The organism is Blastococcus brunescens (genome assembly GCF_035320885.1).
Taxonomy (GTDB): domain Bacteria; phylum Actinomycetota; class Actinomycetes; order Mycobacteriales; family Geodermatophilaceae; genus Blastococcus_B; species Blastococcus_B brunescens.
This window is the reverse complement of record NZ_CP141261.1, coordinates 1,320,165-1,426,229: the sequence shown is the minus strand read 5'-3', so window position 1 is coordinate 1,426,229 and position 106,065 is coordinate 1,320,165. Positions and strand designations below refer to the sequence as shown.

General features: G+C 72.3%; 137 protein-coding genes, 1 tRNA gene, 12 pseudogenes and 1 riboswitch (2 of these 151 running past the window's edge). Of the genes and pseudogenes, 54 read left to right on the top strand and 96 right to left on the bottom strand.

What is annotated here, in order from left to right:
- The 3 genes and pseudogenes from U6N30_RS33660 to U6N30_RS09495 all read left to right on the top strand — a co-directional run.
- Positions 1–243 (top strand): annotated as a pseudogene (locus U6N30_RS33660) (beta-ketoacyl-[acyl-carrier-protein] synthase family protein); its annotated part reaches 437 nt to the left of the window's first position; the annotation flags it as partial.
- A 32-nt stretch (positions 244–275) separates the two neighbouring features.
- Entirely contained in the window at positions 276–803 is a 528-nt protein-coding gene (locus tag U6N30_RS09500; protein ID WP_324278221.1) for a hypothetical protein, read from the top strand.
- A gap of 169 nt (positions 804–972) precedes the next feature.
- Positions 973–2,318, top strand: a pseudogene (locus U6N30_RS09495) (acyl-CoA carboxylase subunit beta).
- 186 nt (positions 2,319–2,504) lie between these two features.
- Here the strand turns inward: U6N30_RS09495 and U6N30_RS09490 are convergent.
- Positions 2,505–3,005: a DUF3145 domain-containing protein gene (locus tag U6N30_RS09490; protein WP_324277096.1), complete on the bottom strand. Its 501-nt coding sequence runs from the start codon at positions 3,003–3,005 to the stop codon at positions 2,505–2,507.
- A 374-nt stretch (positions 3,006–3,379) separates the two neighbouring features.
- A pseudogene (locus tag U6N30_RS09485) lies at positions 3,380–3,873 on the bottom strand (GGDEF domain-containing protein).
- Positions 3,874–4,687: 814 nt separating this feature from the next.
- On the opposite strand from U6N30_RS09485, the gene U6N30_RS09480 reads away from it, so the two are divergent.
- Together U6N30_RS09480 and U6N30_RS09475 are read left to right on the top strand one after the other, a co-directional pair.
- Entirely contained in the window at positions 4,688–4,930 is a 243-nt protein-coding gene (locus U6N30_RS09480) for a hypothetical protein (RefSeq protein WP_324277095.1), read from the top strand.
- On the top strand, positions 4,927–5,562 hold the full coding sequence (locus U6N30_RS09475) for a hypothetical protein (protein WP_324277094.1): 636 nt from the start codon (positions 4,927–4,929) through the stop codon (positions 5,560–5,562). The genes U6N30_RS09480 and U6N30_RS09475 overlap by 4 nt, the downstream gene beginning before the upstream one ends.
- Here the strand turns inward: U6N30_RS09475 and U6N30_RS09470 are convergent.
- The 3 genes from U6N30_RS09470 to U6N30_RS09460 are packed head-to-tail and all read right to left on the bottom strand — an operon-like array spanning position 5,559 to position 6,612.
- The gene (locus U6N30_RS09470) at positions 5,559–5,711 is read right to left on the bottom strand and encodes a hypothetical protein (RefSeq protein WP_324277093.1); all 153 of its coding nucleotides are present in this window, start codon (positions 5,709–5,711) and stop codon (positions 5,559–5,561) included. The genes U6N30_RS09475 and U6N30_RS09470 overlap by 4 nt on opposite strands.
- 14 nt (positions 5,712–5,725) lie before the next feature.
- The gene (locus U6N30_RS09465) at positions 5,726–6,229 is read right to left on the bottom strand and encodes a TVP38/TMEM64 family protein (protein ID WP_324277092.1); all 504 of its coding nucleotides are present in this window, start codon (positions 6,227–6,229) and stop codon (positions 5,726–5,728) included.
- 32 nt (positions 6,230–6,261) lie between these two features.
- A complete protein-coding gene (locus U6N30_RS09460; protein WP_324277091.1) occupies positions 6,262–6,612 on the bottom strand; it encodes a M23 family metallopeptidase in 351 nt (116 codons plus the stop codon).
- Positions 6,613–6,630: 18 nt separating this feature from the next.
- On the opposite strand from U6N30_RS09460, the gene U6N30_RS09455 reads away from it, so the two are divergent.
- The 6 genes from U6N30_RS09455 (at position 6,631) to U6N30_RS09430 (ending at position 11,104) form a co-directional block, all read left to right on the top strand.
- Positions 6,631–7,086 carry a hypothetical protein gene (locus tag U6N30_RS09455; RefSeq protein ID WP_324277090.1) on the top strand — a complete coding sequence of 152 codons (456 nt, stop codon included), beginning with the start codon at positions 6,631–6,633 and terminating at the stop codon, positions 7,084–7,086.
- Between the two features lie 12 nt (positions 7,087–7,098).
- Positions 7,099–7,488, top strand: a complete 390-nt coding sequence (locus U6N30_RS09450; protein ID WP_324277089.1) for a hypothetical protein — start codon at positions 7,099–7,101, stop codon at positions 7,486–7,488.
- A 35-nt stretch (positions 7,489–7,523) separates the two neighbouring features.
- A riboswitch (cyclic di-AMP (ydaO/yuaA leader) is annotated at positions 7,524–7,665 on the bottom strand.
- 193 nt (positions 7,666–7,858) lie between these two features.
- A tRNA-Ile gene (locus U6N30_RS09445) sits at positions 7,859–7,935 on the top strand.
- Positions 7,936–8,158: 223 nt separating this feature from the next.
- A complete protein-coding gene (locus tag U6N30_RS09440) occupies positions 8,159–8,935 on the top strand; it encodes a type IV toxin-antitoxin system AbiEi family antitoxin domain-containing protein (protein WP_324277088.1) in 777 nt (258 codons plus the stop codon).
- A complete protein-coding gene (locus U6N30_RS09435; protein WP_324277087.1) occupies positions 8,877–9,653 on the top strand; it encodes a nucleotidyl transferase AbiEii/AbiGii toxin family protein in 777 nt (258 codons plus the stop codon). The genes U6N30_RS09440 and U6N30_RS09435 overlap by 59 nt, the downstream gene beginning before the upstream one ends.
- A gap of 443 nt (positions 9,654–10,096) precedes the next feature.
- Positions 10,097–11,104: a hypothetical protein gene (locus U6N30_RS09430; protein ID WP_324277086.1), complete on the top strand. Its 1,008-nt coding sequence runs from the start codon at positions 10,097–10,099 to the stop codon at positions 11,102–11,104.
- 47 nt (positions 11,105–11,151) lie between these two features.
- Here the strand turns inward: U6N30_RS09430 and U6N30_RS09425 are convergent, their stop codons facing one another.
- On the bottom strand, positions 11,152–11,361 hold the full coding sequence (locus U6N30_RS09425) for a hypothetical protein (protein ID WP_324277085.1): 210 nt from the start codon (positions 11,359–11,361) through the stop codon (positions 11,152–11,154).
- A 247-nt stretch (positions 11,362–11,608) separates the two neighbouring features.
- On the opposite strand from U6N30_RS09425, the gene U6N30_RS09420 reads away from it, so the two are divergent.
- Positions 11,609–11,770, top strand: coding sequence for an acyl-CoA thioesterase domain-containing protein (locus U6N30_RS09420; RefSeq protein WP_324277084.1), 162 nt, complete (start codon positions 11,609–11,611; stop codon positions 11,768–11,770).
- A 14-nt stretch (positions 11,771–11,784) separates the two neighbouring features.
- On the opposite strand, the gene U6N30_RS35385 is transcribed toward U6N30_RS09420, so the two are convergent.
- Both U6N30_RS35385 and U6N30_RS35380 read right to left on the bottom strand, forming a co-directional pair.
- Positions 11,785–12,342 (bottom strand): dehydroquinate synthase/iron-containing alcohol dehydrogenase family protein, encoded by a 558-nt coding sequence (locus U6N30_RS35385; protein WP_479690615.1) that lies wholly within the window; start codon positions 12,340–12,342, stop codon positions 11,785–11,787.
- Between the two features lie 219 nt (positions 12,343–12,561).
- A pseudogene (locus tag U6N30_RS35380) lies at positions 12,562–13,073 on the bottom strand (iron-containing alcohol dehydrogenase); the annotation flags it as partial.
- Positions 13,074–13,336: 263 nt separating this feature from the next.
- Here U6N30_RS35380 and U6N30_RS09410 point away from each other — a divergent pair.
- From U6N30_RS09410 to U6N30_RS33655, 3 genes are read left to right on the top strand one after another with little or no spacing between them, the layout of a single operon-like run.
- Positions 13,337–13,951, top strand: coding sequence for an AMP-binding protein (locus U6N30_RS09410; RefSeq protein ID WP_324277083.1), 615 nt, complete (start codon positions 13,337–13,339; stop codon positions 13,949–13,951).
- On the top strand, positions 13,924–14,382 hold the full coding sequence (locus U6N30_RS09405; protein WP_324278220.1) for an AMP-binding protein: 459 nt from the start codon (positions 13,924–13,926) through the stop codon (positions 14,380–14,382). Before U6N30_RS09410 ends, U6N30_RS09405 begins: the two co-directional genes overlap by 28 nt.
- Positions 14,361–14,981 (top strand): class I adenylate-forming enzyme family protein, encoded by a 621-nt coding sequence (locus U6N30_RS33655; protein ID WP_422678055.1) that lies wholly within the window; start codon positions 14,361–14,363, stop codon positions 14,979–14,981. The genes U6N30_RS09405 and U6N30_RS33655 overlap by 22 nt, the downstream gene beginning before the upstream one ends.
- A gap of 46 nt (positions 14,982–15,027) precedes the next feature.
- Here the strand turns inward: U6N30_RS33655 and U6N30_RS09390 are convergent, their stop codons facing one another.
- The 6 genes from U6N30_RS09390 to U6N30_RS09365 all read right to left on the bottom strand — a co-directional run bounded on the left by U6N30_RS09390 (position 15,028) and on the right by U6N30_RS09365 (position 19,877).
- Positions 15,028–15,654: a hypothetical protein gene (locus U6N30_RS09390; RefSeq protein WP_324277082.1), complete on the bottom strand. Its 627-nt coding sequence runs from the start codon at positions 15,652–15,654 to the stop codon at positions 15,028–15,030.
- Positions 15,615–17,816, bottom strand: coding sequence for a hypothetical protein (locus tag U6N30_RS09385; RefSeq protein WP_324277081.1), 2,202 nt, complete (start codon positions 17,814–17,816; stop codon positions 15,615–15,617). Before U6N30_RS09385 ends, U6N30_RS09390 begins: the two co-directional genes overlap by 40 nt.
- On the bottom strand, positions 17,803–19,260 hold the full coding sequence (locus tag U6N30_RS09380; RefSeq protein WP_324278218.1) for an HSP90 family protein: 1,458 nt from the start codon (positions 19,258–19,260) through the stop codon (positions 17,803–17,805). Before U6N30_RS09380 ends, U6N30_RS09385 begins: the two co-directional genes overlap by 14 nt.
- On the bottom strand, positions 19,218–19,388 hold the full coding sequence (locus U6N30_RS09375) for a hypothetical protein (protein WP_324277080.1): 171 nt from the start codon (positions 19,386–19,388) through the stop codon (positions 19,218–19,220). Before U6N30_RS09375 ends, U6N30_RS09380 begins: the two co-directional genes overlap by 43 nt.
- On the bottom strand, positions 19,364–19,585 hold the full coding sequence (locus U6N30_RS09370; RefSeq protein WP_324277079.1) for a hypothetical protein: 222 nt from the start codon (positions 19,583–19,585) through the stop codon (positions 19,364–19,366). Before U6N30_RS09370 ends, U6N30_RS09375 begins: the two co-directional genes overlap by 25 nt.
- 130 nt (positions 19,586–19,715) lie before the next feature.
- Positions 19,716–19,877: a hypothetical protein gene (locus tag U6N30_RS09365; protein WP_324277078.1), complete on the bottom strand. Its 162-nt coding sequence runs from the start codon at positions 19,875–19,877 to the stop codon at positions 19,716–19,718.
- On the opposite strand from U6N30_RS09365, the gene U6N30_RS09360 reads away from it, so the two are divergent.
- A complete protein-coding gene (locus U6N30_RS09360) occupies positions 19,876–19,998 on the top strand; it encodes a hypothetical protein (RefSeq protein WP_324277077.1) in 123 nt (40 codons plus the stop codon). The genes U6N30_RS09365 and U6N30_RS09360 overlap by 2 nt on opposite strands.
- A gap of 25 nt (positions 19,999–20,023) precedes the next feature.
- Positions 20,024–21,163: a serine/threonine-protein kinase gene (locus tag U6N30_RS09355; RefSeq protein WP_324277076.1), complete on the top strand. Its 1,140-nt coding sequence runs from the start codon at positions 20,024–20,026 to the stop codon at positions 21,161–21,163.
- A 78-nt stretch (positions 21,164–21,241) separates the two neighbouring features.
- Here the strand turns inward: U6N30_RS09355 and U6N30_RS09350 are convergent, their stop codons facing one another.
- On the bottom strand, positions 21,242–21,484 hold the full coding sequence (locus tag U6N30_RS09350) for a TrkA C-terminal domain-containing protein (protein WP_324277075.1): 243 nt from the start codon (positions 21,482–21,484) through the stop codon (positions 21,242–21,244).
- Positions 21,484–22,272 (bottom strand): NAD-binding protein, encoded by a 789-nt coding sequence (locus tag U6N30_RS09345; RefSeq protein WP_324277074.1) that lies wholly within the window; start codon positions 22,270–22,272, stop codon positions 21,484–21,486. Before U6N30_RS09345 ends, U6N30_RS09350 begins: the two co-directional genes overlap by 1 nt.
- A gap of 127 nt (positions 22,273–22,399) precedes the next feature.
- Between U6N30_RS09345 and U6N30_RS33650 the strand changes: the two are divergent.
- Positions 22,400–22,800 (top strand): annotated as a pseudogene (locus U6N30_RS33650) (acyl-CoA dehydrogenase family protein); the annotation flags it as partial.
- Entirely contained in the window at positions 22,792–23,682 is an 891-nt protein-coding gene (locus U6N30_RS09335; RefSeq protein WP_422678101.1) for an acyl-CoA dehydrogenase family protein, read from the top strand. The pseudogene U6N30_RS33650 and the gene U6N30_RS09335, both read left to right, overlap by 9 nt.
- 30 nt (positions 23,683–23,712) lie before the next feature.
- Here U6N30_RS09335 and U6N30_RS09330 read toward each other — a convergent pair whose 3' ends face one another.
- Complete coding sequence (locus U6N30_RS09330) at positions 23,713–23,973, bottom strand: hypothetical protein (RefSeq protein ID WP_324277071.1); 261 nt, start codon at positions 23,971–23,973, stop codon at positions 23,713–23,715.
- 131 nt (positions 23,974–24,104) lie between these two features.
- Between U6N30_RS09330 and U6N30_RS09325 the strand changes: the two genes are divergently transcribed.
- From U6N30_RS09325 to U6N30_RS09315, 3 genes are all read left to right on the top strand, one after another.
- Complete coding sequence (locus U6N30_RS09325) at positions 24,105–24,683, top strand: hemerythrin domain-containing protein (protein ID WP_324277070.1); 579 nt, start codon at positions 24,105–24,107, stop codon at positions 24,681–24,683.
- A 59-nt stretch (positions 24,684–24,742) separates the two neighbouring features.
- Positions 24,743–25,849 (top strand): class E sortase, encoded by a 1,107-nt coding sequence (locus U6N30_RS09320; RefSeq protein ID WP_324277069.1) that lies wholly within the window; start codon positions 24,743–24,745, stop codon positions 25,847–25,849.
- Positions 25,850–26,287: 438 nt separating this feature from the next.
- The gene (locus U6N30_RS09315) at positions 26,288–26,638 is read left to right on the top strand and encodes a hypothetical protein (RefSeq protein ID WP_324277068.1); all 351 of its coding nucleotides are present in this window, start codon (positions 26,288–26,290) and stop codon (positions 26,636–26,638) included.
- On the opposite strand, the gene U6N30_RS09310 is transcribed toward U6N30_RS09315, so the two are convergent.
- The 3 genes from U6N30_RS09310 to U6N30_RS09300 form a co-directional block, all read right to left on the bottom strand.
- On the bottom strand, positions 26,635–26,949 hold the full coding sequence (locus tag U6N30_RS09310) for a dienelactone hydrolase family protein (protein WP_324277067.1): 315 nt from the start codon (positions 26,947–26,949) through the stop codon (positions 26,635–26,637). The two genes, U6N30_RS09315 and U6N30_RS09310, sit on opposite strands and share 4 nt — an antisense overlap.
- Positions 26,895–27,200 (bottom strand): dienelactone hydrolase family protein, encoded by a 306-nt coding sequence (locus tag U6N30_RS09305; protein WP_324277066.1) that lies wholly within the window; start codon positions 27,198–27,200, stop codon positions 26,895–26,897. The genes U6N30_RS09310 and U6N30_RS09305 overlap by 55 nt, the downstream gene beginning before the upstream one ends.
- 114 nt (positions 27,201–27,314) lie before the next feature.
- Positions 27,315–28,298, bottom strand: a complete 984-nt coding sequence (locus tag U6N30_RS09300) for an NAD(P)/FAD-dependent oxidoreductase (protein WP_324277065.1) — start codon at positions 28,296–28,298, stop codon at positions 27,315–27,317.
- A 92-nt stretch (positions 28,299–28,390) separates the two neighbouring features.
- On the opposite strand from U6N30_RS09300, the gene U6N30_RS09295 reads away from it, so the two are divergent.
- The 3 genes and pseudogenes from U6N30_RS09295 to U6N30_RS09280 all read left to right on the top strand — a co-directional run bounded on the left by U6N30_RS09295 (position 28,391) and on the right by U6N30_RS09280 (position 30,038).
- On the top strand, positions 28,391–28,975 hold the full coding sequence (locus tag U6N30_RS09295) for a helix-turn-helix domain-containing protein (RefSeq protein ID WP_324277064.1): 585 nt from the start codon (positions 28,391–28,393) through the stop codon (positions 28,973–28,975).
- A gap of 169 nt (positions 28,976–29,144) precedes the next feature.
- A pseudogene (locus U6N30_RS33645) lies at positions 29,145–29,736 on the top strand (siderophore-interacting protein).
- Positions 29,637–30,038: a siderophore-interacting protein gene (locus U6N30_RS09280; RefSeq protein ID WP_324278217.1), complete on the top strand. Its 402-nt coding sequence runs from the start codon at positions 29,637–29,639 to the stop codon at positions 30,036–30,038. Before U6N30_RS33645 ends, U6N30_RS09280 begins: the two are co-directional and overlap by 100 nt.
- Before the next feature lie 54 nt (positions 30,039–30,092).
- Here U6N30_RS09280 and U6N30_RS09275 read toward each other — a convergent pair whose 3' ends face one another.
- The 21 genes and pseudogenes from U6N30_RS09275 to U6N30_RS09175 form a co-directional block, all read right to left on the bottom strand.
- The gene (locus U6N30_RS09275; RefSeq protein ID WP_324277061.1) at positions 30,093–30,833 is read right to left on the bottom strand and encodes an aldehyde dehydrogenase family protein; all 741 of its coding nucleotides are present in this window, start codon (positions 30,831–30,833) and stop codon (positions 30,093–30,095) included.
- Positions 30,815–31,554: pseudogene (locus U6N30_RS09270) on the bottom strand (aldehyde dehydrogenase family protein). Before U6N30_RS09270 ends, U6N30_RS09275 begins: the two are co-directional and overlap by 19 nt.
- Positions 31,499–32,229 (bottom strand): annotated as a pseudogene (locus tag U6N30_RS09265) (5-formyltetrahydrofolate cyclo-ligase). Before U6N30_RS09265 ends, U6N30_RS09270 begins: the two co-directional pseudogenes overlap by 56 nt.
- Positions 32,230–32,296: 67 nt before the next feature.
- On the bottom strand, positions 32,297–33,325 hold the full coding sequence (locus tag U6N30_RS33640) for an amidohydrolase family protein (RefSeq protein WP_422678054.1): 1,029 nt from the start codon (positions 33,323–33,325) through the stop codon (positions 32,297–32,299).
- The gene (locus U6N30_RS09255; RefSeq protein WP_324277060.1) at positions 33,322–33,498 is read right to left on the bottom strand and encodes a DUF1932 domain-containing protein; all 177 of its coding nucleotides are present in this window, start codon (positions 33,496–33,498) and stop codon (positions 33,322–33,324) included. Before U6N30_RS09255 ends, U6N30_RS33640 begins: the two co-directional genes overlap by 4 nt.
- Before the next feature lie 32 nt (positions 33,499–33,530).
- Positions 33,531–34,124: an NAD(P)-binding domain-containing protein gene (locus tag U6N30_RS09250; protein ID WP_324277059.1), complete on the bottom strand. Its 594-nt coding sequence runs from the start codon at positions 34,122–34,124 to the stop codon at positions 33,531–33,533.
- Between the two features lie 30 nt (positions 34,125–34,154).
- Positions 34,155–34,631 carry a VOC family protein gene (locus tag U6N30_RS09245; RefSeq protein WP_324277058.1) on the bottom strand — a complete coding sequence of 159 codons (477 nt, stop codon included), beginning with the start codon at positions 34,629–34,631 and terminating at the stop codon, positions 34,155–34,157.
- Positions 34,628–35,107 (bottom strand): VOC family protein, encoded by a 480-nt coding sequence (locus U6N30_RS09240; RefSeq protein ID WP_324277057.1) that lies wholly within the window; start codon positions 35,105–35,107, stop codon positions 34,628–34,630. The genes U6N30_RS09245 and U6N30_RS09240 overlap by 4 nt, the downstream gene beginning before the upstream one ends.
- Before the next feature lie 28 nt (positions 35,108–35,135).
- Positions 35,136–36,227, bottom strand: coding sequence for a 4-oxalomesaconate tautomerase (locus tag U6N30_RS09235; protein ID WP_324277056.1), 1,092 nt, complete (start codon positions 36,225–36,227; stop codon positions 35,136–35,138).
- Positions 36,224–36,928 (bottom strand): 4-carboxy-4-hydroxy-2-oxoadipate aldolase/oxaloacetate decarboxylase, encoded by a 705-nt coding sequence (locus U6N30_RS09230; RefSeq protein WP_324277055.1) that lies wholly within the window; start codon positions 36,926–36,928, stop codon positions 36,224–36,226. The genes U6N30_RS09235 and U6N30_RS09230 overlap by 4 nt, the downstream gene beginning before the upstream one ends.
- Positions 36,925–37,578, bottom strand: coding sequence for a GntR family transcriptional regulator (locus U6N30_RS09225; protein ID WP_324277054.1), 654 nt, complete (start codon positions 37,576–37,578; stop codon positions 36,925–36,927). The genes U6N30_RS09230 and U6N30_RS09225 overlap by 4 nt, the downstream gene beginning before the upstream one ends.
- Positions 37,579–37,723: 145 nt before the next feature.
- On the bottom strand, positions 37,724–38,368 hold the full coding sequence (locus U6N30_RS09220) for a GntR family transcriptional regulator (RefSeq protein WP_324278216.1): 645 nt from the start codon (positions 38,366–38,368) through the stop codon (positions 37,724–37,726).
- Positions 38,369–38,603: 235 nt separating this feature from the next.
- A complete protein-coding gene (locus U6N30_RS09215; RefSeq protein ID WP_324278215.1) occupies positions 38,604–39,596 on the bottom strand; it encodes an ABC transporter substrate-binding protein in 993 nt (330 codons plus the stop codon).
- Positions 39,593–39,772 carry a hypothetical protein gene (locus U6N30_RS09210; protein ID WP_324277053.1) on the bottom strand — a complete coding sequence of 60 codons (180 nt, stop codon included), beginning with the start codon at positions 39,770–39,772 and terminating at the stop codon, positions 39,593–39,595. The genes U6N30_RS09215 and U6N30_RS09210 overlap by 4 nt, the downstream gene beginning before the upstream one ends.
- Positions 39,769–40,236 (bottom strand): branched-chain amino acid ABC transporter permease, encoded by a 468-nt coding sequence (locus U6N30_RS09205; protein ID WP_324277052.1) that lies wholly within the window; start codon positions 40,234–40,236, stop codon positions 39,769–39,771. The genes U6N30_RS09210 and U6N30_RS09205 overlap by 4 nt, the downstream gene beginning before the upstream one ends.
- Positions 40,237–40,297: 61 nt before the next feature.
- Complete coding sequence (locus U6N30_RS09200; RefSeq protein ID WP_324278214.1) at positions 40,298–40,897, bottom strand: ABC transporter permease subunit; 600 nt, start codon at positions 40,895–40,897, stop codon at positions 40,298–40,300.
- Positions 40,897–41,394 carry an ABC transporter permease subunit gene (locus U6N30_RS09195; protein WP_324277051.1) on the bottom strand — a complete coding sequence of 166 codons (498 nt, stop codon included), beginning with the start codon at positions 41,392–41,394 and terminating at the stop codon, positions 40,897–40,899. Before U6N30_RS09195 ends, U6N30_RS09200 begins: the two co-directional genes overlap by 1 nt.
- Positions 41,340–41,777 carry a branched-chain amino acid ABC transporter permease gene (locus U6N30_RS09190; protein ID WP_324277050.1) on the bottom strand — a complete coding sequence of 146 codons (438 nt, stop codon included), beginning with the start codon at positions 41,775–41,777 and terminating at the stop codon, positions 41,340–41,342. Before U6N30_RS09190 ends, U6N30_RS09195 begins: the two co-directional genes overlap by 55 nt.
- Before the next feature lies 1 nt (position 41,778).
- Positions 41,779–42,489, bottom strand: a complete 711-nt coding sequence (locus U6N30_RS09185; protein WP_324277049.1) for an ABC transporter ATP-binding protein — start codon at positions 42,487–42,489, stop codon at positions 41,779–41,781.
- Positions 42,476–43,258: an ABC transporter ATP-binding protein gene (locus U6N30_RS09180; RefSeq protein WP_324277048.1), complete on the bottom strand. Its 783-nt coding sequence runs from the start codon at positions 43,256–43,258 to the stop codon at positions 42,476–42,478. The genes U6N30_RS09185 and U6N30_RS09180 overlap by 14 nt, the downstream gene beginning before the upstream one ends.
- A gap of 46 nt (positions 43,259–43,304) precedes the next feature.
- Entirely contained in the window at positions 43,305–44,621 is a 1,317-nt protein-coding gene (locus U6N30_RS09175) for an MFS transporter (RefSeq protein ID WP_324277047.1), read from the bottom strand.
- A 521-nt stretch (positions 44,622–45,142) separates the two neighbouring features.
- Between U6N30_RS09175 and U6N30_RS09170 the strand changes: the two genes are divergently transcribed.
- The 3 genes from U6N30_RS09170 to U6N30_RS09160 all read left to right on the top strand — a co-directional run bounded on the left by U6N30_RS09170 (position 45,143) and on the right by U6N30_RS09160 (position 48,436).
- A complete protein-coding gene (locus tag U6N30_RS09170; protein WP_324277046.1) occupies positions 45,143–45,289 on the top strand; it encodes a hypothetical protein in 147 nt (48 codons plus the stop codon).
- A 114-nt stretch (positions 45,290–45,403) separates the two neighbouring features.
- Positions 45,404–46,804 carry a vanillate/3-O-methylgallate O-demethylase gene (gene ligM / locus U6N30_RS09165; RefSeq protein WP_324277045.1) on the top strand — a complete coding sequence of 467 codons (1,401 nt, stop codon included), beginning with the start codon at positions 45,404–45,406 and terminating at the stop codon, positions 46,802–46,804.
- Positions 46,805–47,167: 363 nt separating this feature from the next.
- Positions 47,168–48,436, top strand: a complete 1,269-nt coding sequence (locus U6N30_RS09160) for an aminomethyl transferase family protein (RefSeq protein ID WP_324277044.1) — start codon at positions 47,168–47,170, stop codon at positions 48,434–48,436.
- A 142-nt stretch (positions 48,437–48,578) separates the two neighbouring features.
- Here U6N30_RS09160 and purU read toward each other — a convergent pair.
- The 11 genes and pseudogenes from purU to U6N30_RS09105 form a co-directional block, all read right to left on the bottom strand.
- Positions 48,579–49,450, bottom strand: a pseudogene (gene purU, locus U6N30_RS09155) (formyltetrahydrofolate deformylase).
- 225 nt (positions 49,451–49,675) lie between these two features.
- Complete coding sequence (locus tag U6N30_RS09150; protein WP_324277043.1) at positions 49,676–50,431, bottom strand: class III extradiol dioxygenase subunit beta; 756 nt, start codon at positions 50,429–50,431, stop codon at positions 49,676–49,678.
- Positions 50,424–50,792, bottom strand: coding sequence for a protocatechuate 4,5-dioxygenase subunit alpha (gene ligA, locus U6N30_RS09145; RefSeq protein WP_324277042.1), 369 nt, complete (start codon positions 50,790–50,792; stop codon positions 50,424–50,426). The genes U6N30_RS09150 and ligA overlap by 8 nt, the downstream gene beginning before the upstream one ends.
- Positions 50,793–50,851: 59 nt before the next feature.
- On the bottom strand, positions 50,852–51,130 hold the full coding sequence (locus U6N30_RS09140) for a muconolactone Delta-isomerase family protein (RefSeq protein ID WP_324277041.1): 279 nt from the start codon (positions 51,128–51,130) through the stop codon (positions 50,852–50,854).
- Between the two features lies 1 nt (position 51,131).
- Complete coding sequence (locus U6N30_RS09135; RefSeq protein WP_324277040.1) at positions 51,132–51,869, bottom strand: alpha/beta fold hydrolase; 738 nt, start codon at positions 51,867–51,869, stop codon at positions 51,132–51,134.
- A gap of 226 nt (positions 51,870–52,095) precedes the next feature.
- On the bottom strand, positions 52,096–52,413 hold the full coding sequence (locus tag U6N30_RS09130) for a 2Fe-2S iron-sulfur cluster-binding protein (protein WP_324277039.1): 318 nt from the start codon (positions 52,411–52,413) through the stop codon (positions 52,096–52,098).
- A 154-nt stretch (positions 52,414–52,567) separates the two neighbouring features.
- A pseudogene (locus tag U6N30_RS09125) lies at positions 52,568–52,708 on the bottom strand (response regulator transcription factor); the annotation flags it as partial.
- A 91-nt stretch (positions 52,709–52,799) separates the two neighbouring features.
- Positions 52,800–53,042, bottom strand: coding sequence for a response regulator (locus U6N30_RS09120; RefSeq protein WP_324277038.1), 243 nt, complete (start codon positions 53,040–53,042; stop codon positions 52,800–52,802).
- 50 nt (positions 53,043–53,092) lie between these two features.
- Positions 53,093–53,230, bottom strand: a complete 138-nt coding sequence (locus tag U6N30_RS09115; RefSeq protein WP_324277037.1) for a helix-turn-helix domain-containing protein — start codon at positions 53,228–53,230, stop codon at positions 53,093–53,095.
- Positions 53,227–53,865, bottom strand: coding sequence for a sensor histidine kinase (locus U6N30_RS09110; RefSeq protein ID WP_324277036.1), 639 nt, complete (start codon positions 53,863–53,865; stop codon positions 53,227–53,229). Before U6N30_RS09110 ends, U6N30_RS09115 begins: the two co-directional genes overlap by 4 nt.
- Entirely contained in the window at positions 53,862–54,785 is a 924-nt protein-coding gene (locus U6N30_RS09105) for a PAS domain-containing protein (protein WP_324277035.1), read from the bottom strand. Before U6N30_RS09105 ends, U6N30_RS09110 begins: the two co-directional genes overlap by 4 nt.
- Before the next feature lie 568 nt (positions 54,786–55,353).
- Between U6N30_RS09105 and U6N30_RS09100 the strand changes: the two genes are divergently transcribed.
- From U6N30_RS09100 to U6N30_RS09070, 7 genes are read left to right on the top strand one after another with little or no spacing between them, the layout of a single operon-like run.
- A complete protein-coding gene (locus U6N30_RS09100) occupies positions 55,354–56,217 on the top strand; it encodes a methylenetetrahydrofolate reductase (RefSeq protein ID WP_324277034.1) in 864 nt (287 codons plus the stop codon).
- Positions 56,218–56,271: 54 nt separating this feature from the next.
- Positions 56,272–56,829: a bifunctional 5,10-methylenetetrahydrofolate dehydrogenase/5,10-methenyltetrahydrofolate cyclohydrolase gene (locus tag U6N30_RS09095; RefSeq protein WP_324277033.1), complete on the top strand. Its 558-nt coding sequence runs from the start codon at positions 56,272–56,274 to the stop codon at positions 56,827–56,829.
- Positions 56,793–57,131 (top strand): hypothetical protein, encoded by a 339-nt coding sequence (locus tag U6N30_RS09090; protein ID WP_324277032.1) that lies wholly within the window; start codon positions 56,793–56,795, stop codon positions 57,129–57,131. Before U6N30_RS09095 ends, U6N30_RS09090 begins: the two co-directional genes overlap by 37 nt.
- Entirely contained in the window at positions 57,131–57,544 is a 414-nt protein-coding gene (locus U6N30_RS09085) for a hypothetical protein (protein ID WP_324277031.1), read from the top strand. The genes U6N30_RS09090 and U6N30_RS09085 overlap by 1 nt, the downstream gene beginning before the upstream one ends.
- A complete protein-coding gene (gene pabB / locus U6N30_RS09080; protein WP_324277030.1) occupies positions 57,442–58,881 on the top strand; it encodes an aminodeoxychorismate synthase component I in 1,440 nt (479 codons plus the stop codon). Before U6N30_RS09085 ends, pabB begins: the two co-directional genes overlap by 103 nt.
- Positions 58,793–59,020, top strand: a complete 228-nt coding sequence (locus U6N30_RS09075) for a hypothetical protein (protein WP_422678053.1) — start codon at positions 58,793–58,795, stop codon at positions 59,018–59,020. The genes pabB and U6N30_RS09075 overlap by 89 nt, the downstream gene beginning before the upstream one ends.
- Positions 59,017–59,661, top strand: coding sequence for a cyclodeaminase/cyclohydrolase family protein (locus U6N30_RS09070; RefSeq protein WP_324277029.1), 645 nt, complete (start codon positions 59,017–59,019; stop codon positions 59,659–59,661). The genes U6N30_RS09075 and U6N30_RS09070 overlap by 4 nt, the downstream gene beginning before the upstream one ends.
- 50 nt (positions 59,662–59,711) lie before the next feature.
- Here the strand turns inward: U6N30_RS09070 and U6N30_RS09065 are convergent, their stop codons facing one another.
- Genes U6N30_RS09065 through U6N30_RS09060 form a run of 3 tightly spaced genes read right to left on the bottom strand, consistent with a single transcriptional unit; the run spans position 59,712 to position 61,295 of the window.
- On the bottom strand, positions 59,712–60,713 hold the full coding sequence (locus tag U6N30_RS09065) for an FAD-dependent monooxygenase (RefSeq protein ID WP_324277028.1): 1,002 nt from the start codon (positions 60,711–60,713) through the stop codon (positions 59,712–59,714).
- Positions 60,710–60,883 (bottom strand): FAD-dependent monooxygenase, encoded by a 174-nt coding sequence (locus tag U6N30_RS33635; protein ID WP_422678100.1) that lies wholly within the window; start codon positions 60,881–60,883, stop codon positions 60,710–60,712. Before U6N30_RS33635 ends, U6N30_RS09065 begins: the two co-directional genes overlap by 4 nt.
- Positions 60,864–61,295, bottom strand: a complete 432-nt coding sequence (locus U6N30_RS09060; RefSeq protein ID WP_324277027.1) for an FAD-dependent oxidoreductase — start codon at positions 61,293–61,295, stop codon at positions 60,864–60,866. Before U6N30_RS09060 ends, U6N30_RS33635 begins: the two co-directional genes overlap by 20 nt.
- A gap of 292 nt (positions 61,296–61,587) precedes the next feature.
- On the opposite strand from U6N30_RS09060, the gene U6N30_RS09055 reads away from it, so the two are divergent.
- Positions 61,588–62,568, top strand: a complete 981-nt coding sequence (locus tag U6N30_RS09055; RefSeq protein ID WP_324277026.1) for an ABC transporter substrate-binding protein — start codon at positions 61,588–61,590, stop codon at positions 62,566–62,568.
- A gap of 94 nt (positions 62,569–62,662) precedes the next feature.
- Here the strand turns inward: U6N30_RS09055 and U6N30_RS09050 are convergent, their stop codons facing one another.
- Positions 62,663–63,427 (bottom strand): IclR family transcriptional regulator, encoded by a 765-nt coding sequence (locus U6N30_RS09050; protein WP_324277025.1) that lies wholly within the window; start codon positions 63,425–63,427, stop codon positions 62,663–62,665.
- 808 nt (positions 63,428–64,235) lie between these two features.
- Here U6N30_RS09050 and U6N30_RS09045 point away from each other — a divergent pair.
- Together U6N30_RS09045 and U6N30_RS09040 are read left to right on the top strand one after the other, a co-directional pair.
- Positions 64,236–64,544 (top strand): hypothetical protein, encoded by a 309-nt coding sequence (locus U6N30_RS09045; protein ID WP_324277024.1) that lies wholly within the window; start codon positions 64,236–64,238, stop codon positions 64,542–64,544.
- 269 nt (positions 64,545–64,813) lie between these two features.
- The gene (locus tag U6N30_RS09040; RefSeq protein ID WP_324277023.1) at positions 64,814–65,605 is read left to right on the top strand and encodes a helix-turn-helix domain containing protein; all 792 of its coding nucleotides are present in this window, start codon (positions 64,814–64,816) and stop codon (positions 65,603–65,605) included.
- Between the two features lie 193 nt (positions 65,606–65,798).
- Here U6N30_RS09040 and U6N30_RS09035 read toward each other — a convergent pair whose 3' ends face one another.
- The 6 genes from U6N30_RS09035 to U6N30_RS09010 all read right to left on the bottom strand — a co-directional run bounded on the left by U6N30_RS09035 (position 65,799) and on the right by U6N30_RS09010 (position 70,330).
- Positions 65,799–66,428 carry a TPM domain-containing protein gene (locus U6N30_RS09035; protein WP_324277022.1) on the bottom strand — a complete coding sequence of 210 codons (630 nt, stop codon included), beginning with the start codon at positions 66,426–66,428 and terminating at the stop codon, positions 65,799–65,801.
- Positions 66,429–66,477: 49 nt separating this feature from the next.
- Positions 66,478–66,711, bottom strand: coding sequence for a hypothetical protein (locus U6N30_RS09030; protein ID WP_324277021.1), 234 nt, complete (start codon positions 66,709–66,711; stop codon positions 66,478–66,480).
- Entirely contained in the window at positions 66,708–67,535 is an 828-nt protein-coding gene (locus tag U6N30_RS09025) for a heparan-alpha-glucosaminide N-acetyltransferase domain-containing protein (RefSeq protein WP_324277020.1), read from the bottom strand. The genes U6N30_RS09030 and U6N30_RS09025 overlap by 4 nt, the downstream gene beginning before the upstream one ends.
- A 454-nt stretch (positions 67,536–67,989) precedes the next feature.
- Complete coding sequence (locus U6N30_RS09020; RefSeq protein ID WP_324277019.1) at positions 67,990–69,183, bottom strand: sensor histidine kinase; 1,194 nt, start codon at positions 69,181–69,183, stop codon at positions 67,990–67,992.
- Positions 69,180–69,827 (bottom strand): response regulator transcription factor, encoded by a 648-nt coding sequence (locus U6N30_RS09015; RefSeq protein ID WP_324277018.1) that lies wholly within the window; start codon positions 69,825–69,827, stop codon positions 69,180–69,182. The genes U6N30_RS09020 and U6N30_RS09015 overlap by 4 nt, the downstream gene beginning before the upstream one ends.
- A 233-nt stretch (positions 69,828–70,060) precedes the next feature.
- The gene (locus U6N30_RS09010; protein WP_324277017.1) at positions 70,061–70,330 is read right to left on the bottom strand and encodes a hypothetical protein; all 270 of its coding nucleotides are present in this window, start codon (positions 70,328–70,330) and stop codon (positions 70,061–70,063) included.
- Between the two features lie 128 nt (positions 70,331–70,458).
- On the opposite strand from U6N30_RS09010, the gene U6N30_RS09005 reads away from it, so the two are divergent.
- From U6N30_RS09005 to U6N30_RS08995, 3 genes are read left to right on the top strand one after another with little or no spacing between them, the layout of a single operon-like run.
- The gene (locus tag U6N30_RS09005; RefSeq protein ID WP_324277016.1) at positions 70,459–70,848 is read left to right on the top strand and encodes an ArsR/SmtB family transcription factor; all 390 of its coding nucleotides are present in this window, start codon (positions 70,459–70,461) and stop codon (positions 70,846–70,848) included.
- Between the two features lies 1 nt (position 70,849).
- Positions 70,850–71,551: a cation diffusion facilitator family transporter gene (locus U6N30_RS09000; protein ID WP_324277015.1), complete on the top strand. Its 702-nt coding sequence runs from the start codon at positions 70,850–70,852 to the stop codon at positions 71,549–71,551.
- Positions 71,548–71,895: a cation transporter dimerization domain-containing protein gene (locus tag U6N30_RS08995; RefSeq protein ID WP_324277014.1), complete on the top strand. Its 348-nt coding sequence runs from the start codon at positions 71,548–71,550 to the stop codon at positions 71,893–71,895. The genes U6N30_RS09000 and U6N30_RS08995 overlap by 4 nt, the downstream gene beginning before the upstream one ends.
- On the opposite strand, the gene U6N30_RS08990 is transcribed toward U6N30_RS08995, so the two are convergent.
- The 15 genes from U6N30_RS08990 to U6N30_RS08920 form a co-directional block, all read right to left on the bottom strand.
- Positions 71,871–73,382, bottom strand: a complete 1,512-nt coding sequence (locus tag U6N30_RS08990) for an APC family permease (RefSeq protein ID WP_324277013.1) — start codon at positions 73,380–73,382, stop codon at positions 71,871–71,873. The genes U6N30_RS08995 and U6N30_RS08990 overlap by 25 nt on opposite strands.
- Positions 73,379–74,155, bottom strand: coding sequence for a proton-conducting transporter transmembrane domain-containing protein (locus U6N30_RS08985; RefSeq protein WP_324277012.1), 777 nt, complete (start codon positions 74,153–74,155; stop codon positions 73,379–73,381). Before U6N30_RS08985 ends, U6N30_RS08990 begins: the two co-directional genes overlap by 4 nt.
- Positions 74,116–74,934, bottom strand: a complete 819-nt coding sequence (locus tag U6N30_RS08980) for a proton-conducting transporter transmembrane domain-containing protein (RefSeq protein ID WP_324277011.1) — start codon at positions 74,932–74,934, stop codon at positions 74,116–74,118. The genes U6N30_RS08985 and U6N30_RS08980 overlap by 40 nt, the downstream gene beginning before the upstream one ends.
- A 33-nt stretch (positions 74,935–74,967) precedes the next feature.
- Positions 74,968–76,557 (bottom strand): complex I subunit 4 family protein, encoded by a 1,590-nt coding sequence (locus tag U6N30_RS08975; protein ID WP_324277010.1) that lies wholly within the window; start codon positions 76,555–76,557, stop codon positions 74,968–74,970.
- Between the two features lie 2 nt (positions 76,558–76,559).
- On the bottom strand, positions 76,560–77,027 hold the full coding sequence (locus tag U6N30_RS08970; protein WP_324277009.1) for a hypothetical protein: 468 nt from the start codon (positions 77,025–77,027) through the stop codon (positions 76,560–76,562).
- The gene (locus tag U6N30_RS08965; RefSeq protein ID WP_324277008.1) at positions 77,012–77,164 is read right to left on the bottom strand and encodes a hypothetical protein; all 153 of its coding nucleotides are present in this window, start codon (positions 77,162–77,164) and stop codon (positions 77,012–77,014) included. The genes U6N30_RS08970 and U6N30_RS08965 overlap by 16 nt, the downstream gene beginning before the upstream one ends.
- 17 nt (positions 77,165–77,181) lie before the next feature.
- Positions 77,182–78,096, bottom strand: a complete 915-nt coding sequence (locus tag U6N30_RS08960; RefSeq protein ID WP_324277007.1) for a proton-conducting transporter transmembrane domain-containing protein — start codon at positions 78,094–78,096, stop codon at positions 77,182–77,184.
- Positions 78,006–78,494 carry a hypothetical protein gene (locus tag U6N30_RS08955; protein WP_324277006.1) on the bottom strand — a complete coding sequence of 163 codons (489 nt, stop codon included), beginning with the start codon at positions 78,492–78,494 and terminating at the stop codon, positions 78,006–78,008. The genes U6N30_RS08960 and U6N30_RS08955 overlap by 91 nt, the downstream gene beginning before the upstream one ends.
- Positions 78,495–78,519: 25 nt before the next feature.
- The gene (locus tag U6N30_RS08950) at positions 78,520–78,807 is read right to left on the bottom strand and encodes an NADH-quinone oxidoreductase subunit NuoK (RefSeq protein WP_324277005.1); all 288 of its coding nucleotides are present in this window, start codon (positions 78,805–78,807) and stop codon (positions 78,520–78,522) included.
- Positions 78,808–78,936: 129 nt separating this feature from the next.
- On the bottom strand, positions 78,937–79,383 hold the full coding sequence (locus tag U6N30_RS08945) for an NADH-quinone oxidoreductase subunit J (protein ID WP_324277004.1): 447 nt from the start codon (positions 79,381–79,383) through the stop codon (positions 78,937–78,939).
- A gap of 9 nt (positions 79,384–79,392) precedes the next feature.
- On the bottom strand, positions 79,393–79,890 hold the full coding sequence (locus U6N30_RS08940; protein WP_324277003.1) for an NADH-quinone oxidoreductase subunit H: 498 nt from the start codon (positions 79,888–79,890) through the stop codon (positions 79,393–79,395).
- Positions 79,890–80,069, bottom strand: a complete 180-nt coding sequence (locus U6N30_RS08935) for a hypothetical protein (RefSeq protein WP_324277002.1) — start codon at positions 80,067–80,069, stop codon at positions 79,890–79,892. The genes U6N30_RS08940 and U6N30_RS08935 overlap by 1 nt, the downstream gene beginning before the upstream one ends.
- Positions 80,057–80,329, bottom strand: coding sequence for a hypothetical protein (locus U6N30_RS08930; RefSeq protein WP_324277001.1), 273 nt, complete (start codon positions 80,327–80,329; stop codon positions 80,057–80,059). The genes U6N30_RS08935 and U6N30_RS08930 overlap by 13 nt, the downstream gene beginning before the upstream one ends.
- A 57-nt stretch (positions 80,330–80,386) precedes the next feature.
- Positions 80,387–81,388 carry a hypothetical protein gene (locus U6N30_RS08925; RefSeq protein WP_324277000.1) on the bottom strand — a complete coding sequence of 334 codons (1,002 nt, stop codon included), beginning with the start codon at positions 81,386–81,388 and terminating at the stop codon, positions 80,387–80,389.
- Complete coding sequence (locus tag U6N30_RS08920) at positions 81,379–81,720, bottom strand: NADH-quinone oxidoreductase subunit A (RefSeq protein WP_324276999.1); 342 nt, start codon at positions 81,718–81,720, stop codon at positions 81,379–81,381. Before U6N30_RS08920 ends, U6N30_RS08925 begins: the two co-directional genes overlap by 10 nt.
- A 671-nt stretch (positions 81,721–82,391) precedes the next feature.
- Between U6N30_RS08920 and U6N30_RS08915 the strand changes: the two genes are divergently transcribed.
- The gene (locus tag U6N30_RS08915; RefSeq protein ID WP_324276998.1) at positions 82,392–82,799 is read left to right on the top strand and encodes a four-helix bundle copper-binding protein; all 408 of its coding nucleotides are present in this window, start codon (positions 82,392–82,394) and stop codon (positions 82,797–82,799) included.
- Positions 82,800–83,024: 225 nt separating this feature from the next.
- On the opposite strand, the gene U6N30_RS08910 is transcribed toward U6N30_RS08915, so the two are convergent.
- Positions 83,025–84,116: a DUF305 domain-containing protein gene (locus tag U6N30_RS08910; protein ID WP_324276997.1), complete on the bottom strand. Its 1,092-nt coding sequence runs from the start codon at positions 84,114–84,116 to the stop codon at positions 83,025–83,027.
- Between the two features lie 345 nt (positions 84,117–84,461).
- Here U6N30_RS08910 and U6N30_RS08905 point away from each other — a divergent pair, with 345 nt between their 5' ends.
- On the top strand, positions 84,462–85,196 hold the full coding sequence (locus tag U6N30_RS08905) for a DUF305 domain-containing protein (protein ID WP_324276996.1): 735 nt from the start codon (positions 84,462–84,464) through the stop codon (positions 85,194–85,196).
- On the opposite strand, the gene U6N30_RS08900 is transcribed toward U6N30_RS08905, so the two are convergent.
- Complete coding sequence (locus U6N30_RS08900; protein ID WP_324276995.1) at positions 85,180–85,758, bottom strand: TetR/AcrR family transcriptional regulator; 579 nt, start codon at positions 85,756–85,758, stop codon at positions 85,180–85,182. The two genes, U6N30_RS08905 and U6N30_RS08900, sit on opposite strands and share 17 nt — an antisense overlap.
- Before the next feature lie 183 nt (positions 85,759–85,941).
- Here U6N30_RS08900 and U6N30_RS08895 point away from each other — a divergent pair, with 183 nt between their 5' ends.
- From U6N30_RS08895 to U6N30_RS08885, 3 genes are all read left to right on the top strand, one after another.
- Entirely contained in the window at positions 85,942–86,106 is a 165-nt protein-coding gene (locus tag U6N30_RS08895; RefSeq protein ID WP_324276994.1) for a hypothetical protein, read from the top strand.
- Positions 86,107–86,108: 2 nt separating this feature from the next.
- On the top strand, positions 86,109–86,636 hold the full coding sequence (locus U6N30_RS08890) for a hypothetical protein (protein WP_324276993.1): 528 nt from the start codon (positions 86,109–86,111) through the stop codon (positions 86,634–86,636).
- Between the two features lie 421 nt (positions 86,637–87,057).
- A complete protein-coding gene (locus tag U6N30_RS08885) occupies positions 87,058–87,633 on the top strand; it encodes an SCO family protein (protein ID WP_324276992.1) in 576 nt (191 codons plus the stop codon).
- An 87-nt stretch (positions 87,634–87,720) separates the two neighbouring features.
- On the opposite strand, the gene U6N30_RS08880 is transcribed toward U6N30_RS08885, so the two are convergent.
- Complete coding sequence (locus U6N30_RS08880; protein WP_324276991.1) at positions 87,721–88,002, bottom strand: SHOCT domain-containing protein; 282 nt, start codon at positions 88,000–88,002, stop codon at positions 87,721–87,723.
- A gap of 87 nt (positions 88,003–88,089) precedes the next feature.
- Positions 88,090–88,266 (bottom strand): hypothetical protein, encoded by a 177-nt coding sequence (locus tag U6N30_RS08875; protein WP_324276990.1) that lies wholly within the window; start codon positions 88,264–88,266, stop codon positions 88,090–88,092.
- Positions 88,267–88,436: 170 nt separating this feature from the next.
- On the opposite strand from U6N30_RS08875, the gene U6N30_RS08870 reads away from it, so the two are divergent.
- Positions 88,437–89,393, top strand: coding sequence for an alpha/beta fold hydrolase (locus tag U6N30_RS08870; protein ID WP_324276989.1), 957 nt, complete (start codon positions 88,437–88,439; stop codon positions 89,391–89,393).
- Between the two features lie 6 nt (positions 89,394–89,399).
- On the opposite strand, the gene U6N30_RS08865 is transcribed toward U6N30_RS08870, so the two are convergent.
- The 7 genes and pseudogenes from U6N30_RS08865 to U6N30_RS08830 form a co-directional block, all read right to left on the bottom strand.
- A complete protein-coding gene (locus U6N30_RS08865) occupies positions 89,400–89,987 on the bottom strand; it encodes a TlpA family protein disulfide reductase (protein ID WP_324276988.1) in 588 nt (195 codons plus the stop codon).
- Between the two features lie 139 nt (positions 89,988–90,126).
- Positions 90,127–90,936 (bottom strand): annotated as a pseudogene (locus U6N30_RS33630) (F510_1955 family glycosylhydrolase); the annotation flags it as partial.
- Positions 90,937–91,001: 65 nt separating this feature from the next.
- The gene (locus U6N30_RS08850) at positions 91,002–91,961 is read right to left on the bottom strand and encodes a M56 family metallopeptidase (protein ID WP_324276985.1); all 960 of its coding nucleotides are present in this window, start codon (positions 91,959–91,961) and stop codon (positions 91,002–91,004) included.
- A complete protein-coding gene (locus U6N30_RS08845) occupies positions 91,958–92,326 on the bottom strand; it encodes a BlaI/MecI/CopY family transcriptional regulator (RefSeq protein ID WP_324276984.1) in 369 nt (122 codons plus the stop codon). The genes U6N30_RS08850 and U6N30_RS08845 overlap by 4 nt, the downstream gene beginning before the upstream one ends.
- An 86-nt stretch (positions 92,327–92,412) precedes the next feature.
- A complete protein-coding gene (locus U6N30_RS08840; RefSeq protein WP_324276983.1) occupies positions 92,413–92,865 on the bottom strand; it encodes a prolipoprotein diacylglyceryl transferase in 453 nt (150 codons plus the stop codon).
- Between the two features lie 67 nt (positions 92,866–92,932).
- A complete protein-coding gene (locus tag U6N30_RS08835; protein ID WP_324276982.1) occupies positions 92,933–93,121 on the bottom strand; it encodes a hypothetical protein in 189 nt (62 codons plus the stop codon).
- Positions 93,118–93,330, bottom strand: coding sequence for a hypothetical protein (locus U6N30_RS08830; RefSeq protein WP_324276981.1), 213 nt, complete (start codon positions 93,328–93,330; stop codon positions 93,118–93,120). The genes U6N30_RS08835 and U6N30_RS08830 overlap by 4 nt, the downstream gene beginning before the upstream one ends.
- Before the next feature lie 153 nt (positions 93,331–93,483).
- Between U6N30_RS08830 and U6N30_RS08825 the strand changes: the two genes are divergently transcribed.
- From U6N30_RS08825 to U6N30_RS08815, 3 genes are read left to right on the top strand one after another with little or no spacing between them, the layout of a single operon-like run.
- A complete protein-coding gene (locus U6N30_RS08825) occupies positions 93,484–94,080 on the top strand; it encodes a TlpA family protein disulfide reductase (RefSeq protein ID WP_324276980.1) in 597 nt (198 codons plus the stop codon).
- On the top strand, positions 94,077–94,358 hold the full coding sequence (locus tag U6N30_RS08820; protein ID WP_324276979.1) for a cytochrome c biogenesis protein CcdA: 282 nt from the start codon (positions 94,077–94,079) through the stop codon (positions 94,356–94,358). The genes U6N30_RS08825 and U6N30_RS08820 overlap by 4 nt, the downstream gene beginning before the upstream one ends.
- A gap of 17 nt (positions 94,359–94,375) precedes the next feature.
- Positions 94,376–94,846 (top strand): cytochrome c biogenesis CcdA family protein, encoded by a 471-nt coding sequence (locus U6N30_RS08815; RefSeq protein ID WP_324276978.1) that lies wholly within the window; start codon positions 94,376–94,378, stop codon positions 94,844–94,846.
- 326 nt (positions 94,847–95,172) lie between these two features.
- Here U6N30_RS08815 and U6N30_RS08810 read toward each other — a convergent pair whose 3' ends face one another.
- The 6 genes from U6N30_RS08810 to merA form a co-directional block, all read right to left on the bottom strand.
- Complete coding sequence (locus tag U6N30_RS08810; protein WP_324276977.1) at positions 95,173–95,841, bottom strand: ZIP family metal transporter; 669 nt, start codon at positions 95,839–95,841, stop codon at positions 95,173–95,175.
- 61 nt (positions 95,842–95,902) lie between these two features.
- Complete coding sequence (locus U6N30_RS08805; RefSeq protein ID WP_324276976.1) at positions 95,903–96,496, bottom strand: cation diffusion facilitator family transporter; 594 nt, start codon at positions 96,494–96,496, stop codon at positions 95,903–95,905.
- A gap of 206 nt (positions 96,497–96,702) precedes the next feature.
- The gene (locus U6N30_RS08800; RefSeq protein ID WP_324276975.1) at positions 96,703–97,476 is read right to left on the bottom strand and encodes a cation diffusion facilitator family transporter; all 774 of its coding nucleotides are present in this window, start codon (positions 97,474–97,476) and stop codon (positions 96,703–96,705) included.
- The gene (locus U6N30_RS08795) at positions 97,473–97,838 is read right to left on the bottom strand and encodes an ArsR/SmtB family transcription factor (protein WP_324276974.1); all 366 of its coding nucleotides are present in this window, start codon (positions 97,836–97,838) and stop codon (positions 97,473–97,475) included. The genes U6N30_RS08800 and U6N30_RS08795 overlap by 4 nt, the downstream gene beginning before the upstream one ends.
- 287 nt (positions 97,839–98,125) lie before the next feature.
- Positions 98,126–99,364, bottom strand: a complete 1,239-nt coding sequence (locus tag U6N30_RS08790; RefSeq protein ID WP_324276973.1) for an MFS transporter — start codon at positions 99,362–99,364, stop codon at positions 98,126–98,128.
- Between the two features lie 184 nt (positions 99,365–99,548).
- Complete coding sequence (merA, locus tag U6N30_RS08785) at positions 99,549–100,916, bottom strand: mercury(II) reductase (RefSeq protein ID WP_324276972.1); 1,368 nt, start codon at positions 100,914–100,916, stop codon at positions 99,549–99,551.
- 86 nt (positions 100,917–101,002) lie between these two features.
- On the opposite strand from merA, the gene U6N30_RS08780 reads away from it, so the two are divergent.
- A complete protein-coding gene (locus tag U6N30_RS08780; protein ID WP_324276971.1) occupies positions 101,003–101,428 on the top strand; it encodes a heavy metal-responsive transcriptional regulator in 426 nt (141 codons plus the stop codon).
- A 116-nt stretch (positions 101,429–101,544) separates the two neighbouring features.
- Here U6N30_RS08780 and U6N30_RS08775 read toward each other — a convergent pair whose 3' ends face one another.
- Both U6N30_RS08775 and U6N30_RS08770 read right to left on the bottom strand, forming a co-directional pair.
- Positions 101,545–101,781, bottom strand: a complete 237-nt coding sequence (locus tag U6N30_RS08775) for a helix-turn-helix domain-containing protein (RefSeq protein ID WP_324276970.1) — start codon at positions 101,779–101,781, stop codon at positions 101,545–101,547.
- 94 nt (positions 101,782–101,875) lie between these two features.
- Positions 101,876–102,202: a hypothetical protein gene (locus U6N30_RS08770; protein WP_324276969.1), complete on the bottom strand. Its 327-nt coding sequence runs from the start codon at positions 102,200–102,202 to the stop codon at positions 101,876–101,878.
- 232 nt (positions 102,203–102,434) lie between these two features.
- On the opposite strand from U6N30_RS08770, the pseudogene mobF reads away from it, so the two are divergent.
- From mobF to U6N30_RS08755, 3 genes and pseudogenes are all read left to right on the top strand, one after another.
- Positions 102,435–103,400 (top strand): annotated as a pseudogene (gene mobF, locus U6N30_RS08765) (MobF family relaxase); the annotation flags it as partial.
- Positions 103,283–103,822, top strand: a complete 540-nt coding sequence (locus U6N30_RS08760; protein WP_324278212.1) for a relaxase domain-containing protein — start codon at positions 103,283–103,285, stop codon at positions 103,820–103,822. The pseudogene mobF and the gene U6N30_RS08760, both read left to right, overlap by 118 nt.
- Positions 103,780–106,065 carry the 5' portion of an ATP-dependent DNA helicase gene (locus U6N30_RS08755; RefSeq protein ID WP_324276968.1) on the top strand. Its footprint extends 219 nt past the window's final position, so only the first 2,286 of its 2,505 coding nucleotides appear in the window; the start codon lies at positions 103,780–103,782; its stop codon lies beyond the right edge, outside the window. The genes U6N30_RS08760 and U6N30_RS08755 overlap by 43 nt, the downstream gene beginning before the upstream one ends.

The window sequence follows — 106,065 nt, the reverse complement described above, 5'->3', positions numbered from 1 at the left end:
GCCGTCGGCCTCGCGATCGGCGCCAAGGGCGGCGTCCACGCGCCCGTCAGTGCCTGCGCCTCCGGCGCGGAGGCGATCCGCTGGGGCCTGGACCTGATCCGCTTCGACCGGGCCGACGTCGTCCTCGTCGGCGGCACCGAGGCGTGCGTGCACCCGCTGCCCATGGCCGGCTTCGCCGCGATGCGCGCCATGTCCACGCGCAACGACGAGCCGGAACGGGCATCCCGACCGTTCGACAAGGCCCGCGACGGCTTCGTGCTCGGGGAGGGCGCCGCGTGCATCGTGCTGGAGAAGGCCGACGCCGCCAAGGCCCGCGGGGCCCGCATCCACGCCCGTCTCGCCGGTGCCGGCGGGACGGCCGACGGCTACGACCTCGTCGCCCCCACCCGGAGGGCGAGGGCGCGTCCCGGGCCATCTCGGCCGCCCTCCGCGACGCCGGCCTCTCCCCCACCGACATCGGCCACGTCAACGCCCACGCCACCTCGACGCCGGTCGGTGACACCGCCGAGGCGGCGGCGATCCGCTCGTCGCTCGGCGAGCACGTGCTGGTCAGCGCGACGAAGAGCCAGACCGGTCACCTGCTCGGCGCGGCCGGCGCGCTGGAGTCGGTCTTCACCATCCTGGCCCTGCGCGAGCAGATCGTGCCCGCCACCGCCAACTTGGACGACCCGGACGACGACGCAGCCGTCCAGTCCCTCGACATCGTGCGGAACGAACCGCGCCGCGCCACCCTCACCGCCGCCGTCAACGACTCGTTCGGCTTCGGCGGTCACAACATGGCACTGGTCTTCACGACTGCCTAGCGAGAGGACCTCGCTGCCCCCGCCACTCGCACGCTCGCAGGCGGGCCCCTGCAGCGAGGCCACACAACCCGGAGGACAAGTGACCACCGTCCAAGCCGCCCCCGCCCCGCCCACCCCCGACCCGCGCGACCCCGAGGACCGCCTCCAGCGGTTCTTCGACGCCGGATCGATGGAGCTGCTCGCCGCCCGCGACACCTCCGGTGTCCTGGCCGCCCGCGGCACGGTGAGCGGCAGCCCCGTGGTCGCCTTCTGCACCGACGCCACCGTCATGGGCGGCGCGATGGGCGTCGACGGCTGCCGGCACATCGTCGACGCGATCGACACCGCCCTGCGCGAGCGCGTGCCGTCGGTGGGTATCTGGCACTCCGGGGGTGCCCGCCTCGCCGAGGGCGTCACCGCCCTGCACGCCGTCGGCGAGGTGTTCGCGGCGATGGTCCGCGCCTCGGGGCGGGTGCCGCAGATCTCCGTCGTCCTGGGCGCGGCTGCCGGCGGTGCCGCCTACGGCCCGGCGCTCACCGACCTGGTGATCATGGGACCGGCCGGCCGGGTGTTCGTCACCGGCCCGGACGTCGTCCGCTCGGTCACCGGTGAGGTCGTCGACCAGGAGCAGCTGGGCGGACCCGACACGCACGGTCGGCGCAGCGGTGTCGTGCACGTCGTCACCGATTCCGAGGCCGCGGCGCTGGAGACGGCCCGCCTGGCGGTCGACCTGCTGGCCGACCAGGGCACGTTCGCGCCTCCCGACAGCGCGCCGGACGTCGACCTCAGCGCACTGCTGCCCGAGCAGAAGCAGCGCGCCTACGACGTCAAGCCGGTGATCTCCAACCTGCTCGACGGCCCGGGCCTGGAGATGCACCCGCGCTTCGCCCCGAACGTCGTCACCACCCTCGGCCGGCTGGCGGGCCGGACGGTCGGCGTCGTGGCCAACAACCCGTTGCGGCTGGGGGGTGCCTGGATTCCGCCTCCGCAGAGAAGGCGGCCCGCTTCGTGCGCATGTGCGACGCCTTCGGGGTGCCGCTGGTCGTGCTGGTCGACGTGCCCGGCTACCTGCCCGGCGTCGGTCAGGAGTGGGACGGCGTGGTGCGCCGCGGGGCCAAGCTGCTGCACGCGTTCGCCGAGGCGGTCGTGCCGCGGGTGACGCTGGTGACGCGGAAATCCTTCGGCGGGGCCTACATCGCGATGAACGCCCGTTCTCTGGGGGCGACGGCGGTGTTCGCCTGGCCCGGGGCCGAGGTCGCCGTCATGGGCGCGAAGGCCGCCGTCGGCATCCTGCACCGCAAGAAGCTGGCCGCCGTGCCGCCCGGCGAGCGCGAGGCCCTGCACGCGCAGCTGGCCGAGGAGCACGAGCGGATCGCCGGGGGCGTGAACCGGGCGCTGCAGATCGGCGTCGTCGACGAGGTGGTGGAGCCCGCGCAGACCAAGCGCCGGCTCATCGCGGCGCTCGCCGCCGCCCCGCCCGGCCGGGGAGCGCACGGCAACATCCCCTCTGAGGGCGAGAACGATCAGGTTCCCTGATCGTTCGGTGTCCTGCCTCACCGTCGACCGTGGGGCAGGACCCCGAACGGCGAGGTAGGACGGGCCGGGGCGCACGAGAAGGTCGCCCGGACGCCGCTTCCCCGACGGCGCCCGGACGACCTGGTCCCAGGCTACGACCATCCGGCGAGTCGACCCGGACCGTCGTAGCTGATTCGTTACCCCGACCTAGACCACCTGGTGCAGCCAGGTGGCCGGACTCCCGTCGCCGGCGTGCCGGTAGACCTCGAGGTCGGAGTCCCAGGCGGCACCGAGCAGCTCGTCGACCCCGTGACGGAAGGCCTCGGCCGACGACGCGGTGGCCGCGAGGTGCCGCAGCTGCTGCTCGCTGATCATGATGTCGCCGTTGGCGCTCGTGGGAGCGCGGAAGACACCGTGCCCGGGCACGTAGGACATGCGCTCGCCGTCATTGCCGTGGCTGGCTTCCTCGGTGACCTCGAAGCGCAGCATCGGCCACGCGCGCAGCGCAGCGACGAGCCGGGCACCGGTACCGGGCGAACCGGTCCAGGCGACCTCGGCACGGTAGGAACCGTGTGCCGCGGGCTGCTCAGCCCACGACAGGGAGACCGGCGCGCCGACGACGCGTTCGAGCGCCCACTCGACATGCTGGCAGAGCGCCTTCGGGCACGCGTGCACGAAGACGACACCCTGGGTAGACCGTCGCTGCACGAGGCACCTCCATCGACTCGATTGGTCTCGTCTTCCCCTACGGACCATCGATTCGGTGACGCGCTGTATTCGGCAGTGGCGGAACAGGGCTTCCGGGAACAGTTTGCACGATGAGGTGCCCATCGCGCCAGCCCGGCTGGGACAGTTGGTGCGAATGTGACGGATGGTCACCGGTGGTACCTCTTATCGCTGGTCAAACGCCTTTACCACGAGGTCAGGGCGACGTCCAGTGGGCCGGGCGCGTTCTGGAGAGGCACGCCCGGGAGTCGGAACCGCTGTCCCACCACCCGTTTCAGGCCTGTGAGCGGCATCGCACGATCGATCACGGAGCGTGACCGCGGATCCTCGCCCGGGCGCACCGGCGCCAGTTCGACTCAGTACGCGAGGCTGGTGATGCGGTTGCCGCCGGCGGTCTTCGACCGGTACATGGCGGCATCGGCGCGGTGCAGAAGGTCCTCGACGTCGTCACCCGGCTCGACCTCGGCGACACCGACGCTGGCGGTCACCCCGAGCGGGCCGCCCACCTGCGCGACGGCGGCGCGGAGCCGCTCGGCGAGCATCTCACCGGAGGAGCTGACCGAGGCATCGGCCAGGACGGCGAACTCGTCGCCCCCAGCCGGGCGACCGTGTCGGTCTCGCGCACGGCGCCGCCCAGCGCGGTGCCGACCGCCTTCAGCATGGCGTCGCCCGCGGCGTGCCCACCGGCGTCGTTGACGGCCTTGAAGCCGTCCAGGTCCACCAGGCAGACGACGCTCTGGTGCCCCCAGGCGGCGTCGTGCACAGCGGCGGTGACGCGGTCGATGAAGGCCCGCCGGTTCGGGATCCCGGTCAGTGGATCGGTCGCCGCCAGGGTCTCCTGGGTACGCATGAGCAGGAGCTGGCGGTCGTAGGCGGCCCAGGAGTTCGCGGACGCCATGGCGCAGACCATGGTGAAGGCGCCCATGATCGCCAGGAAGAACAGCCCCGTGGTGCTCAGCCCACCGGGCAGCTCGACGAACAGCAGATAGCTGAGCGTCATGACGCTGCCCATGGCGACCACGCCGTAGGGCGAGTATGCGACGGCCATGAAGGTCAGCGTGAGGAACAGCAGTGCGTCCAGCGGACTGGACGAACCGCCGTCCAGACGGGTGCCGATGACCACGACGACCGTGGTGGCGAGGGTCCAGGCGTAGAACATCGTCGGCCCGCGTGAGTCGCGCATCATGGCCGGCAGCGGGAGGAGCAGCAGGCAGGGGACGCCCACGACGATCAGGCCGGTCAGCCCGAGGATCACCGGGGAGTGCCGGCCGGGGCTGTCGGTGAAGAGGGTGTAGCCGATGACGACGAGAGCGGCGACCTCGCTGAGCAGGATGCCGATCCGCACGTGGCGCACCCAGTACGCGGCACGGGTCTCGTCCTCGGCGAGCGGCCGGTAGAGCCCGGCGCGGACCGTCGCGAGCAGCCGGCGGAGACGGCTCGGCCGGGAGACGCCTGGCGTCCTCCTCGCCCGGCGATCTCCGGGCAGTCGTTCGGTCACGGTTGTGCGATCGGCCCCCGAGGTGCGCGGCTTGACACCTCGCTCACCCCTCGGAGGGAGATCCGTTGCCGGGACGACGTGGCGCGTGCCACGCCTGACCTGCGCCGTCCGATGCCTGTCCGACGGCTGGAGGGGTAGTGCGGCTGTCGTGGGACGGGACCAGGGAATGGCGGACGCCGGTCGCGACGAGGTCGCCGGCCGGGTGCTGAGCGCGTGGGACGCGTTCATCGAGCGGGCCGAGGCCGTCGAGCTCGACCGTCCCTCCCGGCTGGGCGGCTGGCGGGCGCAGGAGATCTGCGTGCACCTCGGGTGCTGGGACGACCACACCGCCATGGCGGACCTGATCGCCTCCGCACGCGCCGGCGGCTCGGGCACTCCCCGGACGTCGACGCCACCAACGCGCGGGTGACCGCGGCCCACCTGGACGCGTCCCGGAGCGAGGTGCTCGACGCGCTGCGCCGCAACCGGGAGGCGACCGCCCGCTACCTGGCCGAGGAGCCGGAGGAGCTCGACACGGCCCCCACGGTGTCCGTCGTCGGCCGCATCCCGCTGTTGAGCGTCGTCCTGGGGCAGGCCTACGAGCTCGCCGTCCACGGGCTGGACCTCGTGTCCTGCGGCGCCCCTCCCCCACCGCCGGAGGTCCTGCAGTCGGGCCTCGCCGCCCTCACCGACGTGACCGGCGCGCTGGCCGCGTCGATGAGCATCGACGGCGAGGTCACCCTCGCCACCCCGGAGGACGGCTGGACCTTCGTGTCCGAGGCCGGGGGCTGGACGGTCCGGCAGGTGGCCGCGGGGCGGATCGACGGGCCCGCTGTGGAGGGGGCGGCCGACCTGCTGCTGGAGGCCGCGTCGGGTCGGGTCAACCCGGTGCCGGCCGTGGCCCGGCGCAGGCTGAAGATCCACGACGTGGGCGGGCTGCTCCAGCTGGCGCCGATCGTGCAGGCCGTACCGGGCATCCCGGGCGGCCCCATCCTCCAGCTCGCGGCCCGCACCGTGGGCGGGGCCGGCGGCATGCTGGGCAGGCTGTTCCGGAAGGGTTAGACCGCCTCGCGGCCGGACGCCGGACGACGGCGCCAGGCGAGCGCACCGAGACCGCCGGCCACGAGGACCATGCCCACCGCGGGGACGACCGTGGACGCCGTCGCCCCGTCGGCGAGGGCGCCGGCCGAGGCGCCGACGCCGACCTGCACGACGGTGCCGGGGATCAGCCCGAGCGCCGTGGCGAGCGCGTAGGGGTCAGCCGGACCGCGGTGAGACCCGCCCCGTAGCTGAGGGCGACGAACGGCACGACGGGGAGCAGACGCCCGAGCAGCAGCGCCCAGAACCCGCGCTCGGCCATCAGCCGGTCCACCCTCGCCAGCCCCCGGCCCGCGAACCGGGCCACCGCCGGGCGGCCCAGGCCCCGGCTGAGCCCGAACGCCGCCAGCCCACCGAGCAGACCGCCCGCGAGCGCGACCGCGACACCCGCCGGGAACCCGGCGAGGACGCCCACGAGGACGGAGACGGCGGACCGCGGGACGGGCGCCAGCAGCACCAGTGCCACGCCCGTCACCATGCCGGTCCAGCCCCACGGTCCCGCCGCGTCGACCCAGCCGCGGGCCGTCGCGACGTCGGGCAGGTCGACGGCGGCCACGGCCACCAGTCCGACGACGACGAGCAGCACCAGGACGGCGGCGCGCGCCCGGGTGCTGTCCGCCGCCGTCCTCACCGGCTCATCGTCGCCCAGGGAATGGATCGGGGTCAGCAGCCCCCGCCGAGGGAGATCCCGCGGGCGCTGAGCCACGGGACCGGGTTGCCCCGGTTGGCATAGAGGCCGCCGGTGTGCACCTCGAAGTGCAGGTGCGGGCCGGTGGACTGACCGCGGTTGCCGACCTCGGCGATCTGGTGGCCGGCCTGGACCACCTGGCCGGCGGACACGAACATCTGGTTGACGTGCCCGTAGAGCGTGATGGCGCCGTCCCCGTGCTGCACCGCGACGGCCAGCCCGAAGCCGCTGGCCGGTCCCGCCTGGAGCACGATGCCGTCCTCGGGTGTGTACACCGGCGTGCCGATGGGCGCGGCGATGTCGATGCCGGCGTGCAGGGTCCCCATCGGGATCCGTAGCAGGACGTGACGCGGCCGCTCGTGGGGGCGACGGCCCCGCCGGCCGAGCTCAGCATGTTCACGGCTGCGGCGCTCGCCTGCTGCGCCGAGTGCGTGGCGACCGGGTCCGGGGTGCCCTGCAGGGTCAGCAGCCGGATCTCGGCCTCGCGCAGCTCCGCGTCGAGGGCTGCCTTCTCGGCCGCGACGGCGTCGAAGGTGCCCTGCGCGGCGGCGAGCTGCGCGTGCGCGGCCGCCTCGGCCTCGTCGGCCACCCGGGCGAGCTCGTCCCGCTCGCTGACGGCGGCGCGGGCGGCACGGTCGGCCCGGGCCTCACGGACCTCCACCGCCTCCATCTGCTCCAGCACCTGGGTCCGCTCCAGGCCGAGGTGCTCGAGGGTGGCCGCCTGCTGGAGCACCTCGGTGGGGCTGTCGGCGTCGAGCAGGAGCGCGACGTCGCCGAACCTGTCGTCGGCGCCCATGTAGGCCTCGCGGCCGATGGTCGAGACCTCGTCGCTGGTCTCGGCGACCGCGGCCCGGGCCTCGGCGAGCACGGTCGCGGTCTCGTTCGCCTCCTCCTGTGCGGCGGCGAGCGCGGCCTGCGCGGCGAGGGCCTCGCCGCTGGCGGCCTCGGCCTCGATGGTCATCCGCTGCAGCGTCTGCTCGGCCTCGGTGACGCGCGCGGCGATGGCGGCCACCCGGGCGGCGGCCTGGTCGTGGGCGGTCTGCGCCTCGGCGGTGCGGGCGCTGGGCGCTGCCTGGGCGACCGATGTGCTGAGGAGAGCGGCGGTGAGTGCGCCGGCGACGAGGGTGGCCCGTCGGACGCGCTGTCGGGGACGACGCCGGCTGAGCGGCTGGACGGATGTGGGCGTGACTGTGTGGTGCTGAGCCGCCAAGGCGACGCTTCTCCTGTTCCTCGCGTCCGCCTACCGAGTTAGCTGACGGGTTCGGGCCGCAAGTGCCCTACTCGCCCGCGTCCCTTCCCCGTGACGCGCGGGCGTGATTCACCCCAGTACTGCGGTGGTTCCCCGGTCCGCGCGGCCATCAGGCCGACGCGGTTCGGCGGGGCCCGTCCGATGCCCTCGGGTGCGAAGGCGGATGTCGTCCGGGCCGCGGACGAAGCTACAGCTAGATCGGCCTGATGTCACAGCCGGATAACAAGACGCACGTCAGGTCACAGGCCGGTGTTCCGGCTCCGCTCGGTCCGGTGCGGATGGCACTCCGGGAGCCCGGCGTCGTCTGGCAGGCTGTCCGGGTCGGGGCGGTAGCTCAGCCGGTCAGAGCATGGGACTCATAATCCCTGGGTCGTGGGTTCGAGCCCCACCCGCCCCACCATCAGGCCGTACGCCCAGAGGACGCGCAGATCGGGTGCGGCACAGCGCTCGTACAGGCTGGGACTGCGTGAGGCGGGGAAGCGTGCACGAGCTGGGAAGCGGGTTGTGTCGACGACCTGGTCGTGCGGCCGGCCGGGACACGCGCCCGTCGGCCACCATCCATCGCACGGAACTTTCCTTTACAGTTGCGCCCTATCTGTATGGGTTAGTTCCGAGGAGATGTGATGGCCTGGAGCGGTCTGCCATCGACGTTCACCTACTCGCAGGCGCGTGCAGCCGGTATGACCAAGCACGAGCTGTACCGGCTGCGAGACCGTGGCGACGTCGAAGCGATCGGCCGCGGCCTGTACCGCCAGACCAGCGCACCTCTGGCCGACCTAGACCTCGTCACAATCGCGGAAAGGGCCTCCAAAGCCACCCTCTGCCTGACGTCGGCACTGGTCGAGCACGAACTGACCGACACCATCCCGGTCGAACATGACGTCGCGCTGCCGCGCGGCACCTGGCACCCGCACGTCGACGTTCCGGTTCACTGGCACAGCTTCGCGACGGACACCTTTCATATCGGTCGTGACCGACTGGCCCTCGACGATGACACGGAGATCGGCCTCTACAGTGCTCCGCGCACCATCGTCGACGTCTTCCGTATGCGCGGCGCGGTCGGCCCGGACTTGGCCTATGAAGCGCTTCGCCGCTGGTTGCGACGGGGCGGACAACCGGTCGAGCTGCTCCGTATCGCGAAGTCCTTCCCCGAGCGACTTCGTCGCTTCGGCAGGCTCTGGAGGTCCTGCTCTGACCCCGCCGCGCCGCGCCAACGCCACGCGCGCCACGCCCGATGGCCGCGCGTACCTGGACCTACGGTCAGAAGCCAAGAAGGCCGGCCGCGCCACCGCCGAGTACCTGCGCCTGTACGCGCTCGAAGGATTCCTGACCCGCCTCGCCGTGTCGCCGCATGCCCGCAACCTCGTCCTCAAGGGTGGCGTGCTGCTGGCTGCCTATGACCTGCGCCGCCCGACCGCAGACATCGACTTCGCCGCGCGGGCTCAATCTCGGGAGATCGCCCATGTGCGTCAGCTGGTCATCGAGGTGGCCCGAACCGGCCTGCCGCCCGGCCAGGACGACGGGCTCCAGTTCGACACCTCCGACGTTCACGCCGAGGCCATCCGAGACGAGGACGAGTACAACGGCGTGCGAGTCACCTTGCGCGCCCGGCTCGCCACCGCCCAGGAGACCTTTCACGTCGACGTCAACGTCGGCGACCCGATCTGGCCGCAGCCCGAGACGGTGCACGTTCCGCGGCTGCTGGGCGGACAGATCGACCTGCTCGGCTACCCGATCCCCATGGTGCTTGCAGAGAAGGTGGTCACCGCCGCTCAGCGCGGCACGGCGAGCACCCGCTGGCGGGACTTCGGCGACATCTACCTGCTGACCGGCTCCCACTCCTTCGACGCACGGGCCGCACGAGGGGCACTGCTGACGGTGGCCACCCACCGCGGCGCAGACCTTCGGCCGCTGCGCGACATCCTCGACGGCTACGCCGAACTCGCTCAGACCCGCTACCGCCGGTGGCGCGATCGTCAACATCTGCAGGACCGGCTGCCCGACCAGTTCGGCGAACTCCTCGAAGCCACCGTGCGGTTCGCCGACCCGCTGCTCGACACAACAACCGTGCCGGACACGGCGACGTGGGCCCCGGCCAACCGCGACTGGAGCCCCTGAGCCCGGGACTATCGATCGCCAGACGCGGCGGGACACAGGGAGGCGGTGTGCGCAGTGGGCGTTACAGCCGGGTACTGGCTGCCGGACGCTCGTCAGCGAGCTGCGTCTTCGCATGTCAGCGCAGCGTTCAGCCGGAAAGTGCTCATAATCCCTGGTCGTGGGTTCGAGCCCCACCCGCCCCACCATCGGTCGCTGCTCACTGACTGCAGTGACGCACTCACGTTTCATCAGCGCGCACCGTCGTCACTCGTACGGTCCGACAACACCACTGGAACGGTCGTGGCGTCCGTAGACGTCCTTCGTCAGACCGGACACGCTGACCACCGACGGCGTTCCGTGACGCGGGAGTTCTTGTGGGCAGACATCGGGTTGGGCGACGCGGGTCCGGCCGATCGGTGCAGGTGCTGGGCACCGCCTGTTTCACGCTCGCTGTCGCCGCCGTCGTGACGGCCGTCCAACCGGTCCCGGACCCGGTCGTCGCCTCTGGTGGCACCCCGGCCGCGGCCCAGGGCCTGCACGCACTGGGCGGGGCGTGGGCCCCGGTGGACGAGTCGGAACCTGCCGGCGGCCCCTCGAGATCCCCGAGATCGGGGTCGTGCTCGAGGACTACGACGAGCGGTACGCCGCTCTCGACGCCGCCCGCGTCGCGCAGCAGACGCGGGCGGACGACGAGAGCACCGCACCGTCGACGACTCCCGTCGAGGCACGGCCTGCCCCTCCGGCGCAGAGCCCCGCCGAGGAGCCACCGGTGGCGCAGCCGCCAGCCACTCCCCGGCCTCTCCGACAGCGCCGCCCCTCCCACCCCGGCAACGCCCTCGACACCACCGACCCCGACCCCACCGACCTCGACCTCACCGCCCTCCACTGCGCCGACCTCGACAGAGCCGCCCTCCACTGCGCCGACCTCGACACCACCGACCTCGACCCCGCCGACGACCCCGCCGCCGACGACCCCGCCGCCGACGACGCCCCCGGCGGAGGAGTCACCGCCACCGCCACCGCCCACGGACACGGACACGGACACGACCCTGGCGCTCGGCCAGCGCCACGAGTACGTGGACGCCGACGGAAACGTGGAGCTGTCGATCACCCTGGTCAGCGTCTCGGTCGAGCAGGGCTGCGCGGCCGGCAGCATCCCGCCCGAGAACGGTCACCTGATCGGCCTGCACCTCGAGGTCGTGGATCCCGACCCGCCGGCCGCGGCCGGGCAGCCGTCGATCAGCGCCGCGGACTTCCGGTTCCACGACGCCGACGACGTGCTGACGACGGACGTGGACACCGCCGCCGCGGCCGCCTGCCTGGAGGACGGCTGGCTGGCGGGTCCGCCCGGCCCGGACGGGCCGGTCGAGGGCACGGTCGTGCTCGACGTCCCCTCGGCGACCGGGACGATCGTCTACCGCCCCGAGGGCCGGCCGGCCGGGCTCCGCTGGCAGGTCTCCGCCGCCGGGTGACCGCCGTCGCCGGACGAGCAGACATGACTACCGGGCGGACGACCGAGTCACCGCGCGACGGCGGAGTGGACGGCCACCGGCGACGGCGTCGGCTCGACCGATCCCAGGCCGTCCGCGACGTGGTCGGGATCGTGGGGACCGACGTCCCCGCGGATGCGAACGACGGAGCACCGGCGCAGCAGGCCCCACCAGGTCGTGACGAAGACACCCCGCGTGCGAGGCTCGTCGCGCTCCCCGGCGAGAGGACCCTGTGCCATCCGACAGCCTGCTGGCCGCCCGTGTGCAGGCCGTGCTCGACATCCCGCTGCACCGCTTCCTCGGCATGCAGCTGCGCGACCCGGCCGAGCCGTCTGCAGGCATCTGGTTCCCGGTGGCCGAGCCGGCGCAGAACCAGGCTCGGGTGCTGCACGGCGGCGTCGTCTACACGCTGATGGACGTCGCGTCGTTCCTTGCCCTGCTCCCTCCCTCTCCGACGAGGAGCACGCGGTCACCCACGACCTCACGGTGTCGCTCATCCGCCCGGTCGCCGCCGACCGGCGGGTGGACATCACCGGCACCGTTCTCCGCAGGGGCCGTCAGGTGGCGTTCATGCGGGCCGAGGCGACCGTCGACGGTCAGGTGGTCGCCGCCGCCCAGGTCACCAAGAGCGTCGTCCGCCTCGGCTGATCACCGGGCGCTGATCACCACAGGGACATCGAGCGGCGGAAGATGCCGGCGATGTCGTCCTCGGTGACGTCGCGCGGAGAGGTCGCCAGCAGCCGCTGCTGCTTCATCGTCCCCTCGACCAGTTCCGGTATGTCGTTCTCGCCGAAGCCCACCGCCCCCACACCGTTCGGGATGTCGATGTCGCGCATCAGGTCGGCCAGCACCATCGGCAGGAACTCCTCCGGGGCGGTCGGCAGGCCGGCGTTGGGCGCCAGCAGCTGGGCGGCCCGCACGTGCCGCTCGGGAGAAGCCTCGAACGTGAAGCGGAACGCCTCCGGCGCCGTCAGGGCCACGGACATGCCGTGCGGGACCATCGACTCGTCGGCCGGGTAGTCCTTGGGGTGGAAGTCCTTCACCTGCCCGGCGATCGGGTAGGCGTTGGCGTGCGGGATGTGCACCCCGGCGTTGCCGAAACCCATTCCCGCGAAAGTGGCCGCCATGGCCATGTCCGACCGCGCCTGCATCTCGTCGCCGTGCCGGACCGCACGTCGGAACGACCCGGCCAGGAGCGACAGCGCCTTCTCCGACCACATGTCCGAGATGGGGTTGGACCCGCAGTAGGGCACCCGTTGCTCGGGGTTCTTGCGGTCGTAGGTCGTGTACCAGCGGGCGGTGTAGCTCTCCAGGGCGTGGCAGAGGATGTCCATGCCCGAGGCCGCGGTCACGCCGGGCGGCTGGGTGAGGGTGAGGTCGGGGTCGATCACGGCCAGGGTCGGGCGCAGCCGCGCGTGGCTGATACCGGTCTTCACCCGGGCCGAGATCACGTCCATCACGCAGATCGTGGTGCTCTCCGAGCCGGTGCCCGTCGTCGTCGGGACGGCGACCAGCGGCTTGAGCGGCTGCGACGGCGCCTCCCCTTGCCGACCGGCACGTTCACGTAGTCCATGAGCTCGCCGGGGTTCGTGGTGAGCAGGTTGATGGCCTTGGCGGTGTCGATGGTGGAACCGCCGCCCACCGCGACGAAGGCGTCCCACGGGCCGGTCGACCGCGCCTCGTCGATGGCGGCGATCAGGCTGACGTCGGTGGGCTCGACGTGCACGCCGTCGTAGACGCGGGCCTCGATGCCGAACTGCGCCATCTGCTCGGCCACCCGCTGCGGGATCCCGGTGGCCGCCACACCGGGATCGGTGATCACCAGCACCCGCTGGACGCCGTACCGGCTGAGGTCGTAGCCGATCTCGTCCGACGCCCCGCTCCCGTACTTCAGCTGGGGAGCGCCGTAGGTGAAGACTGATTCGGGGTTCGCGGGCGTGGCGATGCTCATGACGTCCCTCTCGGCGGTCGGTGCACCGAATGTTGCACGCGTTTGGGGTCGGCACCACACCGGGGAGTAGTCCGAGGACCGCCCCGCTCGCCTGCACCGGAGGGCCCGTGACCGACTCCCCGCGACCGCTCCGGCCCTCGTCGACTGCGCCGAGGACGGCCGGCGCGACTTCCCCTACTTCTTCCCCTGCGTCGGCCCTCCGCTGAGGGGGTGCAGGCCGCCGGGACGCCGGTCGACCCCGTGGTTATCACGGGGCTCCGGCCATGAGCGCTTACGACGAGCGGCCGTGGCTGCCCCGCTACGGGGACCAGCCGGCCGACTACGACATCGAGTTCGATGACGCGCTCGACATGTTCCGGGCGGGCGTGGCGGCCGATCCCTCCGCCGTCGCGCTGCGGTACTTCGACGGCGTCCTCACCCGGCAGGAGCTGGACGAGCTCAGCGACGGGCTGGCCGCCGGCCTGCTGGCCAACGGGTTCGCGCCCGGCGACCGGCTGGCCGTCTACCTGCAGAACGTCCCGCAGTTCGTCATCTCGATGGTCGCCGCGTGGAAGGCCGGCGGCGTCATGGTGTCGATCAACCCGATGAGCCGCACCCGCGAGCTGTCCTACCTGCTCAAGGACTCCGGTGCGACGGTTCTGGTGTCGCTGGAGTCGCTGTACGGCGAGATCGCGCAGGACGTCGTCCCGGACACCGACGTGCGGCTAGTGCTGACCACCAGCGAGCTGGAGTTCCAGACCCGGGACGACGAGCGGCTCTTCGCCGGCCTGGAGCGTCGGCGCCACGAGGGGACGACGGACTTCGTCGAGTTCGTGAACCGGCACCGCGGGACGGTGCCACCCCGGTCGACCTGGGTGCCGACGACGTCGCGTTCCTGACCTACACCTCCGGGACGACGGGCGTGCCCAAGGGCGCGATGAACACCCACCGCAACGTCGTCTTCACCGCGCAGGTCTACCGAGACTGGGTGCACGCCGGACGGGACGGCGCGATCTTCGGGATCGCGCCGCTGTTCCACATCACCGGGCTGATCGGGCACATCGCGGTGAGTCTGCTGGTGCCGGCGCCGCTGGTGCTGGCCTACCGGTTCGAGCCGCAGGTGGTGCTCGACGCCTTCGCCGAGCACCGGCCGACGTTCACGATCGGCGCGATCACCGCCTTCAGCGCCCTGCTCAACGCCCCCGGCTTCAGCCGGGACCACTTCGCGTCGTTCACCTCGATCTACTCCGGCGGGGCGGCCATCTCCCCACCGCCGAGAAGGCGTTCCTGGAGGCGACCGGCACGCAGGTGCACAACGCCTACGGCCTGACCGAGACGACCTCTCCCATGACGGTCACGCCGTTCGGCTCGCCGTCCCCGGTGGACCCGACGTCCGGTGCGCTGTCGGTCGGCGTCCCGGCGCCGAACACCATCGTCCGCATCCAGGACGACGACGGGAACGACCTGCCGCTGGGCGAGATCGGCGAGATCGTCGCCGACGGGCCCCAGGTGGTCGCCGGCTACTGGGGCAAGCCCGACGAGACCGCGGCCAACCTGCCCGGCGGGGCGCTGAAGAGCGGCGACGTCGGCTTCATGAACCCTGACGGCTGGGTGTTCATCGTCGACCGCAAGAAGGACATGATCAACGCGTCGGGCTACAAGGTCTGGCCGCGCGAGGTGGAGGACGTCCTCGCCCAGCACCCGGCGGTCCGGGAGTCCGCCGTCGTGGGCGTGCCCGACGAGAAGCGCGGCGAGACGGTGAAGGCGTTCGTCAGTCTCAAGCCGGGCGCGACGACGACGCCGGAGGAACTCATCGCGCACTGCAAGGAGCGGATGGCGGCCTACAAGTACCCGCGGGTGATCGAGCTGATCGACGAGCTGCCCAAGACGGTCACCGGCAAGATCCTCCGCCGGGAACTGCGGGGATAGCAGAGGACGATGCCCGGCCGACGATCCGGCCGGGCACCGTCCTCCCTCACCGACCGAAGCGGAACCGCCGACGCCCGCCCTTGAGTGCCGCGTCGCGGGCCGCCCTCAGCTCGTCCAGCTGCTCCTCCGGGGCTCCGGCCCGCGCGTATGCCGCGAGCGCACGGTCGTACCGCTCCGGGTCGGGGGCACTGTGCGACGCCGCCGTCCACAGTGCGTCGGCCAGCAGCGCCGGCACGTCCTCGCGGACGCCGACGGCTGCCGCCTCCTCGGCCGCCGCGACGGCCTCGCCGGTCCGGCCCAGTGCCGCCAAGGCATCCGCCCGGCCGAGGTCCGCCCCCGCTGCGGCGACGGCGAGACCGTGGGCGTCGTACGCCTGCCGGGCGAGCGCGAACAGCGACAGTCCCTCCTCGGCCCGCCGGGCAACGACGAGGCGGTTGGCCTGCTCGCGGCGGACGTCGGCGAGCAGCACGGGGTCGTCCTCACCGGCCAGCTCGGAGATCGCGGCGTCACCGGCGACGAGCGCCTCCGCGATCTCCTCGCGCATGAGGTGGACGTCGGCGAGGACCCGGTGGGCCCGGCCGCGCGCATGGGCGTCGTCCGCGTCGAAGCAGGCGAGCGCCCGCTGCACGGACGTCATCGCCTCGTCCGCGTCGCCGTACTCGGCGTTGAGCATCGCGAGATCGAGGGCGACCGCCCCTCGAACCGGCGGTCGTCGCCCTCGCCGGCCTGGGCGGACAGCTCGGAGAGGATGTCGTACGCGTTCAGGTCCTGGCCGAGCGCCCGCAGCAGCCGGGCCACGGTCAGGCGCGCACCGGCTGCGCCGACCGCGTCCCCGACGGAGGCGTACAGGTCGACCGCCTCCCAGGCCAGGGCCAGCGCCTCCTCCTCCCGGTCGGTGTCCCGCAACAGTTCTGCCCGGGCCACCGCGGTGTCGCCGGCGTCCAGCCGCTCGCCGCGGGCCAGCTCGGCCCGCTGGACCGCCGCCAGCACGTCGAGGGCGCGATCGAGCTGCCCGGTCGATGCCAGCAGCCCGCTGGTCAGCGAACCCACCTGCGCCACCGTCTCGTCGTCCGCGGACTGCCGGGCGATGTCCCAGGCGGTGGATGCGGCGGCGAGCGCGCCCTCCATGTCCCCCACGACGGCGCGGCAGGACGCCTCGGTCCCCCACACGTGGGCCAGCTCGGTGGGTGCCCCGGCCACGAGCTCCCGGACGCCGGCGAAGGCCTGCGCCGCGTCGGCCACCTGCGCCGCCGTCGCGTCCGGTCCCAGCTGGACGACCGACCACTCGGCTTCCGCGGTACGGCACAGGGCGAGGACGGCGGCCCGGTCCGGTACCCGCTCCGCCGACGCCAGCGCCACGCCGTTCAGCCGCCGGACCTCGTCGTCGATGCGCCCGTCGGCCCGGACGAAGGCGAGCCGTGCGAGCTCCAGGGCGGCCCAGGCCTGTTCCTCGGGGTGAGCCGCCAGGTCCGGCAGCGCGTCCTGCAGGAACCGTTCCCCGTCGTCCTCCCGGCCCAGGCGCACGAGGGCCGTGCCGATGCTGCGTCGGGCACGGGCGACACCATCCTCCTCGCCTGCTGCCCGGAAGCCCGCCAGTGCCCGCTCGGCCAGCGACACGCGCGCCTCGTCCGTCAGGGCCGGCTGCGTGCGTGCCCGCGTCAGCAACGCCTCCGGGTCGTCCGTTCCCGGACCCGGATCGTCCGTCGCGGGGACGGCGGTCGGCGCGGTGCCCGCGGCAGGCGACGGCACGGCCGGCACGGCGTGGGAGACCGAGCCGGCGCGGACCGCCAGCCACGTCTCCACCTCCTCCGACACCGCGCCCGTGCCGTTCCGGCGGTCGAACGCGGCCGCCGTGGTGCGCGCCTCCTGGCCGAAGGACCCGGCCAGGGCCCCGGTGGCCCGGGGCCGCACGCCGAGGGTGCGACGCACTTCCGGGACGGCTGCCTCGTGCAGTGCGGTCGCGAGGCACGCGCCTGCCGCGGAGACCCACATGCGGCTGTCGGCATCGATCACCGTGTGGTCGCAGACGTCGACGAGTTCCGCGAGCAGCGTCTCGGCGTCGTCCACGCGACCGGTGCGCACGAGGTGGACGACATGCTGTGCCTGCGTGTGCAGGAGCGACGGGTTGCCCCGGGCGAGCCTCAGACCCCACTGGTGCAGGCGTTCGGCCTCGGCCAGGTCGCCGAGATCGACCAGCGGGGCCAGCAGTCGGCCGAGGATGCGAGCGGGCTCCTCGCCGCACTCCAGCCGCCCGGCGAGGGCCGGTCTCGCGAGGTCGAGCGCCCGCGCGGTGTCGCCGGCGGCGAGCGCGAGCTGCACCTCGGAGTGCACGTCGCACGCCCGGCAGTCGCCGTACTCCGTGCGCGGCAGCAGCCGCCAGTGACGGTGGGCCTCCACCGCCTCCTCGATGCGTCCGAGGTACAGCGGCAGCGTCCAGGCCATCTTGGCGACGGCGTCCTGCCCGGTGCCCTCGGCCTCGTAGCGCCGGCGCATCTCGGCGACGACCCGCTCGACCTCGTCCAAGGGGACGTCGGGGATGTCGATCAGCGTCCAGGGCAGCCACTTCAGCGCCCAGTAGGGCCCGTGCTTGTCGAAGCGTCCGGGATGGGCGTCGATCTGCCCGAGACACCACGTGACGGCGACCAGGGCCTTGCGCGCCTCGCCGCCGTGCTCCGCGGCCGATGCCAGGGCGACCCGGGCTTCGAATCCCGCGTCGAGGTCGTTGGCCGCGTCGGCCAGGCGGACGGCCTCCTCGGCGACCGCGGTCCGGGCGAACCCGGGCGGCATCGAGGCGGCCTCCTCCATCAGCGACCGGACCGACCTAGTGCGAGCCACCGAGGCTCCCTTCGACGAGGCGCCCGAGGGCGCTGGACAGCAGGGTCGTCTCCCGACCCCGGAGCGGATGCCTGCCGAGCAGGAGCGCCTGCAGGTAGAGGACCTCGAGCGCGGTCCGCAGCGCGTCGTCGGTCACCGGGCCGGCCAGTTGCCGTACCACGGGATGCCGCCAGTTGAGGACGAGGACGGCCTCCCGACGCTCGCCACCGGCGGCTTCCACCATGCTCAGCACCGGCCCCCAGAAGGAGCCGGCCACCTGGGCCGTCTCCCCGACCTCGCGGGTGAAACGGGCGCTGTCACCGGCGGTGTACAGGCAAGGCAGCGACGTCGGGCTGAAGTCCCGCACCTCGACGTCGCACCCGAACGACGACAGGACCGGCGCGCAGCGACGGGCCAGCCCGGCCGCGGCCGCCGCGTCGGCGCTCCCGACCGGGCCCAGCACCGCGGCCAGGTCCTCCGGCTCGACCCGCTCGACGTCCACGCCGGCCAGGACGCCGGGCAGCCGGTTGAGCAGCTCCTCGTCGTAGGTGTAGCCGGCGTTGACCAGGCACATCCCTTCCGCCGTGGCCACCTGGGCCATCTGGCTGAAGTCCTCCTTGGTGGCCGCATAGCGGACCGGACCGCGGCGTGTCACCTCGCTGAGGGTCATCCGGCCGAGCGTGGTCTCCACCGGCAGCCAGGGCGCGAACAACCGCAGGAGCTCGTCGTCGTGCACGGCCAGCGCCTTGAGCGCGAGGGCGTGGACGCGGACGAGCGCCTGCAGGCGGACCGGGTCCCGCTCGGCCAGGCCGGTGAGCCAGCTCCGGAGCGCGGCGCCGAGCCCTTCGCGGACCGCGGCGAGCGTGGCGTCCTCGTAGAGACCTTCCCGGGAGGCCAAGGGCTGCAGCGCGCTGGTGTCCACGACCGCCCGGACGAAGAACGCCCAATCCGGGAGCAGCCCGTCGACGGCGTCGGAGAGGAGCATCCGCTTGAGGTAGACGCGGTGCCGCTGGCGCGCGGCGGGGCTCGGGCTCTCGGGGAGCACGAGGGCGACCCCGGTCAGGCCGGCGGCGGGCAGGGCCAGCGGAACGGCGTCCAGGAACCGCTCGCCGAGCTCCTCCTCCGACCACGCCAGCAGGGCGGCGTCGTCACGTCCCACCCACGGCAGCGGCCCGCCACCGATCACCTCGTCGTTCCCCGCCGCACGGAGCACGATCGGCTGCTCCAGACGGCCGGCGAACCGCCGGATCAGCGCGCGGACCGTCGCGGGGCGCAGATGGTCCTCGAAACCGGTGCGGGCGGTCAGCCAGACCGTCGTGCCCGGACGGCTGCGGCCCTCGTCCTCGGGGAGCTCGCGAAGTTCGTAGGTGCCGTCGCTGCGCCCCAGCCAGGAGACGCCCGGGCCGCCGCGGGCCGATCGGGTCACGACGCGGATCTCGTCGCTGACGAGGAAGCAGGAGAGCAGCCCGATGCCGAAGCGGCCCAGGAAGTCCGCCTGGGGCTCGAGGAGGAGTCCCGCTTGGACGACGAGCCGATGGTGGCGAGCAGCTGGTGCACCTCGTCGACCGTCAGGCCGATGCCCTCGTCGTCCACCGAGAGGACCGGGGCACCCCCGAGCGGTCGTGGCACTCGATCACGACGGCCCCGACGGCCGGTGCGGAGCGCCGTGCGGTCAGCGCGTCGACCGCGTTCTGCACCAGTTCCCGGACGTAGACGTCCGGCGAGCTGTAGAGGTGCGAGGACAGCAGGTCGATGACCCCGCGAAGGTCGACCTGGAAGGCATGGCGCACCGGAGCAGGGTAGGTCCGCGCGCCGGTGGGCGACCGGACGCGTCGACGAGTCCCCGCTGGGCGCCCCGGTGTCCCCTGCTGCCCCACCCGCCACCCGGTCCCGCCGCGCAACCGGGCTGAGCTAGCCGGGTCAGGCCGGGACGACCCGGTCGAGCCCGACGACGACGTTGTCGGCGCAGCTGCGGGCGGCGCTGCCACTGCGTCGTCGATTCGTGACGTTCGGTCGAGCCTGCCAGTCGGCGCGCACGTGTGCCGGGCGGACCGGTGCGTCCTGGGGCAGGCTCGCCGTCATGACCACCGGACCCGAGGACCCGCAGCCCCGCGACATCGCGCTCGAGCAGGAGACCCCCGAGCTCGAGGCCGAGCTGGAGGCGCAGAGCGCACAGTCGGACGACGCGTCCGACGAATCCTGAGCGCGTCCCGGGGTACTGGCGATCCATGAGCGCTGACACCGGGCCGCGGCCGCGCGTGGTCGCGGGTCGGTACGCGCTCGGCGAGATGCTCGGCCGGGGCGGCATGGGCACCGTCTGGCTGGCCACCGACCAGCTCCTCGACCGCCAGGTCGCCGTCAAGGAGCTCACCTTCTCCGTCGAGCTCACCGACGAGGAGCGCGGCGTCCTGCGCGAGCGGACGATGCGCGAGGCGCGCGCCGCCGCCCGGCTGGACCATCCACACGTCACGACCGTGTACGACGTGGTCGAGCAGGACGGCAAGCCGTGGCTGGTCATGAAGCTCGTGCCCGCCCGGAGCCTGCAGGAGATCCTCGAGGAGCGCGGCCCGCTCCCACCCGCGGCCGTCGCCCGCATCGGCCTGGACCTGCTCGAGGCGCTGGACGCGGCGCACGCGATCGGGATCGTGCACCGCGACCTGAAGCCGGCCAACGTACTGGTCGACGCCGACGGCCGCGCCTGCCTCACCGACTTCGGCATCGCCACCACCACCGGCGACTCCGCCCTGACGACGCAGGGCGCCCTCATCGGATCGCCGGCGTACATGGCGCCCGAGCGGGCCAACGGTGAGGACCCGCGGCCCCCGGTGGACCTGTGGTCGCTCGGCGCGACGCTCTACACCGCGGTCGAGGGGCGGCCCGCGTTCGACCGCGGCGACCCGATGGCCACGCTGCTGGCGGTGGTGTCCGAGCACCCGGCGCCCATGGTGCGCGCAGGGCCGCTCGTTCCGGTCCTCCTGGGTCTGCTGACGAAGGACCCAGCCCGGCGCGGCACCGCGCGGAGCACCCGGCCCGAACTGGAGGCGGTCATGGCCGGCCGGGCGCCCACCCCGGCGCCGACCCCGGCTGCACCTGTGCCACCGACCGCGGTCCCGCCGCCGGCTCCCGGCCGGGTGGGCGGCAACTCCGTCGCGCGCATCGACGGCGAGGATCTCCGCGCACTGGCGTCGGCCTCTCGGGCCCTCCTCGGCTCCGTCGCCCGCGACGCCCGTGACGTCCTGGCCGAGCGACGCCGCGACCGGAAGGCGCACGACGACCACCGCCGGGCGCCGTCCCGGGGCACCGCTCCCCGCCCGCCCCACCGCGCCGCCGAAGGTTCAAGCGGCGCTGGGTCGTCGTGCCCGTCCTGACCACGATGGCCGTGGTGATGGTGCTGCTGATCGGTGCCGGCATCGCTCTCGCCGCGTTCTTCGACGTGTTCTGAGCCCTCACCGCCGGCCGGCGAGGCGCGCGTCGTCGATCCGCTGCCTCGCCACGTAGTACAGCGTCGCGCCCTCAGGCACCGGGGTGTCCCAGGGCGGGCTCACCACGAGTTCGTCACGCTCGCGGAACGCCAGCACCGTCGCCCCGTACGTGCGCCCGAAGTGCGTCTGGCAGTCGCCGTACGTTTGGTGCGAGAACCCCGCAGGGACGCGCATCGAGTACGTGTTGCCGCGCCCGGCGCTGCTCATCAGGTCGTTGTAGATCTCGGTGATCCCGGGTCGGTGGCCTCCTCGGTGAGGAGGAACGGCATGTGCCACTGGACGACCTGCACCCCGGCGTTCACGTAGCGCAGGCTGTCCCGGCGCCCCAGGTCGCGCACGGCGGCGACGAGGTGGACGTCGGGGTTGGCGTGGTCGACGGCCACCGCGATCGCCAGGGTCTCGTTGTCGTCGCGCCCGTCGATGACGACGGTCCGAGCCCGCTGGACGCAGGCCCGGGTCATGACGTCCTCGTGGGTCAGGTCGCCGCGGACGAAGTGCACCTCCGGCCGGTCGGGCAGCGGGTTCTCCGGGACGTCGTCCCAGGCGCACAGTGCCACCTGGCAGCGGCCCTCGGCCGTCAGCTCGGCGACGATCCGCTCGGTGCGCCCCGGCCAGTAGCCGAGCAGGACGACGTGGTCGGACATGTCCAGGGGAACCACACCTCTCAGTCGCCGGCCCCGGACGGACTGCAGGGCACCGGCCAGCTGGGTGAACAGGAGCGTGAGCGTGACGATGCCGCCGACGATCACGTAGGCGCCGACGACCCGGCCTCCCGTCGTCGCGGGGAAGACGTCGCCGTACCCGACGGTCGCGGACGTGACGAGGAAGTACCACCAGTAGGTGCCTGGCCCGGCGATGTCGCTCCCCGCGGGCTCGACCAGCGCCATCGCCAGCCAGCTGGACACGAACACGAACACGGCGACCGCCAGCGGCAGCCGCCACCCGTTCAGGCGCAGCCGCACGAACCGCGACAGGCGGTAGATCAGGAACGGCACCGCACACTCCCACGTCGTCGGACGGCCAGCGCAAGCTACCCGAGCACTCCCGGCACTGGGCGCACCGCGAGCCCGGGAGCCCCTGGTCCGGCTCGGCCGGGCAGCCGGCGACCGGGGCGCCACCGCGGTGAGGGCCCGGGCGGCGACAGGCGCTCGCCTGGCCGATGCCCACGCCGGGCAGCATGCCGTCTCCCGTCGTAGCGTCCGGCAGGTGACCGCTGCCAGCCCCGACTTCTACGCCATCGACGAGCTCCTCGACGCCGAGGACATCGAGATCCGCGATCGGGTTCGCGCCTTCTGCGAGAAGGAGGTGAACCCACGCATCAACGAGTACTGGGACCGCGCGGAGTTCCCTTCGAGCTGGTGCCCCGGCTGGCCGAGCTGGGCATCGTCGGCGGCACCATCGAGGGGTACGGCTGCCCGGGGATGAGCAACGTCGCCGCCGGACTCGTCGCGGCGGAGCTGGCCCGCTCCGACGGCAGCGTCGGCACGTTCAACGGCGTGCACAGCTTCCTGGCGATGCAGTCGATCGCCGTCCTCGGCTCCGAGGAGCAGCGCGAGCGCTTCCTGCCCGCCATGGCCCGGCTGGAGCGGATCGGCGCCTTCGGCCTCACCGAGCCCGAGCACGGCTCCGACGCCGTCGGGCTGGAGACCTCGGCCCGCCGCGACGGCGACTGCTACGTCCTGAACGGGCGGAAGAAGTGGATCGGCAACGGCTCGATCGCCGACTACGTGATCATCTGGGCCCGCGGCGAGGACGGCGCGGTCGGCGGCTACGTCGTCGAGACCGGTGGCCAGGAGGGGTCGCTGCCCGGCTACGAGGCGACGGTGATGACGGGCAAGACCGCGCTGCGGGCCGTCTGGCAGGCCGAGATCACGCTGACCGGCGTCCGGGTGCCGGTCGAGAACAAGCTCGCCGAGTGCCACTCGTTCACGGACGTCTCGCGGATGCTGGACCGCACCCGCTACACCGTGGCCTGGCGGGCGCTCGGGCTCGCGACCGCCTCTTACGAGCTCGCGCTCGCGCACGCCCTGCGGCGCGAGCAGTTCGGTCAGCCGATCGCGGGGTTCCAGCTGGTGCAGGACAAGCTGGCGCGGATGCTCGCCGAGGTCACGTCGATGCAGCTGATGTGCTGGCGGCTGTCGACACTGGCCGACGCCGGCCGGATGACCGCCGCGATGGCCTCGCTGGCGAAGATGAACCATGCGGCCAAGGCCCGGGCCATCGTCGCCGACGCCCGCGACATCCTCGGGGGCGACGGGATCCTCCTGGAGCACGACGTCGCCCGGCATCACGCCGACATGGAGGCGATCTTCACGTTCGAGGGCACCGACTCGGTGCAGGCGCTGATCGTGGGCCGGGAGATCACCGGCCTGTCGGCCATCAGCGGGCGCAAGCCCGCTCGCTGAGCGCGGGGCGGGTAGCCCCCGACCGCGGGCTCAGCGAGCCGACGTCAGGGACCTGGCGGTGGTGGTGAGCCGCCGGCAGGTGGGGCAGGCGGTGCGCCCGTTGCCGACACGCTCCCACTTCTGCGATCCCCAGACCTGGACGATCGCACCGCAGACCGCCAGCTCCACCTCGCCGTCGAGCTCCGCTGCGGGGCGGTGCGCCTCCACGGCGTGCCAGGGGTGACTCTGCTCGGTCGACTGCCCGCGCGACCACCGATCCGGTCGCGCGAACCCTACGGCGTACGTGTCCACGTCGAACCTGTGCCCCGCACCACAACCGGTCAACCACCACGATCTAGCGAATCGGACGCTCCCGGCCCGCGGTGTTCACCGCCGCGCCGAGGGGAACACGAGGCGTACGGATCGCGAACCGAGGAGCAGCGATGATCGAGACCCAGCGCGACGTCGTGGACCTGCTGGCCGCGGACCACCGCGAGTTCGACCGCATCTTCCACGAGCTCGAGCAGTTGCACGGCCGCAGCGGCCCGGACGACGTCGCACGCAAGCGCGAGCTGGTGGACGAGGTGACCATCGGCCTGGTCAAGCACTCGGTGGCCGAGGAGACGCAGGTCTACCCGCTGGTGGAGAAGCAACTCGACGAGGAGGAGGCGCAGCACTCGAAGCGGGAGCACGCCGAGGCCGAGGAGACCATGAAGCGGCTGGAACGCATGGACGCCGGCGACCCGGGCTTCGACGCCGTGGTGGCCCGCCTCGTCCAGGAGATCCGCCACCACGTGGAGCACGAGGAGCGCCGGATGTTCGGCGAGCTGCGGGCGAACCTCAGCCACGACCAGCTCGTCGAGCTGGCCGGCAAGGTCGAGACGGTGAAGAAGTACGCGCCGACGCGGGCCCACCCCATGACCCCGAACGAGGCAGGCATCCGGACGGCGGCGGGGCCGGTGGCCAGTCTGCTGGACCACCTGCGCGACGCGGTGACCGGCCGGGGAAGGAGCAGCGACTGACGACGGGCACCGCCGACCCGCCCTCCGCGTTACCGTCCTATCGGACGAGAGGGGCGAGCATGGATCCGGTCAGCCTGCTGGTGGGCGGCGTGCTGCTCGCCGTCGGCTTCGTCGGCGGCCGGTTCGGTCGCCGCCGCGCCGCGCCGCCCCCACCGGTGACCCCGCTGTGCGGCTGCGGGCACACGCTCAGCCAGCACGACCGCGACACGAACACCTGCTACGCCGAGCTCCGCCGCGACACCTTCGACAAGCGCGGGCGCTGGGCCGGCGTCGCCTGGGTGCCCTGCACCTGCCGCCAGTACGTGGGCCCGCGGCCGATCGACGAGGTCTTCGCCCCGCGCCTGCTCCCCCGACCGGCGACTGACCGGCGGAGGGGCCTTGGACGACACCGCCGTCGCGGAGCGGCAGCACCGCCCGCCGGCGCCGGAGCAGCGGGACCCGGTCAGCGCCGTCATGCGGACGCTCGGCGAGCTCATGGTCACCGCCGGCGCCGTCGTCCTGCTGTTCGTCGTCTACGAGCTGTACGTCACCGACCTGCTCAGCGACCGGGCCCAGGACGACCTGAGCCGGGAGCTGCGCGAGGACTGGGGCGGGCAACCGGTCGTCGCCGCGCCACCCGCACCGATCGCCGAGGTGCCGGTCGGCGAGGCGTTCGCCTTCCTGCACATCCCGCGTCTCGGCGGGGACTTCCCCGGGCGATCGTCGAGGGGACCAGCCAGGACCAGCTGGCCGACGGCCCCGGCCACTACGTCGGGACGGCCATGCCGGGGCAGCCGGGCAACATGGCCGTCGCCGGCCACCGGGTCGGCAAGGGCTCGCCCTTCCTCGACCTGGATCTCCTGCGCCCCGGCGATGCGATCGTGGTCGAGACCGCCGACGCCTGGTACGAGTACCGCGTGCTCGGCGATCCGGCGTCCGGGAACCTCTCCGCCGCCGTCGACGGCGTACCGGGACGGCGCATCGTGGACCCGTCGGAGGTCGCCGTCATCGCGCCGGTGCCGGGTCGGCCCGGCGCCGGGCCGACGGGGTCCTACCTGACGCTGACCACCTGCCACCCCAAGTACTCGGCCGCGGAGCGGCTGATCATCCACGCGGTGCAGGCCGGTCCTCCGGTGTCGCGCGCCGAGCTGCCGGACGGCCCGCCCACGCTCCAGGGCGGCGGCTGAGCGACTGGCCGCCGCCCGTCCCGGGCATGAGAGCCCCATGGACGACCGCCCCGACCCCCGCTCGGCCCGCCGGCGCGCGGTGGCCCTCGCCGCCACCGAGCCCGCGCGCACCCTGGTCAGTGCCGGTGGGGCGGCGGCCACCGCGCTCCCGTTGCTCCGGTGGGCGCCCCGGGGCGAGCCGCACCCGGTGCTCGTGCTCCCCGGGCTGATGGCCTCCGACGCCTCCACCCGCGTGCTGCGGTCCTGGCTCGGGCGGCTGGGCTACCCGGTGGTCGGCTGGGCGCAGGGGCGCAACCGGGGTCCCAGTCAGGAGATCGACGACGAGCTTCCCCGGTTGGTGGACCGGTTGGCCGGCGAGCACCGGACGGCGGTGAGCATCGTGGGCTGGAGCCTCGGCGGGATCTTCGCTCGGCGGCTGGCCCGGCGCGCCCCCGCCAGGTGCGCCAGGTCGTCTCCCTCGGCTCGCCGTTCGCCTCCACGCAGCCGTGGGCCAGCCCCGAGCCACGGCCGCCCCGGCGATCCCTCGCCCGCCCGCTCCCGGTCCCGAGCACCGCCGTGTACTCGAGGTGGGACGGCGTCGTCGACTGGCGGGGCTGCCGGCAGGAGCCTGGCCCGATCAGCGAGAACGTCGCCGTCCGCAGCAGTCACCTGGGCATGGGGCACGACCCCGCCGTGCTCTGGGTGGTGGCCGACCGCCTGGCCCAGCCCCGCCACGACTGGCAGCCGTTCCGCAGGCCGAGCCGGTTCGGGCTGGGGGCGCTCTTCCCTCCGGAGGACCGAGCGCGCTAACCGACGCGGTCGAGGAACTCGTGGACCCGCTGCTCGAGCAGCGCGGCGGCGGTGGCGTCGAAGTCGGGGAGGCTGTCGTCGGCGAACAGGTGCCGGTCGCCGGGGTAGAGGAACAGTTGCGCACCGTCGACCGCCGCCACGACCTGCTGAGCCACGTCAGCGTCGCCCAGCTCGTCGCCGGCCCGCGTGTGCACCTGCAGGGGCACGCCCGCCGGCCACGGCGTGCCGAACTCCTCCGGCGGGACGCAGCCGTTCATCAGCACCGCACCGCGGGCGCCCGGCCGCGTCTGCGCCAGCTGCTGGGCCGGCATGACCCCGAGCGAGAAGCCGGCGTAGACCAGCTGCTCCGGCAGATCCTCAGCGGCTCGCAGCCCCGTTCCAGGACCGTGCCGAAACCGACCTCCTTCGCGTGGGCCAGGCCCTGCGAGAGCTCGGGGAACGTCGCACCCGCGTAGAGGTCGGGCACGTGGACGGTGTGGCCGGCGGCGCGGAGACGGTCGGCGAAGGAGCGGACGCCGGCGGTCAGCCCGTGGGCGTGGTGGAAGAGCAGGACCTCGGCCACGTCGTCCTCCCGTCGTCGGCACCGACGCCGGAGATCGTCGCAGGGGCGACCGGGCGCCGCCATGCCCGGCGGCAGCGGGGGCCGCTCGCCACGGTCGCCCTGCGCTGCCGATCCTCAGTCGTGCGGGCCGATCGTCGCCAGGGAGTCGTGCCGTCCGGTGAACGCCTCGACGGCGAGGCGCGTGTCCTCGGCGATCAGGTCGGCGTTGAGCTGCGCCGCGGCGTTCAGCCCCGACGCCGCCGACACGATCACCTGGGCCTGCAGGTTCGCCACGTTGCCCGCGATCCACACCCCCGGCACGGTCGTGGCGCCGGTGGGCTCCGAGGGGATGTAGCTGCCGATCACGGACCCGAGCATCTCCATCTCCACCGGCTCGATGCCCAGGGAGCGCAGCACGACGGAGTTCGCGGTGAACCGCGGCGCGACGACGACCGCCTCCCGCGCGACGACCTCGCCCGATCCCAGCCGGACTCCGGACAGCCGCCCGTCGCGCGTCTCGAGCGCCGCCACCTCCCCGTCGACGACCCGCACGCCGCGCGCGGCCAGCTGCCGGCGCTCGTCATCGGTGAGCTCCGGGCCGGTGTGGCGGAACAGGGTCACGTCGGCGCTCCACTGCCGCCACATCAGCGCGGCGTGCACGCCGAAGGGGCCGCCCACGATGCCGATGGCGCGGTCCCGGACCTCCCAGCCGTGGCAGTAGGGGCAGTGCAGGACGTCCCTGCCCCACAGCTCGCGGACGCCGGGCAGATCGGGCAGCTCGTCGGTGAGGCCGGTCGTCACCAGCAACCGCCGGGCGTGCACGTGCCGCCCGTCGGCGAGGTCCACCCGGAAGCCGCCGTCCGCGCGCGCCGCACCCACCACGTCGCCGGCGAGCACCTCGCCGCCGTAGCCGGCCACCTCCTCCCGGCCGATGCCCAGCAGCTCGGCGGGCGGGGTGCCCTCGCGGCCCAGGTAGTTGTGCACGTGCCCGGCCGGAGCGTTCCGCGGCCGGCCCGCGTCGACCACCAGCACCGTCCGGCGCGCCCGGGACAGGGCCAGCGCCCCGCTGAGCCCGGCCGCGCCGCCTCCCACGACCACCACGTCGTACCGCTCGTCCATCGTCGAACTCCTCACCTCGGGGTTGTGCCGCCGAGGGTGCGCCCCACCATGCGAGAACGACAACTATTGTTGCTGGTATGGCAAACGATGAGGTGCCCGGGCTGGGCGACGTGCTGTCCGCGGTGGGTCCCCGGTTGCGGTCGCTGCGCCTCGAGCGCGGCGCGACGCTCGGCCAGCTCTCGGCCAGCACCGGGATCTCGGTGAGCACGCTGTCCCGGCTGGAGTCCGGGCAGCGGCGGCCGACGCTGGAGCTGCTGCTCCCGCTCGCCCGCGCCCACCAGGTGCCCCTGGACGAACTGGTGGACGCTCCCGAGACCGGCGACCCACGGATCCACCAGCGCTCGTTCGAGCGCCACGGCATCACCATGATCCCGTTGACCCGCAGGCCCGGAGGGCTGCAGGCCTACAAGATGGTCTACCCACCCCGATGGCCCGCCGGCGACCTGGAGCAGCAGACCCACGAGGGCCACGAGTGGCTCTACGTGCTCAACGGACGGTTGCGCCTGCTGCTGGGCGAGCACGACCTCGCCCTGACGGCCGGCGAGGTCGCGGAGTTCGACACCCGCACACCGCACGCCATCGCCAACCCCGGGTCGTCCCCGGCCGAGGTGCTGGCGCTCTTCGGTCCGCAGGGCGAGCGGATCCACGTGCGGGCACGTCAGGGACGCACGGACTGACGGCTCCGCCGCAGGGCGATGTGCGTCCGTGGCGCCTTCCGGGCCGGGAACGCGCCCCTGCACACATCGCCGGGCGTGACCGACGTCGCGGCCCCCGCCCCGCGTGCCGTCTAAGGTAAGCCTTACTTGCTCGTGCGCCGACCGTGCCGCGAGCCGGAGGAGGAACGCCATGACCGAGCAGCCCGTGGCGGCGCAGCGCCCGGCAGCCCCCGGCCGGAACGGCGGGCAGCGCGGGAAGCGCAAGCGGGTGCCGCGGGTGGCGGCGGTGGTCCGCACCGAGCGGATCACCCCGCACATGATCCGGGTGGTGCTCGGGGGCGACGGGCTGACCGGCTTCCCGGCCGGGGAGTTCACCGATCACTACGTCAAGCTGCTCTTCGCCCCGCCGGGGCGACCTACCGCGCCCCTTCGACGTCGAGCAGCTCCAGGCGGAACTGCCCCGCGAGCTGTGGCCGGTGACGCGCACGTACACGGTGCGCGCCTGGGACGCCGAGACCGGTGAGCTGACCATCGACTTCGTCCACCACGGCGACGAGGGCCTGGCCGGTCCGTGGGCCGCCGCGGCGCAGCCCGGGGATGTCATCCAGCTGATGGGCCCCGGCGGCGCGTACGCCCCCATCCGGAGGCCGACTGGCACCTGCTGGCCGGTGACGAGTCCGCGCTGCCGGCCATCGCGGCCACCCTCGCCCGGCTGCCGGGAGCCGCTCGGGTCCTGGCCCTCGTCGAGGTCGCCGGCCCGGAGGAGGAGCAGTCCGACGTGACCGTCCCCGACGGCGCCGACCTGGTGTGGCTGCACCGCGGGGACGCCGCCCCCGGCGCAGCGCTGGTGGCGGCCGTGCAGGGCGTCCGGCTCCCGGAGGGCAGGGGACACGTCTTCGTGCACGGCGAGGCCGTCGCCGTCCGGGAGCTGCGCCGGCACCTGCGGGCCGCGCGCGGGCTGGACCCGGAGTTCAGCTCCATCTCGGGCTACTGGCGCCGGGGCGACACCGAGGACCGCTGGCAGGCGGCCAAGCCCGAGTGGAACGCGGCCATCGAGGCGGAGGACGCCGTCCCGGCCGGATGACCCGGCGTCGTGGGGACCCGCGCCTGACGCGGGCCCCCACGAGCCGATCGCCTCTCAGCCCGGGAAGCCCACCGAGTGGGTGTCCATGAACTCCCGCAGCCCCTCGATGCCCATCTCGCGGCCGAAGCCGCTGTGGTTGAACCCGCCGAAGGGCGCGCGCTCGTCGAGGAACGCCGCCCCGTGGCAGTTGACGAACGTGTAGCCGGTGCGCAGGCGGGCCCCGATCTCGGCGGCCCGGTCCATGTCCGCCGTCCACACCGAGGAGCACAGCCCCGACCACGTGTCGTTGGCGCGGGTCACGGCGTCCTCGACGTCGTCGAAGGGCATGATCGGCAGGGTCGGCCCGAACTGCTCCTCGGCGACGACACGGGCGTCCTCGCGCGGGTCGAGCACCAGCGACGGCTTGAGGAAGTTGCCGACCGAGATGTCGGCCCCGTCGACCGGCTCGCCGAACTCGCGCACCTCGGCACCGGACTCCCGGGCCTGGGCGAGGAGCTCCTGCACGTACTCCTTCTGCCGCGTCTGGTGCAGCGGCCCCATCGTGACGCCCTCGTCCAGGCCGTGGCCGAGCCGGGTGGCGGCCAGCAGGCCCGACAACCCCTCCACCACCTCGTCGTACCGCGACCGGTGCACGTACAGCCGCTTGGTCGCCATGCAGATCTGGCCGGTGGAGTCGAAGGTGCCGCCGAACATCTTCTGCAGCGCCTCCTCACCGAGGTCGGCGTCCGGCAGCACGATGGCCGGGTCGTTGCCGCCGAGCTCCAGCGCGACGCGGGTCAGGGACTGCGAGGCCATCTCCATGATCTTCCGGCCGCCCCCGGACTGCCGGTGAAGCAGACCTTCTTCACCCGGTCGTCCTGGATCAGCGCCGAGCCGATCTCCGCGTCGTGACCGGTCACCACGTTGAGCACGCCTGGCGGCAGCAGCTCCGCCATCTTCTGCACGGTGCGGGTGGTCGCCAGCGGAGTGGTCGGCGGCGGCTTGACCACCACGGTGTTGCCTGCCACCAGCGCGTACGGCAGCGACGCGGCGAGGATGGCCATCGGCCAGTTGAACGGCACGATGATCGTCACCACGCCCAACGGCAGGTAGGAGACCTTCGTCCGCCACGGCGGGGCGGGGAGCGTCACCGACTCCTCCACCCGGTCCGCCAGCCCGGCGGCGAGCTGGCAGCGGTGGGCGAACACGATGGAGTCGATGAACGACTCCATGCGGATCTTGCCGTTCTCCCGGGTCAGGATCTCCGCCACCGCCTGCCGGTCGGCCTCCAGCGGTGCGAGCGCGGCGGTGATCAGCTCCGCCCGCTCCTGGGGGTCCGCGCCGCCCACTCCGGGAAGGCGCGGTGGGCCGCCGCGACGGCCTCCTCGGCCTGCTTGGCGCTGGCGGCGGCCGCGTACCCCACGACGGACCGGCCGTCGGCGGGATCGATCACCTGGAGGTGGTCGTCCCCGCTGCGTACCTCACCGGCGATGAACAGTTCGGTCCTGATCTCCGGCAGCTGATCCTGAGACACCATCGTCTTCTCCTCGGACGGGGGCGGAACCTGCGGCTGCAGGCCACGGATGGGAGTGCGGACACGGGCGGCACGGCCCGGCCACCTGCGACCTCGGCGGGCGCTCACGGCGTGGTGCGCCCGCGGAGGTCCAGCCAGCCCGAGGGGTCACGACCGCGTCCACCGGTCGATCGTGCGCCTCGGCCGGCAGTTCGTCGACGACCTCGTCGTCGAAGGCCAGCGCGACGAGGACGGCGTCCTCGCGGGCATGCGGGAGGGCACGGTCGTAGTACCCCCGCCCCGGCCCAACCGGATGCCGGCGCGGTCGACGACCAGCGCGGGGACGACGACGACGTCGGCGTCCCGGAGGGCGGTGGCGTCGAGCCGGGGCCCGACCGGTTCCATCAGGCCGTAGCGGCCCGGCCCGAACCGTCCGGTGTCCTCCGCCCAGCCGAGGTCGCGCCCCCGGGCGGGGATGACCGGCAGCAGCACCCGCGCGCCGAGGGAGGCCAGGGCCGCGGGGAGCCGCCCGTGCCCGGGCTCGGTGGGGTCCGGCACGAACGCCGCCACGGTGCCGGCTCCGGCCAGCCCGGGGAGGAGGACGCCGGCGACGGCCTCGGCCGCGGCGGCGCGTTCGGCCGCCGGGCGCTCCAGCCGGCGGGCCAGGAAGCGGGCTCGCAGCGCGGCCTTGACCGCCACCGGGTCCCCGGGACCGCTCACCGGGACACCCCGGCTCCCGACGCCGCCGCCAGCCCGCGCCGCATGCTCAGCGGGCCCCGGCGGTGAGCAGGGCGTCCAGCCGTGGGTACACCCGCCGGACGTTGCCCTCGAAGACCGCCGCCCGCCTCTCCTCGTCGAGCGCCCCTTCGCGAACGCGGCTTCCACGTAGCGGCGGGTGTCGTCGAAGTGGTGACCGGTGCGCGGGTCGATGCCGCGCACCGCACCCACCATCTCGGAGCCGAAGAGGACGTTCCCGGTGTCGATGACGTCGAGCAGCAGGTCGATGCCCGGCTGGTGGTAGACGCAGGTGTCGAAGAAGACGTTGCCCATGACGGTGTCCTCGACAGGGGCTGCCCGAGCATGTCGGCCAGTCCCCGGTACCGGCCCCAGTGGTAGGGCACCGCTCCCCGCCGTGCGGGATCACCAGGCGCAGCTCCGGCAGGTCCGCGAACAGGGTGCCCTGCAGCAGCTGCATGAACGCGGTGGTGTCGGCGTTGATGTAGTACGCGCCCGTGGCGTGGAAGACCGGGGTGGCCGAGGCGGAGACGTGCACCATCGCGGGCACGTCCAGCTCCACCATCGCCTCGTAGAACGGATACCAGCTCCGGTCGGTCAGCGCCGGGGAGGTCCAGTGCCCGCCGCTGGGGTCGGGGTTCAGGTTGCACCCGACGAAGCCCAGCTCCTCCACGCAGCGCCGCAGCTCGTCCACGGAGCCCCGGATGTCAGCGCCCGGCGACTGGGGCAGCTGGCTCACCCCGACGAACCGGTCGGGGAAGAGCGTCGTCACCCGGTGGACCAGGTCGTTGCAACGTCGGGACCACTCCAGGCTGACGGCGGCGTCGCCGACGTGATGGGCCATCGCCGAGGCCCGCGGCGAGAAGAGCGTGACGTCGATGCCGCGCTCGTCCATCAGCCGGAGCTGGCTGGTCTCGATCGTCTCGCGGATCTCGTCGTCGCTGATCGACGGGTAGGCCGGCGGCGTCGTCCCCGCCTGCCACGCCGCGATCTGCTGCTCGCGCCACGCGGTGTGCGCGGCCGGCGCGGTGGTGTAGTGCCCGTGGCAGTCGATGATCATGATGGCTCCTTCTCCGGGGCGATCGTCCCGGCGGCTGCGGAGTCCCGGAGCTCGACGAGCAGGTCGCGGGCGGCGGGGGCGATGCGGGCCGGCACCCCGAGTTCGTGCAACTGCTCGGTCGCGGCGGCCATCTCGTCGGCCCGTCGCCGGGCGTGCGCGTGGGTTCCGTCCACGATGCGGTCGAGGCTCCGCTCGTCGAAGCCGGTCAGCTCCGCCGCGATGTTCCCCGCAGCCAGTCGGCGCAGCCGGCCGCCTGGGCGCCGCGCAGCGCCTCCACCACGGCGGCGGCGAGACCCTTGTAGAAGACGCTGCGCAGGAGCTTCCGGGAGATCGCCGTTCCCGCCGGCCCTCCTGGACGGCCACGTCGGCACCCAGCCCCGCGAGCAGGTCGCGGAAGCGGTCGGCCCCTCCCCGAGACGAGCATCGGCGTGCGCAGGCCCTTGCCGGGCACCGGCGACATCAGCGCGACGTCGATCACCGGGACGTCGCGCTCCGCCGCACGCGCGGCCAGCGCCACCTTCACCCCCGGGCTCGCCGTGTTCAGGTCGGCCCACAGCGTGCCGGCGCGCAGGGCGGGCAGGGCGTTCTCCAGCGCCGTCATCGCGTCGTGCGAGCTGTTCACGCTGAGCACGATGTCGGCATCAGCGACCGCCTCGGCCTCCGAGGCACGCGGCTGCACCCCGTCCACGGAGAGGTCCTTCGGGTCGTAGCCGCGGACGTCGGCGCCCGCGGCCACCAGATCGCGCGCGATCTCCGAGCCGGCCTCACCGAGGCCCAGGACGGCGATCCGGGTGCTCACCAGGACCTCCCTCCCGGTCGTTCGCCGGCCTCACTCCTGACCCACCGGCGGAGTGCCGTGGGTGTGGAACGTAGAGATGGTCTGCAGCCCCCAGGCCTGGCCCTTGGCCCGCTCGGCCTCCGACCAGTTGACCGGCTGCCAGTCCGGGGCGAAGACGAGCCGGGCGGCCGGGTTGTCCAGCTCGATCCGGTTGCCCGCCGGCTCCCAGACGTAGAGGAAGAAGCTCTGCTGGATGGTGTGCTTGTGCGGTCCGGTCTCGATGTGGATGCCGTGCTCGAGGGCCAGGTCGGCGGCCCGGATGATGTCGTCGCGGCTGTCGACGGCGAACGAGAGGTGGTGCAGCCGGCCCGCCGTGCCGGTCTTGTCCTTGGTCCACACGGCGTTGTAGCCCTGGTTGGTGAAGGTTGTCCAGGTGCCGGCAATCTCACCGCTGTCCAGCACGATCTGCTCGGTGGTCATGGCCCCGAGCGTGTCCACGAAGAAGTCGCGGTTCTCCTGCGGGTTCACGCCGAGGTAGTTGATGTGGTCGATCCGCCGGACGCTGACCCCCGGCCGGGATAGGCCTGCGCCTGGTTCTTCAGCGCGGGCTTCAGGGCCCCCTCGGGCCGGTACCACTCGGTCTCGTAGTAGACGCCCATCTCGTGCCCATCGGGGTCGGTGAAGACGTAGACCGGCCCGTACCCCGGGTCGCCGTCCTGCCAGCCCTTCCCGAGGCCGGTCGCCTCGATCGCGGCCACCCGGCGCTGCAGCGCCTCGGGCGTGCTGGCCCGGAAGTTGGTCCGGCCGACCCCGGGCTGCGCGGCGGCGGTGAGCTTGATCGTGGTGTTCTCGTAGTCGTCCCAGGCGCGCAGGAACACCGAGTCCCCGTCCGAGCCGTTCTCCGTCATGCCCAGATAGCGGACGAAGAAGTCCAGGCTCTCCTCAGGCTTGTCGGTCAGGAGCTCGACGTGGGCCAGGTGGGCGATGTCGTGCAGGGGTGGCACGGGCTCTCCTTCGAATCTGGTCTCTCGGTCAGGCCCGCGGGAACGCGGTTCCGTCGAAGAGCTTGCGGGCGGTGCGGACGACGCCCGAACGCACGACGCGGGGCGGAGTGGTGGCGCCGTCGACGACGACGTCCACGAGCAGGTGGCCGGTCGGGTGCTCGACATCCACCCGCGAGGTGTCGGTCGGCCAGTCGGCGGTGAGCTCGTGGCCGACCGCCCCGGGCAGCAGCATCCCGGTGACCACGCTGACCGCGCCCAGGACGCCGATCGACGTGTGCGGGCGCACCGGGATGAACGAGCGCGTGCAGACCTGCCCGCCGTCGCGCGGAGCGGCGAGCAGCGCGGTCTTCGGCACCGACGCCGACGACACGTCGCCCATGCCCATCAGCTGGGCGGCCTTGCGGCGGAACGCGTCGATCCGCTCCAGCAGCGCCGTGTCGCCGGCGAGCTCCTCGTGCGACTCGTAGCCGGTCAGCCCGAACGACCCGGCCAGCGCGAGGACGACCGGCATACCGTTGTCGATGCAGGTCGCGTCGATGCCCTCGATCGTGTCGCGCACGTGCCCGGTGGGCAGCAGGCTGCCGGTCGCCGAGCCCTCGGTGTCGGTGAACGCCAGCACCACCGGGGCCGCGGCCCCGGGGACACCGGCGATCTCGATGTCGCCGCGGTACTCCACCCGGCCGCCCGGGGTCGGGAAGGTGGCCACGGCGACGCTGTCGGAGTTGACCATGCGGATCCGCACCGCGGTCTCCTCGTCGCCGGCGGCGACCAGTCCGCGCTCGACGGCGAACGGTCCGACGCCGGCCAGGATGTTGCCGCAGTTCTGCCGGTCGCTGACCGTCGCCTCGTCGACCCCGAGCTGCAGGAACAGGTAGTCGACGTCGACCTCGGGGGCGTCGGAGGGCGAGACCACGGCAATCTTGCTGGTGAGCGTGGTGGCCCCGCCCAGCCCGTCGATCTGCAGCGGGTCGGGCGTGCCCATCAGCCGCAGCAGCAGGTCGTTCCGTTCGGCCGGGTCGGCGGGCAGGTCCTGCGCCTCGAAGAACAGCCCGCGGGAGGTCCCGCCCCGCAGCATCGTGCATCGGACCCCGGTGTCCTGGTAGCTGCCGCGCACGGTCATGCGTCCTCCTCCGCGTACTTCTCGTGGGAGACGTACTCGATGCCGAACTCGCCGAGCCGGTTCCGCAGGCCGTAGCGGTCGAGTCCGAGCTCACCCTGCTCGAAGGCGGCGCGGGCGGCGGACTCCTTGTCGATCCGTGCCTGCGCGGCGGTCAGCGCCCGCGGCACGTCGTTCCGCGGCACCACCAGCACGCCGTCGTCGTCGGCGACCACGACGTCCCCGGGACGGATCACCTGCCCGCCGAGCACGATCGGCACGTTGACCGCCCCGGCGGTCGCCTTCACCGAACCCTGCGCGCTGACTGCGCGCGACCAGGCGGGGAAGCCCATCTCGCGCAGCTCGGCGACGTCACGCACGCCGCAACCGAGGATCACGCCGCGCACCCCGCGGCGGGCCAGCGCGGTGGCGAACAGCTCACCGAACAACCCGTCCGTGGACGGCGAGTTGGTGGCGACGACGAGCACGTCGCCGGGCCGGCACTGCTCCACCGCCACGTGGATCATGAGGTTGTCGCCCGGCCAGCACAGCACGGTGACGGCGGTCCCGCCGATCCGCGCCCCGGCCCAGGCCGGCCGGAGCTCCGGGCCCAGGTAGCCGACCCGTCCGAGCGCCTCGTGCACGGTGGCGACGCCGAAGCCGCCCAGCTTCTCGGCGTCGCCGGTGTCGGCGCGGGGCGGATCGGTGACGACGACGTTCCTCATGCGGGCACTCCGGGCTCGGGCATCGGATCGGACAGCGCAGCGATGACGCCGCGCAGATGGGTGGTGGCCGCGGCTTCCGCGCGGTCGGGGTCGCGGGCGGTGACGGCGTTCACGAGCTCGCTCAACCCGCGCAGGCTCACGCGGGGGCGGCCGGGCCGGAGGGAGAGGCGGAACTGGTGCCGGACCAGCTGGGCCTGCAGGCGGCTGACCAGGTCGGCGGCGATCGGGTGCCGGGCCGCCGCGCCGACCATGCCGTACAGCTGCTGGATGAGTGCCGAGTACGTGAGGACGTCCCCGGCGTCGACGGCGCCGGCCATCGCCTCCAGGTGGGCGCGCATCCGGTCGATCTCCGCGTCGGTGATGCGCTCGGCGGCCTTGCGGGCGAGCAGGCCCTCGAGCGGCAGGCGGCACTCGGTGATGGCGATGGCCTCGTCGGTGGAGACCACCCGGACCCGCGCCCCCTTGTTCGGGATCCGCTCGACCAGGCCCTCCGCTGCCAGCGCGTCGATCGCCGACCGGACGGCGCTGCGGCTGACGCCGGTCAGGGCGACCAGCTCGGCTTCGACCAGCCGGAATCCCGGCGGCATCTCACCGCGGGAGATCGCGGCGCGCAGCGCATGCTCCGCGGTCGCCTGAGCCTCCGAAGCCATGGCCGCACCGTAATCCACCCGGGACCGATTGCCAACAATCCTGTGGGCAATCCACGCCGCCTGCTTCCGGGCCACGCACGCGCCCGACGATCCCCTGCGCCGGTGCGCGCACGGGGGAGCAGCTACGCCCCTGCCGCCCCCGGCATCAGTGCGTCGATGACCCCTGCAGGTGTGCCCGCGCCGCCGACTCGGCGGTGTCGGGCCGGCGCTCCGCGACGGCGTCGACCACCCGCGTCAGCGCGGCGAGCGATTGCTGGGGCCTCCCCGGGCGGAGCAGCAGCTGGAACTGGTGGCGGATGATCTGCCCCTGCAGGCGCTCGACCAGCGCCGATGCCATGGGCTGGCGCGCCGACTCCCGCACCAGCCGGTAGTGCTCGCGGATCAGCGCCGCGTACTCGAGGAGCTCCTGGTCGGCCACGGCCCGCTGCATCCGCTCGAGGTTGACCCGCAGGAGGTCGATCTCACCGGGCGTCGCGTTCTCCGCCGCCTTGCGTGACAGCAGTCCGTCGAGGACCTGACGGCACTCCAGGATCGCGACCGCCTCGGACGCGGACACGATCCGCACCCGTGCCCCGCGGTTGGGGATCCGCTCGACCAGGCCCTCGGCGATGAGCACGTCCAGGGCCAGCCGGGCGCTGTTGCGGGTCACGCCGTACCGCTCCCCCAGCTCGGGCTCGACCAGCCGCTGTCCGGGCGCGACGGCCCCGCGGGTGATCTCGTCCCGGAGCCGCTGCTCGGCGAGGCACTTGGCCCGCACCCCGCTGAGCGGGTGCACGGCCTCGCCCGTCATCTGCGCCACCGGCTCACCGTAGGGAGGCGCGACGGGGCACCTCAAGGGCGCTGTCGATTCCGGTACGACGACGTCCTCCCGAGGAGTGGCACGCCGGACGGCGGGGCGGCCCGTCAGAGCCGCCCCGCCGCATCAGGTCGACGTCAGCCGAAGTCCTCGACCGTGTCGTAGCCCGTGCCGTTGTACTTCTGCACGTTCAGGGTCGAGACCGCAGGCTGACCGTCCTCGCTGGTGGTCACCGACGTGCCCTCCAGCATGAGCGGCGCCTGGAAGTCCTCGATCGAGCGCAGCGCCTCCATGAAGCTGTCCCGGGTCGGCTCCTCCATCTCCATGAAGGCCTGCTCGAGCGTCGCGCCGAGCATCCAGCTCCACTGGCAGTGCGGGAACGCCGGCGGGTCCGGGTAGTCGCCGTACTCGGCGAGGGCGGACAGGTACGTCTGCACGTCCTCGTCCTCGGCGAAGGCGGGGCTCTGCGGCGCCTTGGAGAACGACACGGAGTAGATGCCCGGGAAGGCAGCCGCGCCGCCGGGCTGGAGGATCGCCCCGGGCTCGAGGTGTTCGAGGGCAGGAACCAGCTGGGCAGCCAGTTCAGCTGCTGCGCCTTCTGCAGCGCCGAGATCACCAGCGGGGTCACCGACATCGCGTTGAAGAAGACGTCGGCACCGCTGTTGGCGAGCTCGGTGATCTGCGCGTCGACGGACGTGTCGGTCGCCTCGTAGGTCAGCTCTTCGACGATCTCGATGTTGTCCGCGCCCTCGACGGCGGACTTGAAGCCCTCGACGTAGCCCTCGCCGTAGTCGTCGTTCTGCGACAGGATCGCGACCTTGTGCTCCTCGCCCGATGCCGCGAGCAGCTCGCCGAAGGCCTCTCCCTCGTTCTGGTAGATCGGCACGAAGCCGAGCTGCCAGGGGCTCTGCTCGGTGTCGCTGAACAGCGGGTCGCCGGTCATGATGAGCACCTGCGGCACCTCGTCGGCGATCGCCGCGTCGCGCCAGGCGCGGTTCGTCGGCGTGCCCAGCCCCGCGGTCATCGCGAAGACGTCGTCCTTGAGCTGGTCGTAGTTCGCCGCCGCCTGCTGCGGGTCGTACGTGTCGTCGAGCGCCTCGATCTCGACGGTGCGGGTCTGCCCGTCGCCGAACTCGACGCCGCCCTCGGCGTTCTTCATGCCGAAGTACGCCTGGACGCCGGCGACCGTGCAGGTACCCGGGCCCGCCGTGGCACCGCTCAGCGGGGTGGTGATGCCGAGCGTGACCGAGTCGTCGGTGATGCCGGGGCTGGGCGCTCCTCGGCCGCGTCACCGCTGCGCCCGGCGTCCCGCCCGCCGCCGCAGGCGGTGAGCGTCAGCGCGAGCGCCGACACCGCGGCGATGCCGACCGCCTGCCGCGATCCAAAGGTCCTGTTCATGCGTGACCGTGCCTCTCTGTCTGGGGTTGCTCCGCCGCGGTGCCCGACCCGAGGGTCGATGACGGAGTGGTCGGTGGTGCGGCGGAGCCGCGACCGGCTGGAGAGCGCCGCAGCCTGCGCATCACCGCGCGGGGCAGCGACACGAGGCCACCGGGGAGGACGAACAGCACGGCCAGCAGGAGCGCGCCCTGCAGCAGCGCCGTCAGGCTCGGGTCGACTGCGTTCGTGAGGTCGGGGACGACCACGTAGAACGCGCCGCCGAGGAGCGAGCCGACGATGCTGCCGGCGCCGCCGATCACCATCGCGACGAGCAGCTCGATCGAGTGCCCGAAGCTCATCGTCTCCGGCGACGTGTACTGGACGACGACCATGTACAGGAAGCCGCTCACCCCGCCGATCAGCGACGCGATGGTGAAGGCCAGGACCTTGTAGCGGTAGGGCGAGATCCCCATGGACGACGCCACGTTCTCGTTGCCCTTGACGATCGCGAAGGCCCGGCCGTACTTCCCCGGACGAGGAGGCTCGTCAGCAGGAACACGACGCCGCCGATGACCAGCACGATGTACAGCTGCCACTGGTCGTCGTAGAGCCCGCTCCCTCCGGCGCACTGACGAAGCGGGCGGACAGGCCCTGGGAGCCGCCGGTGTAGTCGCTGAGCCGCTTGGCCAGCGGCACACCGACGATGGGCAGCGCGATGGTGACCATCGCGATCGCGAGCCCACCGAGGCGGGCGGCGGCCAGCGCCACGACCAGCCCCGCGAGGGCCGGGAGCAGGCAGGTCAGGACGAAGACCAGGACGATGTTCCACCCTTGCGAGACCCCGTACGCAGTGACGTACGCGCCGAAGCCGAGGAAGAAGATCTGGCCCAGCGATACCTGCCCGGTGTAGCCCATCACCACGTTGAGCCCCAGCACGGCGACGGCGAAGACGCCGATGCGGGCGAGCGTGTCGTTGGCGCCCTCCGTCATCACGAGCGGCAGGACGGCGAGCCCGACGACGAGCAGCAGCGGAGCTCCCCAGCGCACCCACGGGCGCTGCCGGAACGACGGGCCCGACGACGTGGTGGCCGACGACGTCGGGGCGGACGTCGTGGGGGCGGACGTCTTGGAGGAGGAGGAGGCCATCACACGCGCACCACGGTCTTCCGGCCGAACAGGCCCTGGGGTCGGACGATGAGCACGACGAAGATGAGGATGAAGGGCACGGCGACCTTCAGGTCGAAGCCGATGAAACCGACGTACACCGCGGCCAGGTTCTCCAGGACGCCGATCAACCACGCCGCGACGACGACGCCGATCGGGCTCGTGAGACCGCCGAGGATGACGGCGGCCAGCGCGTACACGAGGGCGTTGTCCAGCATGCCCGGCGTCAGGGTGAGCTGCGGCGCGACGAGCGCACCGGCGACGGCGCCGAGCACCGCCGCCAGTCCCCAGCCGACCATGAGGAGGCGTTCGACGGGCAGTCCGGAGAACGCCGCGGACTGGGGGTTGATCGCGACGGCCCGCAGCGCCAGACCGAGCTTCGTGCCGACGAAGAGCGCCTGCAGCAGGCCCATCGCCACGACGATCACGAGCGTGGTCCCGATCGAGCGGATGCTGACCGAGACACCCAGGACCGACACCGTGTCGAGGGAGAAGAGCGAGGGAACTGCTGGTTGTTGTACCCCCAGAGCCACCCGGCGATGCCGGTGATCAGGGTCAGCAGACCGATCGTGACGACGACGGCTGTGTCGGGGTCGCCGCGCTCGAACCGCCGCATCAGGAACCGCTCGAGCACTGCGCCGAGCAGGAAGGAGAAGATGATCGACCCGACGATGGCGAGGACGAGCGGCACGCCCTGGTTCGTCAGCACCCAGGCGAAGTACGCGGCCAGCACGGCCATGCCGCCCTGCGCGAAGTTGATCAGGCCGGTCGCCGAATGGACGAGCACGATCGCCAGCGCGAGCGCGGCGTAGACCGAGCCGGTGGACAGGCCGTCGACGACGAGTTGGACGAACTTCTCCATATCAGCCTCCCAGGTAGGCGCGACGGATCTCGTCCATGCCCTTGAGCTCGGCGGACGTGCCGGTGAGCACGTTCCGCCCGGTCTCCAGGACCGTCGCGCTCTCGACGAGACTGAAGGCGAGATTGGCGTTCTGCTCGACCACCAGCATGGCGATGCCGGATTCGGTGCGCAGGCGGTGGATGGCGTCGTAGACGTTCCTCGCGGTGCTGGGCGCGAGGCCGAGCGAGGCCTCGTCGAGGAGCAGCAGCCGCGGCTTGGTCATCATCGCCCGGGCCACCGCGAGCATCTGCTGCTCACCGCCGGACAGAGCCGAACCGTTCGACCCGATGCGATCCTTCAAGTTGGGGAACAGGTCGAGGCAGTAGTCGATGTCCTCCTCGATGCCCTTGCGGTCCTTGCGCAGGTACGCGCCGACCCGGAGGTTCTCCCGCACCGTCAGGTCGCCGAACGTGCCGCGTCCCTCCGGTACGTGCGCGATGCCCAGGCCGGCGACCCGGTCGGGCCGCATGCCGCGGATGTCCTTGCCGTCGAAGACGATGCGCCCACCGGCGCGGACGGTGCCGCTGATCGCACGGAGGGTGGTCGTCTTGCCTGCGCCGTTCGCACCGAGGATGCCGACCGCCCCGTTCTCCGGAACGCTGAGCGACACGCCGTCCAGCACCTGCACGGGGCCGTAGGACGCGGTGACGTCCTCGAGCTCAAGCAGCGTCATCGTCGGCGTCCTTCCCGATGTAGGCCTCGATGACGGCGGGGTCGGACTGCGCCTCGGCGGCCGTGCCCTCCATGAGCTTGGCCCCGTGGTCCAGGACGACGACGCGGTCGGTGAGGGCGGCGATGAGGCCCATGTGGTGCTCGACGATGACGACGGTGATGTCGTCCTCCGAGCGCAGGCGCCGGACCGTCTCGATCAGGGTCTCCACCTCGGAGTGCGGGAGCCCGGCGGCCGGCTCGTCGAGGAGCAGCAGCTTCGGCTTCATGAGCAGCGCGCGGCAGAGCTCGACGCCCTTGTGCAGACCGTGCGACAGCTCGTCGGCCGGGAGGTGCGCCGCCCAGCCGAGACCGTTGCGCTCGAGCAGGTCGAGCGCCTCGGCGCGCAGCTGCTTCTCCGCACGCCGGGTGCGCGGCGTCCGCAGCGACCACTCCAGCGCCCCGCCGGGGAGCCGGGTGTGCGCGCCGAGGAGCACGTTCTCGAGCACCGTCTCGTGCAGCTGCAAGGCCGGGTGCTGGAAGGTCCGGGCCAGGCCGTGACCGGCCAGCGTCGCCGGACGCGCGCCCTGCACCTCGGTGCCGTCGATCCGCACGGTGCCCGAGGTGGGCTTGTAGTGCCCGCTGATGCAGTTGAACAGCGAGGTCTTGCCGGCACCGTTGGGCCCGACGAGCCCGAAGATCTGCCCCGGCTCGACGACGAAGTTCACCGCCTCCAGCACCCTGATGCCGCCGAACTGCAGGCTCACGTCCTGCAAGGTCAGCTCAGCCGCCATGAACCGTCTCTCCTTGCCGTGGGGGTGCTCGGGTGTGAACCGGGTCTCAGCCCGCCGGGGAACCTACGGACCCCGGGACGGATTGACAACGATTTTGGCGGGAAAGTTGCACAGGCGTCACCAACGCCCGATCGGGTGACCCGTCAGGGGATCCGCTCCCCTCGAGGAAGGACCAGGGCGCCGACCGCGACGAGCCCGGCGAGGCACACGAGCACGCCCGACTGGGCCGCCCCGGGAGCGACGGCCAGGCCCACCGCAACCACCATCGGCGGACCGAGCAACTGCCCGATGCCCGACCCCTGGGTGACCAGGCCGATGGCCGCGCCGGCCGAGCCGGTACCCGCCGACACCGCAGCGAGACCGGCGAAGAGGGCGGACGGAACGAGGCCTGCGACGAACGAGAAGGCGATCGCCGACGCGACCCGCAGGGAGACCGGGAGCGCCGGATCGAGCACCCCCAGACGGTTGCGGCCATGCCGGCGCACCCCGCCGAGATCACCCACCGCAGTGGCGCTCCCCGGTGCAGGAGGTACGCCCCGAGGAGGTTGGCCGGTGCGTTCACCAGGAAGACGACGGCGCCCAGCAGTCCCGCCGCGGCGACGGACAGCCCTTCGTCGCCGACCAGCGCAGCCGGGAGCAGCCCGACCACGGCCAGGTACTGAGCGGAGTAGAGGCCGAAGACGACGGCGATGATCACGACGGACGGCGAGCGGAACGCCCCCAGCAGCCCGCCGACCGACGCCCGCCGGCGCACCGTGGCGGACGGCACCCAGCGCAGGACGACCAGGAGCACGGCCGCCGCCACGCAGGCATCGGCGACCGACGCGCCCCGCCAGCCGACCAGCCCGATCGCGGACGGTACGAGCAGCGCCGCCAGGCCGGAACCCACCGGCATGTAGGCGCCCCAGGCTCCGGCGACGAGCCGTCGGTGCGTCGGCGCGGACACCTCCGAGAGCAGCGGCGGCGCGGCGAGGATGACCATCACGAGCCCGAGCCCCTCCGCGACCCGGGCCACGAGCAGCCCCGTCAGAGAGTCGACCATCGCACCACCGAGGTCGGCGACGACGATCGCCGCCAGACCGAACCGGACCTGGCGGCCGAAGCCGAGGGTCTGCCCCAGCCACCCGAGCAGGACACCGCCGGCAGCGCTGAGGGCGCTCACCGTCGACAGGTACCAGGCTGCGGTGGCCGAACTGAGCCCGAAGTCGTCCTCGAGGACCGGCAGCGCGGCCGCGGCACCCCCGATCTGCGCTGCGGCGACCACCCCGGCGCCCATGAGACCGGCCACGGCGCCCCAGGACGTCCGTCCGGGGTCGCGCGCGGCGGGGATCGGAGTCCCCGGGCCGACCGGCCGACGCGCCATCGCCTGTCCCCTCCGCTGTCCGGACCGGGCCACTCTCGCCGGTCGTGACGCCGTCGTCGCGCCGGGGACGGTGGGCCGGCCGACGAACACGTCAAATGACCCGGATCTGCCGTCATCCGACGCATGCCGAGCGGCCGGAACGGTCGGGGCGGGGTGACGGATGACTGTGTGCTGCACCACAACGATCGCTCTACGCTGCAAGCGGCGATGTGGCGCGGCCCGACGCGGCCGGCCACGTCATGGGTCATCTGCGCACACATCGGGGCAGGAAAGCACCCGGACCGCGCGCTGAAGGGAGACACGAGTGACCGAGCCCGGCAGCGTGCCGGTCGATCTCGGGATCGTGGGCGGCGTGCGGGCGGCCTCGGTCGCAACCGCCGGACGCCTCCGGGCCCTGCCGCGGACGGCCCTGACGTGGCGGACGCCCGAGCTGCTGGAGCCGATCCCCGCCGGCCGTCGCCGGCGGGACGAGACCGACGACGTCACCACATCCGGCGCCCTGATCGATGCGCGCGGTCGCGATGAGGCGCGTCGAGCGCGACACCTCCGAGTTCCACGGGCCCGACATGGTCGTCGTCCGGCGGGGGTACGGCTGCGAGGCGGTGCCCGTGCGGACCCCGGCGAACCTCGAGCACCCCGAGGGGCACGACGTCGAACCTGTGCACTGACGGGTCCACCCGGGCAACGGAAGAGCGCGAACCCACACAAGCCGGCCGACTTCCTGGCCACCAGCCGTCCCCCATGAGGACGGTGTCCACGCAATCACACGAGGACGGATCACTATGACCGCGAAGAACCTGCAGGAACTGCTCGACCAGACCGGGGACACCGTCGGCCTGCTGCGCAATTCCCAGCTGGGCACCTACATCTACCCGGTGGTGCCCTCGGAGTTCACCAACTGGCGGCGTGAGCAGAAGGCGTGGCAGCAGACCGCGGTGCTCTTCGACCAGACCCACCACATGTTCAACCTGTTCATGCGCGGCCCCGACGCCCTGAAGCTCATCTCCGACACCGGCATCAACAGCGTGGCCAACTTCCCGGTGAACATGGCCAAGCAGTTCGTCCCCGTCACCCCCGCCGGGAACGTCATCGGCGACGGGATCCTCTTCCACCTCGCCGACGAGGAGTACGTCTACGTCGGCCGCGCCCCCGGCGCCAGCTGGCTGCAGTTCAAGGGTGAGACCGGCGGCTACGACGTCGAGATCCGCAACGACCCGCGGTCGCCCTCCCGGCCGTACGGCAAGGCCGTCACCCGCGACCTGTGGCGGTTCCAGATCCAGGGGCCCAACGCCTGGCCGATCATCGAGAAGCTCCACGGTGGCGACGTCGAGCAGCTCAAGTTCTTCCGCATGGGCGAGATGACGATCGCCGGCGAGACGGTGCGCACGCTGCGCCACGGCATGGCCGGCGCCCCGGGTCTGGAGATCTGGGGCCCGTACGAGAGCTACGACCGGATCCGCGAGGCGATCCTCGAGGCCGGCCGCGAGTTCGGCATCGAGCCCGTCGGCTCCCGCGCCTACTCGACCAACACCCTCGAGTCCGGCTGGATCCCCTCGCCGCTGCCGGCCATCTACACCGGCGAGGAGCTGCGGCCCTACCGCGAGTGGCTCGGCGCCGAGAGCTACGAGGCCACCAACGCCATCGCCGGAAGCTTCGTCTCCGACGACATCGAGGACTACTACACCAACCCGTGGGAGCTCGGTTACGGCTCCTTCGTGAAGTTCGACCACGACTTCATCGGCCGCGACGCCCTGGAGGCCATCGACCCGGCCACCCAGCGCCGCAAGGTCACGCTGGAGTGGAACTCCGACGACCTCGCCACGCTCCTGTCCTCCCCGGTCGAGGGCGCGAAGTACCAGTTCTTCGACCTGCCCAACGCCAACTACGGGTCGTCGAACTTCGACAAGGTCATCGACGCCGACGGCACCGTGCTCGGCGTCTCCATGTTCACCGGCATCTCGGCGAACGAGCAGAAGGGTCTGTCGCTGGCCACCGTCAGCCCCGACGTGCCGCACGGCGCCGAGGTCCGCGTGGTCTGGGGCGAGCCCGACGGCGGCAGCGAGAAGACGACCGTCGAGCCGCACGAGCAGTTCGAGGTCCGCGCCATCGTCAGCCCCGTCCCCTACGCCACGATGGCGCGGGAGACCTACCAGGGCGGCTGGCGCACCACCGGCAAGGCCTGATCCCTCGCGACGCCGGAGGCCGTGGCCCGGGCGACGATCCTCGTCGCCCGGGCCACGGCCGTCTCACGTGCGCCGCGGGCGCGCCGCTACGTCAAGTGTCGCGTCACGATCAAGCCCACGCGGTCGCCGGAAACGGTCATCCGCGTGACCCGGACCACAGGTGGGATCCCTAGCGTGGAGGCACCCGCGGCAGGGCCGTCCGACCGGTCCTGCGGCGCTCCTCGGACGGGTGCTCCCGCCGTCCGTTCCGCGACGAGAGGCCCACATCCACCATGCCCCCGAGAGTCTCGCGACAGCCCTCGCCCGCGCCGGCAGCCCGGTCGAGCTGCTGCGCAACCTCGCCTTCCCCCGAGCACCTTCCCGGTGCAGCCGGAGTTCACCAACTGGCGTACCGAGCAGCGGGCCTGGGTGGACACCTGCGCCCTGCTCGACCAGTCGCACCACATGCACGACCTCTTCGTCGAGGGCCCGGACGCGCTGCGGCTCTTCAGCGACACGGGCGTCAACAGCTTCGCCAACTTCGGCCCCGGCAAGGCGAAGCAGTTCGTCGCGGTGGACCCCGAGGGCCACCTGATCGGTGACGCCATCCTCTTCCACCTGGAGCAGGACTCCTTCGACCTGGTCGGCCACCCGATGGTGCTCGACTGGGTCACCTTCCACCTCGAGCGCGGCGACTACGAAGCCACCGCTGAGCGCGACCCCAACTCCCACCTGCGGAAGTCCGGCCCGCCCAGGCTCTACCGCTACGAGCTGCAGGGCCCGACCGCCGCCGCGCTCATGGCCGAGGTGTCCGGCGCACCGCTGCCGGACGTGAGGTTCTTCACCATGGCCGAGTTCACCATCGCCGGCCGCCGCGTCCGTGGCCTGCGGCACGGCATGGCCGGTCAGCCGGGCTACGAACTGTTCGGCCCCTGGGCCGACAGCGACGCCGTCCTCGAGGCCCTGCTGAGCGCCGGGGAGAACCACGGCCTCGTGCGGGTCGGCGCCAAGGCGTACTCGACGGCCAACCTCGAATCCGGATGGGTGCCCGCGCCCATGCCGGCGCTGTTCTCCGACGACCCGCTGATGAAGGAGTACCGGGAGTGGCTGCCGGTCACGAGCGTGGGATCCATCGGCGGCAGCCACTCCTCCGACGACATCCGGGACTACTGCCTCACGCCGTTCGACATCGGATACGGCAAGACCGTCAAGTTCGACCACGACTTCGTCGGCCGGGCGGCGCTGGAGAAGCTGGCCGAGGCGCCGCCGCGCACCAAGGTGACCCTGGTCTGGAACGCCGAGGACGTCACCACGGCGATCGGCTCCCTGTACCGCCCGGGCCCCGGGGCCAAGTTCATCGATCTGCCGAAGGCGCGCTACGCCACCCACCACGAGGACGCCGTGCTCGTCGACGGCCGGCAGGTCGGCATCTCGCTGGACTGCGGCTACCTGGCCAACGAGCGCGTCATGGTCTCCCTCGCCACGCTCGCCAACGAGTACGCCGTACCGGGGACCGAGGTGACCGTGCTGTGGGGCGAGCGGCCGGTCTCGGCCAAGCCGGCGGTCGAGGAGCACGAGCAGGTGGAGATCCGGGCCACCGTCGCCCCCGTCCCCTTCGTGGACTTCGCCCGGGAGGCCTACCGCTCCCGGTGAGCCGGTAGCCAGCACGATCGCGATGACCCGCTGCCGGCCCTGGCCGGCAGCGGGTCGTCGTGGTCCCGGGGTCGTCGGCACGGCGGCCGCGCTCGCCGCGACCGGTTCCCGCCGCCGGGTGTGCTGCCGGCGCGCGGCCCGGTCACTCGAAGACGACGGTCCGGTTCCCGTGGATGACGACGCGGTTCTCGGTGTGCCAGCGCACGGCGTGCGAGAGGGCCCGGGTCTCGGCCTCGCGCCCCCGGGCGGCGAGCTGCTCGGGGCTGAGCGAGTGGTTCACCCGGAGCATCTCCTGCTCGATGATCGGGCCCTCGTCCAGGTCCGCGGTGACGTAGTGCGCCGTCGCGCCGATGAACTTCACCCGCGCGCGTGCGCCTGGTGGTACGGGCGGGCGCCCTTGAAGCTCGGCAGCATCGAGTGGTGGATGTTGATGGCCCGTCCCCCGAGCTCCTGGCACAGCCCGTCGGAGAGGATCTGCATGTAGCGGGCGAGCACGACGAGCTGCACGCGTTCCTCGCGCACGATGTCGAGCAGCGCTGCCTCGGCCTCCGGCTTCGTCTCCCGCGTCACCGGGATGTGCCGGAAGGGCACGCCGTAGAAGTCGGCGATGTGCTCCAGGTCCGGGTGGTTGGACACGACCGCGACGACGTCCAGGTTCAGCTCGCCGATCGAGTTGCGGAAGAGCAGGTCGTTGAGGCAGTGCGCGTACTGGCTGACCATGATCAGCACCCGCTGCCGCTCGGCCGCATCCGCCATCCGCCAGCTCATCTGGAAGCGCTGGGCCGTCTCCTCGAAGGCCTGGCACAGATGGGCGAAGTCCAACGGCCCGCCGTCCACGTGCGCGAACTCGACCCGCATGTAGAACATGCCGGTCGAACCGCTGTCGAACTGGTGGCTCTCCACGATGGTGCACCGCTCCTGCACGAGCAGGCCGGACACTGCGTGGACGATGCCCGGGGCATCCTGGCAGGACAACACCAGGACGCCGTGCTGGGCGTCGGCGGGCCGCGTCATCGCGTTCCTCCTCCTGATCGGTCCCGCGGCCGGACTGCCGGCTGCGGCTGGTAGGTCTGGCGCCGCCCCTCGGGACGGCTGCTGGGTCTCCGGCCGGGCGCATTGTGGTGCGGTGCGACCTGCGTCAGGCCGGGTGGGACACCTGGTTGTCGAAGAGCGCGATGCCGGCCGCGGTGTTGGACGCCGGCACGAAGTAGTCGGAGTGCACCTTGGTGATCCGGTCGTTCATGGCCCCCGCATGATCAGCCACATGATCAGCTCGATGCCCTCGGAGCCGGCCTGGCGGATCAGCTCCTCACGGGACAGCGCGGCGAGCGCGGCCGGGTCGGTCTCGATCTTCTCCATCCAGAAGGCATCGAACTCCGGGTTGATGAACCCGGCGCGGGTGCCGGCCAGCTGGTGCGACATGCCTCCGGTGCCGAGGACGCCGACCGTGACGTCCTTCGGATAGCTCCGGATCGCCCGGCCGAGAGCCTGGCCGAGAGCGAGGCACCGCGCCGCCGTGGGCTGCGGGTACTGGATGACGTTGACGAGCAGCGGGATGACCGGACAGGGCCAGGCGTCACCGGGGTCCGGGGTCCAGACCGACAGCGGCACGGTGAACCCGTGGTCGACGTCGAGCTCCTGGAAGATGGTCAGGTCGAAGCCGTCGTCCACCAGGCTCTCCACCAGGTGGAAGGAGAGCTCGGGATCGCCGACGACGTCGGGCACCGGTCGGCGACCGAAGCCCTCGTCCGCGACGTCGTACCGCTCCGCCGTGCCGAGCCCGAAGGTGGGCACGAAGTCGAGATCGATGCCGTTGGCGTGGTCGTTGTAGACCACGATCGCGACGTCCGGCCGGTGCTCGGCCAGCCACGCCCGCGCCGGCGCGTAGCCGTCGAAGAGCGCCTTCCAGGCCGGGTCGTCGGACTTGCCTCGGTCCATCGCGGCACCGATCGAGGGCACGTGCGAGGTCGCCAGACCCCAGATCACCTCAGCCATCCCGGCGGCCCCCGGCCTTCATCGCGGCCAGGAAGTTCTCCTCGCCCATGCCGGTGAACACGCCGCCGAGGTACTGCATCGACCGGCCGTCCATCATGGCCAGCTTGTACACGTAGAAGATGCTGCCCCCGAGGTCGATCATCGCCTGCCAGTCCCGGTCCAGCACGGCCTGCTCCTGCTCGGCCGTCAGGCCGAACTCCTGGCAGTAGGCGGCCTCGTCGGCGAGGAAGCGCTCGCGGCTGCCGGCATCGCGCAGGCTCATGAAGAGCTTGTTCATGCGCAGTCCCCGCCGGCTGGTGTCGCCGTCGAAGATGGGGGTGCCCGGCAGGTCGCGGCGGCCGGCCCCGGAGCCTGTGCTCATGGCTGTCCTGTGTCCTCTCGGTGGTACCGGCGCCTTCCCGGGCGCTGTCAGGTGCGCGGTCACGTGCGTTCCTGGGGATGGGTGGCGAGCGCCTCCACGTGGACGTCGAGCCACGGGGCCATCGGCAGCGACATCAGGGCGTCGTGGAGCGCAGCCGGATCGTCGGCCTCGTAGAGGCCGATCGTCGCGTTGCGACCGGGCACCCGCCACAGCCGCTTCAGCACCCCGGCCGCGCGCAGCTCCATGGCACGGGCGCGCTCGCCGGCCCGCAGCGCCTCCCGCCGCTCCGCCGGGGTGTCGGCGGGCAGCCGGTTCTCCGACCGCACCAGGAACTCCACGTCAGATCCCTGCCTCTCCTGATCGGACCGGCTGTCGGCCGGCGAGCTCCAGCAGCACTTCGGCGAGCTCGTCCGGTGCCGTCACCATCGCCTCGTGGCCGGTCGCCAGCTCGTGGACCGGCCACCCCTTCGCCCGTGCCCGGTCGGCCTGGGCGGCGAACACCCGCATCCAGTCCGTGCACTCGACGAAGGCCGCCGGGACGGCGTCGACCGCGCCGGTCAGCCGCAACGGATCGGTGTAGGTCTTCCACGGGTGGGCGGTGAGCTTCGGGCTCAGCCACGCGAGGTCGGTCTCCTCCGTCACCCCGAGGACGGACAGCTTGCGGACCGCCACCAGCCAGCCGAACCCCTGCTCGGCCGCCGACTCCGCCCAGTGGTGCTCGACCGTCTCCGGCAGCAGGTCCCGGGCCGCCTCGCCGTCGGACCCGACGAACGCGTCGAGGTAGATCCGCAGCGCGACGGCCTCCGGGCGGCGGTCGGCGACGGCGGTCACGATCTGGCCGGCGTAGCTGTGCCCGACGAGGACGACGTCCTCGAGCCCCCGGACGTCGACGAGCCGGACGACGTCCTCGACGTGGGTCTCCAGCCCGACCAGCGGGCTGAGCAGGTGCGCGCGCTCCGACAGCCCGGTCAGGGTCGGGGCGTGCACCTCGTGGCCGGCGTCCCGCAGCCGCGGGGCCACGCGGTCCCAGCACCAGCCGCCGTGCCAGGCCCCGTGCACCAGGACGAAGGTGCTCATTCCTGCACGTTCCCGGGCGCCGCGCACGTCACGGGTGAACCCTCCTCGTGGGGGTCGGTACGACGGCGGCCGTGGCCACGACCGCGTTCCTGCTGGACGGTAGAGGCATGGCCCCGGTCGAAGGATCGTCCCGATGTACCGCCAGGGCCACCGCTGGAGCGCACCAGGGGTACGTCATCCGTCCTGGGGCGCCGCACGACGGCCGACGGACGAGGGCGCGGCGCGGTCACAGGTCGAGGACCAGGCGCCCACCCCTGGCGCGGGAGACGCAGATCATCATGGTGTCCCCGAGGTCGCGTTCCTCGGCGGTGAGGACACCGTCCCGGTGGTCCGGGCATCCCTCCAGGACCCGCGTCTCGCAGGATCCGCACCGGCCTCCCGGGCAGGCGGGCGGCACCTCGAGGCCGGCGTTCCGCACGGCGTCGAGGATCGACGCGCCCGGGGGCACGACGAGGGTCAACCCGGCGGTGGCGCACACGACCTGGATGGCCCCCACCCGGTGCTCGGGTGCCGGGGGCCGGCCGGGCGTGGGGACGACGCCCACGGCGCACCTCCCTCGGGGAGCCTCCGACCGGTGGGCAACTGGCCGGTCCGGTCGTCGACGCTAGGAGCGGCGCGACCCCGGCGGATCACCCGCTTGACCGACGTCGGGAGCCGTGCCTGTCGCGCAGGCGCCGCGACAAATGACGTCCTCGCCGTCAGCGGGGCCGGACCAGCCCCTCCTTCACGGCCAGCAGGGCCGCCTGGGTCCGGGAGCTCAGCCCCATCTTGGTGAGCAGGTGGCTCACATGGGTCCGCGCCGTCCGTTCGCTGATGAACAGGTGGGCGGCGATGTCCTTGTTCGACTTCCCTCCGCCACGAGGACCAACACGTCCTTCTCCCGGGCCGTGAGGACGCCGAGCCCCGTACGCGGAGCGCGGATCTCCTGCGTCAGGCGCCGGGTGACGGCGGCGTCCAGGAAGACCTCGTCGCGCACCGCGGCCCGCAGCGCCCCTCCACCTCCGCGGGGCTGGCGTCCTTGAGCAGGTATCCGGACGCGCCCTGCTCCAGGGCGGCATGCACCCGCTCGGTCTCCCCGAAGCTGGTCAGGATGACCACCTTCACCTCCGGGAACCGGCGCACGATCTGCCCGGTCGCCTCGACGCCGTCCATCTCCGGCATCTGCAGGTCCATGAGGACGACATCGGGCAGGACGCCGTGCGCGGCCGACCGCGCGAGGCTGTTCAGCGCCTCTCCCCGTGGCCGGCCTCCCCGGTCACCACGACGTCCTCGAGCGCCTCCAGGTAGGCCACCACTCCGCGGCGCACGACCGCGTGGTCGTCGACGACGAGGACCGTGATGCTGGGCGAGGGCGCGTTCATGGCGCCACCGTCGCATGGGCGATCGGATCCGCCGGCAACGAGGTGACCAGGGGCAGGGTCAGGCGCACGCAGGTGCCGCCGTCGGGGACCTCGTGCACCCGCACCACTCCTCCCCAGCGGGCTGCCCGCTCGCGCATGACGGTCATGCCGAACCCGCTCGACGGCGGCCTCCTCTCCTGATCGCCGTGCGGTGGCGCACCGAAGCCGCGGCCGTCGTCGGTGACGTCGGCGACCAGGCGCCGCCGGCGGCCGTGGGACGTGACCGCGAGCCGGACACGGACGGCCGTGCCGCCCGCGTGCTTGACGCTGTTGTGCACCGCCTCGGCGACGATGCGGTACACGTCCTCGATCAGGTCGGTGTCCAGCGCGTCGAGCTCGGCGGCGGGGTCGGCGATGTCGAGGGTCACCGCCAGCCCCGCCCGCGCGACCGTGGTGTCCACCAGCGAGTGCAGGGCGGCGGTCAGGCTGCGTCCGGCGGTGGTCGCGGGTCGCAGCTCGACCACCATGCCGCGGAGATCGGCGAGGACGTCCTCCGCGGTGCTGCTCAGGTCGTCGGCCACCTGCGCCACCTTCTGGGGCGCCGGCTGGAGCCCGCGGCCCACGAGCACGCCCAGGCTGCGGGCCTGCATCATCATCGAGAAGACCTGTTGGACCACGGAGTCGTGCAGGTCCCGGGCGAGCTTCTGCCGCTCCTCGCGACGGACCAGGTCCCGTTCGCGTTCCAGGAGCTCGGCGTGGTCGACCGCCATCGCGGCCTGCTCGGCCATGGCCAGGAGGAACTCCAGCTCCGTCTCCCCACCGTCTGGCCCGGCGCGAAGAAGGCGTTCAGGATGCCGACCGGCTCTCCCCGCGCGAGGAGGGGGACGCTGGCGAACCAGTCCCACCGTGGTCGCAGCATGAGTTCCCGCAGCGGCTCCCACGCGGGGTCGGTGATGATCCGCTGGTACCGGTCGGCCACGACCATGGGCTCACGCTTCTCGAGGGCCTCGAGCATGACCAGCCGCGCGCCCCGGGCACGGCACTCCATGAGCTTGTCGAAGAACTCGGTGGACCGGCCGAACCCCGCGGCGCCCATCACGTGCAGCCGGTTGCCCGCCGAGTTGACGGTGAGCACCTGCACCCCGGCGAGCGCGTCGGTGCGCGCGACCTCCTGCGCCAACGCCTCGAGCGTCCCCACGAGGGAGCGCTTGGACGCCACGCTGGACGCCGCCTTCGCGATCGCCGCCAGCCGCCGCTGCTGCAGCCGGCTGACGGTCACGTCGCGGAAGGAGACCACCCAGCGGGACCGTTCCGGCACCTGGTTGAGCACGTAGGCGAACTCCCGCCTCGCTCCCAGGGTCGGCGTCCACTCGACCGTGAGCTCTCCCGACCGGGCGGTGGCGGCGAGCTCCTCGGGCACCGGGAAGGGGGACCTGGCCCCGACCACCGCGCCGGGGGCCAGTCCGCACAACTGGACGGCCGCGGGGTTCGCCTCGACGAAGCGACCGTCGGCGTCGATGACGGCGAGTCCGTCCGGGGCGTGCTCGACGACGTCGGCGGACGCTGTGTCGGTCATCGGGTGGGAGCCGGGACGGCTCGCTCGACTGCGTCCACGGTGTCCCCCTTCCTGGGCTCCGGACCGGTCGTGCAGGGAGCCAACCATGCCCGCCCGGAGCGGGTCGATCGCTCTCACCCGGTGGCGTCATACCCCGGTACGACCCGGCCCAGCCCATCGGGACGACCACCTCGAGCCGCTCGCCGGACGCGGACGGCGCGGGCGCAGGGCCTGCCGGGGCCCCCGGCGGGGGACTCCGGAGGCGAAGACCTCACCGCCGACTGCCTGCGGCCTACGTCAGATGTCGCGTTGCTCGCGGCCGAACCGGCCGGACAGGTGTCGACGTTCCACCGTGGCCTGCGCCACACCGCGTTCCTAGGCTGTCTCCGAGGGGCGGTCCCGTCGGCAGCGCCCACCTGCCCCGGCGGGTGTCGTTCCGCGGTCGTCCCGCGCCGGGCGACCGTCCCGCCCCGACCGTTCGGTCGAGGTGTTCGCAGAGGTTCACAGCCTCGAGCGAGCTCCCGGCCGACGAACGGCGGAGCCCGACCCCACCGCGACCGACCTGCCGGCCCCGAGAGAAGGCACCTTCGTGAACCGCGCCATCACCGTCCGCGAGCCCGCGGCCCGCGCTGCCCTGCAGAAGGCATTCCAGACCCTCGGCTACGAGGTGATCCCGTTCAAGAAGACCGAGCAGGCGGTCGTGGAGCACGTGCCCACGGACGTGCGGCTGACCGTCACCGCGTCCGCCGCCAAGGGGCAGGACGTGACCATCGACCTCACGGTCGCGCTCGTCGGGCACGGCTACACGGTGGCCCCGCACCTCTCGGCCCAGCAGATCCGCGACCGCGCCCATCTGGCCGAGATCGTGGCCCGCTGCCGGGAAGCCGGCGTCACCGAGGTGTTCGTCGTCGGCGGGGACCCGACCGAGACCCCGACCGAGTTCACGCACGCGCACGACCTGTTGGTGGCGCTGCACGAGACGGACCACGGTTTCACCGACATCGGCATCGCGGGCCACCCCGAGGGTCACCCCGAGGCGCCGGACGACGTGCTGTTCCAGGCCCTGAAGGACAAGGCCCCGCTGGCCAACCACATCAAGACCCAGATGGTGTTCGACCCGAAGGTGATCCTGCACTGGGCCCGGGAGCTGCACCGCCGCGGCATCGACCTGCCGGTCCACATCGGCGTGCCGGGCGCGGTCCACCGCCAGAAGCTGTTGCGCGTGTCCAGCGGGCTGGGCATCGGTGAGTCGGCGAAGTTCCTGAAGAAGCAGCAGACCCTGCTGTGGAGGTTCTTCCTGCCCGGCGGCTACAACCCTGCCAAGATCATCAAGGGACTGGCACCGCACATGGGCCGGCCGGACAACAACATCGAGGGCTTCCACGTGTTCACGTTCAACGATCTCGAACCCACCGAGGAGTGGCGGAAGAAGACGCTGCAGGGTCTCTCGTGACCGCTGCGGCCCCGGCCCGCTGCACCACGACGACCGTCTCCTGAGGAGCACCCGATGACAGCACGGATGATCGACGGCAAGGCAGTCGCGCGCCAGGTGCGCGAGGACGTCGCGAAGGGCGTCGAGCAGCTCGTCGCCGCCGGTGGGACGGCCCCCGGGCTGGCCACGGTGCTGATCGGTGACGACCCCGCGTCCGAGGTCTACGTCCGGAACAAGCGCAAGCTGTGCGTGGCCGCCGGGATGCAGGACCAGCACCGGCACCTGCCCGGCGACGTCGGCCAGGAGGAGGCCGCGGCGCTGATCGACGAGCTGGCCGCCGACCCGGCCGTCTCCGGCATCCTGCTCCAGCTGCCCACGCCGAAGCACCTGGACTCCGAGGCGCTGCTGGCCCGCATCCCCGCCGAGAAGGACGTCGACGGGCTCACCACGGCCAACGCCGGGCTGCTGGCCCAGGGCCGGCCCGGGCTGCGCCCGTGCACGCCGTCCGGGGTCATGGCGCTGCTCGACCAGCACGACGTCCCCTCCAGGGTGCCCAGGCCGTGGTCGTCGGCCGGTCGGTGCTCGTCGGCAAGCCCATGGCGCAGCTGCTGCTCGAGCGCCACGCCACGGTGACGATCTGCCACTCGCGCACTCGGGACCTCGCCGAGGTGTGCCGTCGCGCCGACGTGCTCGTCGTCGCGGCCGGCATCCCTGGCCTGGTCGGTGCCGACGGGATCAAGCCCGGCGCCACCGTCATCGACGTGGGCATCCACCGCGGCGAGGACGGCCTGCACGGGGACGTCGACACCGCGGCCGTCGCCGAGGTCGCCGGCCTCGTCACCCCCGTACCGGGAGGCGTCGGGCCGATGACCATCGCGATGCTGCTGGCCAACACGCTGACCGCGGCGAAGGCGCAGCAGGGCCGCACCGACTGATGTCCGCGCCCCTGCCGTGGGCGCGCTTCGACGACCTGCGCGGCGGGACGGCCCTGCTGTGCCCGCCGGCGCACCGGGTGCTCAGCACCACCCGCGTGGACGAGGTGGCCGACGTCCTGCGCGAGGTGCAGGACGCCACCGAGGCGGGGAGCTGGGCCTTCGGCTTCGTCTCCTACGAGGCGGCCACCGGGCTGGACCCGGGGCTTCCCGGCGGCCATGTCCCGGGCGAGCCGCCGCTGGTCTGGTTCGGGCTGTGCGGGGAACCGGCACGCATCCCCCGGTCGCGGCCGGCGCCCCGTCCACGGCACCGGTGCCGCCGTGGCGGCCGGACCGGACCGACGCCGAGCACGCCCGGGCCGTCGCGACGGTCCGCGAGCACATCGCCGCGGGTGAGACGTACCAGTGCAACCTGACCGACCGGTTGCGCTCGTCGGTCGACGACCCGCTCGAGCTCTACACCCGGCTGACGCTCGCCCAGCGCGGCTCCTACAACGCCTACCTGGACCTCGGCGGGTCCGTCATCGCCAGTGCCAGCCCGGAGCTGTTCTTCGAGTGGGTGGGCTCCGAGGTGCGCACCCGGCCGATGAAGGGCACGGCCGCCCGGGGCCGGACGACGGCCGAGGACGAGCGGCAGAGCGGGCTGCTGCGCGCGAGCACCAAGGAGCAGGCGGAGAACCTCATGATCGTCGACCTGCTCCGCAACGACCTCGGCCGCATCGCCGAGGTCGGCAGCGTGCGCGTCGACGAGCTCTTCACCCTCGAGCGCTACCCGACCGTGTGGCAGATGACGTCACAGGTGAGCGCTCGCCTGCGGCCCGACGTCGACCTGCTCGCGATCTTCCGCGCGCTGTTCCCCTGCGGCTCGGTCACCGGGGCGCCCAAGCAGCGGACGATGGAGCTGATCGGCGAGCTGGAGCCCATGCCGCGAGGGGTCTACTGCGGAGCGATCGGTCTGGTCGGGCCTCCGACCGCGCCCGTCCGCGCCCGGTTCAGCGTGGCCATCCGGACCGCCGTCGTCGACCGACGCACCGAGGAAGCCGTGTACGGGGCCGGCGGTGGGATCACCTGGGGGTCCGACGCCACCCGGGAGCGGGCCGAGCTGCACGCGAAGGCCGCCGTCCTCGCCCATCCGGTGGCCGATCACCAGCTCCTCGAGACACTGGCGTACGTCCCCGGCGAGGGGCTGCGCAACCTCGACCGGCATCTCGCGCGGATGGCCGACTCGGCCGACTGGTTCGACTTCCGGTTCGATCGCGCTGCCGTCCTCGCGTCGCTGGCATCGGCCGTCGGCGAGCGTGCGGAACCGGCCCGTGTGCGGCTCCTGCTCTTCCGGGAGGGGCGGGTCGAGGTGGAGCTGGCCGGCCTGCCCTCTCGCGGCGGGGAGCCGGTGCGGCTCGCGCTGGACGACGACCCCGTGGACGCGCAGAGCCCCTGGCTGCAGCACAAGAACACCCGGCGCGACGTCTACGTCACCCGCGCCCTGCGGCACCCCGAGGCCGACGACGTCGTCCTGATCAACCAGCGGGGCGAGGTCACCGAGACCACCATCGCCAACCTCGCCGTCCGCCTCGACGGGCGGTGGTGGACCCCCGACCGGGTCCGGCTGCCTTCCCGGGGTCGAGCGAGGGCGACTGCTCGACCTCGGCCGGCTGCACGAGCGCGTGCTCACCCTCGGCGACGTGCGCGCCGCCGAGGGCCTCGCCGTGCTCAACTCGCTCCGGGGCCGGCGGTCCGCATGGCTGCTCCCTGACCCGATGCTCGCCGGAGCAGGACGGCTCCGAGTGGCCGGGACCGCCCGGACGACCGACGATCACATCTCGGCACGCCCGGCCGGTGCCGGTGAGCGCCTGTCCCCCACCGCTGCCTCGAGACCCTGGACGCGACCGTGACGACTGCAGAGTCCCCCGCCGCCGAGGAGCTCGACGGCCAGTCGCTCGGCGAGTTCCTCGGCCAGCTGGCCGCGCGCATGGCCGCACCGGGCGCGGGCGCCACCGCGGGGATCGAGGCGGCCCTGGCCACGTCGCTGGTCGCGATGGTGGGTCGCTTCACCACCGACGAGGAGCACGCCGACGTGGTGCGCGAGATCGTGGCGGAGGCCGACGCCCAGCGTGACGTCTGCCTGGAGGCGGCCGCCGAGGACCAGCAGGCGTTCACCGCGGTGGCCCAGGCGATGAAGCTGCCCCGGGACACCGACGACGAGCAGGAAGCCCGACGCCGCGCACTCTCCGCCGCGCAGCTGGACGCCGCCCAGCCGCCACGGAGGATCATCGAGGCATCGGTGCAGCTGGCCTCGCTGGCCGAACGGCTGCTGCCGATCGCCAACCGCAACCTGGTCAGCGACGTCGCGGCGGCGATGGCCGCCGCCCGGGCCGCCGCCTCGACGGCACGACTGGCGGTCGAGACGAACATGGCCGGGATCGACGACGAGCGCGCCCGCGCCGACCTCAGCTCCGCCGTCGAGGTCGTCGACGACCTCGCGCGACGGGCCGAGGCCGTCGAGGCGGAGGTCCGGAAGCTCATCCGCCGCTGAGTTTCAGCGGCCCCGGCTCCTCCGAGCAGGTCCCGCGGCTCGCGCGCTGCTCATCGACCGGCGCGCCCGGTGACGGTGGCCAGCACGGCATCCGCGTCCTGGCCACCGTCACCGACCCAGGCGACGTACTGGTCGGGACGCACCAGCACCAGGTCCGAGCCGTAGGCGTCCCGGACGTCCTCGTCGACGTCCACGATGCTCAGCGGGACCGCGGCCCGCTCCGCTGCCGCGACGAACTCCTCACCCGTCGTCCCGGCGCGCAGCAGCACGAAACCTCCGCCGGTCAGCCGGTCGAACAGGTCGACGTCGGTGCCTTCCGGTTGCGACGCCAGATGGTGCCCCGGCCGAGCCCGTGTCTCGTGCCGCCCGCGCGCACTGGGCCCCGCTCCGCCACGCGCCGCGATGATCGGAGATCCCTCGTAGTTCGGCTCGAAGGCGTCCACCTCCGCGGGCGAACCGGTCGCGCGCTCCCGCCAGGCGGCCTCGAACGCGGGCCGGTCGGTCTCGGGGTCGTACGTCGCGAGGAAGTCCCGGTCCACCTCGATCGCGCGCGCGATGAAGTGGTCCCGGGTCGACGCGAAGACCGGCCGCCGCTCCGCGTCGTAGGAGTCCAGCAGCCGCGGCCCGCCCCATCCCTGCAGTGTGGCGGCGAGCTTCCAGGTGAGGTTGGCGGCGTCCTCGAACCCGGTGTTGATGCCGTAGCCGCCGTACGGCGGGTGGCTGTGCGCGGCGTCGCCGGCGATGAGCAGGCGGCCGGCGCGGTAGCTGTCGGCGAGCGTGAACCGCATGTCCCAGAAACCGACGTGCTGGACGTCGACGTCGATCTCCGCCCCGACCGCGCTCCAGACGAGCGGGCGGAAGTCGGTGCTGCGGTCAGCGTCCGCCCGGTCGACCGGCGCATGGAAGAACCACGTCTGCTCCGCATCGACGCGCCCGAGGAACTTCCAGTACCCCTCGAGGGCGGGGTCCAGGACGTTGAAGTACGACGTCCCCGGGAAGCGGTCCAGGACGCCGTCGAGCTGCCGGGAGCGGAAGACGAGCAGCACCATCATCTGGTCGTGGTCCTCCCCGTCTCGGTGATCCCGGCAGCGGAGCGGACGAGGGACCGGCTGCCGTCGCAGCCCACGACGTGCTCGGCCTCGATCTCCAGGACGTCACCGGCGTCGTTCTGTGCACGGAGCCGGGCACCCCGTCGTCCTGGGTCACCTGCTCGGCCCGCCAGCCGTAGTGGACCGAGACGTCTGGCACCTCCGCCACGCGCTCGCGGAGCGCCCGCTCGGTGGCGTACTGCGGGAGGCGCTCGTTGTCGGTCGCGTAGAAGCGGCGGACGGCGGCGCGGCGCTGCCACTCGTAGGAGTACGGTCCGAGGAGCGAGCCGTAGGCCGTGTACCCCACGATGCCGAACTCGGGCGGGATCGTCCGACCCGCACGGACGCGCTCCTCGGCCCCCAGGCGCGCATGTGCTCCATCGTCCGCTGGGTGAGGTTCTGACCCTTCGGCACCGGCTGCGGCTGTTCACGGCGCTCGATGACGGCGCACTGGATGCCGAGCTGTCCCAGCCCGATGGCCAGCCCCATCCCGACCGGCCCGCCGCCGACGATGGCGACCTGGGACCTGACCCGGTCGCCGGTCATCGAGCGCCTGCCCGGAAGGTTCCGTCGGAGCGGCGGACGTCGCCGCCGGCCCGGGGCGTGACGAGGTGGGTGGTCATGCGCATGGCTCCTCGGGAGGGACCCTCGACGAGCGCAGGTTCCGGGAGAACCGGCTCGGGAGTCCGCACGTCGCACCGTAAGCGCTCACCCTCGCAATCGCAGAGAGATTCCGTATCGCGGAACTTCGGGCGATTTCGGTCTGCTGGCCGCTACAGCTACTAACTTCAGCTCGACAACGTGGCGAGCGCCACACCGCCCCGAAAGGACGCCCCGCGTGAAGACCTCGTTCCGATCCGCCGCCGCCATGAGCGCTGCGGCACTGCTGATGACGGCCTGCGGAGGCGGCGAGTCCGAGTCCGCGCCCTCGGGCGGTGGCGGCGAGGACGGCGAACTGGCCACCCTCACCGTCGCGGACACCAACGGTGCCCCGCTGTACTTCCTGACCTATGCCCAGCAGGAGGGTTTCTGCGAGGACGCCGGCGTGGAGCTCGACATCACCGCGTCCAGCGGCGGCGCCACCGTCATCCCCCAGCTGGTCAGCGGCGACCTTGACGTGGCCGGGTCGAACGTGGTGTCGGTCCTCATCGGCGCGTCCCAGGGGCTGCCGTTGCGGATGATCGCCGGCGGCACGAGCACCTCGGAGGAGACCGAGCAGGACTTCTCCGCTCTCATGGTGGCGCCCGACAGCACGGTCACCGACATCAGCCAGCTGGAGGGACAGCGGGTCGCGGTCAACACGCTGCGCAACATCAACGACATCGTGCTCGGCGCGATGCTCGAGGAGGCCGGCCTCTCCTACGACAGCGTGGAGTTCGTCGAGCTGCCGTTCCCGGACATGGCCGCCGCGGTGGAGAGCGGTGACGTCGCGGCCGCACTGCTCATCGAGCCGTTCGTGTCGCTGGCCGAGGAGAGCGGGCTGAAGATCATCGGTCGGCCCTACTCGGCACTCAAGCCGGGGCTCCAGATCGGCACCTACGTGGTGTCCGAGCAGTTCGCGCAGGAGAACCCGGACGCCGTCGAGGCGTTCCAGGAGTGCGTGCAGGCCGCCGCCGATTCGATCCGGGAGGACCCGGACGCCTTCCGCGCCGCCCTCCCCGAGATCGGCGACCTCGCGCCGGAGCTCGCGGAGAAGGTGCGGATCAACCTCTGGCAGGGCGGATCGGACGAGGAGTCGCTGGAGCTCGTCCAGGACCTGATGGTCGAGTACGGGCTGATCGAGGAGCCGGTGGACCTCGACGAGGTCGTCATCGGCTGATCCTGCGGCGGCTTCGGACGGCTCCGGACGGCGGTGCGGCTCCCGCATCGCCGTCCGTGCCGTCGCGGCGCGGGTGCAGCGGTCCCCGCCCGGTTCACCGCGCCGCAGGCAGCCGTTCGAGCACCAGCTCGGCTCCGCGCAGGACGGCCGGCGCCAGGGCGCGGATCGCCGACACGTCCTTCATCCGGCTGATCGGGGCGGCGATGCCCAGGCCGGCCAGCGGCTGCCCCACGGTGTCCCGCAGGGCGGCGGCGACCGCGCAGACGCCCTCGGTCGTCTCCTCCCAGTTGATCGCGTAACCCAGGGTCCGCACCTCGGCGAGTTCGGCGCGCAGCGTGGCCAGGTCGGTCGCCGCGGCCCCGGTCGCCGACGCGGGGAGCCGATCGTCGGGATACAGGCGGGACAGTTCCCGGTCGGTGAGTCCGGCCAGGATGGCCTTGCCGACAGCTGCGGCATGTGCCGGGCGGACGACGCCGGTCCGGTTGCCGACGCGGACCGAGCGGGGACTCTCGACGCCGTCGACGAAGCGGATGGCGGTGCCCTCCAGCAGGGCCAGGCTGACGGTCTCGCCGGTCTCCTCGCGCAGCTGCTCCAGAACGGGACGGGCGACCCGTCGGATGTCGATCCGGTTCACGGCGGCCAGACCGATCTCCTGCAGTGCGGGACCGGGCCGGTACGCCCCGTTCGGCCGGTCCTGGATGACGAAGCCGCGGCGGCGCAGCGCCGTGAGCAGCCGGTGCGCCGTGGAGCGGGCGACCCCGAGGACGTCCGCGGCCTCGGCGACGCGCAGGGCCGGCCGTTCGCCGACGAGCTGGAGGAGCCACAGCGCGTTGTCGACGGATGTGACCGATGCGGGCACCTCGTCCGCAGCCCTGTCCGACGCTGGACGGCTCCGCTCGTCTTTCGACATGGCGGAATCGTAGAGCCGGACCTTCCGGAGCGGCCGGAATACTTGCGTACGGGACGCCGTCGGTGACACCGGCTCGCGGCCGCTCGCACCGGGTGACAGAGCAGCGGTTCGGGGCCCGGTCACGGACGAGGAAGGCCCCTGACCGGCGATGCTTCCGGTCCGGGGCCTGGGTGGCTCCCCCGACTGGACTTGAACCAGTAACCCTGCGATTTGATCTTGAGGCGCTTGCTCGCGTTGGCTCAGGTTGAAGACGCAGGTCAAGGGCGGTGCGAAGCGTTGGCTGCGACGGTTACGCACGGCTGGTTGCGGGAGTATTGGGTGCCTAAAGAGTGCCGCTCGCGGGGTCCCGCGCCAGCGACGATCAACGGCCCGGCGCCTTGGTGCGCGCCGGGGACCCCTCATCGCCACTCACTGCATCCTTCCTCGACGGGCACATCCCGCGGTCAAGCGTGACACCCCGCGACTGACGTCCCGTCGTCGCGATCGCGATCGCGACAGGACCAGAGCCCTCGTCGGCGCTTTCCCCACGGACGACAAAACCTGACGCCACGACTCACCTCGACCGGAGCTTCAAGAGGCATCCGGTCGAGCGCCGCATCCTAATTCTCCGCGGGGTGTCACCAAACGGCTCCGAATAGCGCCTTCTCCCGATGAGAGCGACTCACCAGCGGGAGCAGGGATGTGCGGTCAGCCGGGACGACGGACAGCAACAGCGCTTGCGCCGGCACCGTCCCACGTCTCCGCTGCTTGTCGAGACGTGCTGCAGGCCCTCGTCCACCGCTACGGCGGCGACACCCACCGGCTGCTCACCGACCTGGCAGACATCATCGGCGCCAGCATCGCCTACGTCGACCGGTTCACCGTCGAAGCCCACCTCGAGCGGCCCCTGTCCGACCGGGAGTGGGCCGCCACCGCCCAGCAATTCACGGCCATGGCCTTCGACGACCACGTCGGAGACAACGGCAGCCTCCGCACGGATTGGATCGAGGACGTCCTGGCCAAGGCCGGCGTACCGGGTCGTAGCCAAGCCGGGCCGGTCGCCGGATCTCCATTGGGCGGGGCATGAGCGCCACCCGGACCTGCCCGGCCTGCGGCTACAGCCGCGCCTACGCCAGCGGCGCCCTCGCCGACGTCCACCACGCGCGCCATTCCTGCGCGAAGCACCGGCAGGCCATCGAGCGAGCACGTCGCCGTGTCCAGCGCACCCAGAGTCGGGTGAGGCGAGACTGCACTCATCCGCGTGCTCGGCACGTGCATGGAACCCGCGTCGCCTACGTGAAGGACCGCTGCCGATGCACCGACTGCACGGCCGCCAACACCGCGGCCGGCCGTGCCGTGCACCGCGCGCAGACCTTCGGCCGATGGCGACCGTTCGTGGACGCCGCCCCGGTGCGCGAGCACATCCGCGCGCTACGCGCCGCCGCCATCGGCGTCGAGCAAATCGCCATGCTCGCCGGCATCTCCACCAGCCACGTCCGCGAACTCGCCGACCCCGAGCGCGACGGCAACCCAGGCATCCGGCGGGTCCGGCCCGAGACCGCCCAACGGCTCCTGCGCATTCGGGTCGACCAGGCCAACCGGGCGCCGCGCAGTCAGGTCGCCGCCACGGGCACTCGTCGCCGGCTGCGGGCTCTGATGGCCGTCGGCTGGCCCCACGACGAGCTGGCCGCCAGGCTCGGCCGAAGCTCCGCGGGCCTCCGACGCAGCATGCTCAGCGACTCCGTCACCGCGCAGACCGCGCAGGACGTCAGCGCCCTCTACGAGCAGCTGTGGAACCTGCCTCCACCGCAGTCCACGGACGACCAGCGCGCTGCCGCCGGCGCCGCCCGGGCCTTCGCCGCGCTACACGGGTGGCTGCCGCCTTTGGCCTGGGACGACATCGACACCGACCCAGACCCCCGACACCACGCTGAGCATGCACAGACGGACGATGATCTGGATGAGATCGCCATCGAGCGCGCCCTCGCTGGCGACGGCGTCCGCCTCGAGCACCTGACTTCTGCCGAGCAAGACGAAGTCGTCCGGCGTCTCACCGAGCGCGGCAAGTCCATCCGCGACATCGCCCAACAGCTCGCAACCACCAAACGCACGATCTCCCGCCGGCGTGCGTCCATCAACGCCGCATGACCATGTGAGCACCGGTTTCCCCGCATACGGTTCCCCTACGATCCCAGCCAGCTCCCATGCCTTCCCGCGCCTCACACAGGAGATGTTCCCTCGCGGCTGCGCTCGGCAGACTGGGCAGCGAGTCACACCGACGGCCTCGGCGGACTGATGATCCGATGCTTGAACCCACCCCGGCCAATTTCGATGCAAAGGATCAGCCGGTCGGGTCCTGAACCTCGGCAGCATCCGACGAAGCCTGAGCCTGCCTCGACTGGGACCGTCGGGACAGCTGATGTGCGGCCAACAAGACGAGCAGGGCGCCACCGACGATCGCCGATGTCGTCGCGCCAGACCAACTGGTGCTGCCGGCGCCATCGGACGCCTCGGGAATGTCGCCGGTGCGCAGCCCGTCCGCCAGTGCGGTCACCGCACCGCTCCAGTGGCCGTTCAGGACCTGCGGCTGGGCCGCTGCGGTGATGAGCTGGTCGACCTCCGTGACGTCATAGGGGAACGTGTCCCCCAGCCACCACTGGTACCCGTTGTCGTCCACGGCCATGGCGAACAGCAGATAGGAGGAGCCGAGGTCGGACTGGGTCGCGACCTGCTCCGCCCAGTCCGTTCCGGCCTCCTCGAAGGTGGACACGAGGACCACGTGCAGTGATCCCCCGGTCTCGTCCCGGACGGCTTCAAGGGCGCTCTCGACCTCGGCCGCTTGTGCCCCCAGGGCACCGTTCGGATCCGTCAGCAGCGCGTCCACCGCGAAGGGAGGCTCGGCGACCGCCGGGCCCGTCCCGGTCAGCAGGAGTACCACGAATCCGGCGAGGACGGCGAGGACGCGGTGCACCCGGCGTCCTCCCCGAAGCGGCTCTGTCGGGATGCGCGATGCGGGGAGTTCACGGCGTCGAGCGGTCCGTCGGCGACGCGGCATGCCCGCGCACGGCTCGCCGTGCATTCCGCGCTGCGTCGGCCGCCAACTGCTCGAGCGGGCCGCGGCCCACCGCCATGCGCCAGGCCACGGCGAACACCAGCACAGCCACCACCTGGAACAGGTAGCCCGCCGTGGCACTGAACACATCCAGCGGCGAGTTGATGAACAGGACGTGTGCCGTGTAGAGGGTGAGGGTCATGCCCCCGCCGCAGCGATCGGAAGCAGGTACTTCCCGGCCGGGCGGGCGAGCAGGAGCATGCCACCGAGCAACGCCGCGCTCACACCGATGGTGTGGATCAGATCCAGCGGCGTCGAGGTGTGCGGTGCCGCGGTCGCCAGCCACCACCAGGTTCCCGTCGGTGTGGTGCCGCCACTACCGAAGACGAGGAGGTCGCGGACCTCGCTCTCGCTCAGACCGCTCTGGGCGGCGGTCGCGTAGAGCTGTGACTCACCGCCGAGCGCCTTCAGCAGGAGGGTGGACATGGCCCAGGCCCCGACCGCGGCGGCCGAGCCGGCCGCGAGCAGCCGGACGGCCACCCGGTGCTCGGACAGCCGCAGCCGGCCGATCGCGATCCCGATGCAGATGTAGGCCATCCAAGGCAGCGCGGGGTACAACCCGGTGACGGTCAGCTCGATCAACAGCCCGACGGGGTCGGTGAACACCTGGCCGATAGCGATGTTGTCGCCGGACGCTTCCGGCAGCGCCGGACGGACGAGGTGGCTGAGCACCGGGACGACGACCGCGATCACTGCCCCGGCGACGAACAGGACACGTGTGGAGAGAAAGACGGCGGGGATCGCCAGGAGGAACAGCACCGCGTAGTAGACGAGGATGACCGTCGCCAGGCTCGCGTCGGTCCAGCCCAGGAAGAAGCCGACGGCGGCGATGACCCCGGCGCGGGCGGCCAGCGACGCCGCAGTCGCCTTCCACTCACCGGGCTGTACCCGTCGCCGGCCGGTCATGAAGGCGATGCCGATTCCGGCCAGCAGTGCGAACGTGGCCGCCGACTGGCCGGCGGCCAATGCGTAGTGCCAGGTGACCTCGCCGTTGTCGTCGAAGGCCCACAGGAGTGCACCGCCATCATCCCGAGCAGGGCCAATCCCCGGGTGACGTCCACCCCCACCAGCCGGCCCGGCGCGGTCAGCACGGACGGGCCCGGTGCGTCCGGCCTGTCGGCGTTCCCCTCGCCGGTATCCGACGCGTGCTCCAGGTACGGAGAGTGGCGCGAGCTGGTCGACGAGGACGACTCGACGGAGGTGCGGTCACTGGCCCCGCAGGCGGGGTCCTCGTGGCGCCGCATCAGAACCCCGCCCCGGCGTCACGCCGCTGGAGCAGGAGCGTCGGGACGGACTGGTGCGGCGAGTGCATGGTTTCCACCATGCGCGCGACGGCCGACCAGCACATCCCATCGACCGGCTGCCGTGTACCCGCCGATCGGCGGGTTCTCCCACCACCCGATCGGTGACTCCCGGGCGTCTAGCGATCCAGCCCGTCACCGTGCGGGGCGCTCCGACGGGGCCTCCGGAGGAGACCGGTGCCACCCACCGGGGCGGGAACAGGTTCTCCGGGAAAGACGGCCTCGACGGTGAAGCCGCCGTCGGCCGTGCGTTCGGCGCGGAACGCACCACCAAGCTGCTCGGCGCGCTCGCGCAGGCCGACGAGGCCGTGTCCACCGCCTGGCGGGCCGGAGTACGGGGGCGCACCCGGCGACGAGTCGTTGCGGACGGTCACGCACAGGGCGGGGCCGGCCGGCGCGATGGTGACCGTGACCGGAGCACCTGGAGCGTGCTTGCCGGCATTGGTCAATGCCTCCTGCACGGTCCGGTACGCCGCCCGCTCGACCGCGTCGGGCCAGCGGAGACCGGCCGTCCGGCCGATGTCGAGGGCGGCATCCTGACCGCTGTTGCGTAGCAGCCGCGGGATGTCGCTGATACGAGGCTGCGGGGCCAGCTCCGGTGCCTCCTCGGCAGGAGCACGAAGGACGCCGACCATCTGCCGGAGCTCGGTGAGGGTCTGCACGCTGAGTCGGCGGATGGTGTCGGCGGCCTCGCGCACGTGGCCGTCCGAGGTCGTGGTGCCCAACGCACCCGCCTGCACGGCGATGAGGCTGACCTGATGGGACACCACGTCGTGCATCTCCCTGGCCAGCCGGGTGCGTTCGTCGGCGAGCACCGTGCGGGACAGCAGTTCCCGCTCCCGCTCCCGGCCGACCGTCAGCTCCTCGAGCCGCTCGGACAACTCACGGCGGGTCCGTGACAGCAGCCCCAGCGCCACCGGCGCCCCGGCGAACACCGCAGCGTAGATGAGGCCGAGCGGGTCGCCGAACAACGCACCCAGATCGGCGCGGTCGAACGGCCACGGGAGGAGATACCCCAGTCCGGCGAGAGCGCCGCACACCGCGATCGGCCAGCGGTTCCTGGTCACCGAGGCCACCGTGTAGAGAGCTGTCAACGGCGCGATGAGGACGTAGCCGCTGAACAGCGCCGGCAGAGTGAGGGCGAAGACCGCGAAAGGATGGCGACGCCGGACGGCGAGGGCTAGGGCGGCCACAACGGACAGGGTCAGCGCGCTCCGGGTGGCGTAGGCGTTGCTGAGCCAGGCGTCGAGCAGCGCCAGGCCCACGAGCGCGGCGTCCACGAGAACCGCACGTGTCCGCGGGGCGACGGTCACCCGCCCTCGTTCTCGGACGGCACGATCCCGGCTTCCTGGGCCACCACCGCCGCCTGCACACGGTTCGCCACGCCGAGACCGGCGAGGACAGCGCTGACGTAGTCCTTCACCGTGGCGGTACTCAAGTACAGGCGGCGCCCGATCTCCGCGTTGGACAATCCGAGCCCGACCAGTCCGAGCACCTCCCGCTCGCGCGGGCTCATCGCTTCGACCCGAGGCACTCTCGCCGGGTGCCCAGTCCGACCGCGGTAGCCCTCGATGACCGTGCGCGTGACCTCGGGGGACAACACTCCCCCACCGCCGGCCAGCGCCCGGACGGCGGCAATCAATTGGGCCGGTTCAGTGTCCTTGAGCAGGAATCCCGCTGCCCCGGCACCGAGGGCCTCGGCGACGAATTCGTCGGAGTGGAAGGTGGTCAGCATCGCGACGACCGGCGGGTCGGGCCAGTCGACCACCTCGCGGAGGACCGCCAGCCCGTCGACCTCGGGCATGCGGACATCCAGCAGCACGACGTTCGGCCGATGTCGACGGATCTCCTGCACGGCCTCCGGCCCATCACAGGTGGCGACGACTTCGATGTCCGCTGCCGAACCCAGGATCATCCGCAGACCGGACCGGACCAGGGCCTCGTCGTCCACCACCATGACGCGGTGCATTCGGTCGCCTCCCAACGCCGTCGGGACTCCATCTTCCACAGAGCCGCGACATCCTCACCCAGACGGTCCTGTGGTCACCGCCGGTGGGCCAACGCGGCAGTCCCCTCGGCGCGCCCCCGCGCGGCTCGGCCTCACCCCGCGACGCCCGTGTCGCCGGTGACCGAGCGGCTGAGCGGCTGAGCACAACTGGCATGGCTGGCGCCCGCAGCCGCCCCACGGCGTTACGCGACGTCAGCCGACCGGACCGCCGACGCGCTAACCGATGCGGCGGATCGCCACCACCATGCGCCGACGACGATCGCCGCGACGAGCAGCACTCCGGCCATGATCGCGATGGTGCCGGTGTTCGACTCGTCGTCGGCAGAGCCTCTAGCGGTTGCGAGCTCCGAGGTCGCGCTGGGCGCGACCTCGGTCGACAGCGCCGGACTGCTCGGCGCACGCGTGGTGGCCTCTGGCGGGGCGGGGGCGACGGACAGCGTCGGCGCGGGCATCTCGGGATCCGGCTGTCGCGAGCAGGAGGCCGAAGGCGGCGGCGACGGTCGCTGCTCTTGGTGGCCACGGGACATCGGTCGTCGCTGGCGTCCATGGTTCTCGATGTGACCTGATCTATTATCTCTTTATGCACGCAGATAGCGAGACTTGCCGCCGATCTCTGCCTGATGACCACGTTGACCTCGCTGTCGAGGCGTTCCGGATGCTCGCCGATGGCACCCGCGTGCGCATCCTGTGGGCACTGATCGGACGCGAGCTCTCGGTGAACGAGCTGGCCGCCGAGGTCGGCAAGCTGCCGTCGGCCGTCTCGGCCCACCTTGCGAAGCTGCGCATGAGCCGGACCGTCGCCACCCGCCGCGAGGGGACCCAGGTGTTCTACCGGCTGGAGAACGAGCACATCGGTCAGCTGGTCACCAATGCCATCCACAACGCCGAGCACGCCGGACCAGACGTGCCCGGCCATCACCTGGCCGATGCCGACCTGGCCACGCTGCACGACCGAGCCGCAGGGGCGTGACATGAGCGAGCACGAGCGCCACGACCTCGGTCGCGCCCACCGCCACGACGACGACCACGGGCACGACGATGACCACGGGCACGACCACCCGGCGAGAGCGTTCGGCTGGCTGAGCGGGCTGTTCCATCCGCACAGCCACGACGCCGCCGACTCGGTCGACTCTGCGCTCGAATCCTCCGCGCAGGGCATCCGGGCCGTGAAGATCAGCCTCGTCGCGCTCGGCGTGACGGCCGGCCTGCAGGTGCTGGTGGTGGTGGTCAGCGGCTCGGTGGCGCTGCTGGCCGATACGATCCACAACTTCTCGGACGCGCTGACCGCCGTCCCTCTCTGGATCGCTTTCGTGATGGGTCGCCGGACGGCTACCCGCCGGTACACGTACGGCTACGGGCGGGCCGAGGACCTGGCCGGACTCTTCATCGTCGCCATGATCGCCGGGTCCGCCGTGTTCGCCGCGGTCGAGAGCATCCGCCGCTTGCTCGACCCGGCGCCCGTGGAGCACCTGGGCTGGGTCGCGCTGGCCGGACTGATCGGCTTCGCCGGCAACGAGCTGGTCGCCGTGTACCGGATCCGGGTCGGCCGGGCGATCGGCTCCGCGGCTCTGGTCGCGGACGGCCTGCACGCCCGTACCGACGGGCTGACCTCGCTGGCGGTGCTGGCCGGAGCCGGGGGCGTGGCGGCCGGGTTCCCCTTGCCGACCCGTTGATCGGCCTGGTGATCACGGTGGCGATCCTGGCGGTGCTGCGCACGGCCGCCCGGGACGTGTACCGCCGGTTGATGGACGCCGTGGACCCTGCCCTGGTGGACGAAGCCGAGCGGTCGCTCCTGGCCACTCCCGGCGTGACAGCCGTCCGAGCAGTCCGTATGCGATGGATCGGCCATGCTCTGCACGCCGAGGCGGATCTGGACATCGACGGGACCGCGAGCCTCAGCGACGCGCATGCTCTCGCCCACGACGCGGAGCACCGCCTGATCCGGGCGCTGCCGAAGCTGCGCACCGCAGTGATCCACGCGTATCCGGCGGTTCAGCACGAGACCGCCGTACGGTGACCGATCGGCGGACCGGTGCGGCGCCCTCCGGCACGGTCCGCCCGGCCTACGTCCAGTCCCTCTCCGCGGTCCGACTCCGCGGAGTGATGAAGCCGATGTCGGCCTCGCAGGCGTGGAGCGGTCACGTCCGGCCGCACCGGGCACCCCGCTTTCCGGCCCGCGGCCGGCGCGGCCAGCAGCGCCCATGCCGGCGGACGGCCGACGCCGGTTCGCACCGGCGATGCCGGCTGGATCACCGCGCGGCGAGCCGTAGCCGGGTGGCCCGGTAGGCGATGCCCACGACGAAAGGAGGAGGCCGCCGACCACGGCCTTCCACGGCAGGGTGGCGACCAGCACCAGGCAGCCGACGGCGCCGAGAACCTGCAGCGGCCGGGGAAGCGGCGGTGCGCGCGGTCCTGGGTGAACGCTGCTGTGTTGGCCACGAAGTAGTACAGCAGCACCCCGAACGAGGAGAAGCCGATCGCTCCGCGCAGGTCGACGGTGAGCACCAGCAGGCAGACGAGCACGGCGAGGGTGACCTCGGCGTGGTGTGGCACGGAGAAGCGCGGGTGCACCGCGGCCAGGTACCGGGGAAGGTCGGTCTCACGGGCCATCGCCAGGCTGGTGCGCCCCACCCCGGCGATCAGCGCCAGCAGCGCCCCGAGGGCGGCCGCGGCTGCGCCGACGCGGACCACCGGCTCCGCCCACGCCCAGCCGCTGGCGTCGACCGCCGCGGCCAGCGGTGCGGGCGTGCCGGCGACGCCGTCGGGACCGAGAGCGGCCAGCACGGCCACGGCGACCACCGCGTAGACGACGACCGCGATGCCCAGTGCCAGCGGGATCGCCCGCGGGATGGTCCGCTCCGGATCGCGGACCTCCTCGCCCATGGTGGCGATCCGGGCGTAGCCGGCGAATGCGAAGAACAGCAGACCGGCCGACTGCAGCACCCCGTACACGCCGCCGTCGAGGCCGGCCCCCACCGCCAGTCCGTCGGCTCTGGCCTCACCGCCGAGCAGCGTCGCGGTGACCGCGACGGCCAGCGCGGTGAGGACGACGGTGACGATGATCCGGGTCAGCCCGGCGGTGCGGGTCACGCCCCGGTAGTTGACCGCGGTCAGCCCCAGCACCGCGACGATCGCCACCGGCTTCTGCCAGCCCGACGGTGCGGCGTACGCCGCGAAGGTCAGCGCCATCGCCGCGCAGCTGGCCGTCTTGCCCACCACGAATCCCCAGCCGGCGAGGAATCCCCACCAGTCCCCCAACCGCTCACGGCCGTAGACGTAGGTGCCGCCGGAGGTCGGGTACTGCGCGGCCAACTGCGCCGACGCCGTCGCGTTGCAGTAGGCGACGACCGCCGCGATCGCCAGGCCGATCAGCAGGCCGGCCCCGGCAGCCTGGGCCGCCGGCGAGAAAGCGGCGAACACCCCCGCCCCCATCATCGAGCCCAGCCCGATGACCACCGCGTCGGTGGTCCCGAGCCTGCGGACCAGATGCGGACCGGCGTTCATGGCAGTTTCTCCTCGCGCTCGTGGCCGGTGACGACGATGACCTGTGGCTGGTGACGATCTGACCGGGTCAGGCTTCTCCTCGATCGACCCTGCGGGCTACCGGCATCGCGGCTCAGACCGCACCGGATGCGACGCCGAACCAGGCACCGGCGCCCACGCCCAGGAGGAGCGAAGCCACGGCAGCCGCGTGGAGGATCAACACCGGGCCGCGCTGGACCTTCTGCGCCGTGCCTGCCGCGGTGCTCGGACCGCCCCCGGTGCGCCCTCCCCGCGAACGGTGCTGCCGCACCACCAGCGAAGGCGGGGGCGATCCACCGCAGGTAGTAGTAGAGACTCGCCACGGTGTTGATGGCCGCCACCACCACCAACCAGGCGAGCCCGCCATCCCAGGCCGCCGCGAAGACAGCGAGCTTGCCGATGAACACCGCCGTGGGCGGAGTGCCGACGAGGCCGAGCAGGCAGACGACGAGGCCGACGACGAGCCATCGATGGTGTCCGACGGCGGTGGCCCAGTCGGTGGTCGTGCGGGTCGCGGGGGCTGCCGCGGCGGCGGCGAAGGCGCCGATGTTGGTTACCGCGTAGCCGGCCAGGTAGATGGTCAGGGCCGGAACGGCGAGGTCGGTACGGGCCGCGACGGCGACGACCATGAACAGGTAGCCGACCTGACTCACCGTGGAGTAGGCCAGCAGCCGCAGAACGTCGGTCTGGTTGAAGGCGGCCAGGTTGCCCAGGGTCATGCTGACCGCGGCGATGACGGCGACCAACAGGGGCACGTCGAGGGGACGTCGGCGAAGGGCTCTGCCAGCAGCCGGAATGCGGCGGCGACCGCGCCGATCTTGGGGATCGTGGTGATGTAGGCGGCCATCGGAGGCGTAGTGCCGGCGGTCACGTCGGGAACCCAGAAGTGCACCGGGACCGCACCGGCTTTGAAGGCGACGCCGGCGAGGACGCCGAGGATGCCTACCGCGAGCAGGCTCGGGGAGGCTTGCGGGAGCAGCGCGGCGAGGTCGGCGTAGCCGGTTGTACCGGCGGCAAGCACCAGGGCCGCGACGCCGACCAGCATCAGCACACCCACGAAGGCACCCATGAGGTAGTACTTCATCGTCGCTTCGACACCCGCGGAGTCCTTGGCGAAGCCGGCCAGCGCATAGAGCGGGACGCTGGCCAGCAGGTAGCCGGCGACCAACAGCAGCAGGTCGCCGCTGGCGGCCAGCGCGATGCTGCCGAGCCCACCGAGCAGCATGAGGACGTAGGCCTCGGTCTCCCGCGGATGTCCGGCCAGCGAGGCCGACGCCAACCAGACCAGGACAGCCACACCGAGAGCGACCACGATCCGGACGACTCCGGTGGTGGTGTCGACGACCCAGGTGCCCTCGAACACCCGCTCCGCGGGCTCGGACAGCGCGACGGCAGCGGCGATCGCACTGGCCAGGCAGGCGGCGGTGACCAGGAGCCGAACCCGCCACTGCCGGTGCTGCGGCGTCCAGAGGCCCAGCAGCAGGCCGCCGACCGCGCCGAGGAGCAGGAGCAGTTCGGGGAGCAGGGCGAGCACCCGCTCCCCGCCCCCGACATGCCGGTCACCGGCTCACCAGCTCCACCACCGCCATGGCGGCCGGCTCCAGCACGTCCAGCAGGGCACGCGGGAGCAGGCCCAGCACCAGGGCGAGGAGGAGCAGCGGGACGATCGAGGCCATCTCGTGACCGCGCAGGTCCTGCATCCGGATCGCTGTCCGCGGCCGGATGGCGGTCGCCGTCCCGCCGTCCGCCCGCGCAGGATCCGGGCCCTCCCCATCGTCTCGGGGTCTGCCTCGGGCGGGACGACGGTGTCGCCGGTGAGCAGCCGCTGCAGCGCGAGCAGGAACAGCCCGGCGGTGACCAGGATGCCGACGACGGCGATCACGGTGGCCACCGGCGCGGCCTGCAGGGCTCCGGTGAACACCTGGAACTCGGCGATGAACCCGGAGAAGCCGGGCAGCCCCAGGGAGCCGAACGCCGCCACGGCAAGACAGGCGGCGAAGACCGGTGCCGGTCGCGCCAGGCCGCCCCAGCGGTCGAAGGCGTAGGTGTGCCCGCGGGACCACAGCACCCCGCAGAGCAGGAAGAGCGCGCCGGTGAGGAGGCCGTGGCTGACCATCTGGTACATCGCGCCTACCGTGGCCACGGTTCGCGCTCCCTCGTCGGCGGAGGCGACGAGGCCGGCCGCGCCAAGGCCGAGGAGCACGTAGCCCATGTGGTTGACCGAGGTGTAGGCGATCATCCGTTTGACGTCGGTCTGGGCGAGTGCGACGAAGGCGCCCCACAGCACGCTGATCACGCCGACGACGACGGCGATCATGGCCCACCGCTGCCAGGCGTCGGGGAGGATCGGCATGGCGATCCGCACGAATCCGTAGGTGCCGAGCTTGAGCAGGATCCCGGCGAGCACAGCGGACCCGGCGGCGGGGGCGTCGGTGTGCGCGTCGGGCAGCCAGGTGTGGAACGGGAACAGCGGCGTCTTCACCGCCAGCCCCAGGCCGATCGCCAGCAGGACCAGGCCGCCGGCGACCGGGGAGTCCGCGAGCGGCGGGTTCTGCGCCAGCGCCACCATGTCGAAGGTGCGCTCCTCGCTGCCGAGGAACAGTCCGATGAAGCCCACGAGCAGTGCCAGTGACCCGATGAAGGTGTAGAGGAAGAACTTCAGCGCGCTGCGCCGGGCGTTGCCGTGGCCCCAGCCGGCGATGACGAAGTACATCCCGACGATCGACAGGTCGAAGAAGACGAAGAACAGGATCAGGTCCAGGGAGGCGAACGTGCCCAGGCAGGCGGTCTGCAGGAACAGGAACAGCGCGGCGTAGGTGTGCGGCCGGTCCGGTTCCCGGAGTGAGTAGATGGCGCAGGCCAGGAACAGCACCCCGGTCAGGGCCAGTAGCGGCAGGGAGAGCCCGTCCACGCCGACGTGGTAGCCGGCATCGACGGTCGGGATCCACTGCACGTCGGCCTCGTAGGCCAGGCCGTCCACGACTCCCGAGGCTCCCTCGCCGGGCTCGAAGCGCCACCACATCCAGCCGACCAGCGCCAGGTCGGCGGCGGAGGCAGCCACCCACAGCCCGATCGCCGCGCGACTGGGGATCCTCGGGACTGCCAGCAGCACACCGGCAGCCAGCAACGGCAGGAAGATCACGACGGTCAGCAGCACGACTACCTCACCACGAGCAGGAGGACGAGCAGGACACCCAGGCCGACGACGGCCTGGGCGTAGTACTGGTGCAGCAGCCCGGTCTGTGGACGGCGGGCGGCGCTTCCCGCGCGGCGGAACGCCCGCGCCGTCCCGCGGACGAGGCCGTCCACCACGCCGGTGTCGATCCGCGCGGATCCGGCCGCTGTGCGGCGGGTCGCCGAGGCGACTCCCGTCACCGCGCCGTCCAGGACGCTGTCGTCCGCCCGGGATGCCATGCCAGCGAGCCGGCGCGCGCTGACGGCCATCCCCATGACGGCCCGGTCGATCAGCTTGTCGTCGATGACTGCCAGAGCGCGGGCGACAGCCATGGCCGGCCGGGGCGACAGCAGTCGTCCCAGCCCGGCCCACGAGGCGAGCGGACTCCGGGAGAGCTGCTCCATGACGGCCGGGCGGGTCCGGATCACGGCGACGGTCAGCCCCAGGGCCACCAGCGCGAGCGTCCCGGAGAGCAGCAGCTCCCCCAGCCCCGGGGACGGTTCCCCTCCGCGTCCAGGACCGCCTTGAGTTGCTCTGCCACGGCCGGCAGCGCGAGCACACCCAGCCCGGCGGCGAACGCGGCCAGCACGCCGGCGACGACCGTGGTCAGGGGCGGGACGCGCCGGGTGCCCGGCTCCTCCTCGTCGAACGCCTCGCCCCCGCCGGCCGGGCGAGGACGACGGCCAGGATCCGACCGGCGTAGATCGCCGAGACAGCGGCGGCGGCGAGGCCGACGATGTGCAGCGCCGTTCCGTCGACGCCGGCGAGTACCTCGTCCTTGGTGGCCCACAGCGACAGCGGCGGGACACCGGCCAGGGCGAGGGCGGCGACGGTGGCCGCGGCTCCCATTCCCGGGAACCGGCGGGCGGCGCCGCGGAGACCGGCCAGTTGCTTGGTGCCCAGCGCGGTGAGCCAGGCGCCGGCCGCGACGAACAGGCCGGCCTTCACCGCTGCGTGCGCGACCAGCTGCGCCGTGCCGCCTGCGGTGGCGCCCACCCCGGCGGCGAGGACGACGAAGCCGATCTGCGCGGCCGTGCTGGCCGCGAGCAGCTGCTTGAGGTCGGTCTGCGCCACGGCCACCGCGCCCAGCAGCAGTGCGGTCAACGCACCGGCCCACGCTGCCGCCGTCGCGGCCCATCCCGTCGCGGCGAGCAGGGGCTGCATCCGGATCAGCAGGTAGCCGCCGGCGGCCACCATCGTGGCCGAATGCAGCAGCGCGCTCACCGGGCTCGGTCCCTGCATCGCGGCCGAGAGCCAGGCGGAGAAGGGCAGCTGTGCGGACTTGCCGAGTGCGGCGACCAGTACGCCGGCGGCGGCCAGGTCCGCCCAGCCCCCGTCCGCACTGTTCAGGTCGGCCAGCACCAGGCTCCCCGTGGCTGCCAGCGCCGCGCCGGCGGTGACGTACAGGCCGAGGTCACCGGCCCGGGTGGTCACGAACGCCCGGGTGCCGGCAGCCAGCTTGCCCGACTCGTCCCAGTGGTAGCCGATGAGCGCATAGGAGGTCGCCCCATGACCTCCCACGCCAGCAGCAGCGCGGGCAGGGTGGCCGCGGTGACCGTGGCCAGCATGGCGGCGACGAACAGCAGCAGATAGCCGAAGAAGCGGGCCCGAGCCGCGTCCGCCGGCAGGTCCGCGACGGCGAACACGGTGACCAGCAGGGCGATCCCGCCGACCAGGACCACGAGCACCGCGGAGAGCCCATCTACGACCAGGCGCAGATCTCCGCCGTCGACGATGCCGAGGAACGGCACCGACAGACTCGGTCGGGCACCGGCCACCAGTGCGGCCAGCGCCACACCTGCCACGGCCACGGCCACGGCCAGCGGACCGGCGACGCGGTCGGCCCGCCGACCGGCGACCAGCAGCCCCGCGCCGGTCAGGGCGGGGAGCAGCACCAGGGCGCCGAGGACGGCGCTCATCCGTGCAGGTCCGAGGCCATGTCGATCATGTCGAGCTGCCGGGCTCGGTAGAAGGCGACGGTGACGGCGAAGCCCATGGCCATCTCCACCGCCATGACCACCAGCGCCACGACGACCAGCACCTGGGCGTCGGGCAGCTCCGGCGCGAGGAAGTACCAGGCCGCTCCCCGGCCAGCAGGACGCCGTTGAGGACGAGCTCGAGGCCCATCATCACCATGACGATCGTCTGCTGGGACAACGCCCCGAAAAGCCCGACACCGATCAGGCCGGCGGCGACGGTCAGGACGATCTGCAGCACCAGTTCGGCGGTCATCGGGGCAGTCCCCGGGTACCGGGTCGTCCGGGTGCTCGGCGTCGAGACCCGGGCCAAGACGGTCGTAGCGGCCGCGCGAGGTGGCCAGGACGGTGCCGGCCAGGATCGTGGTGAACAGCCCGATGCCGATCACCAGCATGACGAGCATGTGGCTGCCCATGATGGCCTCGCCGAGCTGGCGGGTGCTGTCGGCCGGGCGGGGGTGTCCCGCGTCGGCCAGTCGATCGTCCAGATGCCGACGACGAGGACGACGAACGCACCCGCACCCGTTCCGGCCGAGCCTTTGGCGTTGTGCACCATCGTCATCGGCATGAGCCCGGCCGGGTTCATCATGAACATGATCATGAAGACGGCCATGATCGCCATCTCGATCGTCATCATCAGCGCCGTCACGACGGCCAGGTAGACCAGGTCGAGGGCGAGCAGGATGCCCGCCACGGCGAGGAACGACGCCAGCAGGGCGAAGGTCGCCCGTGCCATCGAGTCGACGACGAAGACGGCGACCCCGGCGGCGACCGAGAGGACACCGAGGGCGGCGACGGCCGTGATCGCCCAGCCGGAGAGCTCGGTCAGCATCCCGCCCCCTCACGCGTAGAAGCCGTTCAGGACGAGCACGGCGACCACCAGCGCCTGCAGGAGCGTCAGCGGGACGAGGACCATCCAGCCGACCTCCACCGTGCGGTCGGGCCGCAGCACCGGCATCCGTCGTCCCACCCAGATCAGAGCGGCGACGACGGCCAGCGTCTTCAGCAGGTGCCACAGCGGGCCGGGCAACCAGGGGCCGGAGTCGCCGCCGAGGAACAGCGCCGCCGCCATGGCCGCGCTCGCGCCGAGGAAGACGGCGCGACCGGCCTCCACGAGCAGCCGGTCCACCCCGGACAGTTCCGAGGTGACGCCGCCGGCGATGTCCGGGCCGGCGGGTGCGGCGAACGGCCCCCAGAATGCGAAGGCCGCGGCGCTCGCCACGAACACCACGAAGGCGACCGGCATCGTCACCACGAACCACAGATGCTCCTGGGTGGCGAGAATGTCCGTCATCCGCAGGGAACTCGCTGCCAGACCGGCCGTGATGAGCGCGAACATCAGCGGCAGCTCGTAGGCCAGGCCCTGGGCGAGGAACCGGTATCCCCGGTCAGGGCATGGACGGCGTTCGGGCCCCAGCCGACCAGCCACACCGCCGCCCACAGCAACGCCTCCATGGCGTTGAACCACACGAGGTCGGCGCTGGTCGACCACAGCGTCCGACCGCCTACGGGCACCACCGCCAGAGAGAGAGCGCCAGCGTCGGCACGGCAGTGCAGCCGACCCGCCACAGCAGCCGATCCGGCGCCAGAGTCGTCCGCCGCTGCTCGACCAGCAGACGCGCGCTCGAGCGGATCGGCTCGACAGCGGCCCCGGGCGCGCCGAAGACGACGACGCGGTCGACCGCCGTCACCACGACGCCCAGGACCAGACCGACCGCCACGATCCCAAGGACTGCCGGGACCAGCCCCCACGCCTCCGCCACAGTCTGCTCAGGCATGCAGGTGCTCCGGAGCCGAGACTGCGGACACGGGGCTGAGGTCGAGGCTGGCCACGATCAGCCGTGCGCTCCCGATCTCCGCGCCCTCCAACAGCGCCGCGGCGTCGTCCAGTGACATCGCGGGCAAGTCCTCGACCGACTGCCCCGACGCCATGTCGCACCAACGCCTGACCCGGTCCAGGGCGTCTCCCCAGACCCGCGCCTCCCGATGCCGCCGGCCGTCCACGCCAAGGTCCGCGACCGGCTCACCCGCCGCGCCAGGGCCTCGGCAAGCCGTTGCGCCTCGTCTCGGTTGGCCCCCTCGGCCATCCCGTCTCGGGCCCGGCGTGCGTCTCGGGCGGCGGTCGGCCAGCCGGCCACGTCCAGGAAGCGGGCGAGCCGGTCGAGTGCGGCCCGCTGGGAGTCGGACTGCTGCTGGGCGGGTGGGGCGGTGCCGGCGTCGAGCCAGGCCAGTTCTGCGGAGGTGAGGACGTCACCCTGCAGATCCGCCCGCAACACCAGACCCGTCGGCCAGCCCGGCAGTACCGGCCCGAGCGCCACCTTCAGGACGTCGAGTTCGAGGCCGTCCCGATCGGGGCCCGTCATGGCCATGGGCAGCCCGGCGACCTCACCACCGTGGTCCATGCCCTCGTGGTCCATGCCCTCGTCGTCGGCGGTGCCCATGCCCTCGTCGTCGGCGTCCTCGTCCTTGTTCTCGCCGAGCAACGAGGCCGGCGACGGCCGGTCGTCTCCTCTTGCTCCTGATTCGGCTCGCCGGACCAGCGCCGCTCGACCCTCGTCCAGAGCAACGGCGACGTCACCGGGGCGCTGGACGTCCACTCGGTGCCGCGGCTCGGGGACCTGGCTCCACAGCACGCCGACAGCTTTTGCCAGCGCCGGTCCGGGTCCGCCAAGGACGACCAGCAGATCGGTGTCCGCGGGTGACACGGCGCGCCGCCAGCCGCGCCGGTCCAACTCGGCCTCGACGGACCACCGGAGCGTCGTCGCGCCCGGGGCATCGACGAGCAGCACCTGCGGCTTCGCCAGCGCCCAGTTCCGCAGGCGGGCGATCAGGTCCATCGCAGCGCACCTTCACGCCAGACGTAGGTGACACCGACGAGCAGAACGACGAGGAAGCCGAACATCTCGACGACCGCCGCCGCCCCCATGTCCGCAACCACGACCGCCCACGGGTACATGAAGATCATTTCCATGTCGAAGGCCAGGAAGAGGACCGTGACCGCGTACCACCGCGCGTGGTAGCGGGAGACGGCGTGCTGCTGTGGGAGCAGGCCCGACTCGTACGGCAGGACGGCGGCGGGCTCCCGGGCGGTGCGCAACGCCGACGACAGCGCGTACAGCCCGACGATCCCGGCCGCGACCAGGGCAGCCAGCGACAGCAGCGCAATCATGGCGCCCTCCTCGCCTCAACGGAGATGCCGCTGGGAACGGCCGGTGCTGCTGGGGAATCGACAGTGGTCACCCGGACGACCGTCCGGATGTGGCCGACTGTAGGGGCGGTCGGAGATGTTCGCGCGGCGACGATCACCCCGCCTTTGGCAACCGCGCCAGCCTTGACAAACGAACTGTCAGTCGTCGTCTGGCGCCGCGTCTGAGAGGACGACCAACTGGCGGAGGCAGTGCTCCCGCAATGGCTCGGGAAACCCTCGGCCAGGCGGTAGAACACGACGCGCCCCTGCTTCCGGTTGGTCACCAGTCCCGCTGTGCGCAACAACCGGAGCGCGTACCCCACGGCGTCCTCGTTGGCCTCCAGGGCCAGTGCGAGGTCGCCGACGCAAGCTCCTCGACCATGTCGAGCGCGAATAGGACTCGGGCTCGCGTGGGATCTGCCATCAGGCTCAGCACGCTGGTCAGCTGGGCAGCTTCATCCCGACTGGGCAGCCGGGCACGGGCGTGTGCGACACGCTCGGGATCGACCGGATGCGCGTGGTCAGGTTCGGACATCGAGAAACACCTCCGGACCACTCATACCCGTACGGGTCTGCGGGTACCGCCGGATCTGTCGGCGCCAGATCCGGGCGACATCCGAGCCGTCCGGCGCCGCGAATTCGAGGAGACAACCATGACTGTGGCAGCCCAGATGCTCGACACCTACCCCAAGGACCTCGGCGGAGTGGACAAGGAGAAGCTCCTCGAGTGCATCGAGGCCTGCTTCGAGTGCGCCCAGGCCTGCACCGCCTGCGCCGACGCCTGCCTCAGCGAGGACAAGGTCGCCGAGCTGACCAAGTGCATTCGCAGCAACACCGACTGCGCCGACATCTGCGACACGACGGGCCGGGTGCTCTCCCGGCACACCGGCTACGACGCCAACCTCACCCGGGCGGTGCTCGAGGCCTGCGCCGCCGCCTGCAAGGCGTGCGGTGACGAGTGCGAGAGCCACGCCTCGATGCACGAGCACTGCCGCGTCTGCGCCGAGGCCTGCCGGCGCTGCGAGAAGGCCTGCCGAGACCTCATCACGTCGCTGGGCTGACACCGTCCGTTGATCCACAGCCCCGACCGGCTGCCGGACGCCCAGCCAAGGATATGCGGGTTGGGCGCCCGGCCCTGATGTCTCATGAGTCATCGGCGTCGGGCCGACTACGCAGGTCTTCCCCAGCACCGAGAGCCGCCGTCTTCTGGCGTGAGTGCATCCGACGGATAGAGGCCTCGGGGAGCGCGGGGGCGGCACAAGAAGCCGCACCCCGCGGCCCTCAACTCAGCCGCCGAGTTCGTTCAGCAGTTGCTGCATCTCGTTGATCTCGTCGTTCTGCGTCTCGACGATGACCCGAGCCAGGTCGATCGCTTCCTCGTTCGCACCGTCGTCGATCTCGATCTGCGCCATGATCACCGCGCCATCATGGTGCTCGATCATCGACTGCAGCCACATGACGTCGAAGTCGGGACCGGCGGCCGGCATGTCCCCCATGCCCTCCGAACCATGGTCCATGCCGCCGCCGGACCCATGATCCATACCGCCCATGGCACCGGACTCCACCGGCTCTCCCCACTCCTCCAGCCAGCCGGTCATTAGATCAATCTCCGGATCCTGACCGGCCTGGATGCGCTCGGCCAGGTCGAGCACGCGAGGATCGCTGGCGCGCTCCAGAGCCATCTCAGCCATCACCAGGGCACCTTCGTGGTGCGGAATCATCCCCTGCGCGAAGGCGACATCGGCGTCGTTGAACTCTTCGGACACGGTCGCCGCGCTGTCGGCGGAAGTGGTGCTGTCGGCCGCGGTGCCGTCGGCGGCGCCGGAGCAGCCGCCGAGGACGACGATGCCGGCGAGCAGGCCACCGGCGATGCGGACGAGTCGAGCTGTCGTGCGGGTCATTGCGTATCTCCTATCCATGGGATCTGGGCGTGCCTGATCGACCCCGTCCAGCAGGTGCTGGCGGGGTCGGGGCGTTCGGCCTAGATCCGCAGGAGGCAGAGAGCGGAGAGATCCGGCGCAGGGGCGGCCGGTAGCGCTGCCGGCGCCCACGCAGCGAGGGAGGCGGGCCTCGTACGACAAGGGCGGCTCGCCCCGGAACAGCAACGCGACGCTCACCAGCGCCAGAGCCGCGAACACCACAGCCAGGCAGATGGTCCAGAGCTCCGGTCCATGAGTTGGGACGCCGTCAGGAACGGGGTGGAGTGGCGTGGTCGTGTCCGCGCCGATGGCGACGACGTGGTGGCTTCCGTCAGGGAACGCGGTGGAGCCGTCGCCGAGCACGGTGAGAGGAACGGCCGGTGCTGCCACGGTGGCGTGGGCTGAGCCGAAAGATCCGCTCATGCACTGCACCCCGTGCATGGCCAGGACGGCGGCCACGACGAGCAGCGCCCAGATCCGTCGGCCTCGCATGACACCCCGCTCCACACCTCCGACCCGACCGTGCCTGCAGGCTGGGTGGCGGTCACGAAGCTACCCGTTCCGATTGCCCGGACGAGAGCACCGAGCACTCGTGTTTGTCCGGACGACCGTACGGGCATGCGGACGCCGTTCCACGGACGCACAGTCTGCGCACGCACAGGCCCGAACTCCCGCGCAGACTCCGACCACGGCAGCCATGCGTCTGCGGCATGACGGATGCGGCGGGCGGGTCTCGTGGCGAATCGTCGTACGACTTGCGGCGCGCTTGCACCCCCGACGACAGAAGAAGTGGAGATCGGACCCATGGCGACGAAGAAGAGCGACGAGGCGAACGAGCAGCAGGGTCACGGCGGCAAGATGTCGCACGAGACCAAGATGTACCTGCGCTTCGCGGCCATGATCCTGACGTCCATCGTCCTCATGTACTTCGTCATGTTCGTCAGTTCGTGGGAGTGGAGCCACATCCGCTTCAGCCAGAGCCGCGTGTTCATGGCGATCACCATGGGCGGGGTCATGGGCCTGGTCATGCTCGGCTGGATGCTGAACATGTACAAGAACATGAAAGCCAACATCGCCATCGTGGGGGCGAGCCTGCTGCTCCTGGGGTTCGGGGTGTTCCTCGATCGCAGCCAGACGACCGTGCAGGACACCGCCTGGATGCGCGCGATGATCCCGCACCACTCGATGGCGATCACCCGCTCCGAGCGGGCCGAGATCTCCGATGTCCGTGTCTGCCAGCTGGCCGTCGAGATCATCGAGGCGCAGCAGCGGGAGATCGACGAGATGGACTGGCTGATCGAGGACATCGCGGAGAACGGGATCGCCGACACGGTGGAGGAAGCCGAGGCCCGAACGGTTCCCGAGTTCGAGGGTCCGCGCTGCTGGACTGCCCGCCGTCGGACTGACCACGGCATGGCCGGCGCACCCGGGCCGGTGGGTGAGCAGCCTGCCAAGGGGCCCCACCGCTGGAGCAGGAAGCAGCCGGCGGTGCGACCTGGCGGCCGATCGACGAACTCGGTTCTCAGCCCTGAGGACTGATCCCCGCCAACGTGACATCGACCAGCCGCCGGACAGCACCTTCGGACCGCAGGCTCCCCGCAGCCGTCAGAGCGTGCAGGCAGTAGCTCGCGAGCTCGTCTGGTGCCACGTCGTCCCGGAGCCCGTCGGCGGCAGCCACATCCACGAGCAGATCCCGGATCAGATCGACGATCTGCTGCTGCGCGCGGTCGACGTGCTCACCGCGGTGCAGCAGAGCACTGAGCTCCTCGGTGCCATGACGTCCTCGGTGGTGCGCGATGAGGGCATACGCCTCCAGCACGCCCCTCAGTCGCGTGCCGGCGTCGCCGGGTCGGTTCCGGAGCTCGGCCAGGCGACCGAGGTGCTCGGCCACATGGCGCTCATGGCAGGCGAACAGGATCGCCTCGACGTCGGGAAAGTACTTGTACAGCGTCGCGCGGCCGATGCCGGCCTTCTGTGCGATCTGCGACATCGTCACCGCCAGCAGGCCGCGTTCGGTCACCAGCCCCCAGGTGACGTCGAGGATCGTCTCGCGCACGGCATGCCGGTGGGTCTCGATCGTCTCGGTCCACAGCTTCGGCACGGCGGAAGCCTACGATGCGCCGCTGGTCGAACATCATGTGTCGACCGCAGACATAGTGTCTCGATAACCTGCATCAGGTCGACCACTCGGTTGGCCAGAACAGAGGACGCTGACATGGCCGAGACAACTCCCCGCCCAGGCGCCGACCACGGAACGCCGCCGCGTATGCCACGTTGGGTGAAGGTGGCCGCGATCGTCGTCGGTCTGCTGGTCCTGGTGTTCGTCGTCCTGCAGCTGACAGGTATCGGCGGCAAGCACGGTCCGGGACGGCACATGTCCGGAGCATCGATGCCTGACATCGGTACACCAGGCATAGCGCAGGCGTCGGTCGCCACCCTACTCGGATGACCATGCCGCCTCGCCTGCGCAAGGCGGTTCTGACGACACATGTCACGACTTCGGTGGGCTGGCTGGGTGCGGTCCTGGCCTACATCGCTCTCGATGTCACCGCCGTCGTCAGCACGGACGTCGAGCGGGTTCGCGCGGCCTATCTCGCGATGGACGTCACCATCAGCTATGCCATCGTTCCGCTGGCCCTCGCATCGGTGTTCGTTGGGATCGTCAACGCACTAGGCACGTCCTGGGGCTTGTTCCGTCACTACTGGGTCCTGGTGAAGCTCCTGCTCACCCTCGTCGCGACCACGGTGCTCCTGCTCGAGACACAAACGATCCGCTCGCTGGCGGAGGCGGCAGCGTCAGGTGTGGAGCCCCGCGATCTGCCGGGCTCGTTACCGCACTCCGTCGGCGGTGTCGTGGTGCTGTTCCTCATCACGGCCCTCTCGATCTACAAACCTAGAGGCCTCACCCGGTACGGCTGGCGTAAGCAGCAGGAACAGCGGCGTAGCCAACCGGAGCAGCCCATGACACCGGTGGCCTAGTAGTAGTCCAGTCCCCGGACTCGCCGACGACGCCCTCGCTGTGGTCCCCACTACCGCTGTCAGCGTGTTGTCGATCAGCCAGGCCATCGCGAACAGCACCACCCGCGAGGTGGCGATCGTCGCCTGGGATCGCCGGCATCAGGCGCTTGTCGGCGAGCCCACCGCGCCTGCCACGGTCGGACAGAGTGGCCGGTGCCTACGATAGGCGATAGTAGAATTCGGCTTGGCCGGAACCCGGACGGCCAGTAGCTCAGGAGGTCCCGTGTCAGGAGTCCCAGGCCGAGCCGCCCTCGGCTCTGCCATTCTGGTCGGCGGGCTGCTGCTGACCGGCTGCGGCGAGGGCGCCACGGGAGCGGTTGAGGCCTCGTCGGCGGGCGGGGCCCGCGTCACGACGCAGGACGATGGCTTTCACGGCACCCTGATGCAGCAGGCCCAGCCCCGTCCGGACCTGACGCTGCCGACCACCAGCGGCGACCTATTCGACCTGGGCAACCGACCCGAGGACGAGATCACGCTGCTGTTTTTCGGCTACACCCACTGCCCGGACCTGTGCCCGACCACGATGGCCGACCTCTCGCTGGCGCGGGACATGTTCGCCCCGGAGATCCGCGACCGGGTGCAGGTGGTGTTCGTGACCGAGGATCCGGCGCGGGACACCCCGGAGGCACTGCGGGAGTGGCTGGACCGGTTCGATCCGGAGTTCACCGGGCTCATCGGCGGCAACGAGGCCACGGCCGCGGCGCTGCGGGAGCTGTACCTGCCCGAGAGCGCGCAGGTGGCCGACCCGTCGACAGCGATCGTCCACCCGCACGAGGCCGGCGAGCACGCCGGAGAAGCACCCAGGCAGGACGGGGGCGGACACAGTCATGGTGACTACGGGGTCGACCACGCCGGAGCCGTGTACGCCTGGGGGCCCGGGGGCCGGTCGATCGTCTACACCGGCGGAACCACGCCGGACCAGTACGCCGAGGACCTCACCCGACTGGCCGCCGACTGAGCCGGCCGAACCGGCCGCGGCTGGAACGTGCCGCGCGCGAGTGGACCACCGCCCAGCGCGGGCCCACGCCTCGGCGGCCGGTTGCGGTCAACCTCCGGACAGGTCGCGCTGCACCCGGAGGTACTCCTCGCGGTCGATCTCGCCAGCGGCGTAGCGGCGGCGCAGCAGCTCCTGCGCGCTAGCCACCTCGTCGCGCTTGCCCGGTGCAGTGGGGATCGCGTCCGGGCGGGCCGGGGAACGGTGCTTGACCAACCAGATGGCCGCAAGAACCGCGACCACCAGCAGGGCGATCCCGACCAGGGCCCAAAGCAGCATCCAGCCGCCCATCCCCATCATTCCGCCCTCCATCATTCCGCCGTCGTGGCCCATCGGCCGCTCCTTCCTTTCAGTCGGCAGCGCGCCCCGGGGAGCGTCCTGTCGCGCGTCTTCGGCCGCTACCGACGGCCAGCGGGCCGGTCAGTGGTGGCCGGGCGTGCCCTGGTGCATCAGCTCGATCTGCGTCATGCCGGGGTTGCCCTGCTCCATGCGCTCGTGCATCCGCGCCGTGCCGGGGTTGCCCTGCTCCATGAGTTCGTGCATCTGCGCCATTCCAGCGGGCGTCCTGCCCTCGTCGCCGGTGTGGGCCTGGGCCACCCCGGCGGGAAGGGCAATTCCCCTGCGAACAACGCTGCGACCAGCAGACACTTCACCATGATGTGTTCCTCAATGCCGTGTGCTTTCCGATCGGCCTCGACTACTATGGGAGATAGTACGCCACTTTCGAGATGCTCGGCCGGCCCGTCTCTGCCACCAGCGGAACGGCGGTGACAAGCGCATCTGTCCTGCGCGGCTATCCGGTCCTCAGCAGTGGCGCCCTCGGGCTGGCGGCTGCCGCCAGCTGGTGGGCGCTGCGGCACCAGCGGTCGCAGGCGGTGGCCCGGTGGACTCCGGGCGGGGGCCGGCAGCGCCGGGCCGGGCCGCTGCACGTGCGCGTCCTGGGCTCGGGCGAACCGGTGCTCCTCCTGCTGCACGGCCTGGCCGGGGCGGGGAACGGATTCGGCGCCGCCTACGACGAGCTCGCCGAAGCAGCGACCGTGGTGGTCCCCGATCTGCTCGGCTTCGGCGGGTCGATGGAGGCGACCGGACCGACAGACGCACAGGCCCACATCGCGGCCCTGGACGCCGCGCTGACCGCTCTCGGCCTGCAGGACCGGCCCACCGTCGTGGCCGGGCACTCGATGGGCGGCGTCCTCGCGATCCGCTGGGCCGCCGCGCACCGCCTCCGGGTGCGGGCGGTGCTCACCTTCGGAGCACCGCTTTACGTCAACCGGACGGAGGCCGACGCGCACATCGGGGCGATCGGACCGATGGAGGCCTTGCTCGCTGGTGACGGGCCACTGTCGCGCGCCGCCTGCGCCTGGATGTGCCGCCACCGCACGCTGGCCTCCTGGCTCGCCGTCGCCTACCGCCCGGATCTCCCGGTCCCGGTGGCCCGGTCAGGGGTCAAGCACACCTGGGACACCTACTCCGGCGCGATGGACGGACTCGTCCGCGACGACGGCTGGCTTCCTGCCCTCGATGCACTGGAGCAGATCCCGCTGACCCTGGCGGCCGGCGCGTGCGACCCGGTGCCGGCACCCGGGCGGGCTGCCGAGCTGGCTCGGACCCGACCTGCTCTGCGGTCGGTCGTCCACCCGGAGGCCGACCACGTGCTCCCGCTCACCCATCCGGACTGGTGCCGTCGATTGATCGCGGAGGCGCTGGCGATCGAGTCTGGCTGAAGACGCTCAGGCGTCTCCGGAGCGGAGGAGGTCGTCGATCAGGCGCTGCAGCTCCGCGGAGGTCAGCTGGCCGACCGCCCGGTCGACGACGCGGCCGTCGGCGTCGAGCGCGAGGGTCACCGGCAGTCCCCGGATCCCCAGTTGGCGCAGCAGCTCGCCGTCGGCGTCGACGGCGTGCGGGTAGTCGATGCCGTGCTCGTCGAGGAACCAGCGGGCAGCCTCGGGATCGTCCTGCACATCCACACCCAGGAAGCGGACCTGCTCGCCGTGGCGGGCGTAGGCCTCCTGCAGCAGCGGCATCTCCTCCCGGCACGGGCCGCACCAGGTCGCCCACAGATTGACCAGGGTCGGGCGGCCGGTGAGCCGGTGCAGGTCCACGTCCGGGCCCGGACCGAGGCAGGGCAGGGTGAGCTGCGGCAGGGCGTCCGCGCCGGCCGGCACGGTGTCCTCGGGCAGCTGCTCGCAGGCCGGCGCGGGCGGAGCCGCCTCGGCGGTCGCGGGACCGGTCCGCGCAGAGGTCACGTTCGGCTCGGCGGTCGCGCAGCCGGCCAGCAGGGCGGCGGTCAGGAGCCCGCCGGCCAGCCGCGCCGGCATCAGGCCTCCCGGTACAGCTCGGTAAAGGTCTTCCCGCCGTCGGTGGAGGCGAGGACCGCCCCTCGACGGCGACGTAGACGTCGTCCCCTTCCACGGTCAGCGCTTCTGGCGCGCCGCCGGCGCTGCCGCGCTCGGCCCAGGTCCGTCCGCCGTCGGTGCTCCCGAAGACCGTGCCGTCGGGGGCAACGCCGACCGTGGAACCGCCCTCGGCGGCGATGTCCACCACCACCAGCAGCGGGGCGCCGGCGTCGGCGGTGAAGTCCTTTCCGGCGTCGTTGCTGACCACCAGGCCGGCCTCGGTGGTGGCCAGCACCCGTTGCGGGTCGGTGGGGTCGGCGGCCAGGTCGGCGATCCGCATCTCCCCGCGGTCGGCCCAGTCGACGCCGTCCTCGCTGACCAGCAACCGGCCCCCGCTGTAGCCGTAGATCACGCCGTCGGCGGCGTCCAGGGCGTGGAAGTCCGCCTCCCCGGCCAGCGACAGCGTCTGCCAGGTCTGCCCGCCGTCGGTGCTCTCGATCAGGCCCAGGTTGCCCGGGCCGTCCTGGCCCTCGCCGGGGTGGCCGCTGGCCAGGTAGTGCTCGGGGCCGACCACGGTGAAGCCCATGAAGTCCTGCACCCGATCGGCTATGCGGGTCAGCTCCCCGTCCGGGGAGATGCGCACCAGCCCGTAGTGCGTGCCGGCAAACAGGGCATCGTCGGCCGGGTCGACGCCGAGGCCGTGCACGTGCTCGAGGGTCACGTCGTCCGGGTGGGGATGGGTGCCGTCGTCGTGGCTGTGGGTTTCGCCGTCAGCCGCGGTCTGGTCTCCCGCAGTTGCGTCAGTGCCGCACCCGGCGAGGAGCAGCGCTCCGGCCGCGGCGGCGCCCACCAGCACCCGGCGGCGACCGGCTGCCCACGGGGCAGGCCGAGAGGATCGGGTGGATCGGGACGGCAGGACGGACGGTGACATGAGCTCCCCACAGAGACGGGCGGACGTACTACGACGGATAGTAGACCGTCCGGCAGGGACGGGGCTCAGCTCCAGTCGGCTCCGGGGAGGACGCACAGCCCGCTGGACACGGCGGACACCAGCGGCCAGGCGGCCAACGCCACCGGCCCGGCCACCACGAACACTGCCGCCGTGGCGGCGGTGATGCGCTGCGCGGCGCCGAGAGGGGCGGCCGGCCGCAGCAGCCGGGTCACGCGGAGCACCCCGGCTCCCTGTGCGGCGGCCAGCGCCGCGGCGGGGGCGCGCATGCCGGCAAGGGTCACCAGGGCGGAGGCGACCTCCACCCGGTTGACCCGCTCGGCCGCGGCGTCGTCGGCCAGCAGCTCGACCAGCCGCTCGGTCTGCGCCCGGCCCCGGGAGAAGAGGGGCACTCCGGGGAAGGCCCGGTCCAGGATCCGGGCGGCGCCGACGGCCAGATGGTGGCGGCCGCGCAGATGGGCCCGCTCGTGGGCCAGCACGGCGGCGAGCTCGTCGGCGGAGAGGGTGTGGACAGCCGCAGTGGTCACCACGACGGTACGGAGCCGTCCGGGCAGGCAGAAGGCGGCCGCCTGGTCGGAGTCCAGCACCACTGCCCCCAGCGACTGCTCGGGGCGGGCACCGGCCAGGATCTTCGCGCGCAGCCGGCGCCGCTCCCGCTGGTCGCACAGGCGGGTGCGGGCGGCGACCCAGCCCAGGCGCAGGAGCACCCCGCCCGACAGCAGGACGCCGGCGAGCACGGCGGCCAGCTGCCCGGGCGAGCGGTAGACGGCGGCGATGGTCGCCGCGCAGGCGTCGAGGATCGATGCCAGGCCGTCGGCCACCGCACCGGCCGGCACCAGCAGCGCCAGGCCGGCGAGCACCACGGACACCAGCACGCCGGCAGACGCCGCCTGCCAGGCGGCGACCGCCAGCCGCGGCGAGCGATCGGCCCAGCCGGCACCGATCGCCCGCGGAGCCAGCACCACCAGCGCCGCGGCGAAGGTCAGCAGCGCGACGGTGGTGGTCACGGCGTCTGCGCCTGCCGGGCCGATTCCACCGCTGTCCGCAGGCTGGCCACCGAGTCCGCATCGAGGTCGGCGACGAAGTGCATGAGCACCTCGTCGCGATCCCCGGCCGCACTCAGCACGTCCTGAAGCATCGCCGCTGAGTGCTCCGCGCGGGTCCGGGTGGGGCGGTACCGCCAGGCCCGGCCTTCCATCTCGCGGCTGAGCGCGCCCTTGCGGTGCAGGTTGTCCAGCACCGTCATCACGGTCGTGTAGGCCAGCGCGCGGGACGCGGTCAGCTCGGCGAGCACCTCACGGACGGTCGCCGCCTCGCCACGGCGCCACAGCATGTCCATCACGACGGCTTCCAGCTCACCGAACGGGCGCACTCGCCACCTCCTCATCCCCCGCGCCGCTGCGCGACCCGGTCAGCTGCAGCAACCCGTCGGCCGTGGCGCAGCTTCCCGCCACAGTACTACCGGCGGTAGTGGACGACGTCCCTGTCGGCGGTGCCGCCTGGCGCCATCTCATCAGGGCCAGCACCCGCCGGCGGCCGGCCCCGCAACGACCCGATCCTCAGCAGGGCCACTCCCACGGCGACCAGCAGCGCTGACCACAGCTGCGGCTGGGTCAACCCGAGCACCGCCTCCGGGTTGACCCGAAACTCCTCGACGAGGAACCGCGCCGACCCGCTGAGTACTGCGTACAGCCCGAAGACGCGCAGCGGTGACCACCGGGTCCGCAGAATCCACAGCAGCCCGCCGACGGCCAGTGCGACGACGGCTTCGTACAGCGCTGCGGGATGCACCGGCACGAGGGTGGGCACCATGCCGTCGGGGAACGCGGTCGCCCAAGGCAGTTCCGAGGGCTGGCCGTAGGAGCCGTCTCCGGCCAGGAAGCAGCCGATCCGGCCGATCCCGTAGGCCACCGATGGAAGGTGTCGCAGTGGCCGCGATCACGAGCCCGGGAAGGGCCGGAGCTCGGCCGCAGGTCGATTACTGGGCGCGCAGCCGGTCCCGCTCGGCGCGCGCCTGACGGAGCTGCCGCTGCAAGCCGTCGTCCGCCGTCAGCGTCCGGGCCGGAGCGGGGTGGCAGACTCCGCCGCGCATTGGCCGCAGGCAGCACAGGTAGGTGGCGGCCAGGGCCGCCACCAGGACCAAGGCCGGCAGCAGCCAGCCGCTCATCGGCTGGACTCGGCCAACCTCGGGTTGCCGCCGTCGCCGGAGCGCTCCGCACGCAGCTGGTCGATCTCGGCACGCAGGCCGGCGAGCTCGGCCTGCTTGTCCTCGGCCGGCTGCGGCGCCGATCCGTGGCCGCGGCTCATCATCCACATCATGGCGCCCATGCCGACCGGGCAGGCCAGCAACGCCAACAGGTAGAACAGCTCCGACATCGGTGCCTCCAACGGCTGTCGGGCGCCACACTGGCGCCACTATGCCAGATAGTAGACCGCTGCTCCTACCTGTCATAGTAGGGATGTGGTGAGGACGCAGCCCAGTCGTACAGCCAGGCGTCGCCGCTCGGGTTCCACCGCGGCGGCACGCCGATGAGCCGGCCGCTCAGCCGCCGAACGCTCTTGCTGGCCGCCGGTGGCGCCGCCGCAGGCGCGCTGGTCGGCTGCTCCACCGGCGGGAACGACACCGTGAGCTCCACCGGGGAGTATGAGTTCACCGAACCCACGCCGACGGCGACGGTGGTCGCTGAGGACCAGCGGGCACCTGCCCCGGCGTTCTCCGGTGAGCTGCTCGACGGCACCGGGTTCGACTCCTCCTCACTCGCCGGAGACGTCGCGGTCATCAACTTCTGGGGGTCCTGGTGCGCCCCCTGCCGGGTGGAGACCCCGGAGTTCCAGGCCGTGCACGCCGACGTTGCCGACCGCGGGGTGCGGTTCCTCGGCATCGACGTCAAGGACCAGCGGCAGCTGGCCGTCGCCTTCGTAGAGCGGCTGGGGGTCGCCTATCCGTCGGTGTTCGATCCGCGCGGTGAGGTGGCGATGGCGTTCCGCGGTTTCCCGGCCAACGTGGTGCCCTCGACCATCCTGCTGGACCGCGACGGCCGGGTGGCCGCCGTCTACACCGGCCAGGTCAGCGGTGAGGACCTGAGCGCCGCCGTCGAGCTGCTGCTCGCCGAGGACCAAGCGTGAGCGAGCTCGGGGCGACTTTCGCCGGCATCGTCACCGACGGCTCGCTGCTGGTGGCCATCGCGGTGGCCGCGCTGGTCGGGCTGATCAGCTTCGCCTCACCCTGCTGCCTGCCGCTGATCCCCGGCTACGTCAGTTACGTCGCCGGGCTCGCCGGCTCCCAGGCCACCGCCGGCCGGCCCCGAGCTCCGCAGCCTGCTGGCGGTGGGCCTGCCGGCGCGACATCGGCCGGCTGCGCTTCGGAGGCCGGCACCGCCCCTCACCGCCGGCGGCCCCGGTAGCTGCCGGCCGCGGCCGGGTGCTGGCCGGGTCCCTGCTGTTCATCGCCGGATTCAGCGCCGTCTTCGTCTCCTTCGGCGCACTCTTCGGCGGCCTGGGCCGGCTGCTGCTGGAGTGGTCGCCGGTGCTCACCCGGATCGCCGGCGTCGTCGTGATCGCAATGGGGCTGTCGTTCCTCGGCGCGATCCCCTGGCTGATGCGCGAACGCCGCATCCACCGACGGCCGCCGGCCGGCCTGGCCGGCGCCCCGGTCCTCGGCGTCGTGTTCGGCCTCGGGTGGACACCCTGCCTGGGCCCGACGCTCGCCGCGGTGAACACGCTGGCCTACACCCAGGCCTCGGCCGGCCGCGGTGCCATCCTCGCCCTGGCCTACTGCCTGGGACTGGGCATCCCGTTCGTCCTGGTGGCCCTCGGCGCCCGCCGCGCCCTGGCGTTGTCCGACCTGGCCCGCCGGCACGCCCTACCGTCATGCGGGTCGGCGGGGGCCTGATGATCGCCTTGGGCATCCTGCTGCTGACCGGCTGGTGGGACGCGCTGATGATCTGGTTGCGGGCCTGGCTGGGGGCTACCGGTCTTGGATCATCCGCGTTGTGACGGGACGAGTTTGCTCTCCGCGGATCTTACGGGCGTCCGGATCAAGCGGGCTTCTTCTCAGCGCCGTAATAGGTCACTCCGACGGCGCGAGCCAATGCGCCGACCACGAGTTCCAGTAGTCATTCCAGATCTGGCATGGGACAGAAGGGGAATCCTGACAGCGACAACCGAACTCGCCCCTTCCGGGCCACCAGGACCACAGTTCGATCAAAGCGTCGCCGCTCACGCCCCCACGTAGACGGAGATGGCGCCGAAGATGGCGAACCCGGCGGTGAGGAAGATGGGCCCCAGCCGTGAGGTCTCGCCTTCGTGCGCTTCTCCGATCATTTCCTCGACCACGACAGCGGTGAGCGCACCGCCGGTCAGCGCGAGCACCGACAGCGTGACGATCTCGGGGGCGTCTCGGAGTGCGAAGTAGCCGAGCGTGGCGCCGAGAAAGATCGGGACGGCGAAGCCTGCCGCGAGTAGCACCCGCCGACCGCGGCTGATGCCGGCCCGGCGCAGCGTCGCGATGGCCGCGAAGCCCTCCGGGACATCGGCGGGGACCTGCCCAAGGGCGAGGAGAAGGCCCAGAGCTGGGTTGAGGACCGTGCCGGTGCCGATCATGACGCCGTCACTGAACAGGTCCAACGAGACGCCGGAGAAGATCCCCAGTGCGCTCCCCTGCTTCTCACCCCCGCCCATCCTCGCCTGGATGAAGCCGATGGCTCGGTCGAGGCCGATGAAGGCAGCACCTCCGCCCACGAACGCCAACAAGGGGACCCACGGGAGATCCGCCGCCAGTGCCTCGGGCATCAGCTCGAGGCCCACGACGGCGAGGACGATGCCGGCCGCGAGGTGCAGCGCGAGGCTGAGCGTGCGTTCGGAGACGCGAAACGTTTCGGCGAGCACTCCCCGGCGAAGTTCCCGGCCGCCGGTAGGGCCGCGAGGCCGAGGACGAGCACGTATCCGCTCACGTCTCGTCCTCGTCGTCCTCGACCAGCTCGCCCTCCCAGGCTTCACGGCCCTCGTGGACGGCGAAAGCTGCGATGACAAAGCCGGCCACCGGGTCGAGCCACGGCCATCCGACCACGGCGTAGAGGCCGAGGCCGAGCAGGGTGGAGATGCTCAGCAGCACGCAGATCCGGGTCTCGGCGGCGTCAGCAAGGATGAGCGGGTCCCGCAGCCGCTCGCCGACGTGGCGCTTGGCGCGCGCCAGGAGCGGCATGACGACGATGGAGGCGGCGAGCAGCACCAGGGCGACAACCGACGTGTCGGGCTCTTCGCCGCCCACGAGGCTGCGGATGCCCTCGAACGTCACGTAGGCGGCCAGCACGAAGAATGTGATGGCTACCGCCTTGAGGGCGCGGCGCTCCTTGGCCTCGTCGGCCTCGCCATGGCGCAGGCGCGCAGCCAGGCGCAGGCCGACCAGTACCGCTGCCGCCGACTCGATACCGGAGTCGAACCCGAAGCCGATCATCGAGACGAGACCGGCGAGGATGCCGACCGTGACGGCGATGGCGCCCTCGACGACGTTGTAGGCGACGGTGAACTGCGCCAGGCGCAACCCCGCCTGGTGAGCCGTTCGATCTGGGCCGGGCTCAGGGTGGCATTCGTGTCGGTCACCGGACCGCTCCCCGTGACGCAGCCATGACGACCCGAGGCATGCATGCGGCTGCACAGAGAGCCATCGCCGTTCGGTGCTCGTTCCGGTGCCGGACGTGGCGCGTGCTCCGTTCTCGGTCCGGACGGCCGCAGGCCTGAGCGGGCCGATCACCGGGCCTGTTCCCGGATCGTGATCTGAAGGGTCCCGGGCGCCGGCGCGGCGCCGGGCACGCAGCAGACGTCGGTGCACCCATCGGCGCAGCCGCACGTCGAACGTGCGTTGTCGGGGGTCTCATCGGGACGGGCAGGGGCACAGCAGCCCTCGCCGCGCCAGGCTTCGAGGCCCTCCTTGACCGCGACCGCAGCGATGACCAGCCCGGCGACCGAGTCGGCCCAGCCCCAGCCGAGCGTGGCGTTGAGGACCAGCCCCACGAGCAGTACCGCGGACAGGTAGGTGCACAGCAAGGTCTGGGTTCCGTCGGCGACGACGGCGTTCGATCCGAGCGCGCGGCCGGTGCGCCGCTGCGCCCAGGACAGGAAGGGCATGACGATCAGCGAGGCGATCGCGAGGCCGATCCCGACCATCGACGACTCCGGTTCGGCGCCGAAGAGGAGGGCGCGGACGGATTCGAAGGCGACGTAGCCGGCCAGGGCGAAGAACGACAGCGCCATCAACCGCAGCGCTGTCCGCTCCCGGCTTTCCGGTAGCCGGTGGCGGAACTGCCACAGGATGATCAGGCCGCTGGAGACCTCGACGATCGAGTCGAGGCCGAAGCCGATCAACGCCACCGAGCCGGCGGCGACCCCTGCGGTGATGGCGATGACCGCTTCTACGACGTTGTAGGTGATCGACGCGCCGGCCAAGAGCTGCGCCCGGCGGCCGAGCCGGCGGCGCGTCTCCGGGGAGAGCTCAGGGTGGCCGTGGGCCTGCATGGTGCTCATCGGCTCGCTTCCTCGCCGTAGGTCGGACACAGGGCCACGGCATCGCCGGTCGTGGCGAGCAGCCGCTCGGCGGCGGCGAGCACATCCAGCAGCTCTGCCCCGGTCGCCAGTGCCCACATCGACGCCCGCCCCTGCGGCCGGGAGGTCACCAACCCGCAGTCCCGCAGGCAGGCCAGGTGCGCCGAGACTGTCGACTGCGCCAACCCGAGATGAGCGGTCAGCTCGACGACCTTGTGCTCACCGAGTGCGAGGTGCCGGAGGATGGCGAGCCGCGTGGGATCGCCCAGGCTGCGGAACATGCACGCCGCCGCGGAGAGTGCGGCGGCTTCGTTGATCCCCGGCTCCTCGGCGCTGTCCGTCATGGAATCCATCGTCACGCGGCGATGATAGCCGACACTACCGGCGGCAACGGGGTGGCCAGGCGGATCGAGTCTCACTCAGGCAAGGCCACCTGTGGGCTGCGGTGACGCCTGTCCGGTGTTCCGGGGCAAGCGCTACCTCGACTGCGTGCTGACAGACCCGGCTGGCAAGGGGGTTGAGTCGGTGAGGCCCGATCGAAGCTCGCATCCGTGGACTGCTCATCGGGCTGCAGGTGCGCTGGGGGCCCAGCCACTGAGGTGCAAATCGGCGGACCGGCTCTGGCCGTTGCTCAGTCCGGACTCGGGGAGGCTGCCTCGTGCGAGGGTGGGGGTGTGCGGCTGGCAGCGAAGCCGACGGCGGCGGCCAGCAGCAGCAGGATGCCGCCGAGGTAGTAGACGGCGCGGATGCCCACGGTGTCGGCGAGCAGCCCGCCGACACCGAGACTGGCCAGGCGCCCGCTCTGCCAGAGCAGGTCCATGAGGGCGAAGACCCGCCCGCGCGTGCGGTCGGTGAGGTGCGACTGCAGCAGGCTGTTGAAGGTGACAGCGCCGGTGGAGGTTCCGACGCCGTACACGGCCAGGGTGGCGGCGGCGAACGGCAGCGAGCGGATCGAGGCCAGCACCAGGTCTACGAGGCCGCGCAGCACGTAGGGGCCGAACACGTACAGCGGGCGGCGCGGGTCGGGGATCAGCCGCAGCAGCAGAGTGGGGCCCAGGGCGGCGCCCACGCCGATCGCGCCGACCAGGATCCCGTAGGCGTTCGCCGGCGCGCCCAGGTGCTCGGCGGCCAGCACCACCAGCAGCGCGCTGGTCGCCCCGGCCGACAGCGCGGCCAGCAGCTGGCCGATGGCCAGTGCGCGCAGAAGCCGGTCCCGGCCGACCATCGCCACACCCTCGCGGGCCTCGGCCAGCAGCCGGCGGCGGCCGACCTCACGTGGCGGCGCGACCAGCCGCAGTCCGCGCAGCGCCAGCGCCGAGACGAGGAAGCTCGCGGCGTTGAGGCCGAACGCCCAGCCGGGGCCGACGACGGCGACCAGCCCGCCGGCCAGCGGCGCGAGCAGGATCTGCGACAGCACCGCCGCCGTCCAGACGGCGCTGTTGGCCGCGACGATCTCCCGGTCGGCCACGACCGAGGGCAGCACGCTGTTGGCGGCCGGGTTGAAGAATGCAGCGCCGGCCGACAGCCCGAACGCGACCGCGTATATGACCAGCGGGTCGTCGTGCCAGACCACCAGAACGCCAGCCAGGGCGGCGCGGAGTACGTCGGCGGCGACCATCACCTGGACGCGGGGCAGTCGGTCGACGACCACCCCGGCGATCGGGGCGATGAGCAGCACCGGGACGATCTCGGCGACCACGACGCCGGCCACGCCCAACCCCGAGCCGGTCAGACGGTAGATCAGGATGGCCAACGCGACGAAGCTGAAGATGTCACCCCACTGGCTGACCGTCCGCGCCGTCCACAGCCGCCGGAAGTCCGACTGGGCAAGCACGGCGCGCATCCCCGGCCGCCGCTCGTCGCCCGCCACGCCCCTCCTGTCCTTCGTCACCGGGGTTCCACTGCCCGACCGTCCGGGCCAAGCCTCGCTCAGCCCTCGCCGGGTTGGCCGTCCTGGTGAACGTCTGGGCCTCCCCGTACTGCCGTCCAGGCACTCCGGCACTGGCACCTGAGCGAACGCAACCGACCCGCAGCGCCCACCACGATGCCTCCGCTCATGCGCAGCAGCTGGTCGGCTTGTCGGTGCGGAACAGTCCGGCGGCGATACGCAGCGCTTCGCTCATCGTGAGGTACGGCGCCCACGTGTCGGCCAGGTCGTCGACGGTCAGCCCGAACTTGATCGCGTAGGTGGCGGCAAGCATGACGTCGCCAGCGCCGTCGAGCGCGGCGTGCACGCCCAGCACCTGTCCGGTGTCGGCGTCGATGACCAGCTTGAGGGCGCCGCGGGTGTCCCGGTTGGCCAGCGCCCGCGGGATGTCCTGCGCGCCGAGCACCCGGCAGTCGCAAGCGTGACCGCGCGCCAGCGCCTGCTCCTCGGTGAGGCCGGCGCCGCCCAGCTGCGGCGTCGTGAACGTCACCCCTGGCAGTCCGCGGTAGTCCACGGTTGTGGGCGCACCAAGGGCTCCTGCGGCAGCGGCGTGCCCGGTCTGTGCGGCGACGTAGACGTACTGCGGCGCTCGGGACACGTCGCCGGCAGCGAAGATCCGCGGATTCGTGGTGCGCTGATGGGCGTCGATCACGACGAAGCCCCGCTCATCCGTCTTCACCCCCGCCGCCTCCAGACCCAGGTCGCCGGTGTCGGCGTACCGGCCGGTGGCCACCAGAAGTCGCTGCCCTTTCGCCTCCCCGCCGCCGCTTGTCGTGACCACGACGCCGTCGGCGCTGCCGGCCACGGCGACCCCGCGCTCCTCGACCACGGTGATGCCGTCGTCGGCGAACGCCTCGCGCAAGACCGCAGCGATCTCGGGCTCCGTGTGCGGCGCGAACCGGCCCACCACGGTGACCTGCACGCCCAGGTGCGCGAAGAGCTGCGCCTGCTCCAGCCCGACGTAGCCGCCGCCCAGCACGACCAGCGACTCCGGCAGCCGGGTCAGCTCCATCGCCGTGGTGGAGGTCAGGTAGTCGACGCCGGCCAGGCCAGGCAGGTCGGGGATGTGCGGGGCCGCGCCGGTGGCCACCACGTACGCAGGCGCCACCAGTGGCTGCCCGTCGACCTCGAGGGTCTGCTCGTCGACGAACCGGGCGTGCCCGTACCGGACGGGGAAACCGTGCGCCTCGGCTACGTCGGCGTACTTGAGCTGCCGCAGCCGGTCGATGAGCCCCTGCTTCTGCTCGGTCAGTGCGGCCATGTCCACGTCGCCGGCGCCGGTCGGTACGGCCGGGAACGGGTTGGCCTGTGCACGGTGCCGACGGCCGGCGGCGGCGAGCAGGTTCTTGCTCGGTACGCAGCCGATGTTCAGGCAGGTCCCGCCCAGCGGGCCGTGCTCGACCAGCACGGCCGACTTGCCGCGCGAGCGCGCCTCGATGCCGGCGGCCATCGCCGCGCCGCCGGTTCCGATGACGACCAGATCGACTGCGTCCACGTGCCGCTCCTTCGCTTGGCTCGATGATCTGGTAGCCGACGCTAGGGCTTCCACTGCGCTGGAAGGTCAAGTCGTAGGGTGCGCCGGTGCGTATCGGCCAGCTCGCCGCCCGAGCCGGGCTGACGACCAAGACGATCCGGTTCTATGAATCCGCCGGCGTGCTTCCCGCCCCGGCTCGGTGTCCCTCCGGCTACCGGGACTATGACGAGGGCGCCGTCGACCGGTTGGCATTCGTCAAAGCGGCCCAAGCCGCCGGTCTCAGCCTGGCCGAGATCCGCGAGATCATCACGGTCCGGGCGAGCAGCGGAGCTCCGTGCCAGCACGTCCTCACCCTGCTGGATAGCCACGCCGCCGACCTCGACCGGCGCATCGCCGAGCTGACCGCGTTACGCGCGGACGTCGAACGGCTCCGCTCAAGGGCGGGCACCCTGGACCCGGCCACCTGCGACCCCGCTGTCGTCTGCCAGGTGATACAGGCCGACGTCGTTACGCAGCCCGTGCCCACCACCTGACGCCAGGTCACGCGTGCTGGCGCGAACCGCCGTCATCTGGCACAAGACCACATCGGCGCACCATCCCCACGATCACTGACGCCTACGACCACTAACCCTTGGGATTGGTCGTACATCTAGCCGGCAGGGATGCCGAGAGCACAGGACACCCGGTCCAGCGCTGTCAGGTCGTGCCGGTGGCCCCGGCCCTGCTCGATGCGCTGGCGCATCATGATCGGCACTTCTGCCAGCTGGGCCACTTGCTGCAGGGACAGGCCGCGGGCCAAGCGGCGCACCCGCAGCGTAGGCAGAGCCGGGTCGACGTCGTACAGAACGACCGGGTCAACGCGGAGGTCGGACGTCAGCCGCGGCACGTACCGCGCCTGCGGTGCATGCGCGCCCCGCCTGCAGTCCCGGATGCGGTCGGCCGGCTGCCTCTGGGGCACGGGGTCGGCTCGGCTGCGCCGATCAGGAACTCCCGGTCGCCACCGGTCTCGCCGGAGTGGCCGCCGGCCGTTCGGTCATCTTCGTCAGCCGCCGTATCTCGGCGGTATCCATCTCCAGCAGCGCGGCCGCCCGCTCGGCGGAGACATCCTCGGCCAGGAGTGCGCGCAGCGTCTCAGCGAGCGTCGCCGTCGCCGCCTGCAGCCTCTGCTCGGCCTCCCGTCGCACTTCCAGGGCCACGAGCGCCTCAGCCGTCGCCTCCTCGACCCGGCGGTCCTGTTCATCGCGGGTGGCGTCCAGGGCCCGTCGTCGCTCTCGCGCCTTCGTCAGCGCCGCCGCCTGCCGACTCACCGTTCTGACCACCGCTTCCTCCGCTCACTCAGCTGCCCGACCGCCGGATCGTCACACGCCCTCATGACACGGCTCCCGGCCCGAGCGTCACCCCAACAGGCCGACGTCCGGAACCGGCGTCACCCCGAGCCCTCCGACCTGACACACCTCATGCATCACGGCCCGCACCGCCCCTTGTCGATGCGCCGCGGGGCGGGACCGTGGCATAGGTGCTCGCGACTGTCGGGTCGTGATGACGCTGCACAAGCTCACCGCGGGGGACGGATACACGTATCTGACCCGCCAGGTGGCTGCGCACGACGCCACCACCCGAGGGTTCGACAACCTGGGCGACTACTACAGCGAGAAGGGCGAAGCTCCGGGCGTCTGGATGGGGCGCGGGCTTGCCGCCGTGCCCGATTTTCCGGTCGGTGACCGTGTTACCGAGGCGCAGATGGTCGCGCTGTTCGGGGAAGGGCGACACCCGAACGCCGACCAGATGGAGCGCGATGCGCAGCTGGCCGGCAAGACCCCGCAGCAGGTCGATCAGGCCAGTCGCCTGGGCGCGCCCTACCGCATTCACGAGCAGGCGAACATGTTCCACCGCCGCTCGGCAGGGGCATTCCGCGACCACAACACTGCGCTCGGCCTGCCCGCCGACACCCCCGTGCCGGCCGAGGAACGAGCCCGCATCCGCACCGAGCTGGCCTCGACGATGTTCGCCGAGACCTTCGGCCGTCCGCCGGCCGACGCCCGCGAACTGTCCGGTCATCTGGCCCGCATCTCCCGCCAGGCCACCACCGCGGTCGCCGGGTACGACCTGACGTTCAGCCCGGTCAAGAGCGTCTCCACGCTGTGGGCGATCGCTCCACCAGAGGTCGCAGCCGTCATCGAGCGGGCGCACGCCGACGCGGCGGCAGACACCCTGACCTGGTTGGAGGACCACGCCGCCTACACCCGCACGGGCCGCAACGGAGTGGCGCAGGTAGAGGTCCGCGGGCTGATCGCGGCGGCGTTCACCCACCGCGACTCGCGCGCCGGCGACCCGGATCTGCACACCCACGTGGCCGTCAGCAACAAGGTGCAGACCCGCGACGGGCGGTGGCTCGCGTTGGACGGTCGACTGCTCTACAAGAACAACGTCACCGCCTCCGAGCGGTACAACACCCGCCTGCAGGCGTTGCTCACCGAGCGGCTCGGCGTCCGCTTCGCCGACCGCCCGGACGGGGATCCGAACAAGCGGCCGGTGCGGGAGATCGTCGGCGTCGACGGCGAGCTCCCCGGCTCTGGTCGTCGCGGCGGGCGTCGATTGATACCCGCCGCGCGGCGCTGTCGGCGCAGTTCCAGGCCGACCACGGGCGGCCGCCGACGCCGAAAGAGGCCGTGTCCCTGGCGCAACGGGCCAATCTGGAGACCCGGCAGCGGAAGCACCAGCCCCGCTCCAACGCCGAGCAGCGCGCCGCCTGGCGCACCGAGGCGCTGGCGGTGCTGGGCGGGGAGGGCGGCCTGCGTGACTACCTCCGCAGTGCACTCGCCCCCGCCGCGGCCCCCAGGCGAAGCGCCCTACGCGTAGGTGGGTTGACCAGACCGCCCAGCACGTGCTGTCGACAGTGCAGAGTTCGCGCGCGACCTGGCAGGTGAACCACGTCCGCGCCGAGGCTGAGCGGCAGGCCTGCGCCGCCGCAATCCGGCTGACCGACCTCGACGGAGCCATCGACGCCGTCGTCGAAAGAGCGCTGTCCCTGTCGACCCCGTTGAACAACCGCGAGCCGGTGACCAATCCCGCGGCGCTGCGCCGCTCGGACGGCAGCTCGGTCTACACCGTGGCCGGTTCGGCGCTGTACACCTCGACCGCAATCCTCGCCGCCGAGCGCGCCATCCTCGCCGCGGCCGGACGCCGTGACGGACGCGTGGTGCCGGCCGCGGCCGTCGACGTCGCGCTGCTGGAGTCCACCGCCAACCGGGTCGAGCTCAACCCCGGCCAGGTGCAGCTCGTCCGCGAGCTGGCCACCTCCGGCACCCGGGTGCAACTGGCACTGGCCCCGGCAGGCACCGGGAAGACCACCGCCTTGCGTGCGCTGTCCGCGGCATGGCGGGCCGACGGTGGGAACGTCATCGGCCTTGCTCCCTCGGCAGCTGCGGCGGCGGTGTTGGGTGAGGTAGTCGGCACCGACACCGACACCCTCGCCAAGCTGATCCACGCACTGGCTACCGGCAACGCCGTCCCGCCCTGGGTCGCGCGCATCGGCCCGGACAGCCTCGTGGTCATCGACGAAGCCGGCATGGCCAGCACTTCCGACCTGGCCCGGGTGATCGCGCTCGTCACCGAGGCCGGCGGGTCAGTCCGGCTGATCGGCGATGACCAGCAGCTGGCGGCGATCGGCGCCGGCGGAGTGCTGCGCGACATCGTCACCACCCACGGTGCGGTCACCCTCTCGCAGGTCCTGCGCTTCACCGACCCCGACACCGGCGCTCCTGACCACGCCGAGGGCGCCGCGTCCCTGGCGCTGCGCGACGGCGACCCGGCCGCCCTCGCCTACTACATCGATCACGGACGGGTGCACGTCGGCGACCTGGCCACGGTCACCGACGACGCCTACACCGCATGGTCGACCGACCGCGCCGCCGGGCGCGACGCCATCATGCTGGCGCCCACGCGCGAGCTGGTCGCCGAACTGAACACCCGCGCCCGCCGCGACCGCCTCGCCCAGCAGAACGGCGCGATCGGTCCCCAGGTCACCCTCGCCGACGCCTCACAGGCCTCCGCCGGCGATGCGGTCATCACCCGCCGCAACGAGCGCACCCTCCCGATCAGCGCCACCGACTGGGTCAAGAACGGCGACCGGTTCACGGTCACCGCCGTTTACGACACCGGCGCCCTCGACGTCGTCCACCAGCGCACCGGACGGCGCCTCACCCTGCCCGCCGACTACGTCAGCGACCACGTCGACCTGGGCTACGCCACCACCGTGCACGGCGCGCAAGGCCTCACCGCCGACACCTGCTACACCGTCGCAACCGGCGAAGAGTCGCGCCAACTGCTCTACGTCGCCCTGACCCGCGGCCGACACGCCAACCACCTCTTCCTCACGACCGCCGGCGACGGCGACCCGCACAGCGTGATCACCCGCGACGCGCTGCTGCCGCCCACCGCCGTCGACGTCTTGACTCGTGTGCTGGCTCGCGACGGCGCCCCGACCTCGGCCACCAGCCAGGCCCGCGAGCTGACCGATCCCGCCGCTCTGCTTGCTTGCGCCGCAGATCGGTACTACGACGCGCTCAACACCGCCGCGGAGGAGCGCCTGGGCCTGGAGGCGCTCGAGGCCATCGACGCTGCCGCCGACGCCGCGATGCCGGGCCTGACCACGCAGGCGGCCTACCCCGTCCTGCGCGCGCACCTGGCGCTGTGCGCCGTCTCCGGTCGTGACCCTCCGACGTCCTTCGGCAGGCCCTGGCCTCGGATCGACGTCTGGACGACGCCCGCGATGTGGCCGCGGTCCTGGACTGGCGTATCGACCCCACCGGACGATACTCACCCGGGACCGGCCCCTGCCGTGGCTGCCTGGCCTTCCGAAGACGCTCGGCGACGACCTCGAGTGGGGCCCCTACCTCGCCGACTCCGCCGATCAGGTCAGCTCACCGGCCGTCGATGTCGCCGCCCGTGCACGCGCCTGGACCCCACCAGCGCTCCCGCGTGGGCGCTTCCGCTCATCGACCGCGATCCCCAGCTGGTCGCCGATCTCGCCGTCTGGCGCACCGCCCACGGCGTTGACGACGCCGACCGCCGTCCCACCGGCCCGGCGCTGCCGCGCGCCGCTGACGCCCGGGCCCAGCGGGCGCTTGACGACCGCGTCACGCGGCTGCTCGGCGACGGGCGCGCGCTC

Excerpts from the sequence above, each read along its gene's own strand:
- U6N30_RS09095 (WP_324277033.1), top strand. The coding sequence starts at position 56,272 with ATGACAGCACGGATGATCGACGGCAAGGCAGTCGCGCGCCAGGTGCGC.
- U6N30_RS09300 (WP_324277065.1), bottom strand. The coding sequence starts at position 28,298 with ATGGACGAGCGGTACGACGTGGTGGTCGTGGGAGGCGGCGCGGCCGGG.
- U6N30_RS09110 (WP_324277036.1), bottom strand. The coding sequence starts at position 53,865 with ATGATGATGCAGGCCCGCAGCCTGGGCGTGCTCGTGGGCCGCGGGCTC.
- U6N30_RS09425 (WP_324277085.1), bottom strand. The coding sequence starts at position 11,361 with ATGGCACAGGGTCCTCTCGCCGGGGAGCGCGACGAGCCTCGCACGCGG.
- U6N30_RS08880 (WP_324276991.1), bottom strand. The coding sequence starts at position 88,002 with ATGGGCCACGACGGCGGAATGATGGAGGGCGGAATGATGGGGATGGGC.
- U6N30_RS08955 (WP_324277006.1), bottom strand. The coding sequence starts at position 78,494 with ATGAGCGCCGTCCTCGGCGCCCTGGTGCTGCTCCCCGCCCTGACCGGC.
- U6N30_RS09010 (WP_324277017.1), bottom strand. The coding sequence starts at position 70,330 with ATGCCCGCGCCGACGCTGTCCGTCGCCCCCGCCCCGCCAGAGGCCACC.
- U6N30_RS08890 (WP_324276993.1), top strand. The coding sequence starts at position 86,109 with ATGCCGCCTCGCCTGCGCAAGGCGGTTCTGACGACACATGTCACGACT.
- U6N30_RS09090 (WP_324277032.1), top strand. The coding sequence starts at position 56,793 with ATGGCGCAGCTGCTGCTCGAGCGCCACGCCACGGTGACGATCTGCCAC.
- U6N30_RS09115 (WP_324277037.1), bottom strand. The coding sequence starts at position 53,230 with ATGAACGCGCCCTCGCCCAGCATCACGGTCCTCGTCGTCGACGACCAC.
- U6N30_RS08800 (WP_324276975.1), bottom strand. The coding sequence starts at position 97,476 with ATGAGCACCATGCAGGCCCACGGCCACCCTGAGCTCTCCCCGGAGACG.
- U6N30_RS33640 (WP_422678054.1), bottom strand. The coding sequence starts at position 33,325 with ATGATCATCGACTGCCACGGGCACTACACCACCGCGCCGGCCGCGCAC.
- U6N30_RS08795 (WP_324276974.1), bottom strand. The coding sequence starts at position 97,838 with ATGACGGACAGCGCCGAGGAGCCGGGGATCAACGAAGCCGCCGCACTC.
- U6N30_RS09360 (WP_324277077.1), top strand. The coding sequence starts at position 19,876 with ATGACCACCGGACCCGAGGACCCGCAGCCCCGCGACATCGCGCTCGAG.
- U6N30_RS09135 (WP_324277040.1), bottom strand. The coding sequence starts at position 51,869 with ATGAGCACCTTCGTCCTGGTGCACGGGGCCTGGCACGGCGGCTGGTGC.
- U6N30_RS09275 (WP_324277061.1), bottom strand. The coding sequence starts at position 30,833 with ATGGCCTCGCAGTCCCTGACCCGCGTCGCGCTGGAGCTCGGCGGCAAC.
- U6N30_RS08925 (WP_324277000.1), bottom strand. The coding sequence starts at position 81,388 with ATGGACCTGATCGCCCGCCTGCGGAACTGGGCGCTGGCGAAGCCGCAG.
- U6N30_RS09355 (WP_324277076.1), top strand. The coding sequence starts at position 20,024 with ATGAGCGCTGACACCGGGCCGCGGCCGCGCGTGGTCGCGGGTCGGTAC.
- U6N30_RS09170 (WP_324277046.1), top strand. The coding sequence starts at position 45,143 with ATGAGGCGCGTCGAGCGCGACACCTCCGAGTTCCACGGGCCCGACATG.
- U6N30_RS35385 (WP_479690615.1), bottom strand. The coding sequence starts at position 12,342 with ATGTGGTCGGAGAAGGCGCTGTCGCTCCTGGCCGGGTCGTTCCGACGT.
- ligM (WP_324277045.1), top strand. The coding sequence starts at position 45,404 with ATGACCGCGAAGAACCTGCAGGAACTGCTCGACCAGACCGGGGACACC.
- U6N30_RS08835 (WP_324276982.1), bottom strand. The coding sequence starts at position 93,121 with ATGAGCGGCTGGCTGCTGCCGGCCTTGGTCCTGGTGGCGGCCCTGGCC.
- U6N30_RS08930 (WP_324277001.1), bottom strand. The coding sequence starts at position 80,329 with ATGCCTGAGCAGACTGTGGCGGAGGCGTGGGGGCTGGTCCCGGCAGTC.
- U6N30_RS09325 (WP_324277070.1), top strand. The coding sequence starts at position 24,105 with ATGATCGAGACCCAGCGCGACGTCGTGGACCTGCTGGCCGCGGACCAC.
- U6N30_RS09065 (WP_324277028.1), bottom strand. The coding sequence starts at position 60,713 with ATGATGGTGCTGCTCGTCTTCCGCTCCCGGCAGCTCGACGGCGTCCTG.
- U6N30_RS08830 (WP_324276981.1), bottom strand. The coding sequence starts at position 93,330 with ATGTCGGAGCTGTTCTACCTGTTGGCGTTGCTGGCCTGCCCGGTCGGC.
- U6N30_RS08940 (WP_324277003.1), bottom strand. The coding sequence starts at position 79,890 with ATGTTCGCGCTCATCACGGCCGGTCTGGCAGCGAGTTCCCTGCGGATG.
- U6N30_RS08945 (WP_324277004.1), bottom strand. The coding sequence starts at position 79,383 with ATGCTGACCGAGCTCTCCGGCTGGGCGATCACGGCCGTCGCCGCCCTC.
- U6N30_RS08905 (WP_324276996.1), top strand. The coding sequence starts at position 84,462 with ATGGCGACGAAGAAGAGCGACGAGGCGAACGAGCAGCAGGGTCACGGC.
- U6N30_RS09365 (WP_324277078.1), bottom strand. The coding sequence starts at position 19,877 with ATGACGGCGAGCCTGCCCCAGGACGCACCGGTCCGCCCGGCACACGTG.
- U6N30_RS09015 (WP_324277018.1), bottom strand. The coding sequence starts at position 69,827 with ATGGTGGTGGACGACGAGGCCCTGGTCCGGTCCGGTCTGCGGATGATC.
- U6N30_RS09105 (WP_324277035.1), bottom strand. The coding sequence starts at position 54,785 with ATGACCGACACAGCGTCCGCCGACGTCGTCGAGCACGCCCCGGACGGA.
- U6N30_RS08990 (WP_324277013.1), bottom strand. The coding sequence starts at position 73,382 with ATGAACGCCGGTCCGCATCTGGTCCGCAGGCTCGGGACCACCGACGCG.
- U6N30_RS09190 (WP_324277050.1), bottom strand. The coding sequence starts at position 41,777 with ATGGAGAAGTTCGTCCAACTCGTCGTCGACGGCCTGTCCACCGGCTCG.
- U6N30_RS09175 (WP_324277047.1), bottom strand. The coding sequence starts at position 44,621 with ATGGCGCGTCGGCCGGTCGGCCCGGGGACTCCGATCCCCGCCGCGCGC.
- U6N30_RS09225 (WP_324277054.1), bottom strand. The coding sequence starts at position 37,578 with ATGGCTTCGGAGGCTCAGGCGACCGCGGAGCATGCGCTGCGCGCCGCG.
- U6N30_RS08950 (WP_324277005.1), bottom strand. The coding sequence starts at position 78,807 with ATGACCGCCGAACTGGTGCTGCAGATCGTCCTGACCGTCGCCGCCGGC.
- U6N30_RS09410 (WP_324277083.1), top strand. The coding sequence starts at position 13,337 with ATGAGCGCTTACGACGAGCGGCCGTGGCTGCCCCGCTACGGGGACCAG.
- U6N30_RS09000 (WP_324277015.1), top strand. The coding sequence starts at position 70,850 with ATGAGCGAGCACGAGCGCCACGACCTCGGTCGCGCCCACCGCCACGAC.
- U6N30_RS08825 (WP_324276980.1), top strand. The coding sequence starts at position 93,484 with ATGAGCCGGCCGCTCAGCCGCCGAACGCTCTTGCTGGCCGCCGGTGGC.
- U6N30_RS08920 (WP_324276999.1), bottom strand. The coding sequence starts at position 81,720 with ATGATTGCGCTGCTGTCGCTGGCTGCCCTGGTCGCGGCCGGGATCGTC.
- U6N30_RS09390 (WP_324277082.1), bottom strand. The coding sequence starts at position 15,654 with ATGCTCAACGCCGAGTACGGCGACGCGGACGAGGCGATGACGTCCGTG.
- ligA (WP_324277042.1), bottom strand. The coding sequence starts at position 50,792 with ATGAGCACAGGCTCCGGGGCCGGCCGCCGCGACCTGCCGGGCACCCCC.
- U6N30_RS09310 (WP_324277067.1), bottom strand. The coding sequence starts at position 26,949 with ATGCCGGCCCAGCAGCTGGCGCAGACGCGGCCGGGCGCCCGCGGTGCG.
- U6N30_RS09235 (WP_324277056.1), bottom strand. The coding sequence starts at position 36,227 with ATGACCGTGCGCGGCAGCTACCAGGACACCGGGGTCCGATGCACGATG.
- U6N30_RS09085 (WP_324277031.1), top strand. The coding sequence starts at position 57,131 with ATGTCCGCGCCCCTGCCGTGGGCGCGCTTCGACGACCTGCGCGGCGGG.
- U6N30_RS09185 (WP_324277049.1), bottom strand. The coding sequence starts at position 42,489 with ATGACGCTGCTTGAGCTCGAGGACGTCACCGCGTCCTACGGCCCCGTG.
- U6N30_RS09005 (WP_324277016.1), top strand. The coding sequence starts at position 70,459 with ATGCACGCAGATAGCGAGACTTGCCGCCGATCTCTGCCTGATGACCAC.
- U6N30_RS09200 (WP_324278214.1), bottom strand. The coding sequence starts at position 40,897 with ATGGCCTCCTCCTCCTCCAAGACGTCCGCCCCCACGACGTCCGCCCCG.
- U6N30_RS09150 (WP_324277043.1), bottom strand. The coding sequence starts at position 50,431 with ATGGCTGAGGTGATCTGGGGTCTGGCGACCTCGCACGTGCCCTCGATC.
- U6N30_RS08915 (WP_324276998.1), top strand. The coding sequence starts at position 82,392 with ATGACTGTGGCAGCCCAGATGCTCGACACCTACCCCAAGGACCTCGGC.
- U6N30_RS09480 (WP_324277095.1), top strand. The coding sequence starts at position 4,688 with ATGGCGGACGCCGGTCGCGACGAGGTCGCCGGCCGGGTGCTGAGCGCG.
- U6N30_RS09030 (WP_324277021.1), bottom strand. The coding sequence starts at position 66,711 with ATGACCCTCACCCTCTACACGGCACACGTCCTGTTCATCAACTCGCCG.
- U6N30_RS09460 (WP_324277091.1), bottom strand. The coding sequence starts at position 6,612 with ATGGGGACCCTGCACGCCGGCATCGACATCGCCGCGCCCATCGGCACG.
- U6N30_RS09060 (WP_324277027.1), bottom strand. The coding sequence starts at position 61,295 with ATGACCGGCGACCGGGTCAGGTCCCAGGTCGCCATCGTCGGCGGCGGG.
- U6N30_RS09335 (WP_422678101.1), top strand. The coding sequence starts at position 22,792 with ATGCAGTCGATCGCCGTCCTCGGCTCCGAGGAGCAGCGCGAGCGCTTC.
- U6N30_RS09350 (WP_324277075.1), bottom strand. The coding sequence starts at position 21,484 with ATGAGCAGCGCCGGGCGCGGCAACACGTACTCGATGCGCGTCCCTGCG.
- U6N30_RS09320 (WP_324277069.1), top strand. The coding sequence starts at position 24,743 with ATGGATCCGGTCAGCCTGCTGGTGGGCGGCGTGCTGCTCGCCGTCGGC.
- U6N30_RS09210 (WP_324277053.1), bottom strand. The coding sequence starts at position 39,772 with ATGAACAGGACCTTTGGATCGCGGCAGGCGGTCGGCATCGCCGCGGTG.
- U6N30_RS09180 (WP_324277048.1), bottom strand. The coding sequence starts at position 43,258 with ATGGCGGCTGAGCTGACCTTGCAGGACGTGAGCCTGCAGTTCGGCGGC.
- U6N30_RS08865 (WP_324276988.1), bottom strand. The coding sequence starts at position 89,987 with ATGCCGGCGCGGCTGGCCGGCGGGCTCCTGACCGCCGCCCTGCTGGCC.
- U6N30_RS09440 (WP_324277088.1), top strand. The coding sequence starts at position 8,159 with ATGGCCTGGAGCGGTCTGCCATCGACGTTCACCTACTCGCAGGCGCGT.
- U6N30_RS09230 (WP_324277055.1), bottom strand. The coding sequence starts at position 36,928 with ATGAGGAACGTCGTCGTCACCGATCCGCCCCGCGCCGACACCGGCGAC.
- U6N30_RS09450 (WP_324277089.1), top strand. The coding sequence starts at position 7,099 with ATGGTCGAGACCTCGTCGCTGGTCTCGGCGACCGCGGCCCGGGCCTCG.
- U6N30_RS09220 (WP_324278216.1), bottom strand. The coding sequence starts at position 38,368 with ATGACGGGCGAGGCCGTGCACCCGCTCAGCGGGGTGCGGGCCAAGTGC.
- U6N30_RS09120 (WP_324277038.1), bottom strand. The coding sequence starts at position 53,042 with ATGGACCTGCAGATGCCGGAGATGGACGGCGTCGAGGCGACCGGGCAG.
- U6N30_RS08885 (WP_324276992.1), top strand. The coding sequence starts at position 87,058 with ATGCAGCAGGCCCAGCCCCGTCCGGACCTGACGCTGCCGACCACCAGC.